This window comes from Streptomyces sp. NPDC018019 (assembly GCF_044327805.1).
GTDB lineage: Bacteria > Actinomycetota > Actinomycetes > Streptomycetales > Streptomycetaceae > Streptomyces.
Genome location: NZ_JBIRGD010000024.1, coordinates 1 through 115343, shown reverse-complemented (window position 1 = coordinate 115343; position 115343 = coordinate 1). Strand labels below are relative to the sequence as shown.

The window sequence follows — 115343 nt, the reverse complement described above, 5'->3', positions numbered from 1 at the left end:
GACACCCTCGGATTCGTCCGGCGGCTGGCCCCGGTCGTCGGGCTGGAGGTGTACCACACCGGGATACCGCGCGCGGTGCACCGCTTCGCCCAGCTCGCCCGTGCCCTGGGCGGCGAGGTCACCGCGCACGACCGGACGGCCTTCGAGGAGGCCCGCCGCCGTCTGAAGAACACCATCAGGAACCGGCCCCGCGTACGCGTCCTGTTCGCCTCCGCCGACCCGGACGGCTTCCGGGTGGCCCGCGACGCCTGGCCCAGCCTCCCCGACCTCAAGGGCCTCGGCCTCGACGTCGTCGTGCCGCCCACGGGCACCAGCGCCTACGCGCACAAGCTCTCCTGGGAGGACGCCGGCCGCTACCCCGCCGACCTGATCTTCATGGACGTCCGCACCAGCAGCCTCCAGCGCGATCAGCTCGCCACCAACCGCGTCTGGCGCAGCCTCCCCGCCGTCCACGCCGACCAGACCGCCCCCTGGAACCCGGAACCCGTCCTGACCTACGCGGCCATGACCCGCGTCTACAACGACATGGTCACCACACTGGAACGGACCCGGCGCCTGCCCGCCTGAGCAGCCGATCGGATCCCGCCGTTCCCTCGCCTCCGAGCAACCCGACTTCAACAGGGCCGACCCCGAGGTCCGCGCCGAGTTCCGCATGCCGCTGCGCTTCTGGTCGGACCGCGGCGTGGACCGATGTCGACCACGGCCTGGCCAAGGACCTCGCCGCGCCGCTCCGCGACATCGGCACCGTCGAGGCGTACGAACCGCACGGCCTGCCAGAGGACGGCAGTCGCCCCTTCTGGGACCGCGACGAGGTGCACGACCCACGACGTTATCCGGCACGGCCTGCCGGACGGCTGCGACGAGGACGCGCGGCTACTCTCCGACGGGCGACAGCCCGCACTGGACCGGGAGTTCGGGCTGCGCCGGGCGCTTGCGGTGACCCGCCTGATGCCGGCGCTGCCCGGCTCCAGCTACCTCTACCAGGGCGAGGAACTGGGGCCGGTACCGGAAGGCGCTGCACCTGCGTCGTGAGCTGCTCGCCGACGAAGGGTTGGAGTGGGTCAGCGGCCCCGAAGCGGTCGTCGGGGGGCTGCACGCCTGGGTCTGTACGGCGACGGGCTGAGCCTGCGTCGCACCGGCGCGTTCCCAGCCGTGGGGCGCCGGGGGCCGGGGCGGACGGACCGGGACGGGAGGCCGCCGACCGGCAGGGCCGCCTGTCCCGGTCCGTCCGCCGGTCGGCGGCCTCGTCGGTTCCGTCTCGCCTGATCCATTCCTGGGAAGATTGTGTAAAGATTCCCTGCCCGGCCCGGGTGGGCCGGGGTGACAAGGGGAAATCTCGTGAAATCAACGGCCCTCAGAACCGCTGTCGGCACGGTGCTCACCGTGGCCACGGCGGCTGTGCTTCTGCCCGTTTCGTCCGCGGCGGCGACACCTCGCGCCGGCGGGGTGGACCAGGCGACCGCAGAAACGTTCATTCGCACCGCCGACGCCGTACTGTCGCAGCGTACGGCGGCGCTGCTCGACAGCCGCTCCGGGCGGATAGCCCCGCTGCCCCGGAAGCAGGTGCGCCTGTCGGCGGGCCTGTCGCGGTCCGAGGACGCCGGGGTGGCCACCCTGCGCGCCCGCAAGAAGCGGCTCGCCGCCCTCGGGGAGGCGTACACCGCCGGCGACACCCGGGTCACCGTGGACGGCGCTCGGGTGACCGGCCGCCGGGCCACCGTGCAGGTGACCGAGAGCACCACGCTCACGTACAAGAAGATCCGTGGCGACGAGCCCGCCACCACCGGCTTCAAGGCCCGCCACGAGCTGGACTTCGCCGCCGTGCCGGGCGGGAAGTGGGAGCTGACCCGCATCACGCCCAAGGACGACGGGCCCGGCGCGATCAACGCCCCGACGCTGCGGGCGGCGGCGGTCGCGGACGACGGGAACACCACGCCCAGCGCGCCCCCGGCTTCCACGGCCCGGCCCCTGCGGCCCGCCCCGCGCAAGCAGATGACCGGCGGTTACGACTACGCCGCCATGGCCGCGTACACGGAGAAGTACTGGCGGAACTACAACCCGGAGTACCGGAAGTTCAACGCGGCCGGCGGCGACTGCACCAACTTCCTGAGCCAGGCCCTGAAGGCGGGCGGCTGGAAGGCGGAGGGCGGCTCGGCCTCGGACTACCGCAAGTGGTGGTACGACGCGGACTACCAGTCCGACAGCTGGGTGGGGGCCAACGAGTGGTCCTGGTACGCGCTGAACTCGAAGCGGGTGACCAGCCTGGCGAACGTCTACCAGATGGACATCGGCGACGTCATGCAGATGGACTTCGACGGTGACGGGTCCAAGGACCACTCCATGATGACGACGTACCGCAGCAGCTACGGCGTGCCGTACCTGACGTACCACTCGACCAACACCTACCGGAAGTCGGTGGCGAGCATCATCGCGTCCTACCCGGACGCGGTCTTCTACGCCTACCGCACCTGACGGCCGGGCCGGGCGCCGCACCGGAAGGGGGCGTCGCCCGGCCGCCCATGGGACGTGATATGCGGTACCAGGGGCTGATGGGCGGCAAGATGCCTCTGTGATACTTGGGCCAGAACACGTGTTTTGGTGCCAGGGGGTAGGAAATTGTCGAAGAGGATCGTGCGCGGCACGCCGGCGCTGGTCACCGTGGCGGCGCTCGCCCTCGGCCTGTCCGCCTGTGGCTCCGGTGACCAGGACGGGGACGGGAAGGCGGCGGGGCCCGCCCGGGACTCCGCCCAGCCGCGGCCGGCCCCGCCGGAGGACGGCAAGGGCAAGGCGGGGACACCCACGCCGAAGCCCGAGGAGAAGTGGGACGGCAAGGTCAAGGTGCTCGGGGACGGTTCGACGTCCTACACCGGCCCGCAGCCCAAGCAGCCCCGGCCCGTGAAGCTCAAGCCCGGTGAGAAGCCGCCGCAGTTCGTGGTGTTCTCCTGGGACGGCGCGCTGGAGGGCGACGACCACCTCTTCTCCCATTTCCGTGAGGTCGCCAAGCAGAACAACGCCCAGATGACGTACTTCCTCACCGGCACCTATCTGCTGCCGAAATCGAAGGCGACGATGTACCGGCCGCCGCAGCACAAACCGGGCGCCTCGGCGATCTCGTACGCGACGGACGAGCACATCAAGGACACCCTGCGCCAGGTCCGGGGCGCCTGGCTGGAGGGCAACGAGATCGGCACCCACTTCAACGGCCATTTCTGCGGGGCCAAGGGTGGCGGCGACTGGAGCGTCGCGGAGTGGAAGAGCGAGATCCGGCAGTCGTATTCCTTCGTCCAGAACTGGAAGACGAACACCGGCTACAAGAGCCTGCCCCCGCTTCCCTTCGACTACAAGAAGGAGCTGGTGGGCGGGCGCGCGCCGTGCCTGGAGGGCCAGCAGAACCTGCTCACCGCCGCCAAGGACTTCCACTGGCGCTACGACGCCAGCTCACCGGGCGACTTCCAGATATGGCCGTCCAAGAAAAACGGCATCTGGAACTTCCCGCTGCAACTGCTGCCCTATCCCAAGAGCGAGAAGCAGGTCCTTTCCATGGACTTCAACTTCCTCTACAACCAGTCCGGTGACAACACCAAGGGCGACCCGGCGAAGTACGAGCAGTGGCGGAAGCTGACCCGGGACGGTTATCTCAACGGATTCAACCGGGTCTACCACGGGAGCCGCGCACCGCTGTTCATCGGCAACCACTTCGAGGACTGGAACGGCGGCATCTACATGAAGGCCATTGAGGACGTCGTGAAGGCGGTGTGCAAGCAGAAGGAAGTGCGCTGCGTCACCTTCAAGCAGGTGGCCGACTGGCTGGATGCCCAGGATCCCGCGGTCCTGGAGCGGCTGCGCGGCCTGGACCCGGCACAGATCACGGACTGGTCGTCGGTGGTGAAGTAGCCCGCCGCCCGGCCCGCGGGGCCCCGCGGGCTCCGTGGCCGGGCGGATGGCGGTCTCAGCGGGCGGTCATGTAGCGCGTCCAGATGTCGATGGGCAACGGGCTGCCGGTCGCTCCCTTGCGCATCCCCCCGATACCGTCCAGCGGCTGCAGCTCCTGGCTGCGCGGGTCGATGCGCGCGAGCGAGACCGCGGTCGACAGTGTGCCGCGGTAGCCGACGAACCAGGCGGACATGTTGTCCTGCGCGGTGCCCGTCTTGCCGGCCGCGTCCGGGCCGGCGGCCTTCGCCGCGGTGGCAGTGCCCCGGCGGACCGCCTCGCGCAGCGCGTCGTCCACGGCGCTCGCCACGGCCTGCGGCAGCACCTGCCCGACGGCCGGCTTCTCGACCGGGACCTGGCTGCCGTTGCGCATGAGCGTGCTGACCGAGTACGGCTCGCTGTGCTTGCCCCGGCCCGCGAACGTGGCGTACGCGTCGGCCATCCGGATCGCGCTGGGGGTGGCGGTGCCGAGGGCGAACGACGGCAGCTTCTGGCCGAGGCTGCTCTCCAGCAGCCCGGTCTGCACGCCGACCTTGCCGACCCGCTCCAGCCCCACGTCCATGCCCAGCTGCATGACCGCGGTGTTGACCGACTGGGCGACCGCGCTCTTCAGCGGAATCCGCCCCCAGGACTTCCCGCCGTCGTTCGCCGCCTTGGCGATCTTGCCGGAGCGGTCCCAGTACGGCCCTTCCGGCGTCCGCAGCGTGATCTTGTTGTCGCCGTCGTAGACCGTGGCCGGGGTGACGGGCGTACGGGGCCTGCCGCGCTCGCGCTCGACGCCGTCGCGCAGCGCCGCGGCGTAGACGAACGGTGTGAAGGCGCTGCCCGCCGGTACGACCGAGGAGTTGGCGTCGTTGAAGCCCTGCTCGAGGTAGTCGGGCCCGCCGTACAGGGCCACGATCCGCCCGTCCGTGGTCACCGAGGCCGCGCCGATGCGGACGTTGCGGTCGGCCTGCCGGGTGGCCGGGGCGAGCCGGGCGCGCGCGGCACCGACCGCCTTGGTCAGCGCCGCCATCCGGGGCTTCTCGAAGGTGGTGCGGATCTGGTAGCCGCCGAGGGCGAAGTCCTTCTCGGAGATGTCGGTGTGCGCGTCGACGTAGGCGCGGGCCGTCTCCACGAGATAGCCGTTCTGCCCGGTCAGTCCGGCGGGCTTGGGCGGGGCCTGCGGCTCGGGGAAGCGGGTGTAGCCGTTCCGCTCCTCCTTGGAGAGCTTGCCGATGGCCACCATCCGGTCCAGGACCCAGTTCCAGCGCTCCTCCGCGCGCTTGCGGTGCTCGGTACCGAGCGCCGGGTCGTACAGTGCCGCGCCCTTGAGCAGTGAGGCGAGGAACGCGCCTTCGCTCACGTTCAGCTGCGCGGCGTCCTTGCCGTAGTAGGCGTGCGCGGCGCGCTGGATGCCGTAGGTGCCGCGCCCGTACCAGCTGGTGTTCAGGTAGCGCTCAAGGATCTCGTCCTTGGACATCTTGTTGTCCAGCTTGATCGCGATGAACGCCTCGGTGAGCTTGCGGGTGAACGTCTGGTCCTGGTTGAGGTAGGCGTTCTTGACGTACTGCTGGGTGATGGTGGACCCGCCCTGGGTGTCACCGCCGGTGACCATCTTGGTGGCGGCCCGGACGATGCCGCTGGGCGAGATGCCGCTGTCGGAGTAGAACGTCTCGTTCTCGGCGGCCAGCGCGGCCCACCGGACCTTCTCCGGTACCGAGTCGAGGGGCATGTCCTGCCGGTTGATGTCGCCGGTGCGGGCCATCTCCGTGCCGTCGGCCCAGTAGTAGACGTTGTCCTGCTGGGTGGCGAAGGCGTTCAGGTCGGCGGGTATCCCGGTGCGCGCGTACATGATCGCCAGAAGCCCTGCCAGCACGCCCACGCAGGAGCCGGTCAGCCCCAGCGACTGGCGCCACGACGGGATCCAGCGCCGAAAACCGGTGCGCCCCGGGCGCGGGTAGGCCGGACGGAACCGGCGTATGCGGAGGAAACCGGCCCGCCACCACCGGAGGAGGGCGGGCCATCGGCCGCCCGGAGCGGCTGCGGTGGTCCGGGCGTGTGCCCCTTTTCGACGTTCGATCACCGCTCGACTCTATGGGATGACTCACTGTACGTATGTTCCGCTCTGCCACGGAAGGATTACGTTTCCGGGCCGGCCGGGCGCCGGTCGGCCCGGGGGGTGGGCCGTCCGGCGGCCGACGGGCCCGGCCGGGCGGTGGGATGCACCGCCGGGGACCGGGGCGCGGCGCCCGGCCGTCGCAGACGCGCACGGGGGCACGGCCGCGGCGGGCCACGCGGTCCCCGGCGGCCGATGGGGCGGCGAATTCGGCGCCGGGACGGGCACGGGGAGCTGAATAGGGCCGGTTATTCGAACAGTGACCGGAATTCATGGGCGGGTGCGAAACTTCCATGATGACCGGCGGGCGGTTACGCCGCGGTTACAGGTCCGATTCTGTCGAAGTGCCGGGTCCGGTTTTGTGGAATTCTGGCATGCCGGGAATGTCCAACCGCCCGATTAGGGCGGTTGGACATGGGACGCACGGTCAGAAATCAGAAGGCAGGCTCGGCGCCTTGGGCGCCGAAGGGCAGTCCTCGGTGCAGGTGAAACCGAGCGACGGCGTCTCGGGGGTCACCGCGGTGGGCTCCTCCGGCAGGCTCTTGCTGCCCGACGGCAGCTTCGACGCACAGGTCTTGGCCGCGGCCCGGTACGCCTTCGAGACCGGGTTGACGTCGCCCCCGGCCTTCAGCTGGAGCTGTCCGTTCTCCTTGATGGTGATGCCCGGGAAGTTCTTGACCCCGTTCTCCCGCATGCACTGGGTGAACGCCTCGGCCTGCCGCTCCCGCGTCGAGGCGTCCTGGCCGGACCCGCTCGACGCCGAGGACGCGGCTGCCGCGGCGCCGGTCTTCGCCGACGACGCGACCGACGACGCGGCCGGCGCCGCGGCCGACGAGCCGGTCTGCAGCACGAGCACGGTCCCGCCGGCCGCGAGTGCCGCGATGAGCAGCGGGGCGGCGAGCAGCCTGCGCTTCTTCCTCCGTGGTGTTTCCTCTTCGGACGGTGCCCTCATGTCAACTCCTCTGGGACGCTGGACGTCTGGAAGCCAGTTCACCAACCGGGCGGTTACCGCGACGGAACGCCGGGTGTTAGGCGCCTGTAACCCGGCCGGGCCTTACGCCGCTGTAACCGCCCCGCGAGCAAGGTCACGATCAACGGAGTCGAGCCGACGGTGGGGGCCATGCGGATTCTGGTGGTGGAAGATCATCGCGATCTCGCGGAGACGCTGGCCGCGGGCCTGCGCCGGGAAGGCATGGCGGTCGATGTCGTCCTGGACGGGACCGCCGCGCTGGAGCACACCTCGGTCAACCGGTACGAGGTCGTCGTCCTCGACCGCGACCTGCCCGGCGTCCACGGCGACGAGGTGTGCCAGACGCTGATCACCGAAGGGTATCCGGCGCGGGTCCTGATGCTGACCGCGGCCGCCACGATCGAGGACCGGGTCGAGGGCCTGACCAGCGGCGCCGACGACTATCTGCCCAAACCGTTCGCGTTCGCCGAACTCGTCGCCCGCATCCGCGCCCTGGGCCGCCGCAGCCAGCCCGCGCTGCCCCCGGTGCTGTGCCACGCCGACCTCAAACTGGACCCCGGCAAGCGCACCGCGCTGCGGGCCGGCAAGCGCCTGGACCTCAGCCCCAAGGAATTCGCCGTCCTGGAACTGCTGCTGGCCGCGGGCGGGCGCGTGGTCTCCGCCGAGGAACTGCTGGAGCGGGCCTGGGACGAGGCCGCCGACCCGTTCACCAACACGGTCAAGGTCACCGTGAGCCGGCTGCGCCGCAAACTGGGCGATCCGCCGCTCATCGAGACCGTCGCCCAGGCCGGTTACCGGATCTGAGGGTGCCGGGGATGCGCCGCACACCGCGTCCGGCCCGCCTCGCGCCGGGCCGCCCCGCCAAGGTCCGCTGGACCATCCGGCTGCGGCTGACCCTGCTGTACGGGGCGCTCTTCCTCGTCACCGGGGTGCTGCTGCTCACCGTGGTCTACCTGCTGGTGGCGGGCCGGCCGCCGTGGGCCGGTGTCGAGCCGCCCGCCCCGCCGGCCGCGACCGTCACGCCCAGCGGCCTCGGCGCCGCCGCCGACGTACCGGGCCCGTCGGTGGAGCTGGAACAGCAGCTGCAACAGCAGCGCAGCGACTACCTCCGGGAGCTGCTCACCGCCAGCGGCATCGCGCTCGGGCTGCTGACCGTCCTGTCGGTGTACCTGGGCTGGCTGATGGCCGGCCGGGCGCTGCGCCCGCTGCGGACCATGGCCGACACCGCGAAGGCCATCTCGGCGAACGACCTGCACCGGCGGCTCGGCGCGCCCGGCCCGTCCGACGAGATCAAGGACCTGGCCGACACGTTCGACGCGCTGCTCGACCACCTGGAGAGCGCCTTCGAGGCGCAGCGCCGATTCGTCGCCAACGCTTCCCACGAGCTGCGCACCCCCCTCACCTTCGAACGCAGCCTGCTGGAAGTCACCCTCGCCGACCCGGATGCGAGCGCGGCCGACCTCCGGGCGACGTGCGAGCGCGTCCTGGGCAGCAACGCCCGGCAGGAGAAGCTGATCGAGGCGCTGCTGACGCTGGCGCGCAGTCAGCGCGGCCTGGACCGGCGGGTGCCGGTGGACCTGGCGGCGTTGGCCGCCGAGTACCTGGGGCAGCCGCGCGCCGGCGACGGTCCGCCGGGCGTACGGATCGGCAGCGACCTGGCGCCGGCCGCCGTCATGGGCGACCCGCCGCTGGTGGAACGGCTGATCATCAACCTCGTCGACAACGCGGTACGGCACAACGTGCCGGACGGCCGGGTGCGGGTGTGGACCGGGCTGCGCGGGGAGCGGCCCACGCTGTGCGTGCGCAACACCGGGCCCGAGGTCCTGCCGTCCCAGCTCGACCTGATCTTCCAGCCGTTCCAGCGGCTGCGGGCGACCCGCCTCGGCGGACACGACGGCCAGGGCATCGGCCTGTCGATCGTCGCCGCCATCGCCGCCGCCCACGACGCGGAGCTGCACGCCGAGCCGCTGCCGGACGGCGGCCTCGAAATCCGTGTCGAATTCCCGCCCGCCGCACCCTGACCCGGCCGGTATTTCTTCTTTCTGGACGTCAAAATTCCGCATGCCCTGGACATTGCACGGTGCCGCTGCGGTACGGGTATCTTCGCCGCAAGAGCTGCCGCCGCGCGCCGCGTAAATCGTTGTGGCCGCGCGGCGTTGTAATTCACGGGGGGAGCTCGGCGTGCGCGGAAACCGGAATTACCGCGGTGCCCGGACGGAGCCGACGGGGATTCCGTTGTCGTCCGGCCAGCAGCGGATGTGGTTCGTCAACAGGCTGGAGAACACGGGCGCCGCCTACACGATGGCGACGGCCGTCCGGCTCACCGGCGAGCTGGACCGGCCGGCCCTGGAGGCGGCCTGGACCGACGTCGTCGGGCGCCACGAGGCGCTGCGTACGGTCTTCTTCGAGGCGGACGGCCAAGCCTGGCAGCGGGTCCTGGACGAACCGCCCGCCGGGCTCGCGGCACGCAGCGTCACCGAGGACGAGGTGGCCGGGGCCCTGGCGGCCGAGGCGGCCCGGGAATTCGACCTCCGGTCCGAGCCGCCGTGCCGGGCCACGCTGTACGCCCTCTCCGCCCGCGAGCACGTCCTGCTGCTGGTGGTGCACCACATCGCCGTGGACGGCCGGTCCCTGGAGGTGCTGGCCCGCGACCTGTCCCGGGCGTACGCCGCCCGGTCGCGGGGCCGCCGGCCGGACTGGGCGCCGCTGCCCGTCGCGTACCCGGACCTCGCCCGGCGCCAGCAGCTCCTCGGCACAGAGCAGGACCCAGGGAGCGAGTACGGACGGCAGCTCGCCTACTGGCAGCAGGCCCTGGCGGGGCTGCCCGCCCAGCTGGACCTGCCCTGCGACCGGCCCCGCCCCGCCGAACCCCGGCACGAGGGCGGTTCCGTCCCCGTCCGGATTCCGCCGCACACCCACCGGGCCCTGCTGGAGATCGCGCGCGACTGCGACGCCACGGTGCTCATGGCCGTACGGGCCGCTTTCGCCGTACTGCTCTCGCGCCTGGGCGCGGGCGACGACATCCCCATCGGCTCCCCGGTCGACGGGCGCACCGACGCGGCCCTCGGCGAGCTGGTCGGTTTCCTGGCCAACACCCTCGTCCTGCGGACGGACCTGACCGGCGACCCGGCCTTCACCGAGCTGGTCCGGCGGGTACGCGCCACGGAACGGGCCGCCGAGGCGCACCAGGACCTCCCGTTCGAACATCTCGTCTCGGCGCTCAACCCCGAGCGCTCCTTGGCCCGGCACCCGCTCTTCCAGGTCCTGCTGGTGCTGGAGGACTCGCCCGGCGCCGCCTGGGACCTGCCCGGCCTGACCGCCGTACCGGAGCGGGTCGGCATCGAGGCCGCACGCGACGACCTGACGTTCGGCCTCTTCGACCTCTACCTCAACCTCGGCGAGCGCTACGACGCCGACGGCGCGCCGACCGGCATCGACGGCGGGCTCTGGCACAACGCGGAACTCTTCGACCGGGCCACGGCCGCCGCCCTGGCCGCCCGGTTCACCGCGGTCCTGGCCCGGCTGACCGCGGATCCGGAGCTGCCGGTGAGCCGGGCCGAGGTGCTGCTCGACGGCGAAGCGGAACGGCTGCTCACCGAAGTCAACACCGGCCGGGCAGCCGCGCCGGACGCGACCGTGCCCGCGCGGTTCGCGGAGGCGGCCGGCCGCTTCCCGGACGCGGCCGCCGTCGCCTCCGGCGCGGACACCCTCACGTACGCCCAACTGGACGCGCGGGCCAACCGGTTCGCCCGGTACCTGCACACCGGGGGAGTGGTGCCCGGGGACCGGGTGGGCGTCCTGCTGCCCCGCTCCACCGAACTGGTCGTCACGCTCCTCGGCATCGCGAAGGCCGGAGCGGTGGCCGTACCGGTGGACCCCTCCTACCCCGCCGAGCGGGTGCGGTTCCTGCTGGCGGACTCCGCGCCCGCCCTGGTGGTCGACGACGAGGAGAGCGCACGGGAGGCCGCTCTGCGCGATTTCTCGCCCGCCCCGCTGCCGGTGCGGATCTCGCCGGAATCGGGCCTGTACGTGATGTACACCTCCGGCTCCACCGGCGCGCCCAAGGGCGTGACGGCCACCCACGGCGGCGTCGCGGCCCTCGCGCGCGACACGTGCTGGGGCGACATCGGCACCGGACGCGTCCTGTTCCACGCGCCGCACGCCTTCGACGCCTCGACGTTCGAGCTGTGGGTGCCGCTGCTCAACGGCGGCTGCGTGGTGGTGGCCCCGCCGGTGGATCTCGACGGGGCGGCACTGGCCCGGCTGACCGGCGAGCACGCCCTGACGGCCGTACACGTCACGGCCGGCCTGTTCCGGGTGCTGGCGCAGGAGACCCCCGAGTGCTTCGCGGGCCTGCGGCACGTCCTGACCGGCGGTGACGTGGTCCCGGCCGAAGCCGTCGCCCGGGTCGCCGAGGCCTGCCCGTACGCCACGCTGCATCACCTGTACGGGCCGACCGAGACCACCCTCTGCGCCACCACCCACACCCTCCCGCCCGGCACCGAGGCGCCCGCGGTCCTCCCGATCGGCGGCCCGCGCGACGGCGTACGGGTCTTCGTGCTGGACGCCCACCTGCGCCCGGTGCCGACCGGCGTGACCGGCGAACTGTACGTCGCCGGGCGCGGCGTGGCCCCCGGCTACCTGAACCGCCCCGCCCTGACGGCGGAACGCTTCGTCGCCTGCCCGTACGGCGGCGGGCGGATGTACCGTACCGGCGACCTGGTGCGCTGGGACCGGGACGGCAACCTGGTCTTCCTCCGCCGCGCCGACGACCAGGCGAAGGTCCGGGGCTTCCGCATCGAGCCGGCGGAGGTCGAGGCCGTTCTCGGGCAGGCCCCGGGCGTGGAGCAGGCGGCCGTCGTCGTACGGGAGGACCGGCCCGGCGACAAACGGCTGGTCGCGTACGTCGTCGGCGACGCGTCGGGCGTACGGGACTTCGCCGCCGAGCGGCTGCCGGACTACATGGTGCCCCCGGCCACGGTGGTACTGGACGAGCTGCCGCTGACCGCCAACGGCAAAGTGGACCGGGCCGCCCTGCCCGCCCCCGACCACGCGGCGGCCACCTCGGACCGCGCGCCCCGCACCCCGCAGGAGCAGATCCTGTGCCGGCTGTTCGCCGAGGTCCTCGGACTGGACCGGGTCGGCGTCGACGACCGGTTCTTCGACCTGGGCGGCGACTCGCTGCTGGCGATGCGGCTGACCAGCCGGGCCCGGACCGCCCTGGGCGTCGAGATCGCGATCACCGTGATGTTCGAGTCGCCCACCGTCGCCGGACTGGCCGGACGGCTGCACGAGCTGGGTGCCGGCCGCCCGCCCGTGGTCCCGGCGGACCGGCCCGACGTCCTGCCGCTGTCGTTCGGGCAGCAGCGCATGTGGTTCGCGAACCGGCTGGAGGACACCGGCGGCGCCTACAACATGGCGATGGCCGTCCGCCTCACCGGCGCCCTGGACGTGGCCGCGCTGCGCACCGCCTGGGCGGACGTGACCGCCCGCCACGAGCCGCTGCGCACGGTCTTCCCCGAGCGCGACGGCGTACCGCACCAGCTCGTGCTGGATGCCCGCCGTCCGGCACCGGACGGCGCACCCGACGCCGACGACCTGTGCACCGTGTCCACCACCGAGGAGGCCCTGGACACCGACCTGGCCGACCACATCGGCCGCAGGTTCGCGCTCGACACGGCACCGCCCCGGCGGGCCACGCTGTTCGAACTGTCCGCCGAAGCACACGTCCTCCTGGTCGTCGTGCACCACATCGCCGCCGACGGCTGGTCGATGGGCATCCTCGCGCGGGACCTCTCGACGGCGTACGCGGCGCGCAGCGCGGGCCGCGCGCCGGACTGGCCGCCGCTGCCCGTCCAGTACGCCGACTTCGCCCTCTGGCAGCACGACCTCCTCGACAGCGGCAACGGGCTGCTCGACCGGCAGCTCGCCCACTGGACCGAGGCCCTCGCCAGCCTGCCCGACCAGATCGAACTGCCCACCGACCGGCCCCGTCCCGCCACGGCGAGCCACCGCGGCGCCGTGCTGCCGTTCACCGTGGACGCCCGGGTGCACCGGGGCCTGCTGGAGATCGCCCGCGACTGCGACACCACCCTCTTCACGGTCGCCCAGGCCGCGGTCGTCCTGCTGCTGTCCCGGCTCGGCGCGGGCGACGACATCCCGCTCGGCACCCCCGTCACGGACCGCACCGACGAATCCCTGCACGATGTCGTCGGCTTCTTCCTCAACACCCTGGTGCTGCGCACCGACGCCGGAGGCGACCCGGCCTTCCGGGAGCTGGTGGCCCGCGCCCGGGACGCCGACCTCGCCGCCTACGCCCATCAGGACCTTCCGTTCGAGCATCTGGTGGAGGCCCTCAAGCCCGCCCGGTCGAACGCCCGGCACCCGCTGTTCCAGGTGCTGCTGGTGATGGAGGACGCCCTGCACCCCGCCTGGGACCTGCCCGGCCTCGCCGCGGCCCCGGTCCCCGTGGCTCCCGCGACGGTCGAGTTCGACCTGGTCTTCGGCCTCGGGGAGCGGACCGGCGGCGGCCTCGACGGCTACCTCGAATTCGCCACCGACCTCTTCGACCCGGACGGCGCCCAGCACCTGATCACCCGGCTGCTCGCGCTGCTCGACCAGGTCGCCGGCCACCCGGAACTGCGGCGCGGCGAGGTCGACCTGCTCATGCCGGGGGAACGGGAACGGCTCGTCCGCGGCGTCAACGCCGGGGCGGCGGGCGTCGAGGACGGCACGGTCCTCGGCCTGTTCGACGAGACCGTACGGCGGTCCCGGGCCGAGACGGCGGTACGGGCGGACGGCATGACGCTGACGTACGGGGAACTGGAGGGGCGGGCGAACCGGTTCGCCCGGTATCTGCACGCCAGGGGGGTGGTGCCTGGCGCCCGGGTGGGGGTGACGCTTTCCCGGTCGGCCGAGCTGGTCGTTGCGCTGCTCGGTGTCGCGAAGGCGGGGGCGGTGTTCGTGCCGGTGGATACGTCGTATCCGGCGGAGCGGGTGCGGTGGCTGCTGGGGGATTCCGCACCGGCGCTGGTGGTGGGCGGTACCGAAGTGGACGAGGCCCTGCGGGACTTCTCGTCCGATCCGCTGCCGGTGGAGGTACTGCCGGAGTCCGGCCTGTATGTGATGTACACCTCGGGTTCGACCGGGACGCCCAAGGGTGTGGTGGCCACGCACGGTGGCGTCGCGGGCCTCGCGCTGGATTCCTGCTGGGGCGAGATAGGCGCGGGCCGTGTGCTGTTCCATGCGCCGCATGCCTTCGATGCCTCGACGTTCGAGCTGTGGGTGCCGTTGCTGAACGGCGGGTGCGTGGTGGTGGCGCCGGAAACTGATCTCGACGGGCCCGCCCTGAGCCGCCTCGCCGGTGCACACGCCCTGACGGCGGTGCACGTGACCGCCGGCCTGTTCCGGGTGCTGGCGCAGGAGTCCCCGGACTGCTTCGCGGGCCTGCGACACGTCCTGACCGGCGGCGATGTGGTCCCGGCCGAGGCCGTTGCCCGCGTCGCCGAGGCGTGTCCCGGCGCCGTGATCCACCACCTGTACGGCCCGACGGAGACCACGTTGTGCGCGACGACGTTCGCCGTCGAGCCGGGGTCGAAGGTGCCGTCCGTCCTGCCGATCGGCGGGCCCCGGGACGGTCTGCGCGTCTTTGTCCTCGACGCGTTTCTGTGCCCGGTGCCGGTGGGCGTGGCCGGGGAGTTGTACGTGGCCGGGCGCGGTGTGGCGCTCGGATATCTGGGGCGGGCCGCACTGACCGCGGAGCGGTTCGTCGCCTGCCCGTACGGCGGCGGGCGGATGTACCGGACGGGTGACCTGGCGCGCTGGGACCGGGACGGGAACCTCGTCTTCCTCGGGCGGGCCGACGACCAGGTGAAGATCCGGGGCTTCCGGATCGAACTGGCCGAGGCCGAGGCCGTGCTCGGCCGGTGCCCCGGGGTGTCCCAGGTGGCCGCGTCCGTACGGGAGGACCAGCCCGGCGACAAACGCCTGGTCGCCTACGTGGTCGGGGACGCGACGGGCGTACGGGACTTCGCTGCCGAGCGGCTGCCGGACTACATGGTGCCCTCGGCCACGGTGGTGCTGGACGAACTTCCACTGACGGCCAACGGCAAGGTGGACCGCGCCGCGCTGCCCGCGCCGGACTACGCGGCGGCCTCCTCCGACCGCGCTCCGCGCACTCCTCAGGAGCAGATCCTGTGCCGTCTGTTCGCCGAGGTGCTGGGCCTGGAACAGGTCGGCATCGACGACGGGTTCTTCGACCTCGGCGGCGATTCACTGCTGGCGACGCGGCTGGCGAGCCGGGTCAGGGGTGCCCTGGGGGCGGAGCTTTCGGTGCGGGCGTTGTTCGAGGCGCCCACGGTGGCCGGGCTGGCGGGCCGCCTGGACGAATTCGAGGCGGTGCGACCTGCCCTCGTACCGGCCGAGCGTCCGGACCCGATGCCCTTGTCGTTCGGCCAGCAGCGGATGTGGTTCCTGCACAGCCTGGAAGGGCCGAGCGCGACCAACAACATTCCGCTCGCCGTACGGCTGACCGGGGATCTGGACGTGGCGGCGCTGGAGGCTGCTTGGGGCGATGTGGTGGCGCGGCATGAAACGCTGCGCACCCGCTACCCCGAGTGCCAGGACAGCGCCCGCCAGGACATCGTGGACGCGGCAGAGGTGTCCGTACACCTCGCCATCGTCCGGCTCGGCGCGGAAGGTGACGTGGCACGGGCGCTGGCAACGGGCGTCGAAGAGGGCTTCCACATCGATCGTGAACTGCCCTGGCGCGTCATGCTGTTCGAGGTGACCCCGGCCGACCACGTCCTGCTGATCGTCGTCCACCACATCGCCGCCGACGGCTGGTCCATGGGCGTCCTGGCCGACGACCTGGCGACCGCCTATGCGGCACGGGCCGACGGCCGCGCGCCCGACTGGGCACCGCTGCCCGTCCAGTACGCCGACTTCACCCTCTGGCAGCGCGAACTGCTCGCGCAGGACGCCGAGGACGGCCTGTTCGGCCGGCAGGCGGCGTTCTGGTCCGAAGCGTTGGCAGGGCTGCCCGAGCACCTGAAACTGCCCTTCGACCGGCCGCGTCCGCCGGTGGCGACCCACCGGGGCGCGTTCCTGCCCTTCACGGTGGACGCCGCCGCGCACCGGCGCCTGCTGGAGATCGCGCGCGACTGCGACGCCACCCTGTTCATGGTCGCGCAGGCCGCCGTGGTGGTGCTGCTGTCCCGGCTCGGCGCCGGGGACGACATCCCGCTCGGCACGCCCATCGCCGGCCGTACCGACGAGGCCGTGGACGACCTGGTCGGCAACTTCCTCAACACCCTGGTGCTGCGGACCGACGTCGGCGGCAACCCCACCTTCACCGAACTGGTCCGGCGGGTACGCGAAACCGACCTCGCCGCCTACGCCCACCAGGACCTGCCCTTCGAGCACCTGGTGGAGGTACTGAACCCGGTCCGCTCCCTGGCCCGGCACCCGCTGTTCCAGGTCGCCTTCGCCCTCCAGAACGCGCCCGAGACGCACTTCGACGCCCCGGGGCTGGAATCCCGGCTGGTGCCGGTGGAGATGTCCACCTCGAAGTTCGACCTGTCGGTCCTGATGTGGGAGCGCCGGGACACCGAGGGCGCCGCGGCGGGGCTGGAGTGCTACCTGGAGTTCGCCACCGACCTCTTCGACCGCGGCACCGCCGAGGGCCTGGTGTCCCGTCTGCTGCGAGTGCTCGCCCAGGTCACCGCGGACTCCGCCGTACGGGCCGGTCAGGTGGACGTGCTCGGCGAGGACGAGCGGACCCGGATCGCCTCCGCGGCGGCGCCGGACCGGGCGGGCGCGCGGGGCGGGACCGTGACGGAACGCTTCGAGCGGATCGTGGCCCGGCACGCCCAGGCACCCGCGGTGCGGGCCGGGGACACCACGCTGACCTACGGGGAGCTGGACGCGGGGGCGAACCGGTGCGCCTGGTACCTGCACGCGAAGGGCGTCACCACCGGCGACCGGGTCGCGGTGATGCTGGACCGCTCGGCGGAACTCGTCACCGTGCTCCTCGGGATCGCCAAGGCGGGCGCGGTGGCCGTACCGGTGGACACGGACTATCCGGTCGAGCGGGTGCGGTTCCTGCTGGAGGACGCCGCCCCCGTACTGGTGATGACGCGGTCCGAAGTGGCGGAGGCGCTGGGGCACTTCCCGGCCGTCCCGGTGCCGGTACGCGTGCCGCCGGAGTCGGGTCTGTACGTGATGTACACCTCCGGCTCGACCGGGACGCCCAAGGGCGTCATGGCGACGCACGCGAACGTCGCCGCGCTCGCCCTCGATCCCTGCTGGGAAGGCGTCGCCACCGGACGTGTCCTCTTCCACGCCCCGCACACCTTCGACGCCTCCACCCTGGAGCTGTGGGTGCCGCTGCTCAACGGCGGCTGCGTGGTGGTGGCCCCGCCGGTGGACCTGGACGGGGCGGCGCTGGCCCGGTTGACCGATGAGTACGGCCTGACCGCGGTGCACGTGACCGCCGGGCTCTTCCGAGTGCTGGCCCAGGAGGCCCCAGACTGCTTCGCGGGCCTGCGGCATGTGCTGACCGGCGGTGACGTGGTCCCGGCCGAAGCCGTCGCCCGGGTCGCCGAGGCATGCCCGGCTGTCACGCTGCATCACCTGTACGGGCCGACCGAGACCACCCTCTGCGCCACCACCCACGCCATCGGGCCCGGCACGGAAGCACCGCCCGTCCTGCCGATCGGCGGCCCGCGCGACGGCGTACGGGTCTTCGTGCTGGACGCCCACCTGCGCCCGGTGCCGACCGACGTGGCGGGGGAGCTGTACGTGGCCGGGTGCGGTGTCGCGCACGGCTATCTCGGCCGCGCGGCGCTGACCGCCGAGCGATTCGTGGCGTGCCCGTACGGCGGCGGCCGGATGTACCGCACCGGCGACCTGGTGCGCTGGGACCGGGACGGCAACCTGGTCTTCCTCCGCCGCGCCGACGACCAGGTGAAGGTCCGGGGGTTCCGCATCGAGCCCGCCGAGATCGAGGCCGTTCTCGGGCAGGCCCCGGGCGTGGAGCAGGCGGCCGTCGTCGTACGGGAGGACCGGCCCGGCGACAAACGGCTGGTCGCGTACGTCGTCGGGGACGCGTCGGGCGTACGGGACTTCGCCGCCGAGCGGCTGCCCGACTACATGATCCCCGGCACTGTCGTCCCCCTCGACGCGCTGCCCATCACCGGCAACGGCAAGGTGGACCGGGCGGCGCTGCCCGCTCCCGACTACGCCGCCGCGTCCGCGGGGCGGGCACCCCGTACCCCGCTCGAAGCGCTGTTCTGCCGCCTCTTCGCGCAAGTCCTCGGCCTGACGACGGCGGACGCCGACGCGAGCGCCCCGGCGGACGTCCACGTGACGGCCTCCATGGACGCGGGTGCGGACCCGGCCGGCCCGGACGGGGGCGCGGACCTCTCCTCCGGCGTAGGCGCGGACGCGAACTTCTTCGAACTCGGTGGCGACAGCATCATCTCCCTGCAACTCGTCGCCCGCGCCGCCCGGGCGGGATACCGGATCAGCGCGACGGACGTCTTCCAGCACAAGACCCCGGAAGCCCTCGCCCTGGCCGCCCAGCCCGCCACGGAGGAGGAGACCCGCCACGACGACAGCGCGGGCCCCGTCCCCCTCACCCCGGTCATGTGTCAGCTGGCCGACCGGAACGCCCTGGCCGGGCCGCTGTTCCAGACCGTCATGGTGTGGACGCCGACCGGCCTCACCGGCGCGGAACTCACCACCGTTCTCCAGGCGGTCCTCGACCACCACGGCGCCCTGCGGCTCCAGCTCGACCCCCGCGGCGGCCCGGAAAGCAACACCGGTGCCGACGACGGCACCTGCGGCCTGCGCGTCCGGCCGCCGGGCGCCGTACCGGCGGCGAACCTGCTGCGTACGGTCCGGCTGCCCGGGCCGGCCGCACAGGTCACGGCGGCGATCGTCCGCGAGCAGTGCGCCGCCGCGACCGGCCGCCTGGACCCGTATACCGGCAGTGTGCTGCAAGCCGTGTGGTTCGACGCCGGTCCGCACCGGCCCGGCCGGCTCTTCCTGGCCGCACACCACCTCTGCGTGGACAGCGCCTCCTGGCGCATCCTCCTCGACGACCTGGCCCTCGCCCACGAAGCGGTCCGGGCGGGCACCGAACCGGCCCTGCCCCCGGTCCCCACGTCCTTCCGCCGCTGGGCCGAACTGCTGCGGCGGACCGCCCACGACCCCGCCCGGGCCGCCGAACTGCCGCTCTGGGAACGGACCGGCGCGCCCACCGCCCCGCTCCTGCCGAAGCCGCCGACGGGGCCGGGCGGACCCGGCGAGCTGAGCACGACGCTGCCGCCCGGCACCACGACGGCGCTGCTCACCACCGTGCCGGCGGCCTTCCACGCCGACGTCACCGAAGTGCTCCTCGCCGTACTGGTGCTGGCGGTCGCCGACTGGCGCGGCCGGCCCGGCGCCGTCCTGGTCGACCTCGAACGGCACGGCCGCGAGAGCGGCCTCGCACCCGGCGTCGATCTGTCCCGTACGGTCGGCTGGTTCACCAGCGTTCACCCGGTCCGGCTCGACCCGGGCGCGGACGGGCCCGGCCCCCGCGACGCCGGGACCGTACTCAAACGCGTCAAGGAGCAGGTCAGGGAGGTGCCCGAGCACGGCATCGGGCACGGTCTGCTCCGCCATCTGAACCCGCGGACGGCCGAAGCCCTGGCCGGTCTCGCCGAACCCCCGATTCTGTTCAACTACCTCGGCCGCGTCCCCGCCGCGGCCCGGCCGGAGGCGGCCACCGCCTGGACCGCCACCGGCGACGCCCACCCGCCCGAAGGCGTCCGCACGCACCCCGTGGACCTCGACGCCCGCACCGTGGACACCGCCGACGGCCCCCGGCTGACCGCGCACTGGGCCTGGGACCCGGCGCTGGTCTCCGAGGCCGCCATGCGGCGCCTCGGCCAGGCGTGGTCCCGGGCCGCCGAGGCCCTGGCGGCGTGCGCCGGGCAGGGCGACGCGGGCGGCCGCACCCCGTCGGACCTCGATCTCATCTCCCTCACGCAGGACGACATCGACCAGCTCGAAACGGAATGGGGAAAGTAGCCGTGAGCAAGCCCGGACTGGCCGACGTATGGCCGCTCGCGCCGATGCAGAAGGGCATGCTGTTCCACGCCCTGTACGACGCCGAGGCCACGGACATCTACCGGGGCCAGGTGGTCCTGGACCTCGACGGCCGCCTCGACACGGACGCCCTCAGGTCGGCGGGACACGCGCTGCTGCGCAGGCACCCGACGCTCAGGGCGGGGTTCCGCACCCTGAAGTCCGGCGAGACGGTGCAGGTCATCCCGCAGCAGACCGAGCTTCCGTGGCAGGAGCTGGACCTGCGCACCGTACCGGCCGGCCGCCGGGACGCCGCCCTGGACGAGGCGGTGCGCGTGGAGTGGACCCGGCGCTTCGACCTCGCGGCGCCGCCGCTGCTGCGGCTCACCGCCATCCGCGTGAGCGACACCCGCACCCGCGTCGTGCTGACCGTCCACCACATCCTGTGCGACGGCTGGTCCACCTCGATCGTCGCCGACGAACTGGTCGAGCTGTACCGCAACGGCGGCGACGAACGCGCCCTGCCGCCGGTCACCCCGTACCGCAGCTACCTCGCCTGGCTGGCCCGGCGCGACGGCACGGCCGCCGCCGAGGCATGGCGGCGGGCGCTCGACGGCGCACAGCCGACCCTCGTGGCGCCGGAGACCGGCAACCGGGCGCCGGTCGACCCCGACGAGGTCCGGGTCGAACTGCCCGGCCCGCTGGTGACGGCGCTCGCCGGGCTGGCGCGCCGCCAGGGCGTCACCCTCAGCACCGTGATGCGGGGCGCCTGGGCCGTGCTGCTCGGCGCGCTGACCGGCCGCGACGACGTGGTCTTCGGGGGGACCACGGCCGGGCGCCCGCCGGAGATCCCGGGCATCGACACCACCGTCGGCCTGTTCATCAACACGCTGCCGGTACGGGCCCGCTGGTCGGCCACCGACACCGTCGCCCAGCTGCTCACCCGGCTCCAGGACGCCCAGGCGGCGCTGCTGCCGCACGAGCACCTGAGCCTGGCCGAGGTCCAGGGCATCGCCGGGACCCGTACCCTCTTCGACACCCTGACCGTCTTCCAGAACTACCCCGTCGACCTGCTCGACCTGACCGGGACGGCCGCGCGGTCGGTGTCCGGGGACCTGGAGCTGGCGAGCGTCGGCGGCCGGGACGCCGCGCACTACCCGCTGACGTTCACCGCGATGGCCGAGCGGTTCCGGCTCACCTACCGCCCCGACCTGTTCACCCGCGCCGACGCGGAACTCCTGGCCCGGCGCCTGGTCGGGATACTCGGCCGGCTGGCGGCCGGCCCCGGCACCCGGATCGGCGACCTGGACGTCCTGGTCGACGGCGAACGCGACCGGCTGCTGCACGGCGTGAACACCGGCGCCCCGGGGGCTGCGCCGACCACCGTTCCCGCCCTCTTCGCACGGACCGCGCGCCGGTACGCACACGAGACGGCGGTGGTATCGGCCGAGGGTTCCCTGACGTACGGGGAACTGGAGGGGCGGGCGAACCGGTTCGCCCGGTATCTGCACGCCAGGGGGGTGGTGCCTGGCGCCCGGGTGGGGGTGACGCTTTCCCGGTCGGCCGAGCTGGTCGTTGCGCTGCTCGGTGTCGCGAAGGCGGGGGCGGTGTTCGTGCCGGTGGATACGTCGTATCCGGCGGAGCGGGTGCGGTGGCTGCTGGAGGATTCCGCACCGGCGCTGGTGGTGGGCGGTACCGAAGTGGACGAGGCCCTGCGGGACTTCTCATCCGATCCGCTGCCGGTGGAGGTACTGCCGGAGTCCGGCCTGTACGTGATGTACACCTCGGGTTCGACCGGGACGCCCAAGGGTGTGGTGGCCACGCACGGCGGTGTCGCGGGTCTGGCGCTGGATTCCTGCTGGGGTGAGTTAGGGACGGGCCGTGTGCTGTTCCATGCGCCGCACGCCTTCGATGCCTCGACGTTCGAGCTGTGGGTGCCGTTGCTGAACGGCGGGTGCGTGGTGGTGGCGCCGGAAATTGATCTCGACGGCCACACGCTGGCCCGCCTGATCGGCGAGCACGCGCTCACCGCCGTACACGTCACGGCCGGTCTGTTCCGAGTGCTCGCCCAGGAGACCCCGGATTGCTTCGCCGACCTCCAGCACGTCCTGACCGGCGGCGATGTGGTCCCGGCCGAAGCCGTCGCGGGCGTCATGGACGCCTGCCCCGGCATCACGGTGCGCCATCTGTACGGTCCGACGGAGACCACGCTGTGTGCGACGACGTTCGCCGTCGAGCCGGGGTCGAAGGTGCCGTCCGTCCTGCCGATCGGCGGGCCCCGGGACGGCGTGCGGGTTTATGTCCTGGACGGTTATTTGCGTCCGGTGCCGGTGGGGGTGGCCGGGGAGCTGTACATCGCGGGGCGGGGCGTGGCCCGGGAATACCTCGGCCGTGCGGCGCTGACCGCGGAGCGGTTCGTGGCGTGCCCGTACGGCGGCGGGCGGATGTACCGGACGGGTGACCTGGTGCGCTGGGACCGGGAGGGGAATCTCGTCTTCCTCGGGCGGGCCGATGACCAGGTGAAGATCCGGGGTTTCCGGATCGAACTGGCCGAGACCGAGGCCGTGCTTGCGCGGTGCCCTGGCGTGGAGCAGGTCGCGGTGCTGGCGCGCGAGGACCAGCCCGGGGACAAGCGGCTGGTGGCCTACCTGGTCGGCGAGGCCGTACGAATACGGGACTTCGCGGCGGAGCAGTTGCCGGAGTACATGGTTCCGTCCGCGGTGGTGGTGCTGGACGCGCTGCCGCTGACGGCCAACGGCAAGGTGGACCGGGCCGCGCTGCCCGCGCCGGACTACGCGGCGGCCTCCTCCGACCGCGCTCCGCGCACTCCTCAGGAGCAGATCCTGTGCCGTCTGTTCGCCGAGGTGCTGGGCCTGGAACAGGTCGGCATCGACGACGGATTCTTCGACCTCGGCGGCGATTCACTGCTGGCGACGCGGCTGGCGAGCCGGGTCAGGGCTGCGCTGGGCGCGGAAATCTCGGTACGGGCGTTGTTCGAGGCGCCCACGGTGGCCGGGCTGGCGGGCCGCCTGGACGAATTCGAGGCGGTGCGACCTGCCCTCGTACCGGCCGAGCGTCCGGACCCGATGCCCTTGTCGTTCGGCCAGCAGCGGATGTGGTTCCTGCACAGCCTGGAAGGGCCGAGCGCGACCAACAACATCCCGCTCGCCGTGCGACTGACCGGCGACTTGGACGTGGCGGCGCTGGAGGCTGCCTGGGCTGATGTGGTGGCGCGGCACGAGACGCTGCGCACCCGCTACCCCGATGACAGCGGCAGCGCCCGCCAGGAAGTCCTGGCGGCCGTACCGGCCCGGATCGAGACGACGGCCGTCTCCGGCGAGGCGCTGGACGCGGCCATGGCCGCCGAAGCCGCCCGCGGATTCCGGCTCGGGACGGAACTGCCGTGGCGCGTCACGCTGTTCGAGGTCACACCGGCCGACCACGTGCTGCTGATCGTCGTCCACCACATCGCCGCGGACGGCTGGTCCATGGGCGTCCTGATGCGCGACCTGTCGGCGGCGTACGCGGCGCGGGCCGACGGCCGTGCGCCCGACTGGGCACCGCTGCCCGTCCAGTACGCCGACTTCACCCTCTGGCAGCGCGAGATCCTGGCGCAGGACACCGCGGACGGCCTGTTCGGCCGGCAGCTCGACCACTGGACCCGTACCCTCGCCGACCTGCCGGAAGAGCTGGAACTGCCCTGCGACCGGCCCCGGCCCGCGACGGCGAGCCACCGGGGCGCGATGCTCCCGTTCACCGTGGACGCCGCCGTGCACCGGCGGTTCCAGGAGATCGCGCGCGAATGTGACGCGACGCTGTTCATGGTCGCGCAGGCCGCCGTGGTGATGCTGTTGTCGCGGCTCGGCGGGGCCGAGGACGTACCGCTGGGCACGCCCATCGCCGGCCGTACCGACGAGACGCTGGACGGGCTCGTCGGCAACTTCCTCAACACCCTGGTGCTGCGGACCGACGTCGGCGGCAATCCCTCCTTCACCGAACTGGTCCGGCGGGTACGCGAAACCGACCTGGCCGCCTACGCCCACCAGGACCTGCCCTTCGAGCACCTGGTGGACGTGCTGAACCCGGTCCGCTCGCTGGCCCGGCACCCGCTGTTCCAGGTCGCCTTCGCCCTCCAGAACGCGCCGGGTACCGACTTCGCGGCTCCCGGCCTGCGCGCCGAAACCGTCCCGGTAGGGCTGACCAGCTCGAAGTTCGACCTCTCGGTGGTACTGCGGGAGCGGCCGGACGGAGGCGGCCTCGACGGCCTGCTGGAGTACGCCACCGACCTGTTCGACCCGGCGACCGCGCGGGACCTGGCCGAGCGGCTGGTCGCCGTGTGCGGCCAGGTCGCCGCCGACTCCCGGGCCCGGGTCGGTGATCTCGACATCCTGCTGGACGGCGAGCGGCAGCGGCTCGTGCCCGGGGTGGACGCCGGGGAGTCCGGCACCGGTGCCGCCCACCGGACGGTGCCCGGCCTGTTCGCGCAGGCCGCGGCCCGCCGCCCGGACGCGCCGGCCGTCGTGTCCGGCGCGCTGACCCGTACGTACCGGGAACTCGACGCGCAGGCGAACCGGTTCGCGCACCACCTGCACGCGAAGGGGGTCGGCGCGGGGGACCGGGTGGCGGTGCTGCTGCCCCGGAGCGCCGAGCTGGTGACCGTCCTGCTCGGGATCGCCAAGGCGGGCGCGGTGGCCGTACCGGTGGACACGGCCTACCCGGCCGAGCGGGTGCGGTTCCTGCTGGCGGACGCCGCCCCCGCGCTGGTGGTGAGCGAGGTACCGACGGCCGAAGCGCTCGACGGCTTCCCCGCGTCGCCGCCCGCGGTGCGGATCTCGCCGGAGTCGGGCCTGTACGTGATGTACACCTCCGGCTCGACCGGGACGCCCAAGGGCGTGCTGGTCACCCACGGCGGTGCGGCGGTGCTGGCGAACGACGCGTGCTGGGGGGACATCGGAACGGGCCGGGTGCTGTTCCACGCGCCGCACGCCTTCGACGCCTCGGTCTTCGAGCTGTGGGTGCCGCTCCTCGGCGGCGGCTGCGTCGTGGTCGCGCCCGCCGTGGACATGGACGGCGGGACCCTCGCCGGGCTCGTCGCGGCACACGAGGTGACGTCGGTACACGCCACGGCCGGGCTGTTCCGGGCGCTGGCGCAGGAGACCCCCGAGTGCTTCGCGGGCCTGCGGCATGTGCTGACCGGCGGTGACGTGGTCCCGGCCGAGGCCGTCGCCCGGGTCGCCGAAGCGTGCCCGGACGTCACGCTGCACCACTTGTACGGGCCGACCGAGACCACCCTCTGCGCCACCACGCACACCCTCGCCCCCGGTACGGAAGCACCGGCCGTCCTGCCGATCGGCCGCCCGCGCGACGGCACCCGGGTCCATGCCCTGGACCGGTTCCTGCGCCCCGTCCCGGTGGGTGTGCCCGGTGAGCTGTACATCGCCGGGGAGGGCGTCGCCCGCGGCTACCTGGGGCGGGCCGCGCTGACCGCCGAGCGGTTCGTGGCGTGCCCGTACGACGGCGGCGGGCGGATGTACCGCACCGGCGACCTGGTGCGCTGGGACCGGGACGGCAACCTGGTCTTCCTCGGACGGGCCGACGACCAGGTGAAGGTCCGGGGCTTCCGGATCGAACTCGCGGAGGTCGAGGCGGTGCTCGCCCGGTGTCCGGGTGTGGAGCAGGTCGCGGTGCTGGCGCGGGAGGACCGGCCCGGCGACAAACGGCTGGTCGCGTACGTCGTCGGGGACGCCTCGGGCGTACGGGACTTCGCTGCCGAGCGGCTGCCCGACTACATGGTGCCGTCGGCCACGGTGGTACTGGACGAGCTGCCGCTGACCGCCAACGGCAAGGTCGACCGGGCCGCCCTGCCCGCCCCCGACTACGCGGCGGCCTCCGCGGGGCGCGCCCCGCGCACCCCGCTGGAGACACTGTTTTGCCACCTCTTCGCGGAACTCCTCGGCATCGGGACGCCGGACGCGGACACGGGCCCGTCCGTTCCCGTCGCCGCGGACGCCGGATTCTTCGAACTCGGCGGCGACAGCATCATCTCCCTGCTGCTCGTCGCCCGCGCCGCCAAGGCCGGGTACCGGATCAGCGCGGCGGACGTCTTCCAGCACAAGACGCCGGAAGCGCTCGCCGCGATCGCCCAGCCCATGACGGCGGACGAGGTCCGGCACGAGGACGGCAACGGCGTCGTCCCGCTCACCCCGATCATGCGGGAACTGGCGGCACGCGGCGGGCCGGAGGCACTGGCCGCCCGGTTCGCGCAGTGGACCGTCGTACGGGTACCGGCGCGGGCCGGGCTGGACCGGCTGACCCGGGCCGTCGAGAAGGTCGTGGACCACCACGCCATGCTGCGGGCCCGCCTGGTCGTCCCGGACGGCGCGGAACCGTACCTCGAAGTCGGGGACGCGGCACCCGTACCGGACCGGGTCCGGCGCGTGGACGCCGGGGGGCTGACGGGCGAGGCGTTCGAGGACCTGATCGACGCGGAGGCGCGGGCGGCGTCCGGCCGGCTCGACCCGCGGACCGGCGCCACCCTGCGGGCGGTCTGGTTCGACCGGGGCAGCGGGCGGTCCGGACGGCTCGTGATCGTCGTCCACCACCTGGTCTTCGACGCGGTGTCCTGGCGCATCCTGCTGCCGGACCTCGCGGCGGCCTGGGCCGAGCCGGACGCCGGACTGGCGCCGGTCGCCGCCGCGTTCCGCACGTACGCCCGGCAAGCGGCGGCGGCCCACCGGCCCCGGGCCGCCGGAACGGTCCAGGGCACCGAAGGACAGATGCGGCAGCGCACCTTCACCGTGCCCGCCCGGACCGCGTCCGCGGTGCTGACCACCGTCCCCGCCGCCTACCACGCCACGACCGGCGACGTGCTGCTCGCCGCGCTCACCGCGGCCCTCACCGAGGACCGGCCCGGCCCGGCCGTCCTGGACATCGAAGGCCACGGCCGGGACGGCGGCCTGGACCTGTCGCGCACGGTGGGCTGGTTCACCACCCTGCGCCCGGTCCGCCTGGACGCGGGCGTCACCGACTTCGACGAGGTGCGCGCGGGCGGCCCGGCCGCCGACCGGCTGCTCAAACGGGTCAAGGAACAGGCCGCGCAGCCGTACGGGGACGGTCTGCCCGCGCCGTCGGCCGGCTTCAACTACCTGGGCCGGTTCGCCGTCGCGGGCCCGGACACCGGCGACTGGCAGCCGGCCGGCCCCCGCGCCATGGGCGCCGACGCCGACCCGCGGCTGCCCGCCCTGCACGCGCTGGAGTTCGGCGGCCTGGTCCGCGACGGCGACACCGGCCCGGAGCTGGTGCTGCTGGTGTCGTGGCTGGACGGGACCCTGTCCGAGAACGGGGCCGAGTGCCTGGCGGACCGCTGGATCGCCCTGCTGGCCGGGCTGGCCGCACTCGGAGAGGCCCCGCACGCGGGCGGCCTGACCCCCTCGGACCTGCCGCTGGTCGAGCTGACGCTCGGTCAGCTGGAGGCCCTTGAGGACGACTTCAACGCAATACCGGGTACGGGAGGTATGCCGTGGAACGCCGCATAGAGGACGTGTGGCCGCTGACCCCGCTCCAGGAGGGACTGCTGTTCCACTCCCTCTACGACGAACGGGGCGAGGACGCCTACGTGGTCCAGGACGCCGTGGACATCGAAGGGGACCTCGACCCGGCCGCACTGCGCGCGTCCTGGCAGGCGCTGGTCGCCCGGCACGCCACCCTGCGGGCCTGCTTCCGCCAGCCACCGGGCCTCGAACAGCCCGTACAGGTCATCCCGGCACGGGTGGAGCTGCCCTGGCGGGACGTCGACCTGAGCGACCGCCCGCCGGAGGCCGCCCTCGCGGAGGCGGAGCGGCTGGCGCACGAGGACCGGGTGCGCAGGTTCGACCTCGCCGTACCGCCGCTGCTCCGGCTGATGCTGCTGCGCCTGGGGCCCGGCCGGCACCGGATGGTCTGCACGAACCACCACATCCTGATGGACGGCTGGTCGCTGCCGACGCTCCAGCACGAGCTGTGGACCCTCTACGAGGCGGGCGGCGACCCGTCCGGCCTGCCGCCCGCCCCGCCCTACCGCGACTACCTCGGCTGGCTGGGCGCCCAGGACAAGGAGACGGCCCGCGCCGCATGGCGGGCCGACCTCGCCGGGCTGCGCGAACCGACGCTGCTGGCCCCGGCGGCGAGCCGCCCGGCGCCCTCCGCCGGACACGAGCAGGTGTCCGCGAAGCTGGACCGGCCGGCCACCGAAGCGCTCACCGAACTGGCCCGGCGCTCCGGCCTGACCCCCAACACCTTCGTCCAGGGCGCCTGGGCGCTCCTCCTGGGCCGCCTGCTGGGCCGGGACGAGGTGGTGTTCGGCGCGACGGTCGCGGCCCGCCCCGCCGAACTGCGCGGTGTCGAGAGCATGCTCGGACTCTTCATCAACACCATTCCGGTACGGGTGCCCTTGCCGGCCGGCCGGCCGGTGTCCGAACTGCTCGCCGACGTGCAGACCCGGCAGGGTGCGCTCATCCCGCACCAGTACCTGGGGCTCAGCGAGATCCAGCGGGCCGGCGGGCCCGGAGCCGAGTTCGACAGCCTGCTGGTCTACGAGAGCTTCCCGCGCGGCGCGCTGGCGGAGGAGGACGGGCCGCCGCTGAAGCTCACTCCTGTACGCGCGCACAACGTCAGCCACTACCCCCTCAGCCTGGCCGTCTTCCCGGGCCCCGAGCTGCTGTTCCTGCTGACGCACCGCCCGGAGCTGATCGGCCGCCGCAGCGCGGAGCTGCTCGCCGCCCGGTTCGTCGGAATCCTGGAGCAGCTCGCGGCCGACCCGGACGTCACGGCAGGCGACATCGACGTCCTCGTCGACGGCGAACGCGACCGCCTGCTGCACGGCGTCAACACCGGCGCCCCGGGAGCCGCGCCGACGACCGTTCCCGCACTCTTCGCGCAGGTCGTCCAGCAGCACGCGGACGACGTCGCGGTGGTGTCCGGGGAGACGGCCCTGACGTACGGCCGCCTGGACGCGCAGGCCGATCAGGTCGCCCGCCACCTGCGCACGACCGGTACCCGGCCGGGGGACCGGGTGGTGGTCACCCTCGCCCGCTCGCCCGGACTCGTCGTGGCGCTGCTGGGCATCGCCAAGGCGGGCGCGGTGGCCGTACCGGTGGACACCGCGCTGCCGGCCAAGCGGGTACGGGCCCTGCTCGACGACGCCGCACCCGCCGCGGTCCTGACGGAGGCGGACGTCGAGGAAGCGCTGCGGCACGGTGCCTGCACCCCGTCCACGGCCCCGGTGACACCGGACTCCGGCCTGTACGTGATGTACACCTCCGGTTCGACCGGGACCCCCAAGGGCGTCGTCGCCACCCACGGCAACGTCACCGCCCTCGCCCTGGACGCCTGCTGGGACGGCATCGCCACCGGACGCGTCCTCTTCCACGCCCCGCACACCTTCGACGCGTCCACCCTCGAACTGTGGGTGCCGCTCCTCAACGGCGGGCGGGTGGTGATCGCGCCCCCGGCGGACCTCACCGCAAAGGCGCTGGCCCGCCTGGTCACCGACCACGCGCTGACCGCCGTGCACCTGACGGCCGGGCTGTTCCGCGTCCTCGCGCAGGAGACCCCCGAGTGCTTCGCGGGCCTGCGCCACGTGCTGACCGGTGGGGACGTGGTACCGGCCGAGGCCGTCGCGAGCGTCCGGGACGCCTGTCCCGACATCAGCGTCGGCCACCTGTACGGGCCGACCGAGACCACCCTGTGCGCCACGGCCTTCTCCGTCCGTCCCGGCACACCGGCTCCGGCCGTCCTCCCGATCGGCGGCCCGCGCGAGGGGGTGCGGGTGTACGTCCTGGACCCCGCGCTCCGGCCGGTCCCGCCCGAGGTCCCCGGCGAGCTGTACATCGCCGGGCAGGGCGTCGCCCGTGGCTACCTGGGACGTCCGGCACCGACCGCCGAGCGGTTCGTGGCGTGCCCGTACGGCGGCGGGCGGATGTACCGCACCGGCGACCTGGTGCGCTGGAATCACGATGGCGAACTGGTCTTCCTCGGACGGGCCGACGACCAGGCGAAGATCCGCGGGTTCCGGATCGAACCGGCGGAGGTCGAGGCGGTGCTCGCCCGGTGCCCGGGTGTGGAGCAGGTCGCGGTGCTGGCGCGGGAGGACCGGCCCGGCGACAAGCGGCTGGTCGCCTACGTGATCGGGGACGCGTCGGGCGTACGGGACTTCGCTGCCGAGCGGCTGCCGGACTACATGGTGCCCTCGGCGACGGTGGTGCTGGACGAACTGCCGCTGACCGGCAACGGCAAGGTCGACCGGGCCGCCCTGCCTGCCCCCGACCTCCCGGCGGGCTACCGCGGACGCGGCCCGAACTCGCCCGTGGAGGAGATCCTGTGCTCCCTGTTCGCCGAGGTCCTGGGCGTGCCCCGGGCCGGCGCGGAGGACGGGTTCTTCGACCTCGGCGGCGACTCGCTGCTGGCGGTCCGGCTCACCGGCCGGATCCAGGCCGTCCTCGGCAGGAACCTGGAAGTGCGGACGCTGTTCGAGGCGCCGTCCCCGGCGGCCCTGGCCGCCCGGCTGGCCGACGCCGGCCCGCAGCCCGCACCGGCCGCCGGACCGCGCCCCGACGTCATCCCGTTGACGCCCGGCCAGCGTTCGATGCTCTCCGGCGAGACCAGGTACAACATCCCGCTGACGGTCCGGCTCCGCGGCCCGCTGCGGCCGGACGCCCTGGAAGCGGCCTGGAACGACGTACTCGCCCGGCACGAGTCCCTGCGCACCCGCTTCTCGGAGCCGGACGGCCAGGTGATCACCGAGCCCGCCCCGACGCCGCTCGCCGCCGTACCCGTCACCGAGGACGAGCTGCCCGCGGCACTGGAGGCCGCCCACGCCCGCCCCTTCGACCTCGCCGCCGGACCGCCTTGCCGGGCCGCTCTCTTCACCCTGGCGCCCGACGACCACGTGCTCCAGATCGTCGTGCACCACATCGCCGCGGACGGCTGGTCCACCGGGCTGATCGCCCGCGACCTGTCCACCACCTACGCCGCGCGGGCGGCCGGCGGCGAACCCGGGTGGGCGCCGCTGCCCTTCCAGTACGCCGACTTCGCCGTACGGCAGCAGGCCCAGCTGGCCCGCCTGGACGACCCGGACAGCCCGTTCGGCCGCCGCCTCGCGTACTGGACCGGCGTCCTCGCCGACCTGCCGGAACAGCCTCTGCTCGGCTGGGACCGGACGCCGCCGGACCCGCCCACCGGCCGGGGCGGCAAGGTCACCTTCACGGTGGACGAGGCCGGGCACCGGGCCCTGCTGGAGACCGCCCGGCGCGAACGGGCCACCCTGTTCATGGTGCTGCGGGCGGCGGTCGCCGCCCTGTGGGCGCGGCGCGGCGCCGCGAACGTCCCGATGGGCACCGTCTCCGCCGGTCGCGCCGACGACGCGACGAGCGACGTCGTCGGCCTGTTCGCCAACCACCTGGTGCTCCGCGCCGACGCGGGCGGCGACCCGGCCTTCGCCGACCTCGTCCGCCGGGTACGCCGGGCCGACCTCGCCGCGTACGCCCACGAGGACCTGCCCTCCCAGCCCGTCGAGGAACGCCTCGGGCACCGGCCGTTCCAGATGATCATCGGCATGGAGAACCTGCCGGAACCGCCCTGGAACCTGCCCGGCCTGACGGCGGAGCCGCTGCAGCCCGCCCACCGCAACCGCGGCGCCGCCCGCGGCGAACTGGCCGTCACCCTGCGCGAACTGCGGGCACCCGGCGGCGGGCCGGCCGGTGTGGAGGGCGTCATCTGGTACAGCGCCGACCTGTTCGAACGGCGGACCGTGGAGGTGCTCGCCGCCCAGCTGACCGGCGTACTGCGACAGGTAGCGGCGGAACCCGCGATGAAGATCGGCCGGCTCCGGATGGACCCGCCCGGGGCCGGCCGGGCGGCAGGCGGCCCGCACCGGGACACGAGCCCGACGACGCCATGACCCATTCCACCGGAACACGTCCCGCACCGAGCGGGCGGCGACAACAGGAAGGTGCCCGGATGTCCGGCAATCTGGCGATCCACGCCGACGGCCTGCGCAAGAGTTACCCAGGGCCGGGCGGTGCGGTGGAGGCCGTGCGCGGCCTCGGACTGAGCGTGCCGAAAGGAGAGTTCTTCGGGCTGCTCGGCCCGAACGGCGCCGGCAAGTCCACGACCATCGGCATGCTGACCACGATGGTCCGCCCGTCGGCGGGCCGGGCCGAGATCTGCGGTCTGGACGTGGCCGCCGACCCGGTGGCGGTCAAACGGCGCATCGGCGTGGCGGCGCAGGACAACACCCTCGACATCGAGCTGACCGTGGCCGAGAACCTGGAGTTCCGCGGCCGGTACTTCGGCCTCGGCCGCCGCGACGCCCGCGCCCGGGCCCAGGACCTGCTCGGACTCTTCGGACTGACCGACCGCGCGCGGGCGCGGGTCTTCGAACTCTCCGGCGGACAGCTCAAACGCGTCATGATCGCGCGGGCCCTGGTCCACCGTCCCGACGTGCTCTTCCTCGACGAGCCGACGGCCGGGCTCGACCCGCAGTCCCGCCTCCACCTGTGGGACATCCTGCGCGGACTCCAGGCCGACGGGCAGACCATCCTGCTCACCACGCACCACATGGAAGAGGCCGAGACGCTGTGCGACCGGCTGGCCGTGATCGACCACGGCCGGGTGCTGGCCTGCGACAGCGCCAAGGCGCTGCGCGACTCGATCGGCGCGGAGACCGTCGTCACCGTCGTCTACGAGGGCGGCGACTTCGACCTCGCCGCGGTGCACGCGATGGCGCGCGCCGACCGGGTGGAGGCCGCGGACGGACAGGTACGGGTCTTCGCCACGGACGCCGACGGCGTGCTCAGCGACCTGGTCGCGCTGGCCGCCAAGGCCGGGCTCACCGTCCTCGACGCGTCCCAGATCAGCCCCAGCCTGGAAACCGTGTTCCTGACCCTGACCGGACGGGAGTTCCGCGAATGACCACCACCGTACTGACCAAGGCCCCGGCCGTCCGGAGCCGGGCCCTGCACACCTTCGCGGCCATGATGGCGCGCGACGCCCGGGTGCTGCGCCGCAACTTCGTGATGAGCGCCGTACGCATCGTCATCCAGCCGCTGCTGTTCGTCTTCGTCTTCGCCTATGTGCTGCCGAAGGTGGGCGGCGGGGCCGGGCCCGGGGGAGAGGCGTTCTCGACCATCATGGTGCCGGGGCTGGTGGGCTCCTCCATGGTTTTGCAGGCGATGGCCGCCGTCACCTTCCCGCTGGTCATGGAGTTGTCCGGGCCCGGCGCCATCGAGGACCGGGCGCTGGCGCCGGTGTCCGTCCGGGTGCTCGGGCTGCAGAAGATCCTCTCCGCCGTCGTCGAGGGCCTGGTCGCCGGCCTCCTGGTCTTCCCGGTGGTGCTGCTGGTGCACGCGCAGGGCCAGGCGCCCGCCGTGTCGGTCGCCGACTGGCCGATGCTGGTCTTCGTCCTGCTGGCGGGCGCGGTACTGGCCGCCGCGATCGGCATGTACCTGGCCACCCGGATCGACCCGCGCCAGATCCAGGTGCTCTTCACCCTCGTGATGTTCCCCGCGATGATGCTCGGCTGCGTCTACTTCCCGTGGTCCTCGCTGGACGGCACGCCCTGGCTGCAGATCGCCGTTCTCTTCAATCCGATGGTCTACATGAACGAGGGACTGCGGGCCGTCCTCACACCCCAGGTCGGCCACATGCCGTCCTGGGCCTTCCTCCTGGCCCTCCTCGTGGGCGCGGCGGGCTTCGTGTGGCTCGCCATGCGCTCGTTCGCCCGCCGCGTCACGCAGTAGCGGACACCGGCGGCGCACCCGTCAGGCGCGCCGCCGCGGACCCGCCGGCCCGGTCCGCGCCGTACACCCGACCGCTCCGACCCGACACCCGGAAAGGGAAACACCATGTCCACATCCCATGAGAACCGAAAAGACGAGCTCCGCATCCCTGCTCCGCCCCGCCCGGCCGCGCCCGCGGCCCCGGCGCCGCCGCCGGCTCCGGCCGTTCCGCAGCCCGCCCGTCCGACGTCACCCACGACCGAGGAACCGCCGCCGTTCGCCGCCCCGGCGGCTCCGCCCGCGCCCGCGGCCCCCGCCCCGCCGGAGGACCGACACCCGTAACCGGTACGGGGAACCACGCGTACCGCGGGTCGTCGCCCGCCGCTGCCCAGCGCGCCGAATGGGACACCGCGAACCGGGCACCCGGCCGGCATGGGATTGCTCACGCGCATGGAAAAGACGGTGGAGCACTGGGAAAGTGCGCTGGTCGACAAGGTGCTCGGCAACGACCCGGTCGAGCTGTGCGACGACCTGCGACGCGAATGCGACGGCCACGCCGTGGTGGCCGGCAAGGACCGGGTGCTGGTCCCCAACGCCTACAAAGTGGAACTCGCCCCCGCCGTACACGAGCAACTCGGCGAGCGGGAAGCACAGGTCGGCCAGGAGCTGACCGACGTCCTGGCCCGGCACGCCGCGGAACACGGCTACGAATGGGCCGGCCCGCTCACCGTCCACGTGACCCGGGCCGGGGAACCCCTCGAAGGCCGGTACCGGATATCCAGCCAGGCCATGCCCAACATCCCGGCGGACGCGTTCGACGGGACACCCCCGCAGGCACCGCGGCCGACGACGCTCCGCCCGTGAAGGGGCCCGACGGAGAACGACTGCGCGTCCGCTTCACAGCGTCTCGTGTGGTTTTGTCCCCATTGCGGGGCTCGTGCAACGGCCGCTCGACTGCCGTCCCTTGGCCAGAACTCGTCGCCACGTCAACCATCTGTGACGACTGTTTTTGATCTGTGGGGAATGGGAGGTGTCGATCGGGGAACGCGCTCCTACGCACCGTCATCGACACAGGAAAGGGCGAGTCATGACAACGGCAGCAGTGCAGACTGTGGAGCTCGACCAGGCGGCCGACACGGCCCGGCCGGCGGGCGGGGCAGCGGGCGTTGCCGAAGGACTGCCGTGGGTCGAGGACGCGGGAAAGATCGCCCCCAGGGACGCACGCGAGCTGTCGAAGCTGTTCTTCGACCGGCTCCAGGTCCTCGAAGAGGGCACGCACGAATACCAGTACGCCCGCAATACGCTCATCGAGATGAACCTGTCGCTGGTGCGGTTCGCCGCCGGCCGGTTCCGCAACCGCGGCAGCGGTGAGATGGAAGACATCATCCAGGTCGGCACGATCGGTCTCATCAAGGCGATCGACCGGTTCGACCTGTCCCGCGAGGTGGAGTTCACCTCTTTCGCGGTCCCGTACATCGTCGGTGAGATCAAGCGCTTCTTCCGCGACACCAGCTGGGCGGTGCACGTGCCGCGCCGGCTCCAGGAACTGCGGGTCGACATCGCCAAGGCCAAGGAGCAGCTCGCCGGCACCCTCGACCGCGACCCCACGGTCAAGGACCTGGCCGCCCACTTGGAGATCACCGAGGAAGAGGTCCTGGACGGCCTCATCGCCGCCAACGGTTACGCCGCCGGCTCCCTGGACTCGCCCAACGAGCAGTCGGACGACGGCTCCGTGAACGGCAAGGCCCGTACGGTGGCCGACACCATGGGCGAGGCCGACCCGGCCATCGAGACCGTCGAGAACCTGCACGCCCTCGCCCCGCTGATCCAGGAACTGGACGAGCGGGAGCGCCAGATCATCGAAATGCGGTTCGGCCGCGAAATGACCCAGTCGAAGATAGGGGAGGCGCTCGGCATCTCCCAGATGCACGTGTCCCGGCTGCTGGCCCGTACCCTCCGAAAGCTCCGCACAGGCCTGTGCGCGGACGGCTGACGTCAGCCCCGCCGCGGACATCCGTACGGAGAAGGCTCCCGCGCTCCCCCTGCCGGCCAACGCCGGGAGGGGGAGCGCCCATTGGCCGCTGCCCTCGCCCGGCGGCTACGCGCGGAGAGCCTTCCCGAGGGCCTCACCGAACTCGGCGGGATGAGTGGTCAGTCCGATGTGCCCGCCGGGAAAGTGCCGCAGCTCCGTACCGAACCGCTCGGCCAGGAAGGCAGCCGTACGGTGGGGCAGCTCCCCGCGCGAGTCCCGGCCGCAGGCGAGTACGAGCCGGTCCGACAGCGCTTGCAGCCGGTCGAGATCCGGGACGTAGGACATGAAGCCGGGGACGATGCGGCCGATGAAGTACGGCAGGTCGCCCAGCGTCCGCTCGGCCCGCGCCGCGGCCTGCGGCGGAAGCGCGGGCGCCGGCTCGGGGCTGCCGCCGTCCTCCTTCAGCCCCGCGGCGAACACGGCCATCGCCGGCATGAGCCCCTGCGTACGGAACGTCTCCCGCACACGCGCGACGAGTGCGCGGTGCGCGGGGGCGTCCGGCAGGACCTCCACCACCGGCGGCTCGTGCGCCACGACGCGCTCGACGCGTTCGGGGTGGGCGGTGAGCAGGTGCAGGGCGGCGATGGCGCCCGAACTGGCACCGAACACCCGGGCCGGTTCACCGGGCGACAGCAGGTCCAGCATCCGCAGCGCGTCGTCGGCGTGTTCGGCGACCCGCTGCTCCGCCTCCGGGTCGTCCAGCGGGCTCCGGGACATGCCCCGCGGGCCGTAGGCCGCGACGGTGTACGTGGCGGCCAGGTCGTCGGCGATCCCGTCGAAGGCTGCCGCGCCGCCCGTGCCGCCGGGTATCAGCAGCAGGAGCGGGCCCCGGCCGCGCACCTCGTAGTGCAGGGTCGCGCCGTTCACGCGCAGGCTGCCAATGGTCGGGCCGGTCATGCGGAGTCTCCTTCTCGGGACGAGGGCCAGTGCTCCAGGAGGGCGTGCAGGGCGTCGAGGGTGCGGTCCCAGGACCGCTGCGGTGAACGCTCGTGCGCGAACCCGCCGGCGGCCTCCAGGGCGACGAAGCCGTGGAACGTGCTGCGCAACAGCCGGACCGCGTCGGTCAGATCGGGTTCGGCCAGGCCGTAGCCGCGCAGCATGCCGTACGTCAGCTCGACCGCGCGCCGCGGGCCGGGCGCCTGCGCGGCCAGCTCGGGGTCGATGGGGATCGGCGTCTGTGTCGCCATATAGCGGCCCGGATGCCGATGGGCGTACTCCCGCCAGGCGTTGGCGAACGCGACCAGCGCTTCCTTGCCCGCGCGCCCGGCGGTCGCCTCCGCGATGCGGATGGTCTTCTCGTCCGCCGCCAGCAGCGCGATCCGTCCGCGCAGGTCCTCCAGGCCGCGCACGTGCGTGTACAGGCTCGCGTCCTTGACGCCGAGCCGTCGCGCCAGCTGCGACATGGTCACCCGGTCGAGTCCGACCTCGTCCGCCAGCTCGGCGCCCGCGCTCGTCACCCGCTCTGTCGTCAGTCCGGCCCGCGCCATGTGCCCTCCTCGCTGTTCCTAGGGGTCATAGGTTTACCCTAGGGGCCCTAGGAACAGCAAGCGAAAAAGCGCCGCGTCCCGGCGGAAGGGGGCGCGGCGCGGCGTTCGGGAACGGGTGATGCGGTCAGGCGGGTACCGGCTGCGGCATGTCACGCCGGGCGTACTCCTTCTTGGCGCCTTCCTTCAGTACGAGGGCGAGCAGGCCGGGAAAACGCCGGTCCAGCTCCTGTGTGCGCAGGGAGTTGACCCGCCGGGTGCCTTCGTCGCGCTGGCTGATGACGCCCGCCTCGCGCAGTACCCGCAAGTGCCGGCTGAGGGCGGACTTGGCGATGGGCAGGTCGAAGGTGCCGCAGGGCACCGCCGGCTCGTCGGCGAGCCTGAGGACGATGCTCAGCCGGACCGGGTCGGTGAGTGCGCTCATGACGGTGAACAGGTCGAAGTCCCGCTCGTCGGGGTGGAGCAGCGGGGAGGACGTACGGCTGGCCATGCGCCCAGTATTGCTCACCGGGGCCGCCGTCGAAGGGTATGTTCACTTTGGCGCGAACATGGGTTACCGTCGTGATCACCGCTCGACCCGGTGCGGCACCGCCCGTACCCCGGTGAAAGGACTCCGCCATGCCCTCGCACGCCCCCACCGCCCCGATCGGCGTCGGCATCATCGGCCTCAGCGCCTCCGGCGGCTGGGCCGCCCGCGCGCACCTGCCCGCGCTCGCCGCCGTGCCGGGGTTCGAGGTCCGCGCCCTGTCCGCCAGTACACCGCGGTCGGCGCGGGCCGCGGGGGAGAAGTACGGCATTCCGCTGGCCTTCGGCAGCGCCGCGGAACTCGTACGGCGCGACGAGGTGGATCTCGTCGTCGTCGCCGTGAAGGTCCCGCACCACCGCGAACTGGCCCTGGCAGCCCTCGACGCCGGGAAGATGGTGCTCAGCGAATGGCCGCTGGGCAACGGCCTCGCCGAGACCGAGGAACTGGCCGCCGTCGCCGAGACCAGGGGCGTCCGCACCTTCGTCGGCCTCCAGGCCCGCTCCGCGCCGCCGATCCGCTACGTACGGGACCTGATCGCCGACGGGTACGTGGGCGAGGTCCTGTCCACCAGCATCGTCGCCTCCGGGCGCCGCTGGGGAGCGGAGTTCGAGCCGGGCGGCGCCTACCTCCTCGACCGGGCCAACGGCGGCTCCCTCCTCACCATCCCCTTCGGCCACACCATCGACGCCGTCACCATGGTGCTCGGCGAGTTCACCGACCTCGGCGCCACGATGGCGACCCGCCGCCCGAAGGTGCGCAACGAGGTGACCGGCGAGCCGGCGCGGATGGACGTGCCGGACCAGATCGCCGTCAACGGCGTACTCGAAGGGGGTGCGGTGGCCTCGGTCCACTTCCGCGGCGGCCTGTCCCGCGCCACCAACTTCCACTGGGAGATCAACGGCACCGACGGCGACCGGCTGATCACCGGGGACTCCGGCCACCTGCAATTCGGTCAGGTCACTGTGTACGGCGCCCGCGGCGAGGCCACCGGGCTCGCGGAACTGCCGGTGCCCGCCGCGTACTCCACGCTGCCCGCGCTCGCCGGCCGCAGCACGGAGGTGGCGTACACCGTGGCCCACGCCTACGAGCAGATCCGGGCCGACCTCACGGCCGGCACCCGCCACGCGCCGGACTTCGCCCATGCCGTACGCCGGCACCGGCTGCTCGACCGCATCGAGCGCGCCGCCGGGTTCTGAGGGGCGGTTTCCCGGCGGCCCGTCCGGCGGTCTCTCGGGCGGTACAGGCGTTCAGCGGCGCTCCAGCGTCCACCACTGGCCCGCACGGTCCTGGTCCTCCCACTGCTGGACATTGGCCCCCGGCTCCGTGCTGTCGTCGGCGACCTCCAGCAGCAGACCACTGGCGTAGTTGGTCAGGGTGAAGGTGCCGGGCGCGTCCACATGCTGCTCCAGCAGCCACTCCTGCGCCCCGTAGTTGTTGGCCTTCCACTGCTGGACGTTGGCGCCGTTCTCGGTGGAGGCGCCGGTGACGTCCAGGCGCTTGCCGCTGCCCACATTGGTCAGGTGCCGGAGCCCGCTGCCCGGGTGCACCTCGGTGATCCGCCACAGCTGGCCCGGCGAGCCGTCGTCCTTGCCCTGCCGCACGTTCGCCCCGCTGCCCTTGCGGCCGTCCTCGACCTCCAGCAGCAGGCCGCTGCCCACATTGCGCAGCGCGTACGCCCCCTCGCCGACCGCTGCGAGGCCCTCCGTACCACTCACGTCCCGCCCCTTCACCCGTCACGGCGGCCTGTCGCCACCACCGATTAGTTCAAGTGTACGAAAACGGGTGTGGCGGCTGTGCCTGTCGTGCCGGAAAGCGGGCTGTGTGCTGGTCTGCGCCGGGTCCTGAAGGCCGCGGAAGGGGCCATTCGAAAACGGTCATGGCATAGCCCCTGCGTTGACTGGCCCGGAGCCAATATACTCGGCAGGGCTTCGGAAACCGTCCCGCAGCGGGATGGGTTCCGGTCGAGGCTGCCTGGGTCGGGTGATGCGGGGGATCGCCCGACCCGGGTCCAGCCGCTGCCCGGCCGCTCCTCCCGGCCCGCGTCCGCGGGTGGTGGGGGGAAGGGAGGAGCGGCGGGCGGAAACAGCGCAGGGTCAGGCCGTGAGAGGCCCTGCCACGCATGCCGCCCCTTCGAGGCGCAGCAGCTGTTCCTTGCGGTGCAGGCCGCCCGCGTAACCGGTGAGAGTGCCGTTGGCGCCGATGACGCGGTGGCAGGGGCGGACGACCAGCAGCGGGTTGCGGCCGATGGCGGTGCCGACGGCGCGCACCGCGGCGCGAGGGGCCCCGATGCGGGCCGCGATGTCGCCGTACGTGAAGGTCTCGCCGTACGGGATGGCTTCCAGGGCCTGCCAGACGCGCTGCTGGAAGGGGGACCCTGCGGGCACGTACGCGATGTCGAAGCGGGTGCGCCGGCCGTCGAAGTAGGCGGTGAGCTGTGCGGCGATCTCCGTGAAGGCCGCCGGGTCGTGGGTCCAGCCGGGTTGCACCGTGGCGCCGCCCTTCTGGTCCGGAACGGACAGGGAGGCCAGCGCGGTGCCGCCCGGTGCGGTGGCGGACCGTTCGCCCACCAACAGCACTTCCCCGAGCGGGCTGTCGAGCGTCGTGTGGACCGTCGTGGCCGTCATCGTCCGGCCCCTTTCTCTGTGCTCTCGCGCCGTTCACCGGCTCATCCGTCACCTCCCACTGTGCTGCCGCGCGGGCGTCACGGCTGGCGGGATTCGGACGTCGCATTCCCGCCGGTGACGCAGGCGCGGGACGGCCGGTCGTGCCGGGGCGGCGGGAGGGCGGGCGAGCCGCGTACGACGTGCGGAGCCCGCCCGGCAGCGGAGCGCCGTGGGCGGGCACCGCAGCGTACCGCGCTGGGGGACGGCGGCACCGGGCGAGCCCGCCCACGCCTCGTTTCCGCTGCTCGCGGGCGCCATGACCGGCCGCCGTCCTGGGCAGGATGACCGGGTGGGTCCCCGGCCGGCCGGGCTGCGGCGCGGCGGGGGAGCCGGGCCGGGGAGCGGGTCGAGCGCCCCGGCGCACCCGTTACGATCGGCGGCATCGTGGCCGTCGCCGGGAGGAAGAGATGGGCCTGTTCCGCCGAGGACCGAAGCGGGATCCGCGCGAAGCCCCGCGCGACGGGGAGTTCTCCTTCTTCTCCGAGCGGGAGGGCGGCGTCTTCCGGTCACAGGTCCGCCAGGCGTTCGCCGAACGCGGCCTGGAGGTCACGGTGTACGCCGGTCTGGTCGCCGACTCCGCCGGCCGGCAGTTCGGGCTCGGCAACCTCGCCGCGATCTGCCACCGCGACCGGCGCGGCGAGCGCGTCTGGCCCGCCATGATCCGCGACCACGTGGGCAAGGTGCTGCGCACGATGGACGGGCCGCAGCCGATGGAGACGCTGTCGGAGGACGAGATCCGGGCCCGCCTGTTCCCGCGGGTGGTCGCCGAGGAGACGCTGCCGCCCGCGGACTCCTTCCGGTACGGGCGCGCGCCGGCCCCCGGCTTGCGCGAGGTGCTCGCCCTGGACCTGCCGGAGGCCGTACAGATGCTCAGCGAGGACTCGCTGACGGACCTCGGCGAGGTGCCCGAGCTGCGGATCAGGGCGCTGAACAACCTGCGCGCGCTGCCGGTCGAGGGACACGAGACGGTACGGCGCGGTGACGGCTCGACCTTCGAGGTGGTGCTGGGCGACTCGTTCTTCACCGCCAGCCGGGTGCTGGTCCTGGACGACCTGGTCCAGCGGATCATGGGCACGCCGCTGACCGCGGACGGCGCGCTGGTCGCGCTGCCCTTCCGCCACCAGCTCGCCTTCCACCCCATCCAGGACTCACAGGTCGTTCCGGCCCTCCAGGCGATGGCGCAGTTCGCCGCGGCGGGTCACGAGGACGCGGCGGGGGCGATCAGCCCCAATGTGTTCTGGTGGCGGCGCGGCGAGATGACGCGGCTGAGCGAGCCGGACGGCGACGGGCTGCGGGTGGTCGTGGACATCGAGTTCCAGGACATGCTGGAGCGTCTGGTGGACGACGAGGCGTGACCCCTTCCGGGGCCCTCGACGGTGCGCTCCGCCGCGCTCAGGTCGCCGACGCCGCGGGTGATCGCCGGGTGGCCATAGGCACGCACCGTGGGGCCGCGGAAAAACTTTCGGGGAATTCCGTCCCGATCGGAACCCCCGGCCCCCTTCGCTCGTTCCACTAGGTGAGGCCCCGCGTCATCCCCCGTGCGCGGGGCCTCACCAGCATCGTGCGGAAGCCCGGCCGCAGCTCAGTCGCCCAGCCGCGCCCGTTCCTCGTCGGTGAACAGCCGCGAGCGGATCAGGAAGCGCACGCCCTCGGGTGCTTCGAGGGAGAAGCCCCCGCCGCGTCCCGGCACGACATCCACCGTCAGATGCGTGTGCCGCCAGCGCGCGAACTGGTCCGCGGACATCCAGAAGTCCACCGCCTCCGCGACGCCGGCCACCGGCAGCCGCCCGAGCAGCACGTCCGACGCGCCCGTACGGAATTCGCCCGCCGGGTAGCACATCGGCGAACTGCCGTCGCAGCAGCCGCCCGACTGGTGGAACATCAGTGGTCCGTGCGCCGCGCGGAGCCGGCGGATCAGTTCCTCGGCCGCCGGCGTCAGCGCGATGCGCCCGGTGACCGGCTCCGGCCCCCCGGCCTCCGTGGTGTCCATCAGGATCCCGGCCTCTCGGGCGTGCAGTGGTTCATGTGCCACTCCTTCGGCGTCCGCCTTCACCGTACGCGCCGGCTCAGTGGACGGACAGACCGCCGTCCACGAACAGCGACTGCCCGGTGACGTAGGCCGAGGCGCGGCTCGCCAGAAAGACCGCGGCGCCCGAGAAGTCCCCGGCGAGGCCGTTGCGCCCGACCAGGGTGCGGGCGGCCAGCGCCGACACCTTCTCCGGATCGGCCGCCAGCCGGGCGTTGAGCGGCGTCAGGACGACGCCCGGCACGAGCGTGTTGCAGGTGACGCCGTACGGCGACCACGCCTCGGCCTGGGAGCGGGCCAGCGATTCCAGTCCCCCCTTGGACACCCCGTACGCACCGCTCTGGACGAACGCCCGGTGCGCCTGCTGGGACGTGACGTGGATGATCCGCCCGAAGCCCCGCTCGGCCATGCCGGGGCCGAACCGCTGCCCCAGCACGAAAGGCGCCTCCAGGTTCACCGCCATCGTGGTGTCCCACACCGCGTCGTCCAGCTCGCTCATCGGCGGCCGCAGATTGACCCCGGCGGAGTTGACGAGGATGTCCGGCTCACCGAACACCGCGGCGGCCGCCTCGGCCGCCGCGCGTGTGGCCTCCCGGGTGCCGAGGTCGGCGCTCACCCAGGCCGCGCGGCAGCCGTCGGCCGTCAGCTCGTCGACCGTGGCGGCGAGTTCCGCCTCCTTGCGCGCCACGACCACCACACTCGCGCCGGAACGGGCGAGGGCACCGGCGATGGCACGGCCGATGCCGGAACTGCCGCCGGTCACCACGGCGACCAGCCCGTCCAGCGAGAACAGGTTCGAGAGATAGCTTTCCGAGGTCATTGCCGCACCTTAGACGGCAGGCCACGTGCGGCAGCGCCCAGGGCCGCTGCCGCGCCCACCGTGGCAGACCGACCGCTCTGCCGCCCGGAACTCCCGCTAGTCAGCCCTTCCGTGCCACGGCCGCAGTTTTTCCGGGTTGCGGATCGCCCAGATCCGGGTGACGCGCCCGTCGGAGACGTCGAACGAGGCCACGGTCGCGACGACGCCGGCACGCTGGGCCACCAGGCCGGGCGCACCATTGACCGACCGCTCCAGGAGTTCGAGGCCCGGCGTCCTGCCGGCCATGGCGATCATGTACTGGGCGATGCGCGCCCCGCCCTCGACCGGGCGCAGGACGGTGCCGGCCTTGCCGCCGCCGTCGGCGGTCATCACGGCGGCCGGGTCGAGGAGACCGACGAGGGTTGCGATGTCCTTGGCCTTCCATGCCTCTTTGACGTGTCTGACCACGTCGGCCCGGCCGGTCGCCGTCACCGGAGTGTGCGCGGCGCTCGCCCGCCGCCGGGCGGAAGCCGCCAGTTGCTTGCAGGCCGCGGGGGACCGGTCGAGAACGCCGGCGATCTCGGCGAACGGGTACCGGAAGACGTCGTGCAGGACGAACGCCACCCGCTCGGCGGGCGTCATCGACTCCAGGACGACGAGGAAGGCCATGGCCACCGACTCGTCCACGACGATCTGGTCGGCCGGGTCTGCGGAGCCGGTGGATCCGGCGCCGCCCGCGCGGTCCCACTCGGTGCGGTCGGGCAGCGGCTCGGGCAGCCACGCGCCGACATAGCGTTCCCGGCGGGCCCGCGCCGAGCCGAGCAGGTCCAGGCAGATGCGGCTGGTCGCCGTCGTCAGCCAGGCGCCGGGAGACAGGATTTCCTGCTGTCGGCTTCGCGGCAGCCCGTACCAGCGCGCGTAGGCATCCTGTACGGCGTCCTCGGCCTCGGTCAATGAACCGAGCAACCGGTAGGCGACATTGATCAGTTGGCGTCGGTCGCCGACTGTCTCCTCCGGGCTGGTACCGACAGTCCCCATACTTCCGGCCGCCCCTCGCCTTACCTTTTGCAGGCCCACGTCGTCGGACTGGTGAGACCTTATCGAGCTACTGCCCGAGGGCGGAAAAGGGGACGGCGACATGGCCACTCAGGTGACGGCGAACAGACAACGCAGCACCTCGTTCCTGCGGATCGCGATCGCCCTGCAGACTCTGACCATCTTCCTCCAGGCGGTCTCTGCCGGGGTGCTGCTGACCTCGTCGTACGGAGAGACGCTGCACGGTGTCGGAGCCCGGGTGATGTACGGGGCGTCGATGTTGTACGTGCTCGCGGCGGTGCTGGCGTGGAAGTGGGGCGGCGGCTCGCTCCGGCCGGTCCGGCACGCCTCAGGGTTCCTCGCACTCGCCTCGCTCCAGGTCGTCCTGGGCATCGCGCACGTACCGTCGCTCCATATCCCTCTGGGTGTCCTGATGTTCGGCCTGAGCATGCTGGCGCTGGCCCGGCGCTGAGGCCCGATACGGGGCCTGTCGGCAACAACCGGGTTGCTGCCGGCGAAGAGGACGCAGTACACGTCCCATGCCTAGAGTGCACATGGCTGTACGGGGGGCGGGCATCCGTACTCCTCGGGCGTCGGAGGGATGCTGTATGGCGGAGAGACCGAAGCAGGATCGTAGGGATCACCGCTGCTCGGCCGACCGTGTCCCGCGGCGCCGGAGCCCGGAGCCGGCAAGCGACCGCGGGGCGGCCGGTGGGTGTATGACCGGCCGGCCGGCGCCTGCGGTGCCGCCTCCGTTGCTGCGCGCGTGCCTCGGGCTGATCGCCGTCCCCGCCACGCTGGTGGTCGTCGTGCTCGGGGTGCTGTACGCCGGGCACGGCGAGCCCGGCACGGTGGACAGGTGGATCGTCCAGCCGACGGCGGATCCCGTGCAGCCGCCGTGGCGGTGCGTCGCTCTGGCCATCGACTCCCTGGGAGAGCCGGCCGGAGCGGCGGCGTTGGCCGTGGTCGCGGTGGCGGGTTGCTTGCTGCTCCGGTGCCCTCGCGCGGCGGTGTCCGTCGTTGCCGGGACCGGAATCACCGTGGGGACGGCGACGCTGCTCAAGCCGCTCGTGGGGCGCACCATTCACGGGGACGGAAACCTGTCCTATCCGAGCGGGCACACCGCCTTCCTCACCGCGCTCGCCCTCGTGGTGGCGCTGTCCGCGACCGGCCGGCTCGGCCTCGGAAGGGCGGCCGGCCTGTCACTCGTGCTCGGCGCGGCACTCGTCGCCGGCGCCGCCATGGGCTGGGCCCAGGTCGCCCTGGGCGCGCACTACCCGACCGACGTTCTCGGCGGCTGGTGCACCGCGCTGGTGGTGATACCGGTGACCGCTTGGCTGGTCGACCGGGTGGCCGACAACGGTCGTCAAGGGCGTCACTGACGCTGCGTCAGCCACCTCACGTCACGCCAAGCGCCGGAATACAGGCTTCACCGGCCGCCCGGCCATCCAGGGCGCCGGGTCCCCGGCGTCCAGCGCCTTCCGGTACACCGCACACGCCTGGGCCACCACGTCGATGGTGTGGTCGATGTCCGCCTCGTCGAGCGCGCTGCTCACCACGAACGACGGTGCCAGTACCCCGCCTGCGAGCAGCCGGCGCAGGAACAGGGTGCGGTACTGCTGCGACGGCTGCCGGTTCTCGTCGAGGGTGGCGAAGACCAGGTTGCTGGCCCGGCCCCGGACGATGACGTGGTCGCCGACGCCCATGCCGGCCGCGGCGTCGCGGACACCGGCGGCCAAACGTTCGCCGAGGCCGTGCAGCCGCGCGGTGATGCCCTCCTCGACGTAGGTGGCCTGCACGGCCATCGCGGCGGCCAGCGCGTGCGTCTCCGCGCCGTGTGTGGTGGACAGCAGGAACACCCGCTCGTGGGAGTGGCGCAGCCCACCCCGCTCCATCAGCTCGCGGCGCCCGGCCAGTGCGGAGACGGCGAACCCGTTGCCCAGCGCCTTGCCGAACGTGGAGAGGTCGGGCACGACGCCGTACAGGCCCTGGGCGCCCGCCTCGGACCAGCGGAAGCCGGTGATCATCTCGTCGAAGATCAGGACGCAGCCGTGCCGGTCGGCCAGTTCGCGCAGAGCGGCGAGATAGCCGGGATCGGGGTCTCCCCTGCTCGAACGGAGTTGAGAGCTCGGGGAAGGTTCGGTGTGCCCGGTGGGTTCGAGGATCAGGCAGGCCACCTCGTCCTCGTACCGGGTCAGCAGTTCCTCCGCGGCGGCCAGGTCCCCGTACGGGAAGGAAACGGTGAGCTCTGCGGTCGCCGCCGGGATGCCCGCGGACATCGGCGTGGTGCCGATGAACCAGTCGTCGACGGAGAAGAACGGGTGGTCGGCGCAGACGGCCACCCGCGGGCGCCCGGTGGCGGCGCGGGCGAGGCGTACCGCGGCGGTGGTGGCGTCGGAGCCGTTCTTCGCGAACTTCACCATCTCGGCGGTCGGTACCGTGGCCAGGAAGCGTTCCGCGGCCTCGACCTCCACGATGGACGGCCGGACGAAGTTGCTGCCGCGGTCGAGTTCCCGTCGCACCGCCTCGTTCACGCGTGGGTGGGCGTGGCCGAGGCTGACCGACCGCAGGCCGGAGCCGTACTCGATGTAGCGGTTGCCGTCGATGTCCCACACGTGGGCACCGCGGCCGTGGCTGATGACCGGGGCCAGGCCCTCGGGGTACTGGTCGTCGCCCTTGGCGTAGGTGTGCGCGCCCCCGGGGATCAGGGCGTGCAGCCGCTCGTTCGCCAGGCGCGACCGGGGCAGTCGGAACGCTGCGGGTTCTCCCGCTTCTTCGGTGGCCATGCCGATCTCACCTTTCCTTCTGCTTCAGGGCCTCGGCGAGGCTCGGCGCCTCCCGGTCCCGCCGGGACATCGATGTGACCGGCAACGGCCAGGGGATGGCCAGCTCCGGGTCGTCGAAGGCGACCGTCACGTCCTCGGCCGGATCGTGCGGGCGGTCGATGCGGTACGAGGTGTCGGCGGGACCGGTCAGCGACTGGAATCCGTGTGCGCACCCCGCCGGGATGTACAAGGTCGTCTGCGTGTCGCCGGACAGCTCGAAGAAGGCCCGGTTGCGGTAGGTCGGTGAGTCCGGCCGCAGGTCCACGACGACGTCGAAGATCTTCCCGTACGAGCACCGCACCAGCTTGGCCTCGCCGGCTCCGGAGCGCAGGTGCAGGCCGCGCAGCACGCCGCGGGCCGAACGGGAAACGCTGTCCTGGATGAAGGCGTTCGGGTCGAGGCCCACCGAGCGGACCACGTCGGCGTCGAAGGTACGGCAGAAGAAGCCGCGCTCGTCGGCGTACGGCGTCGGCTCGAAGAGGTAAGCGCCCTGGATGTCCGGGACTTCGGTCGCTTTCATGGAGTCTCCTGCCGGGCGGTGGCCTTGAACAGGTCCCTGGTCAAGGCGGTGAACTGGTGGGCGAGTTGCCGCGCGGCGTCCTCGTTCCGCTCGGCGAGGGCCCGCCGTATCTCCGCCGATCGCTTCTCCAACTCCCGGAACTGGTCGAGGAGCCGGTCGGCGTCGACCTCGCGGGCCGGATGGCAGTAGGCGCCGAGGCCCATCCTCGCCATGAGCGCGTCGCTCTTCGCCGCGTAACTGAGGGCGAGCGTGGGCGTGCCGGCCTTCAGTGCGCAGATGAGGTTGTGGTAGCGGGTGGCCACCACGGCGTCGGCGGCCGCCGTCTCCTTCATCAGGTCGGCGAGGGAGGCCGCTTCGGCAGCCGTGACCAGGGGCGAGTCCACCGCTTCGACGATCGCGGCGGCCACCGGCGCGTCACACTCGTCGCCGGTCAGCAGCCGGACCGGTCGGCCCTCCGCGACCAGCGCACGCACGAAACGGGTCGTTCCTTCGAGGTAGCGGCGGTGGATCTCGTCGGCGTGGGCCCGGTCGTCGTTGCCGCCGTGGAAGTCCATGACACCGACGCAGACCGCGCCCGAGGGGGTGCCCGCAGATGGCGTCGGCAGGGCGAACGCGAGGTCCGGGTAGACCTTGTCGCGCGCGGTGTCCACGCCCATCGCCCGCATCGCGTCGCGGGACAGCGTGTCCCGGTACGACCGGTACGCGGCCAGCCGCGCCGACCAGCGCACCAGGGCCCGGGTCGGCCGGTCGCCGATCGGGGCGGCGCCGACGCCGACCAGTGCCACCCGGGTCCCGAACAGCCGGCCGCTCGCGCAGAGCAGGAACAGCGAGTACGGGAAGCCCCACGGCCGCAGCGGCAGCGTGGCCTCCAGGACGCCCATGCCCGGCACGATCACCACGTCGTGCCGGCGTACCCAGGCGGCGGTGCGGGCGGCGTCGATGAGTTTGCCCAGCCCCTTCGCCGCGATCGCGCCCGCACGCGACGCGGTCCGGTACTCCCCGCGGTACCAGTGCAGCCGCGTCGCGGGAATCCCGTACCGGGAGGCGACGACCCGGGGGCCGCCGCACAACGCGTCCACGACCGCCTCCGGGTGCTCGGCGCGGAGGTACCCGAGCACGGCCTCCAGCGATCCGTCGTTGCCGAGGTTGCCGGAGCCGAGCAGGCCGAAGATCCCGACCTGTGGTGCGGTCTTCATGCCCGCCGCCCCGCACGCCCGGCGACGAGGGCGTCCACGGAGACGGTGAGCTCGGCCGGGTCGACCGGGGCGCGGTCCTCGACCCGCTCACCGGCGCCCGGCCGGGCCCGGCTGGTCATCCACGCGGCCAGGTGGCGGTAGCAGGCGCGCCGGTCGGCCGGGGACAGCGGAGCCCGCCGGACCGCCGCGACGAAGCCCCAGACGTACTCGGCGAGCAGCCGGGGCGTCGGGTGCAGCGGGCCTGCCCGGCGCGGGTCCAGGTTGACGCACCGGGAACGTTTGGACGGGTTTGCCCGCTCGGCGCGGGTGGGGTGGTCGCGGCGGAAGTACAGCAGCTCCGGCACCTGGTGGAAGGGCCCGTGCAGGGCGATCTCGGCGACGAACGTGCGGTCCGCGTGGTGGTAGCTGTCGTGCGGCCGCACCCGGCGCAGCACGTCGGCCCGCATCACCCCGTAGAAGTCGTCGCCACCGGGTTCGAACAGCAGGCTGCGGAAGCGCTCCGGCGCGTGCGGCGAGGCGGTGGCGAGCGTGTACGCGTACGGGACCTTCACCCGGCCGTCTTCGTCGATGACCGCCTGGTCGGCGTGCGCGAGGATCACGTCGGGCCGCTCGTCCAGCGCCTGAACGCAGCGCCGCAGCAGGTCGCGGGCGTACAGGTCGTCGTGCGAGGCCCACTTGAACAGCTCGCCGCGGCACTGGGTGAACACGTGGTTGTGGTTCGGCGCGGCGCCGATGTTCCGGGGCAGCCGGAGGTACCTGATACGGGAGTCCCGCGCGGCGTACTTGCGGCAGATGTCCTGGGTCCCGTCGGTCGAGGCGTTGTCGGAGATGACCAGCTCGAAGTCCCCGTAGGTCTGGCCGAGCAGGGCGTCGAGCGACTCGGCGAGGTACTCCTCGCCGTTGTACACGGGCAGACCGATACTGAGCCGGGGTTGCGCGGTCATGACGTCCTCACTTCGCGGATCGGATTCAAGGGGTGGCGCTCGCGCAGGGCGGACCGCAGGTGCAGCCACCACACGGCCGAGCCGCAGACCGTCGCGGCGGCGACGCCCCAGGCCGAGCCGGCCGTGCCGGCCACGGCCGCCCCGCCGAGCCCGCCGGTGACGTAACAGGCGGAGGCGAACAGCTGGCTGCGCAGGCTGCGCAGGGCCGCGCCGAGCGCCCGCAGACCGGCCGCCGCGCCGGTGCCGAGTCCCGCGCCCGCGACACCGAGCGTGACCGGCACGATCAGCTCCGAGGCCGAGTTCCAGACACCGCCGAGCACCAGCTCGCCGAACTGGTGGGGCACGAGCAGCAGCACCCCGCCCCACAGCAGCGCGGCGGCGGCCTGCCCGCCGCCCAGCAGGAGGCAGAAGGTGCCGAGGCGGTGCGGGGCACGCCGCAGCACCCGTGCCGCCTCCGCGACGGTGACGAGAGACAGCCCCATCAGCACGGCCATGAACGGCCCCAGCAGCAGTTCGGCGCCGCGGACCACACCCACCGCGCCGACCCCGACGATCGCGCCGAGCCCGTACGCCCGCAGCTGGCTCGCGCCGCTGTTGCTGACGTTCTCGACCAGGTACCGGTAGCCGAGGTCGCGGTGCGTACGAAGCCACTCGCGCGCACCGGTCAGGTGGGGCCGGATTCCGGACTGGAAGCAGCCGTACAGCGCCGCCACCGCGGCGGACCCGCCCCAGGCGAGTACGAAAGCGGACACGCTGCCCACGCGGGCCGCCACCACCATGGCCGGGACGAGCGCGACGCCCCACACCAGGTCGTTGACGAACGCCTTCCGCCCGGTGCCCGCGGCGAAGAACGCGAACCGCCAGGCGTCCTGCAGCAGCAGCCCGGGCAGGACGACGCCGAGGCAGGCGAACGCGGGCCCCACCCGGCCGCCGACGCCGAGGCCGACCACCAGGCACGCCGTGCCGAGGGCGGCGCCGACGCCGAGCGCGGTACCCGACGACCGGGCCACCGCCCCGCGCCACGACGCGTCCGGCACGCCGCTGAAGCGCACCATGAGGGGGTCGGTGGTCAGGCCGCGGGAGACGTTGAGCACCACGCCGTAGGTCACCCAGGCGAGGCTGAACACGCCGAACGCGGTCACCCCCAGCGACCGTGCCACGTAGATGCCCACCACGAAGTTGGACACGCTGGAGGCCGCCTGGTCGGCCAGTCCCCAGGACAGCCGCCCGACGAGGGCCCGCTTGGCGGCCGCGGCCTTCGGGCCCGTCTTCTTCCCCTCGGTGGACATGGGCGTCATGCCTTGATCAGCCCGGCGCCGTGCAGGGCGTCGCCCGCGGCGGCGACGGCCTCGAAGGGCAGCCCGGACCGCTCGGCGATGTCGAGCAGACGGTGCTCGCCGTCGGAGAGGTTGAGCACCCAGAGCATCGCCAGCTGGGCCTGCTTGGTGTCGCTGCGGCCGCCGACCGCGTCGTACAGCCCCCGGCGGCCCAACTGCGGTTCGCCGTAAGGGCTGAGGTTGACGTACTGCCGGTTGCGGTCGAGGACGGCGAACGCCTCGCGGCAGACGGCGAGGGTGTCGGCCATCGCCTCCGGGGAGACGAAGTCCAGGTTGTCCGCCGAGGTGTGGTACTCGGGATAGCCCGCGTAGGGGGTCCGGGTGAGCGAGCCCACGCCGAGGTCGAACCCGGGGGAGCAGAACTGCCGCTCGTCGTAGCCGTACGGCGTGAACTCGGTGATGCGGTGCGGGCGTCCGGAGGAGGCCAGCACATACCGCATCACCCGGTCGATCTCCGCGTCGCCGCGCCTGCTCCGCTTGTACGTCAGCCCGCCCCGGTCCCCGGCGCAGGCCAGCACCAGGCCGTGCCCGACCCGGCCCACCCGCTCCGCGTTGCGGGCCAGCCAGGTGATCGCCCCGATGGTGCCGGGCGCGAACAGGAACCGGTACGTGTAGTACGGCGTCCGCTCCGCCAGCGACCGGGCCAGGAACGTCGCCACCGCGAGGCCGGCCAGGTTGTCGTTGGCCAGCGACGGGTGGCAGACGTGACAGGAGACGATTACTTCGTCGGGGACCTGCCCGGGGACCACGTGCTCGGCGTAGGTGAGGTGGCCGTCGGCGAGGGTCGAGTCGATGCGCACCTCGTAGTCGCCGTCCGGCATCGCGTCCAGGGTCTCCTGGGCCAGGCAGAAGCCCCATTCCGGCTTGTAGTAACTGGTGCGGTACGGTACCCAGCCCGGGTGCTCCGGCAGGGTGTGCAGATGTCCGCGCAGCTCGGCGAGTGGCATGGTCGCCGCCACCGGGATGCTGTAGCCGAGCACGTGCAGGCTGGAGGCGGCGAAGTCGACGACCCGGCGGCCGGTGCTGTCGGCGATGTACGCGTCCCGGATGTTCCACTCCTGGGGGACCGTCCAGTCGAGCACCTGCGTCCCGGTCGGTACCTCGTGCACCTGGAGGGGGAGGTACTCGCCGACGATGTCCAGGGTGGCGCGCACTCCGTCGCCGGTGATGCTGCGGCACAGCGGGTACAGCCGCTCCACCAGCGCGTACATCTCCTCGCCGGGCGGGGCCGCCGGCTGTCGGCCCGGCGCGGTCATCGGCGCCACCGCAGAGTGTCGTCCACGGCACCGGCCTCGGACGCCGCGCGCAGCACGGCGAGGCGGGTGAAGCGCCGCTCGAAGCCCTCCCGGGTCAGCCCGTGTCGCCGGTAGGCGTCGGCGAGTTCGAGCGCGCCCTGCTTCACCGTCCACTCGCAGTCGAAGCCGGGCACCGCGGCGCGGAACCGGGAGAAGTCCACCCGGTACGACCGCGGGTCGGCACCGGTCTCCCCGGTGATCACCACCTGCGCGCCGGACACCGCCTCGGCGACCTGCTCGGCGATCTCGGCGACCGTGACGTTGTTGATCTCGCTGCCGATGTTGAACGCCCGGTCGTGCACCGCCCCACGCGGCGCGGTCAGCGTGGCCGAGAAGGCCCGTGCGATGTCGGCGGCGTGCACCAGCGGGCGCCAGGGCGTGCCGTCGGAGAGCACCAGCACCTCGCCGGAGAGGAACGCATGACCCACCAGGTTGTTCAGCACGATGTCGGCGCGCAGCCGGGGGGAGTGGCCGAAGGCGGTGGCGTTGCGCATGAAGACCGGGCTGAAGTCGCCGTCGGCCAGCGCATGCAGGTCGTCCTCCACCCGCACCTTGGACTCCGCGTACGGCGTCACCGGGCGCAGCGGGGCGTCCTCGGTCACCAGCTCGTCGCCGCCCGCGGCGCCGTAGACGGAGCAGGTCGACGCGTACAGGAAGCGCCGCACTCCGGCGTCGCGGGCCAGCCGTGCAAGGCGTACGGAGGCGTGGTGGTTGATGTCGTAGGTGAGTTCCGGCGCCAGCGATCCCAGCGGGTCGTTGGACAGGGCGGCCAGGTGGATCACGGCGTCCACGCCGGCCACGTGTTCCGCTGTGACGTCGCGCAGATCCACCCGGTGTCCCGGAGGGTCGGCGGGCGCCGGGCCGAGGACGCAGTCGGCGAACAGGCCGGAGTCCAGGCCGACGACGTCGTGCCCGGCGGCCGAGAGGACCGGGGCCATGACGGTGCCCAGGTAGCCCTGGTGCCCGGTGAGCAGTACGCGCAAGGTTCATTCCCCCAGAGTGGAAGTGCCGAGATTCAGCGTGAGTTTGGTGACGGCGAACGCCTCGGCGTAGCGCGCGTGGCATTCGATGCCGCGGATCCGCGCCAGCCCGAGGAAGGCCTCCCGGTCGTACCAGGGCCGGTGCCGCTGCGAGGGGTAGTGCTCCTGTAGCAGCCGTACCTTCTGTTCGGCGATCTCCGGCGACAGCGGCTGGTACGCCGCCATCCGGCCGAGATCGCCGTCCCATTTGACGATCTCGTAGCCCAGTACGAGGTGGTCGCGGAATGCGCTGGGCACCAGCTTCGCCAGGCTGCGGTGATCCTGGTGCGCGTCATCGGTACGGGGCGCCAGGACCAGGTCCGGCTCGCTCTGCCCGCGCAGTTCCTCGACCGCCGCCTTGGCCTCCTCCCAGTGCGCCGGCAGCCGGCCGTCCGGCAGTTTGAGCACGGTCAGCCGCAGGTCGGCGCCCGGGCAGAAGGCGGTGAGCGCGGCCTGCTCCTCCTGCTCCCGCTCGCTGCCACCGCCGGAGAGCACCAGTGCGTCGATGCGGACACCCGGCCGCGCGAGGCACATCGTCAGCAGCGTGCCGCCGGCGCCGATGGCGATGTCGTCGCAGTGCGCGCCCACCGCGACGATGCGGTCCAGGCGCCCGGTGCCGAGCCCGATCACGCGCCCACCCCCGCGCCGTCCCGTTCCCACACGGCCCACGGCCGGTCGCCCCGGGCGTAGGCGGCGTCGAGCGCGGCCCGCTCCTTCACGGTGTCGGTCGGCTTCCAGAAGCCGCGGTGCCGGTGCGCCACCAGCCGCCCGCGCTTGGCCAGTTGGGCGCACCCGTCGGCGACCAGGTCCCCGTTCTCCGGGATGTGGTCGAAGACCTCCTGGCGGAGCACGAAGTAACCGCCGTTCTCCCACAGCGGCAGTTCGCTCACCGCCGTGATGCCGCCCACCAGGCCGTCCTCACCCAGATCCACGCAGTGGAACGAGGATTGCGGCGGCACCACCATCATCGACGCGCCGGCGTCCCGCCGGGCGAAATTCTCGATCATCTCCGGCAGCGGGGCGTCGGTGAGCACGTCGGCGTAGTTGGCGAGGAACATCTCGTCACCGTCCAGGTGGTGCCGTACCCGGCGCAGCCGTTCCCCGATCGGTGACTCGATTCCGGTCTGCGTGAACGTGATCGTCCAGTCCGCGATGTCGGTGGACAGCAGTTCGGTCCGCCCGCCCCGCAGGACGAAGTCGTTGGACGCCGTCTCCTCGTAGTTGAGGAAGAAGTCCTTGATGTGATGGGCCCCGTACCCGAGGCACAGGATGAACTCCGTGTGCCCGAAATGCGCGTAGTAGCGCATGACGTGCCAGATCAGCGGCCGCGGGCCGACCATCGCCATCGGCTTGGGCACGTCGTCCGCGGCACCGCTGCGCATCCGCATCCCGTAACCGCCGCAGAACAGAACGACCTTCATGGCTTGACCTCGACAATGCTCAGTTCCGGGATGGGGAAGACCAGCCGGCCGCCCCAGGCGTGCACGAAGGACAGCTGCTCGACCAGCTCCTCCCGCAGGTTCCACGGGAGGACGAGCACGTAGTCCGGCTTGTCGGCGGCGATCCGCTCGGGCGGCAGGACCGGGATGCGGGTGCCCGGGGTGAACCTGCCGTGCTTGTAGGGGTTGCGGTCGACGGTGTACGGGAGCAGGTCGGGCCGGATGCCGCAGTGGTTGAGCAGGGTGTTGCCCTTGCCCGGGGCGCCGTAGCCGACGACCGTCTCGCCGCGCTCGGCCGCCTCGACGAGGAACCGCAGCAGGTCCCGGCGCACCTTGGCCACCCGGGCGGAGAACTCGGTGTACCCGGACAGCTCCTGGAGCCCGGCGGCCTTCTCCCGGGCCAGTACGTCGGCCACCTTCCGGGACGGCTCACCGGCCACCTCGGCCGGCCGGGCCCACAGCCGGATGGAGCCGCCGTGCGTGGGCAGCAGCTCGACGTCCACGAGCGCGAGTCCGCCGCTCGCCAGGGCCCGGATCGCGGAGGCGACCGTGTAGTACTGGAAGTGCTCGTGGTAGATCGTGTCGTACTGGTTCTCCTCGATCAGGGTCAGCAGGTGCTGCACCTCGATGGAGACCCAGCCGTCGTCGGCGACCAGGGCGCGCAGCCCCCGGGTGAACCCGACCACGTCGGGGATGTGCGCGTACACGTTGTTGGCCACGACCAGGTCCGCCGGGCCGTGCTCCTCCCGGACGGCCGAGCCGGTGTCCGGGCCCAGGAACTCCGTGAGCGTGGGCACGCCCGCGTCCCGCGCCGCGGCGCCGACGTTCACCGACGGCTCGATGCCGAGGCAGCGGATGCCCCGGTCCACCAGGTGTTTCAGCAGGTAGCCGTCGTTGCTGGCGACCTCGACCACGAAGGCGTCCCGGCCCTCGGAGCCGAGCCCCAGCCGCCGCACGGCGTCGTCGACGAACGTCCGCGCGTGCTCGACCCAGGACGTCGAGTACGAGGAGAAGTACGCGTACTCCTTGAACGTCTCCTCCGGCGTGATCAGCGGGGGAATCTGCGCCAGCCAGCAGCCGGTGCAGACCCGCAGATGCAGCGGGTACGTCGGCTCCGGCCGGTCCAGTTGGTCCGCGGCGAGGAAGCTCTCACAGGGCGGCGTCGTCCCGAGGTCGACGACGCTCGCCATCGCTTCCGAGCCGCAGAGTCGGCACCGTGTCATGTACTGCCCCCCAATGTCTTCGTCCGCTCCGCGATCGCGGAGCGGTACCCCTCCACCAGGCGCTCCAGCCCGACGGCCGGGCTGAACCCCTGCTCGTAGCGGCGCCGGGCCGCCCGGCCCAGCTCCCGGTTGCGGTCCGGCCCGGTCGTGATCCGGCGCAGGCAGGACGCGAGCGAGGCGGACTCGCCCGGCCGGTGCAGCAACCCGGTCACCCCGTCCTCGACGAGTTCGACGAAGGCCCCGTGACCGGCGGCGACGGCCGGGACCCCGGCCGCCATCGCCTCCACGACCACCAGGCCGAACGCCTCCAGCCACGTCGAGGGGGCCACCACGGCGACCGACCGCGCGACGGCCCGCCGGCACTGAGCCGGGTCGTACAGGCCGACGTACCGCACGTCGTCCCGGCCCCTCGCCCAGGCGGTCACCTCCGGCTCCAGCGGCCCCGCGCCGGCGATCACCAGCGGCACGCCCACCCCACCGCTCGCGGCGATCTCGTCCCACGCGGCCATGAGCAGCCGCACCCCCTTGGCCTCCGCGAGCCGGCCGAGGTACAGCAGATGCTCACCGGCGCCCGACCGGCGGGCGTCCGGTTCGGGCACGAAGTTGTGCTTCACCGCCAGCCGCTCGGCCGGCATGCCGGCCCGTACCAGGACGTCGCGCTGCGCCGCGGAGATGCAGAAGAACCGTGTGACGCCCGACCACCACCGCCGCCGGTTGACCGACAGGCTGACCGCGAGCGGCACCGTCGCCAGCCGGGAACTCCGGTAGCAGCCGTGCCGGACGGCGGGCAGCGGCGCGGAGCCGACGCACTCGGTGCACGGCCGGCCGTCCCGCTGGAGCGTGCCGGGCGGGCAGACCTGGGTGTAGTTGTGCAGCGTGGCGACCGCGGGCACGCCGGCGTCGGCACAGGCGGCCAGCACCGCGGGGGACAGGAGCGGGAAGACGTTGTGGATGTGCACCACGTCGGGGCGCACGGTGCGGAGCCGGGCGGCGAGCTCCGCGCGGACCGCCGGGTTCCACGGCACCAGCAGCGGCACCGCGGCCTTGCCCGGCAGGGACCGGGCGGCGATGTCGTCGCTGCGCCGCTCGAACACCTCGACCCGGTGGCCGGCCGCGCGCAGCAGCCCCGCCTCCTGGTCGACGACCTTGTTCTCCCCGCTCGGCTGCGCCGACGAGTAGCGGTTGTGCACCACCAGAACGTGCATGCTCAGGTCACCTCCGGATCCCGGGCCCAGCGCGGGACACGTCGTCGTGGGGCTTCGGGCGTCGCGCGGGGCCCGGCCGCTGCTGGTGCCGCGAGGAGCGACGCGGCCACGGCCAGATGCAGCAGATACGGTGAGGCGTCGCCCAGCCCGGACTCGGTGTACGACGCGATCGCGCAGTAGCTGATCAGGAAGATCGCGCAGGCCCTGGGCAGCGACGGCGGCCGCAGCAGCGCGACGCCGCCCAGCACGACGACGACCGCCGCCACCAGGGCGACGCCGGTCAGCCCCTGCTCGTGGTAGACGGCCAGCCAGCTGTTGTCGATCGGCAGCCCGCCGAACGACTTGTCGCCCAGGCCCACGCCGAACAGCTCCTTCGCCATCGACCGGGGCGCGGCCAGCAGGGCGTCCCAGACCTTGGCCCGGCCGGTGAGGCTGGTCAGGTACTCCTGGCTCTGTCCGCGCAGGAACCACGCCCGGAGCGCGGAGGCGAACCCCACCGCGATCACCGCGGCGCACAGCACCGCCCAGGTGAAGAACCGGCGGGCGGCGGCGCTGGTCAGCACGAGCGAGCCGATCGCCAACGCCAGTCCGGCGAACAGGCCGAGCGTGGCCGTCCGGGTATGGGTCAGCGCGAGCAGGACGAGCGAGGGCACGATGACGACCGCCGCGCTGCGCCGGTCGGTCCGGCGGCCCAGCACGAGCAGCACGGTGAGCCCGATGATCACCGCGGCGTACTGGCCGATCTGCGGCGGCGTGAGCGGCCACAACGCGCCGACCAGCCGCCCGCCGTACAGCTCGGGCAGGGCCGCGCCCGGTGAGGCGACCAGGCCGGCGGCCACCGACCCGAGCACCGCGAAGTACATCCGGATGTGGTGCCGGACGAACGACGGGCTGCCGTCCCACCAGCGGCTGAGCAGCCACAGCGTGCCGACGAAGAGCGCCAGCCGGGCGCAGCGGAACAGCGCGCCCAACCCCGACTCCAGTTGCACGCTGGCGATCACGCTCGGCACCAGCAGCAGGGTGAGCAGGAGCAGGAAGGCACTGGCCCGTATGCGCAGCCGGGGATTGAGCGCGAGCGCCAGCGCGAACGCGGCGACCAGCGCCCCCATGGTGACCACCTGGATGAGGGAGCGGGGCAGCGGGATGATGGTCTTCGCCCCGGCGGATCCGAGCGTGTTGAGGACCAGCAGTCCCCAGACGACCCCGACGGGCTTCGGCGTGCCGGCCGGGCGCGGTCCGGCGCCGGGCCGCGTGTCCGCCGTCTCCGGCCCGCCCGGCAGTCCGCCGTGCCGCAGGTCCCCGCCCACCTCAACCACCGGCCCGCGGGTCGAGGGTGCTGCCCGCGTCCTGCTGGTAGGGCGCGCTCTGCCACTGTCCGAAGTCGAGCACCCGGCTCGGGTCGTGGGCGACGAATTGCCAGGGGCCGAGGTAGACGTTGTCGTACCAGCGGTTGTGCTGTTTGTGGGTGATGGCCTCGGCCACCCGCTCGCCCTGGTACGGCGACCAGTCCGGATACGTACCGTAGTTGGCCAGCACCGCCATCCGGTCGCACTTCTCCGTGCACTCGACGACGGACTTGTCCAGCACGAAGCGGTTGCCGTGGATGTCCACCCGCTGGGTCTTCCACCGGCAGTCGCCGTAGAGCGGTGCGGTGGCGATCGCCGGGCGCACGCAGCGCTCGCTGTGCCGCACCAGCAGTGTGCAGTCGCCGGACGAGGTGTTGGCCGGGCTGTTGCAGAACCGGTCGGCGTTCTCCCACAGGGTGATTCCGGACCAGTTGTCCTCCAGCACGTTCCGGTAGATGTCGATCTTGTCCGTGCGGGCCTTGACCCGTGGTTCGCCGCCGGACTCGGACAGGTAGACGGTCGCGAACGGGAAGGTGTCGCCGCGGTCGGCGTACCTGCGGCCCTCGACCCAGTTGTTCCGCCGGATCGTGTTCTTCCGGATCACCGCGTTGTAGCTGGTCTCGTAGATCAGCGCGGCACCGTCGTTGGCCTCCAGCACGTTGTCCTCGATGCGGAAGTCGTTGTTGTTGGTGTCCGCCCACAACCCGGCCCCACGGTTGTCGTGCACCCAGTTGCCGCGTACGTCGGCGCCGTCGACCGCCCAGAACTTGACGCCTCCCGTGCAGCCGCAGCCCTTCTGCCGCCGCTCCCAGTCGCCGGTGTTGTTGCCGACGATCTCGTTGCCCTCGACCAGCAGGTCGCTGATACGGCCCGTGGCCTTGTACGCGTTCAGGCCGTACTGACCGTTGCCGCGCAGACAGCTGGCGCGGACCCGCTGGCGTGCACCGGCCATCAGCCCGGCGCCGGAATTGTGCTGGATCGTCGCGTGCTCGATCACCCACCCGTCGGCCGAGTCATGGTTGACCACGCCCTCGTCGTGCGGCGCGACGAAACCCTGCACGGTCAGGTGGCGGATGGCGACGTCACGGGCGCCGCCGCCGAACGCGTACTGGTTCGTCTTCCCGCCGTCGAGCACCGCGCCCGGCGCGCCGAGGTAGCGGTTCCCCTGCTTGGGGACGACCTGGGCGTAGCGGTCCGGGGCGAGCCTGTGCCGGCCCGGCCGGAGCCAGAACGTGGTGTGCGGGGGGCTGCTCCGGGTCTTCGCGGCCAGGTCGCCGACCACCGCGGGATCGACCGTCACCGCACCCGCCGGCGCCTTCGCCGGCCCGGCCGCGGGCTTGGCGCACACCCGGGCCACGGGCGTGGACAACGGCGCGGTGGTCGGCTGCGCCCCGGCGTCCGAGGTGCCGTCACAGCCGGTCGCCGCCGGCAGGGACAGCGCCAGGAATGCCGCCGTCCACACCCAGTGCCGCCTCATGATCCCCACGCGCCCCCCTGGCCGCGGAACCTGAGGACGGTGGTGAACCCCCGTGTGCCGTCGGCGAAGCCGCTGCCGACCAGCGTCGTGGTGGGTTCCTTGCGCCCGAAGCCGGGGGAGTACCAGCCCAGCATGGGGTTTTCCCTGCTCGAAGAGCTCGGGTCAGGGCCGGTCTCGCCGCGGTGCGCCCGCCAGGACAGCTGCCTCGGCAGGTCGAGCACCGCGGAGCGCCCCTCGCCGTCCCGGATCCAGGTGAGCACCGCCCGGTTCCCCACCAGGTCCGCGGCGATCGCCGGGCCGAGGTGGAACGCCAGGCGTACGTTCCGACGGGGACCGCGCACCTCGTCGATGATCCGCAGCTCCTGGCTCGCGGCGGTCAGCTCCACCCGGCGGCGGTGCACAGAGGGCCGGTAACCGTCGTGCTCGGCACACCAGCGGGCCGTTCCCCCGGCGGAGGCGCCGGACGGGTCCGCGACCAGGACGCGGCTGCGGGCATGCCGGGTCCACAGGAACGGCCCGCCGGAGACGGACTGGTCACCGCCGTCCAGTTGCACGGTGTTGTGGCCGAGGGTCGACCGGAAGTACTGCCGCCACTCGGGCTGCCCGTGGTAGCAGAACGTCCCCGGGTCGGCGAGCACGTCGACCCCGTCGTGCCGGACCTCCACCGACAGCGCGTCCGCGTGGGCGTGCGCGGCGATGGACAGGAAGCCGTGCGGACCACCGTCGCAGCGGCACCAGATCTCTCCTGTTTCCCCCGGGCCGCGCAGGATGGTGAGCCCCGCGTCGGCGAAGTGGCCCGGACGGCTTGCCGGGCGGGCCACGGCCGGCGCGGTTCCCTCCTTCGCGTACGGCCGGACGAGCGCGGCCAGCAGCGGGGTGCGCACATCGGTGCCGGTCACCACCGGCCACCAGGCGAGCCGGCCGAACACGGCGTCGCCGGTGGCCAGCAGCGAGGCCCAGCGGTCGGTGCCCGCGCCGTCCACGACCAGACCGTGACCGTCGTCCGCGTCACCTTGGCGCGGCGGCCGCAGCCGGTTGTCCACGATGGCCGCGAGCGCGTCGGTCATCCGCAGCAGCACGAGGCGGATGGACGCGGGGACCGGCACACCCGCGGCGTCCGCCTCGGCCACCGCGGCCAGGCCGAGCTCCAGGACGAGCCCGTGGTACTCGGTGGCCAGCTCGCGGTTGAGGCCGGAGGGGAAGGTGTTGCCGCGCAGGTGCCGCTCCAGCGACCGCAGCGCGCCGGCCCGCCAGCGCGCCGAGGCGGGGAACCAGCCGAACGCGCAGGCCGCGGCGAACTGCCCGGCGGCCTCGGCGATGACGTGGTTGTTCGCCGAAGACCCCCGGCTGGGGAAGGCGGCCAGCCAGCGCTGGTGGTGCCAGATCTGGTTCAGCGCCACCGGATTGTCCTCGAACAGCCCGGCCGCGCCCGGCCAGCCGTCGAGCAGCCGGCGGATCCACACCCAGGAGAGCAGCCGGATGCCCAGCTCGATGCCGCTGATCCAGTGCACACCGCGCAGCGGTGGGTTGGCCGCCCACCACGACCGCAGGTGCGCGGCCACCCGCTCGGCGTACCGCTCGTGCCCGGTGACCGCGTAGGCGGCAGCGAGCACGGTGAGGTACTGGTGCCGGGACAGCTCCCAGATCTGCTTGATGTCCCCGACCGCGTCCTCGTTCCGGTACGGCACGTCGAAGGCGTACCCCCACGGAGCCCGGCGCCCGGTCTTGGGGTCGTACCACCAGTCCGGGTCGGTCAGATCGTCACGGACCACCCCGAAGAACTCGGCGTGCCCGTACATCAGCCGGTCCGCCTCGGCGACGAGGCGTTTCGCGGCGTCCGGCGGTACCGCGGCGATCGTCCCGGCGGGCAGTACCGCGGTGAACCGGGCGCCGGTCACGCCCGGGCAGGCGGGCCGCGCCGACCGCCACCGGCGCCTGCGCACCGCGTCGCCCACCCGGCCGCCGATCTCCCGCGGTCCCATCCGGGACAGCCGCCGCAGGTACCAGCCCGCGTTCATGGTCATCACGACCCCGCCAACGTCACCGGCGCGCCGCCGGCCAGCGCCGCGGGCACGGCGAGGGTGGCCGCCGTGGTGGCGGCCAGCGACTCCAGCGGTACCGGCATCGGCCCGCCGGTCCGCACGGCCTTGATGAACGCGGCCAGTTCGGCGTTCTGGCCCTTGTCCCGGGCCTTGGGCAGCCGCGATCTGACCCACCGCTTGCGGCGCCCGTCGTAGACAGCGGCCCGGAGGAAGTCGTCGAACCGCAGCGCCTTGCCGTCCGCGACCAGGTCCAGGGTCTCCTTGGGGAAGCCGGCCGGGCCGCTGGTGACGTAGCTGATGGTGGCGGTGGACCCGTCCGGGTAGCGGAGCACGACCTGGAGGTCCTCATTGCCGGACGAGGCGACCGCGTACACCGATACCGGGTCGGCCCCGAGCAGCCAGCTCGCCGTGTCGATGAAGTGGCCGCCCTCGCCGGCGAACCGCGAACCCTCCGTGCCCTGGCGGAGGTACCAGCTGCCGTGCTGCAGTCGCCCCGCGTTGACCAGATAGCGAAGGCTCGCCGGACCGCTCCGGGCGCCGAACCGCTTCCCGGCCTCGTTGAGCAGCGGCGCGAACCGGCGGTTGAAGCCCACCTGCAACCGGTCGTTGCCGGACTCCTCCACCGCCGTGAGCACGTCCGCCAGCTCGTCCTCGGTGAGGGCCAGGGGCTTCTCCACGAACACGGTCTTGCCCGCCAGCAGCGCTTTTCGGGTCAGTTCGGCGTGTGAGCTGTGCCGGGTGACCACGAACACCGCGTCGACGGACTTGTCGCCCAGTACGGCGTCCAGGTCGGTGGTCGCCCCGTCGAAGCCGAACTTCCGCTGTGCGTTGGCCGCGGACAGCGCCGTCGTGGTGACGACCGTCGACAACTGCACGCCGTCGCGCTGTGCCAGGTGTGGCAGCAGCATCGACGTCGCGTAGTTTCCCGCGCCGACGAACGCGAGGCGCACCGGCGTCCTGACGGCCCGGGCCGGAGTCCGCCGCACCTTCGCCGCGGGTACGGTCACCACCGGCGCCGCGGCTTCCTCCGCTTCCCCCGACTGCCCGGGGTACCGGAACAGCACGGCCACGGCCTTCAGGTCACCGTCCTTCAGGCGCCGGTACGTCTCGACGGCGTCATCGAAGTCGGCGACGTGCGAGACCAAGGGCGCCACGTCGACGCGGCCACGGGCGAGGAGATCGAGGAAACACCCCAGGTTGCGGCGCTCGGTCCAGCGCACGTAGCCGATCGGGTAGTCCCGCCCCTCCAGCTCGTACTCCGGGTCGTAGCGCCCGGGGCCGTACGAGCGGGAGAACCGGACGTCGAGCTCCTTCTCGTAGTACGCGTTCCACGGCAGGTCCAGGCGGCACTTGCCGATGTCGACGACCCGGCCCCGGTCCCGGCTCAGCCGGGCGGCCAGCTCGACGGGCTGGTTGCTGCCGCCGCCGGCGGCCAGGTACACCTGGTCCGCCCCGTGACCGCCGGTGAGTTCGGCGACGGCGGTCTCCACGGCAGCGGACGCGGGGTCGCCACAGGCCGTGGCGCCCAGCCGCGCGGCGAGCTCGCAGCGCGCCGGGTCGGGGTCGGCCCCGACGACGCGGACTCCCGAGGCGGCCAGCAGCTGCACCACCAGCTGCCCGATCAGCCCGAGGCCGACGACCAGTGCCACGTCGCCGAGCTGCGGTTCGCCCTGGCGGACGCCCTGCAGCGCGATCGACCCGACGGTGCCGAAGGCCGCGTGCCGCGGCGCGAGGCCGTCCGGCACCGGGGCGTAGAGGTTCTTCGGCACCCAGTTCAGCTCGGCGTGCAACGCGTGCTCGTTGCCGGCGCAGGCCACGAGGTCGCCGACCGCCACATCGTCGATCCCGCTGCCGACCTGCTCGACCACCCCGCACAGCGAGTAGCCCAGTGGCGTGTAGGAGTCCAGCTTGCCCATCACCTTGCGGTAGGTGGCGGGCACCCCGTTGGTGGCCACGCTCTGCATGACCTTGGCCACCTGGTCCGGCCGGGAGCGGGCCTTGCCCAGCATCGACATGCCGGCCTCGGACACCTTCATGAGCTCGGTCCCGGTGGATATCAGCGAGTAGGCGCTGCGGACCAGCACACCGCCCGGCTTGCACCCCGGCACCGGCACGTCGAGCACCGCCAGCTCGCCGCTCTTGTAGTTCTGTACAACCTGCTTCACCCGAACTCCTCTGAATTCCTAAGCCGTTGACCGATTGCTCTGACCGGACCCAGAGGTCGCGTCGCGATACCAGTACTCAAGGGTCAGTACGTGCCACAGATGCTTGGAGAAATCCCGCTGCCCGGCGGCGTCCTCGGCGACCATCCGCGCCAGCGCGTCGCGGCGCAGGATCCCGGAACGGACGAGCACGCCGTCGTTGACCACCTCGCGCACCAGCGGTGCCAAATCCCGGCTCATCCAGGCCCGCAGCGGGGCGCTGAACAGGCCCTTGGGCCGGTACACGATCTCCCGGGGCAGGACCGAGGCGGCCGCCTCCTTGAGGACGGCCTTGCCCTGCCGGCCGGTGATCTTGCGGTCGCCGGGCACCGCGAACGCCGCCTCGACCACCTCGACGTCCACGTACGGCACCCGCACCTCGGTCGACGCGGCCATGCTCGACCGGTCGGTGTAGGCGAGGTTCAGGCCCGGCAGGAACATCCGGGCGTCACCCAGGCACATGCGGTTGACGAAGTCGTCGAGGTCGTTGTCCTGGTAGACGTCGGCATGCTCGGTCAGCACGTCCTCGACCGTCCCGGCCAGGTCCGGATCGACCAGGGCCAGCAGCTCGTCCTGGTCGTACATGGTGTAGCTGCGCCGGAACGCGGTCTCCTCCGGCAGATCGGCGAAGGACAGGAACCGCTTCGCGAAGCGCACCGACCGGTACCCCCGGCGGGACGTGGCGACCGGCAGCCGGTCCACGGCCCTGGACAGGCCGCGCCGCAGGGGCCGCGGGACGCGCTGGTAGCGCAAAGCGAGCAGGTTGGCCAGGTGCTTGCGGTACCCGGCGAACAGCTCGTCGGCGCCCATCCCCGAGAGCATCACCTTGACCCCGGCCTCCCGGGCGGCCGAGCAGATCAGGAACGTGTTGATCGCGGCGGGATCGCCGATCGGCTCGTCCAGGTGGTACGTCATCCGCGGCAGCAGGTCGAGCACGTCCGGAGCGATCTCGATCTCGTGCAGGTTGACGCCGAACCGCGCGGCCACCTGCCGGGCGTAGCGCAGATCGTCCGGCATCGCCTCGAACCTGGCGTCCTCGGCGCGGAACCCGATCGTGTACGCGGAGATCCCCGGCTGGTGGCGGGCCGCCAGCGCGGTCAGATAGCTGGAGTCGAGACCGCCGGAGAGGAAGGTCGCCACCGGTACGTCGGAGAGCAGGTGGCGCCGGGTCGACTCCTCGACGATGGCCGCCAGGTCCGGCTGCTCGCCGCTGCGGGCCCGCTCCCGGCCCTCGGCGGCGACGTCCTTCAGGTTCCAGTACCGGCCGCGCTCCACCCGGCCGTCGGGCCGGCAGCGCAGCCAGCTCCCCGGCGGCAGCTTCTCCGCCTCGCGGAACGCGCAGCGCGAGTCCGGCACCCAGTAGTACAGCAGCGAGGCCACCAGCGCCGCATGGTCCACCTCCAGCGTCCCGCCGGTGGCGGCGGCCAGCGCCTTGAGCTCGGAGGCGAACACCAGACCCGCACCGCGCCGCAGCAGGAACAGCGGCTTGATGCCGAGCTGGTCGCGGACGAGCACCAGCTCACCGGTGCGCTCGTCGAAGATGCCGAACGCGAACATGCCGCGCAGCCGGGGCAGGCAGTCCGTGCCCCAGCGCCGCCATGCCTCCAGCAGCACCTCGGTGTCGGAGGTACCGCGGAAGCGCGCCCCGGCGGCTGTCAGCTCGGCCCGCAGTTCTGGCGCGTTGTACAGCTCGCCGTTGTACGTCAGGGCGAGGCCGTCCGAGACCATCGGCTGGGCGCCGGTCCCGGACAGGTCGATGATGGCCAGCCGCCGGTGCCCGAAGTGGACTTCGCCGTCACCGGCGGGGTGGCTGTAGCGGCCCGCCCCGTCCGGACCGCGGTGGGCGAGGACGTCGGTGAGCCGGTCGGTCACGGCCTTCCCGTCCGGCCATTGGTACGTGCCTGCGATGCCACACATGTTCTACCGCGCCCCCTGGTCGCTGTCCGGGACCCGCGCGGCCGGCATCGACGGCCGCTCCGTCCGCAGCAGGCCCTCCCCCACTGCCTCAACGGCGTGGGAGGTACCCCCATCGTTCTGCCGGGCCGATCGCTCGGTCCGCGGCCGGCCCTCCCCACCGCTCTGGCGGGCCGGCCGCTCAAAAGGGCCGCGCAACGCCGTGTGCGGCCCCTCCCACAGCGTGCCGTCGGTCCGGTCCCGCGGATCGGGGTCGATCAGCACCACACCGATCACCGCGATGCGCTGGTCCGCGAGCTGCCGTGCCACGGTGTGCAGCCAGGCGGCACTGCCGTGCCCGGCCCGTACGACGAGCACGGTCCGGCTGCCGAGGTACCGGAGGTCGGTCCACGCCGTACCGGGCGCGACCGAACCGACGCCGAGCCGGCGTGTCCGAGGCGGCACGGTCGCGGCCCGCTCGCCGCTGACCACGCTCGGGTCTCCCGGCTCCCGACGGCTGCCGGCGAGTTCCGGGCCGGGCAGACCGTCGATGACGACCACCGGCCCCTCGGCCGCCAATGCCCTGGCGACATCCAGGGCGATCCCGCCCGTGGTGCGCGCACAGCCCAGCTCCAGCAGCGACACGGGGTCCGCGGAACCGCGCGCGGCGCGGGCCAGGGACGCGGTCAGCCGGTCACGAGCCGCCCGGGTCCGTCGGCGCTGCCACGGCCCGGTACGGCGCAGCTCCGCGATGACCGAGGCGCCCAGGTTCGCCGCGATCTCCCGGCGCAGTACGGGGCGGTCCGCCACCACCGTGCCGACCGCGGCCAGCGCGAGCCCCAGGACGAGCCCGAGGACGAGTCCGATCGCGGCGTCGGTGACGGCGGCCTTGGGCAGGGAGTGCCGCACCGCCCGCGGGGCGTCCACGATCTGCGTACCGGCGACGAGCCGGGGCGTGCCGATGCGCGCCTCCTCGGCACGCTGGTCGAAATCGGCGATCCGCGTGGTGAGTTCGGCCCGGCGGGCGAAGAGCGACTCGATGCTCGCCGACGCCTTCGGGTCGCGTTCCGGCGTCCCGTCCCCGATCGCCTTGTTGACCTGGGCGAGTTCCTTCCGCATGCGGTCACGCTGGTCGAGCAGGGCCCGGGCCTCGGCCTGGGCGGTCTCCCGCATCCGCCGCACGTGATCCGCGACGAACGCATCGGCCAGTGCCTTGGCGCGGGCCACCGCTTCGGCGTCGCTGCCACCTGTCACTTCGATCTGCAACAGGTTGTTGGTCAACCCGGTGCCCCGGTAGTCCCGCACGAAGTCCTCCGGCTTCTCCGGGGACTTGAGGGCCCGCAGGGCCTGGCCGGCGATCCGCGTGGTCCCCAGCAGCTCGACGTCGGTGCGGATCAGCGTTCCGGTGTCGTTGGGCTGGTCCTCCTTGTGCGCGACCAGCACCTTGGTCACCGCGGTCGGCGGTGGCGGCAGCAGGACCGCCACCGCCGCGCCCACCAGCAGTCCCAGGAGCGCCAGGGAGCACCAGAGACGGCGGCGCCTGCGCACGGCCGCCACCAGCGCCTGCAGGTCCAGCAGGGGAGTGGCTGCCGACGGCTCCGAGGCCGTGCTCGTCGTCACGCCGGACCTCCCGCCGCATGGCCGCGGACCGCGAGCGCCAGAGTGGCGGTCTCCGGAGGACGGCCGGCGGACCGCGACGGACGGGTCCGGACCGGGCCGGCGACGACGATGCCGACGATCTCATGCCGGGCGTCCGCACACGCCTCGGCGAGGCCGGCGAGCTCCCCTGCGGTCCAGCTGCCCGCGCTGAGCACGATCAGGGCACCGGACTCGGTGCCGCGGTCCGGCACGATCGGCCGGACCATCGAGACCTCCACCACCCGCAGCGCGGGGGCGTCCCTGCCCGAAGAGCCCGGAGAAGGATGGCCCTTGGCCTCGGCGACGAGCTGCCCGGCGGCCCGGCGGGCGATCTCGTCGCCCTCCGGTACGACGACCAGCAGCCGCCGGGGGCCCGGCAGCCGGTCCCGGAGGCGGGCGCACACCCGCCGGTAGCGGATCCGCCGTCCCGCCTCGTCGCCGGACCTCTGCGGAGTCGGTACGTCCCACCGGGTGTCGACGCCCAGCAGCTTGCGGATCCAGGCCCACGGGCCACCGCCTTCCGGCCGGTGCGCGCGCCGTTCGCCGGGCACGTCGACGGTGCCCAGCAGCACCGAGCCCAGCGCCGCGGCGATCTCCGCTTCGGTGCGCGGCCGGCGGTTCATCCGTGCGGCGGCGAGATGGCCGACGACCGCGAGCAGGAAGAACAGCAGTGCCCCGGCACCGATGAGCTGCCTCCGCGTCGGCGGCACCTCGCCGGTCGGCCGGGCCGCCGGCCCCATGACGACCATGCCGGCCCTGCCGGTCGCCGGGCCGGCCTCGTCCAGCTTCTTCATGGCCTCCTGCAGCGTGGTGCGCAGCTTCTCCAGCGCGGTGCGGGCCTGCACGCTCTCCACGGTCCGTCCCGGATCGGCCGCACGGGCCAGGTCGGTGATACGGCGGTTGGTCTCCGCCACCTTCTGCCGCAGCGCATCGAGCCCCGTCGCCGCTTCGGGGGCGGTGCCGCCGCCCGCGATCCGCGCGGCGAAGGCCACGAACTGCTGGGCCACCCGGTCGGAGAGCTGCTGCGCGCGCTCCGGGGTCTCGGCCGTCCCCGAGACCTTGATGATGTTCCCGTCGGCGGCCTTGGCGCTCACCCGGTCCCGCAGCTCGCCGCCGCTGACGCCCGCCCAGCCGAGCGCGGCGGCCGCGCGGTCGACCACCGCCGAACTGGCCGCGATCTCGGCCTGGGTCAGCAGCTCGCGCTCCTCCCACTGCCCCGGCAGCAGTACCGATGCCGACGCCGTGTACCGCGGCGGGAACAGCACCGAGGTGCCGTAACCGACGAGCGCGCCCACCACGGCGAGGACGGCGAGCAGCCGCCACCTCCGACGGAGAATCCGCCCGACCGTGACCAGCCGTATCGTTTCATCGCTCAACGGTGCCGCCACCTCCCCGCCCGGCCCCGGACCGGGGCGCCGGCCGGCACCGCGGCGCGGTCGCGACAGGTGGCGGCGTACGCGGCGAGCAACGACGCCTGGGAGTTGCGCCAGGAAAGCCGCCCGTTGACCCGCTCCTGGCCGGTCTTGCCCATCCGGGTCCGCTTCTCCGGATCGTCGAGCAACAGCGCGATGAGCTCGGCGAACCGGGCCTCGTCGTTGGCGGGCGCGTAGACGGCGGCGTCCCCGGCGGAGACCCGCGCCTCCTTCAGGTCGAACGAGACGATCGGCCGGCCCATCGCCATGTACTCCAGGACCTTGTTCATGGTCGACACGTCGTTGAGCGGATTGCGCGGGTCGGGGGAGAGGCACACGTCCGCGGTGGACAGGTGGCGCACCAGATCGGCGTCCGAGACGCGCCCGGTGAACTGCACCTGCTCCGTGAGCCCGAGCCGCCGGGACAGCTCCACCATCGCGTCGAAGGCGTCACCGGCACCGACGAACACCGCGTGCCAGTCGGTCCGCCCGACCTCGTCGCGCAGCTTCGCCAGAGCCCGCAAGGCGTAGTCGACGCCGTCCTGAGGCCCCATGACTCCCAGGTAGCACAGCAGATGAGGCTTGCCGCGCTTCAACTCCGGGTCGGGCGGCACCGGTTGGAACCGCTCGGCGGCGGGCGCGCTGCGCACCACGAACACGTCCTCCGGCCGCCGGCCGCCACGGCGCACCGCGACGTCCCGGTAGCTCTCGTTCGTGGCGAGCACGACGTCCGCGGCCCGGTAGGTCAGCCGTTCCAGCGCGCACACGCCGCGGTAGAGCAGGTCCTCGCCGCGGTCGAACCGGGAGAGGTACAGCTCCGGCACCAGGTCGTGCTGGTCGAAGACGAACCGCGCGCCGCGCCGCTTCAGCCACAGGGCCGGCAGGAACAGCAGGTCGGGCGGGTTGCAGGCGTGGACCACGTCGACCGGGCCGACCTGGCGGGCCAGCCGGAACGTATGCCACAACGCCGATCCGTACTCCCGCAGATAGCCGGCCGGCCCTCCGGTGGCCGCACGCAACGGGTAGCGGTGGATCCGCACCCCGTCGATCACCGCCTCCGGCTCCGTGTCCCGCTTCTCCCCGCGGGGGCAGATGACGTGCACCTCCCAGCCCGCGTCGCGCAGCGTCGTGCACTCCTGCCACACCCGCCGGTCGAACGGCACCGACAGGTTCTCCACCAGGATCAGCGCGCGCCGGTCCGGCCCGTTCTCAAACCCTGTGTCACCAAGCAAGGCCCACGTACCCCGGTTCGGTCCGGCGCGCCTCGGCGTCGGGAAGGCGGACGAGATCGACGATCACCGGGCCGTCACCGCCATGGGGCAGCGCCGACAGCACGGCTGGATCCTTGGTCCCCACCAGGCACACTTCGGCGTGCTCCAGCACCTCCTCGACGGAGTCCGCGAGCAGCTGCGCGAGGTGCGGCAGCCGGTTCTCGATGTACTCGCGGTTCGCGCCGAGCAGCCGGGAGAGGCTCACGTTGGCGTCGTGGATCCGCAGGTCGTACCCCTTGCCGAAGAGCCGCTCCGCCAGCTCGACGAGCGGGCTCTCGCGGAGGTCGTCGGTGCCGGGTTTGAAGGACAGCCCGAACAGGCCGACCCGGCGCTTGCCGGTCCGCTCCACCAGCTCCACCGCCCGTTCCAGGTGGGCGGAGTTGGAGGGCAGCACGTGGGCGAGGATGGGCACCGCGACGTCGGCCCGCTGCGCCGCGTGGACCAGGCTGCGCAGGTCCTTGGGCAGGCAGGAGCCGCCGAAGGCGAAGCCGGGCCGCAGGTAGGCGGGGCTGATGTTCAGCTTGCGGTCGGCCAGGAACACGTCCATCACCTGGTGCGAGTCCACCCCGAGCGCCTGGCACACCGCGCCCAGCTCGTTCGCGAAGCCGATCTTGAGGCCGTGGAACGCGTTGTCCGCGTACTTGATCGCCTCGGCCGTCGGGACCGGCACCCGGAACACCTCGCCGGGCAGGCCGTCGTACAGCGCCGCCACCACGTCGCCGCTCGCCGGGTCGAGCTCGCCGATGACGGTCTTGGGCGGGGCGAAGAAATCCCGCACGCTCGTGCCCTCGCGCAGGAACTCCGGGTTGACCGCGACCCCGAAGTCCACCCCGGCCGTGCCGCCGACGGCCTTCTCCAGGATGGGCACCAGCAGGTTCAGGCAGGTGCCCGGCAGCATGGTGCTCCGGAACACGACGGTGTGCCGTCCGCCGTGCCCCGCGCGCTCGGCCAGCGCGGCGCCGATCTGCTCGGCGACCCGCTCCAGGTACGTGGTGCACAGGCTGCCGTTGGGCTCCGACGGCGTGCCCACGCAGACCAGCGACACCTCACTGCCCATGACCGCCTCGCGGACGTCGCCGGTGGCGCGCAACGCCCCGGTCCGCACGACGTCGGCGATCAGCTCGCCGATCCGCTCCTCGACCACCGGGGCCTTGCCGTCGTTGACCAGGTCGGCCTTCACCTGGTTCACATCCACCCCGATGACCTCGTGCCCCATGCCGGCCAGGCACGCGGCCGACACACAGCCCACGTAGCCGAGCCCGAAAACGCTGATCCTCATGACCCGACCCTCCCCCCAGGCAGGCCCTTGCGGCCTGTGGTCCGTGCGCCGGCCGGCCCGTTCGGCCGCGTTCCCCCGCGCATCAGTAGGCCCCCTGTCCGTAGACCACCGCACGCAGCGTCTTCCACAAGATCACCGCGTCCAGGGCGAGCGACCAGTCCTCCACGTACCGCAGATCCAGCCGGACCGCCTCCTCCCACGGCAGGTCGCTGCGTCCGCTGATCTGCCACAGGCCGGTGAGCCCGGGCTTGACCAGCAGCCGGCGCCGGATGTCCGGGCCGTACGCGGCGGTCTCCTCCGGCAACGGGGGCCGCGGACCGACGAGCGACATCGATCCGGTGAGTACGTTGAACAGCTGCGGGATCTCGTCGATCGAGTACCGGCGCAGCACCGCTCCCACCCGGGTCACCCGCGGGTCCCGGCGGAGCTTGAACAGCAGCCCCGCCCCCTCGTTGCGGTGGGCCAGCTCGGCACGTGCCGCGTCGGCCCCGACGACCATGGTGCGGAACTTGAAGATGGTGAACTCGCGGCCGTCCTTGCCGACCCTGCGCTGGCGGTAGAGCGCCCCGCCCCGGCTGTCCGCCAGCACGAGCAGCCCGACCAGCACCATCAGCGGTGCGAACAGCACCAGCAGGATCGCCGCGCCGACCCGGTCGACCACCCCTTTGACCGCTCTTCGGCCCCCGGTGAAGGTCGGCATGCTGACCCGTAGCAGCGGGATCCCGAGTACGGCGTCGACGTGCAGCCGCGGGCCGGCCACCTCCATCAGCACGGGGGCCACGACCATTTCGGTGTCGCTGCCTTCGAGGTTCCAGGCCAGCCGTTGCAGCCGCTCCGGTGACCAGTGCGGGTCGGGTGTGATCGCGACGACACGGTATCCGTCGCGGCGGATGTGGCCCGCGACGTCGGCCAGCCGGCCGACGACCGGCACTCCGTCCAGCCGGTCACCGTCGGGCCCGAGGCCGTCCGTCGTGCACACCGCTGCCACCCGCCAGCCGAGGTGCGGGAACTTGCGGGCCCGGGTGATCAGGTCGCGTACGGTGTCCGGGCTCCCGGCGGCGAGCACCGGCCGCAGACACCGTCCTTCCTTGCGCTGCTTGTGCAGCCAGAGGCGCAGGAGATACCGCACGGTCATGGTGACGAGCGCGATCGCGGGAACCGCGACGAAGATCCACAGCTTGATGTTGCGCGAGGTGAGGGCGATCCCGCCGAGCGCCAGTACGACGACCGCCGCGAACAGCGAGCGGCCGAGCCGGCGGAACTCCTCGGCGCCCTGGCCGAGCACGGCCGGCGCCCACGCCCGGCTCACCGCGAGCGCCCCCAGCACCAGCAGTTCGGTGCCGAACGCGAGAATTCCCCACTTCTCGTGCCAGTTGGCCGCGTCCCGGGCCCCGAAGAAGATGCCGATCGACGCCACCACGACGGCGGTGGCCACGGTATCGCTGGTGATCACGGTACGCCGGTACCGCTGCTCCCAGTCGATCGCGGGCCGGCTGCTCGTCCCGTCCGCCGGACGCCCGCGCGTCGACGGAAACGGGTTGACTAATTCCCCCTGTTGCACGGAACCCCCCACAGGTCACCAGTGGCCGGACGCGCTCGCCCGACCCTGTTTCCTCCCCCGGGAGGCCCCCGCCCCCCGCGCCGCGCCGTTCCTCCCCGCGGGAGGCCCCCGCCTCCCGTGCATGGCACCCGCTGGTGCAGCGCTACGTGAACAACCCACCCTGGTGGCAGCAAACCCACATGTCCCGCCGAACGTTCGAGGCGCCTGATGACCCGTCAGAGGCCGGGTGCTCCCCGCACCCGAAGCCCCCGGTTCCCAGGAATTGATCAACCCCACGTTTGGTGACGGGGGTGTGACTGCTGGCTGTTGGTAGTGCCGGGCAATAGATCATTTTCGGTTGCTTCATGTTCGAACCGCTGAAGCACGGTCAATCTAGACCATCGGGGCCGGTATGGAGAGGGGGATGTGTGCAATTCGTGCTCAAGCTGCGACCCCGATCTGGAGACGGGTGTCCGCCCAAGGGCGCCTTGGCGCAGCAGGCATACCTCGTGACCTGTGGCGATGGGGGTTCCTTGAGCTACTGGCACCGGCAGCCCGAAGGCGTCCGAAGCCGGCAGCCGAGCCGCGCCGAGGTCCTGTCGACACCCTTTGATCATGCCGGTGCGGTTCTGCAGGGCGTGGACGGCGCCGGGGCCCGCAGCGACAAGTTCATCGCCCGCTGGATTGATGGGCAGCCCCGACCTGGCGCTGCAAACAAATACTGCGTTTCGACCCCCGCCCGGCCCAGCGGCGGGCATCCTGACGGCAAAGCCCTGAGCCAGGGCATGTGCCACACCGCGAGGACCAGCGCATGCTGCTGCGGAACCTTCCGAGAAGGGGGCGCAAGGTGGAGCAGCGAGGAGGACCGGGGCGTCGGGAGCGGCCACTGGACCCGGAGGCGGGCCCGTTGCAGCGGTTCGCCCACGAACTGCGCCAGTTGCGCCGGCAGGGTGGTGGGATCACTTATCGGGAGATGGCCGCGCGGTGCGAGTTTTCCGCCCCCACACTGTCGCAAGCGGCCGCGGGCGAGCGGCTGCCGTCGCTGCCGGTCACGTTGGAGTACGTCCGAGCCTGCGGCGGGGACGCCCAGGAGTGGGAGGAGCGGTGGCGCCGGGTCGCCGACGAGGTGGCCGCCCAGGTTCCTGACGAGGACGAAGCGACCGCGCCCTACCGAGGGCTGACCCGGTTCGAACCGGGTGACCGGGACCATTTCTTCGGCCGGGACCAGCTCACCGACAACCTGGTGCAGCGCGTGCAGAAGCACCGGGTGGTCACGCTCTTCGGCCCCTCCGGCAGCGGCAAGTCCTCCCTGCTGCGGGCCGGACTCGTGCCCCGCCTCCAGGACGCCGAGGATGAAGAGCTGCGGCCTGCTGTCATCCGGATCCTCACTCCCGGCCCGCAGCCGTCACGCACTCTGGAGCAGGCCCTCGCTCCCGCCGACGCCGAAGGCGACACCTGGCTGATCGTCGACCAGTTCGAGGAGATCTTCACCCTCTGCCACGACCCGGACGAACGCAACCAGGTCATCGACCGGCTGCTGTCAGCCCGTTCCCCGGTCAACCGGCTGCGGGTCGTCCTGGGGGTCCGAGCGGACTTCTACGGTCACTGCCTGGCGCACCGGCAGCTGGCGGAGGCGGTGCACGACGCCGGCATGCCCGTGGTACCGATGAGCCCGGGGGAACTGCGCGAGGCCATCGTCAAGCCGGCCGCGGCCCAGCGGCTGACCGTCGAACGGGCCCTCACCTCCCGGCTGATCGAGGAGACGGTGGACGAACCCGGCGGTCTGCCGCTGATGTCCCACGCGCTCTTGGAAACCTGGCGCCGCCGCAGGGGACCGGCCCTGACGCTCACCGCCTACGAGGCGGCCGGCGGCGTGACCGGTGCGGTCACCCGCACCGCCGAGGACCTCTACACCCAGCTCGCCCCCGAGCACGCCGACCTGGCCCGCCGCGTGTTGCTCCGCCTGATCACCCCGGGCGACGGCGTCCCGGACACCCGCCGCACCATCAAACGCACGGAACTCGACACCGGCGCCGAAGCCGACACCGCCTACGTTCTGGACCGGCTGGCCCGGGCCCGCCTGATCACCCTCGACCAGGACGGCATCGATCTCGCGCACGAGGCCGTCATCGTCGGCTGGCCACGCCTGCGGGGCTGGGCCGAAGAGGACCGCGAACGCCTCCGCGTCCACCGGCGCCTGACGGAAGCCGCCACCGCCTGGTCCGACCTCGACCGCGACCCCGGCGCCCTCTACCGCGGCGCCCGCCTGTCCGTCGCGGAAGAACACTTCCCACGGCCCCATCAGCAAAGGGACCTCACCGGACTGGAACGGGACTTCCTCACCGCCAGCACCACCGCCCGCGAACAGGAACGGCGGACGGCCGTCCGCACGGCCCGCCGATTACGCCGGCTGGTCGGAGCCCTGTCCGTCCTTCTCGTCCTCGCCCTGACCGCAGGCGTGATCGCCTGGCAGCAGAGCCGTAGCAGCGACCGGCAGCGCAACAGGGCCGTCGCCGCGCAGCGCGTCTCTCTGTCCCGGCAACTGGCCGCAGAATCGGATACTTTGCGCGGTGGCAACCCTGACCTGGCGTCCCTTCTGGCGGTCGAGGCCTACCGCGTCAACCGCACCTCCGAGGCCGTCGCGAGCCTCTACTCTGCCGCCGGCCTTCCGCTCCGTGCCCGCCTCACCGGTCACACGGAATCGGTGGACGCGGTGGCGTTCAGCCCGGACGGCCGGACCCTGGCCTCCGGAAGCCGGGACAGGACGGTGCGCCTGTGGGACGTGGCCACGGGGAAAGCCAAAGCCACTCTCACCGGCCACACCGAATACGTCCATTCCGTGGCGTTCTCCCCTGACGGGAAGACCATCGCCACGGCAAGCCTCGACAAGACAGTCCGGCTGTGGGATGCGGCCACCGGAAGAGCCCAAGCGACTCTCACCGGCCACACCGACCATGTCTACACTGCGGTGTTCAGCCCGGACGGGAAAACCCTCGCCACCGGAAGCGCTGACAGGACAGTACGGTTGTGGGACGTGGCCACAAGGAAGACCAGGGACACCCTCACCGGTCACACCCGCTCCATATCGGACTTGAACTTCAGCCCGGACGGCAAAACCCTGGCCTCCGCAGGCACTGACAGAACAGCGCGATTGTGGGACGTGGCCACGGGGAAGGCCAAAGCCGTTCTCACCAGTCACACCGATGTCGTCTACGAAGTGGCATTCAGCCCCGACGGGAAGACCCTCGCGACCGGAAGCTGGGACAAGACGGTCCGGCTATGGGACACAGCCACAGAAAAATCCAAAGCCGCCTTCACGTATCCTGACGGGGTATTCTCCATAGAATTCAGCCCCGACGGAAAGACGTTGGCCGTGAGCGTCCGCACGCAGGTACGACTGCAGAACGCGACCACGGGCAGAACACGAACCACGCTCTCAGGCCACACCGATTCCATCTTCTCCATAGCGTTCAGTGCCGACGGGAAAACCCTGGCTACCGCAAGCGCCGACAAGACGATACGGCTGTGGAACGTAGCCGCCGGCACAGCGAAAGCCGTCCTCACCGGTCACGGGGACGAGGTGCACGCCGTGACGTTCAGTCCCGACGGGAAGACTCTCGCGACCGGAAGCCTTGACAGGACAGCACGGCTGTGGGACGTGGCCACGCGCCGGACGCGAACCACCCTCACCGGCCACACCGATTGCGTCTTCGGCATGGCGTTCGGCCCCGACGGGAAGACTCTCGCCACCGCAAGCTGGGACAACACGGCCCGACTGTGGGATGTGGCCACAGGAAGGACCAAGGCCGTGCTCACCGGCCACACCGATGATGTCACGGGGGTGGCATTCAGCCCGGACGGGAAGACTCTGGCCACCTCCAGCTGGGACAAGAAAGTCCGACTGTGGGATGTGGCCACAGGCAAGACCAAAGCCGTGCTCACCGGCCACACCGACTACGTCCATTCCGTGGCGTTCTCCCCTGACGGGAAGCTCCTGGCAACGGCGAGTCGCGACAGGACAGCACGGATATGGGACGTGGCCACAGGGCAGACCAAAGCTGTCCTCACCGGTCACGCCGACGATGTCTACGCCCTCGCATTCAGTCCCGACGGGAAAACCCTTGCCACCGCAAGCCTCGACAAAACGCTACGGCTCTGGAAAACAGGCGCGACAAAAAGCAGGGCCACCCTCACCGGGCACACCGACGAGATCTCAACTGTGGTATTCAGTCCCGACGGGAGGACCCTGGCATCCGGCAGCATCGACAAGGCCGTACGGCTGTGGGACACAGCTACCGCCAGGACACGAGCCGTCCTCACCGGTCACACCGACGAGATCTCGGCCGTGGCGTTCAGCCCCGACGGCAAAACCCTAGCCACCGCAAGCTACGACCAAACAGCACGGCTATGGGGGGTGGACCTGCCCACCGCGGCAGAATCCGTCAGAAATATATGCAGGGCCGTCCACCGAGACCTCACCCGCCAAGAACGCGAAACCTACCTACCCGACCAGCCCGCCCACCCCGTATGCCCCTCCTGACTGATTCCCGGGGAGTGGTCGGTCCTGGGTTTCGGCCTGGGTCCCGTGGGTCGGGTCTGCGCCAGTTGGGGGTGGCTTCTCCGGTGAGGCGACGGGCCACGGGCGAGGCCGGGCAGCGCGATGGTGCCGCAGTCTTCCCGCAGACGGCCCACCGACAAGATCAGGGCCTATGGCTGGAGGTCGCGCTGGTACCAAGTGCCTGGCTTGCCGCCGAGGTCGGCCGGGGCGGCAGGGCCGACCGGGACGAACCCGGCCTTGACCAAGACCCTCTGGGACGCGGCGTTGTCGTGGGAGGTGGCCGCCCACAGTGTGCGCAGGTCGTGCATCGTTGTCGCCATCCGGCACAGCTCCCGGACGATCGCGGTCGCCACGCCGCGGCCGGCGATCCGCTCCGCGACCCGGTAGCCGAGCCTGGCAGTGCCGTCCTCCACGTCGTACAGGTTGAATCGGCCGAGTACCGAGCCGTCCTCGGCGACGAGCACGTAGAAGGCGCAGATGCCGGCCTCCTGCTCGGCCAGCGAGGAGTTGTACCAGTCGGTGAACTGGTTGAAGAAGTCGTCGCCGCGGTCGGAGATCGAGGCGGCGAAGTAGGCACGGTTCGCCAGCTCGAAGGCCAGGACCGCCGGGGCGTGGCCGGCATGCAGCCGCTTCAGCTCGGGCATGGCCCCGACCGTACTCAGATCGTGCGCTGAGGCCATCCGGGTTTCCGCCAGCGGCAGACAGCCCCCTGTCGTGGCGCTCAGGGCGACTGATCGCCAGGAGCGCGTGCACCGCCGGTGCTTGGCCCGCCTGACCCCTCAGGGGGCGGGGCAAAGAATTGCTTGTTCCGTTCTGCGAGCGAATGTGGCTCGTTTGCGAAAGCAGTGTCAGGCACCGAGAAAAGACCGGACGGCTCGGGCGAACTCCTGCGGACAGTCGAGGTGGAGGAAGTGATCGGCTTGGAGCTCTATTGCGTGGGTGCCGGGGCGACGGTGAACCATCGCCTGTGCCTGGGCAGGACTGACCACGGTGCTTCGAGCCCCGTACAGCAGCAGAGCGGGACAGTCGCTCGCCTGCCAGTCGGCCCAGTGATCGCCTTCATTGTGCGTATAGGAATCGATAGTGTCCTGAGGGTGGAACGGCAGCCGCCAAGAGCCGTCGGGGAGCTGCCGCAAGGCATCAGCGAATATCGGCCCGGCCGGGCCGAGGGCCGCGACCAACTGTTCGGGGGAGTCCGCCCGGTAAGGATAGTCGCTCAAGAAGAGGAACGGATTCGCGCCCTCCGTAATCCCCATCTCGGCACCGGCGTCCTCCACCACGAGCGCGCTCACCCGGTGCGGATGCCATGCGGCCAACTGGTAGGCGTTGAGCCCACCGAGTGAGTGCCCCAGAGCCACGACCGGTCCGGCCGCGAGATTTTCGAGCAGCGCCACCGCATCGTCGACATATCCCTCGCGCGTGTACTCCGGTGCCCGGTCGAATCGCCGTGGCCGCGCCGATCGGGCGCGATGACGCGCCACTCAGGGGCCAGGGACTGCGCGAGAGGGGCAAAGGTGTGCCCTTCGTCGAGGTGCCCGTGCAAAGCGAGCAGCAGTCGTCCGTTTCCACCGAAGCCCAGGTGGGACAGATGGCGGCCGTCCAGGTTCAACCCGGCAGCACAGGGTGCAATGGGGTGGCGTTCACTGCGGGGCTCCTCGATGGTGTGCCCGGCGCGTTCCCGGCTGTTCTGTGCACCGTACGCCTTGGCGCTTACGACGCACCCAGGTGCATGCCCATGGGTTTTCCGCCGGCCCTGACGACGAGCGGGGCCGTAAGGCCGTCGGGCTCAGAGCGGTCGCAAGCGTTGCGCTGGTCGTGCTCCACCAGTGCCTGGGCGGGGGTGTCGCCATCACGGCCTGCCTCGCTACCAGCCTTCGCGCTGCTTCAGGGCGGCGGCCAGCTCAGCCGGGTTGCCGAACGCGTCGCCCAGCAGGTGGCTACCCGGGTACGTGCCGAACACGGAGTTTCCATCGGTAGTAGCAGGACCAGTAGCTCACCGGCCGACGCTCGGTCCGCGCGAAATACCCCGGATTCCGTGCGATGAAGTACTCGTATTGCAGCCGCCGGACAGACCGCTTGGAGGGCAGGGCCGGACGGGGCGAGCGGCTGTGGATCGTGGGCGGCACCCTGAGCGTGGTCTGCGACCGCATGGTGAGGACATCCTCGCGAAACTGCTGCGAGGCCGGAGCCTGTCGTGTTTCCGGCCTGGCCCGGCACTGTCAGGGTGTGACCGTGCCGGCGACGGCGCGTACAGCAGCACGGGCCTGGTCATCCAGCACCGCAAACGCCCCGGTCGGCCGCTGCTGAAGGGCGAGGAAGAAGCCAGCACCGAGCACCGTGAAGTCCGCGTGCGGGTCGAGCATGTCCGCGGCCGGATGAAGGACTAACGCGTCGGCGGAGAGCCCGGTCAGACATGCCGGAATGCCCCTCAGCTCGTGTCGCGTCGCCGACGCAGTCGGAGCGGTCGGTACCACGGGGCCGGGCCGCATTGTCACTTTGTGTTATCCTCCATTGTTCGGGCGGCTGTGGCGGCTGGTGATCCGGTCCGTCGGGCCCCTTCTTCGTCGGCTGCTCATTTCTTGTCATTTCCTGCCGGGCCTTCCTCGGTACGTTCCCCATGCGGAAGGCTCTCCATGGATCATCCAGACCACCTCGGCACCTCCTGCGGCGACCTCGCCCAGCCGGTGCCCCTCACCCCGCCACTGCCCCGGATCGCCTCCTTCGCTGATCTGGACTTGCCGGCCGAGGTCCTGCGAACGCTCGCCGAGTGCGGTGTGCGCGAGCCCTTCCCGATCCAGGCGGCCACGTTGCCCAACGCCCTCGCGGGACGGGACGTCCTGGGGCGCGGGCGCACCGGGTCGGGCAAAACCCTCGCCTTCGGCCTGCCGCTGCTGGTGCGGACGGCCGGGCGGCGCGCGGAGCCGAAGCAGCCCCTCGCACTGATCCTGGTGCCTACCCGGGAGCTGGCCCAGCAGGTCACCGAAGCACTCGCGCCGTATGCCGACGCGCTCCGGCTGCGGATGGCCGCGGTTGTCGGCGGCATGTCGATCGGCCGGCAGGCCGCTGCGCTGCGCGACGGGGCCGAGGTTGTCGTCGCCACCCCCGGCCGCCTGCACGATCTCGTCGAGCGCAGGGCCTGCCGCCTGGGGCGGGTACGGATCACTGTCCTCGACGAGGCTGACCAGATGGGTGACATGGGCTTCCTGCCTCAGGTCACCGAGGTGCTCGACCAGGTACGCGGCGACGGCCAGCGGATGCTGTTCTCCGCCACCTTGGACCGCGATGTCGACCACCTGGTCCGGCGCTATCTTCATGACCCCGCCGTCCACTCGGTCGACCCGTCCGCGGGCGCGGTCACGACCATGGAACACCATGTACTGGTCGTCCATGGCCCCGACCGGTATGCGGTCGCCACGGAGATCGCCGCCCGCGACGGCCGCGTACTGCTCTTCCTGGACACCAAGCACGCGGTCGACCAGCTCACCCGGCACCTGAGAGCCAGCGGGGTGCATGCCGCTGCCCTGCACAGCGGTAAGTCCCAGCCGCAGCGCACCCGGACTCTGGCGCAGTTCAAGAACGGCCAGATCACCGTCCTGGTGGCGACCAATGTCGCGGCCCGTGGCCTGCACGTCGACGACCTCGATCTCGTGGTCAACGTCGACCCGCCCACCGACTCCAAGGACTATGTGCACCGCGCGGGCCGTACCGCCCGGGCCGGCGAGTCCGGCCGCGTCGTCACCTTGGTCCTCCCGGGCCAGCGCAGCGAGACGAGCCGCCTGATGGCCGAGGCCGGCATCGAGCCGACGACCACCAAGGTGCGCTCGGGTGAGGCGGAACTGAGCCGGATCACCGGGGCCAAGGCCCCCTCCGGCACCCCACTCGACGGTGGAGCCACCGCAGGCCGGGCCAAGAACACCAACGTCCCCTTCCGCGGCCTGGGTACGAGCAAGGGGGGCTCCCGCGGCACCGGCGGTAAGTCGAGAAAGGCCAGCGAGGCCCGAAAGCTTGCCGAGGCCCGCAAGGCGGCCCGGGTGCGCCGCGGCGGCTGAGAGCAGGACCGACTAACGGAGGCACGGCCGCGGTGGCCCGCGCCGGCTATGCGGCGTCGCCCGACGGCGGTATGACGGCCGGGACTCCGGTGCCCGGCGTTCTCGCTTCTCGACCCCACCGCGCGAGCCACCGGCTGCCCCAATCGCCCCCGGCAGCCGAGAAAGAACCGCAAAAGACCGGAACCCTTTCCGGGACCAGGTGAACGCACAGCACCTCGGAGGAACAGGGTTCGCCGGCTGCTCGCCGCGCGACACGTGAGAGGTCTGTTTTGTCGCCTCGGGTTCTCCGACCCCGTTCGGGAGCTGCCCCGGCCCTCTTCCTTCACTCTGTGGCAGCCAATGCACGGCCCGTGTAAGAGGTCCCGCGGATAGGCGTGGTGTCTGGTGTCCCGACGACGTCGCCGTCCACCTGGACACCGGCTACGACTCCGACAAGACCCGCGTCCTGCTCGATGAACGCGGCCTGCACGGCCGGATCGCGCGCAGAGGCGAGAAGGCGCCGATCCAGGCACGTCAGAGGTGGTACGTGGAGGGCACCCATGCCTGGCAGAACGCCTTCCACCGCCTCGCCCGCTGCTACGAGAGCCGGGTCGCCGTCATCGACGCCTTCTTTGACCTCGCCGACGCCGTCACCACCGTACGTAGGCTGATCCGCCAGGCATGGACGGCCCCCCGCTGGGACATCCGTCCCCGATGCCGCCCATGGCTGGTCACCCATCACCAGGGCACAGGCGTTCCGTCCCAGGAGAAGAAGCCACCGGTGGGGCCGTCGTCCGGCAGCAGGGCCAGGCGGAGGGCACCCTGCGCTGCCTCGGCCGGGTCGCCGCCGGCAGCGGCGGCCCGGGGGTTGAGATCGGTGGCCCGCAGGCCGGGGGCGAGCGAGTTGACCTTGAAGCCGTCCTCGGCCAGCGTCTGGGCGTAGAAGACGGTGAGGGCGTTGAGGGCGGCCTTGGACGACCGGTAGGCGGCGGCGCTACCGCTTCCCGGGGTGAATTGGGGGTTGGGGTTTGTGCTCCAGGTCAGCGACGCGGTGCCACTGGAGACGTTGACGATGCGCGGGTGCGGGGACCGGGCCAGGGCGGGCAGGAACGCATTGGTCACCGCCATCACCCCGAACACGTTGGTCTCGTACGTGCGCCGGATTTCCTCGACGGGGGTGTCCGCCGGTGAGGCGGGTGACGGTGCGATGCCGGCGTTGTTGACCAGCACGTCCAGGCGTTCCACCTGAGCCGCGGCTTGTGCGATGCCGTCGGGATCCGTCACGTCGAGGACCAGCGGCCGGGCGCCGGCACCGATCTCCTCGACGGCCCGCTGTCCGCGCCCCGGGTCGCGGGCGCCCACGTACACGGTGAGGCCCTCGGCCGCGAGCAGCCGGGCGATGTGCTTGCCGATGCCCTTGTTGGCACCGGTGACCAGAGCTGTGCGATCGTTCATGGAAACTACGGTCCCCTGGCGGTGGGCGCCCTGCCAGGGACAGCCTGTACCAGGCACGCGGCAGGAGGTGGCATGGCGCGGCAGGAACTGGCCCGCTTCCTGCGGGACCGTCGGGCGGGCTTGCGTCCGCACGAGGCCGGGCTGACGACGACGGGCACCGCCCGCCGCACACCGGGCCTGCGCCGCGAGGAAGTGGCGGAGCTCGCCCATATGTCGGTCGACTACTACACGCGGCTGGAGCAGGCCCGGGGACCGCGGCCCTCGCCCCGGATCCTGGGCGCGCTGGCCCAGGCCCTGCGGCTCACGCCGGCCGAGCGCAGCCACCTGTTCCGCCTGGCGGGATCGGACGCGCCGCCCGGCAGCAACGCCGTGCGGCGGGTGCGCCCGCACGTGGCCCGGATGCTGGAGCGGCTACCGGAGACCGCTGCCATCGTCACTGACGCGGCGTACGGCGTCGTCGCCTGGAACTCCCTGGCCCAGGCACTGCTCGGCGGCGACCTCGCACGCGGGACGACGAACCTGGCCCGGCGCCGCTTCCTGGCCCAGGGACGGATGTACGAGAGCTCCAGCGCCGAGGAGTTCGGGCACATCGTGGTGGCGCGGCTCCGCCGGGCCGCCGACCGCTACCCGCACGACCCGCAGGTGACCGCCCTGCTGGCCGAACTGCACGCCGGCAGCGAGGAGTTCAGGCACATCTGGCAGACACATCCGGTCCACGCTCCCGGGCACCGCACCAAGACCATCGACCACCCGGAAGCCGGCACGCTGCGGTTGAACTGCGACGTCCTGCTCGTGCCCGAGGACGACCAGGAAGTCGTCCTGATCACGGCCGACCCCGGATCACCTACCGTGCGGGCCCTGCACAGGCTGGCCAGGCAGACGACCTGAAACGAAAGACGCCGACAGGTCTCTCCAGCGGCTACAGACCGTCGCAACTACATCTTCACCGGGACCGTGCCCACCTTGCTGCCGAGGCATTCCACGCCGCCTATCCGCGCGATCGTCGCTGCGAGGTTCGGTTGCCTCTCCGAGGTACGCCCCGGACGCAACGCGCCTCGGGCCTGACCAAGCGGCCGGTTTCGCAGCGTAGCGACCAGGCAGGCCACTGTGGACGCGTCGGGCGCGGTGCCAGGGCGGTCTTCCGCGCCGTGCTCAGAGGTCGTAGCGGTAGTACCGCGTGTGATCGAGGAGGTCGGCGGGCGTCATCGTGTGCCAGGGGGCCAGTGGGGTGTGGAGGCCGGGTACGTCGCGCGTGGGCTCCAGCGGAAGGTAGTGGGGGACGCCGGGGTGCCGGCGCTGCCAGTCGGCCCAGGCCTTGTCGATGAAGCAGTGATGGAGGTAGAACACCGGATCGTTCGGCGAGCTGAGATACCCCATGTGGCCGCCGACGAAGCCGTGGGCGGAGCCGTGCAGCTTGCCCCAGTCCCGCTCCCACGAGAACTTCGCGTAGCCCTCCAGGTGGTTGCGGAAGCTGCGGTAGGGAGGGGCATCACCGCTCTCGTGGTTCCACGGCGGGCAGTCGTAGACGGGCAGCGCGAGGGCGTCCTCCAACTGGCGGGCCGTCGAGAGGGCGCTGGGAGGGCGCATCGCGCGGGTGAGGAAGTCCCGGTCGTCCTGGGTGTAGTGACCGTTGGCCCACCACAGGTCATGGCCGGTGGGCCGGACGCTGACCCCCAGCCGCCAGCCGTTGCGCCGGGCGAAGGGGCCTGTCGTCACCTGCCGGTCGCCGGGCCGCCCGTCGCCGCCCATGAAGTCGTCGGCCCACAGGGGCGAGTCGTGGCCGCGATCGCGCGTCCAGTCCCAGTACGGGAGGGTGACACCGGGGTCGACCGCGCGCAGCGCCTGCTCGAAGTGCAGCAGGAACTGCCGATGCCACGGCAGCAGGGACGGGGTCAGGTGCGCGGTGCGCAGGCCGTGGTCCCGGTGGATGTAGTCGTGGGAGTTCGCCCGTACGTGGATGGCGACCAGCGCGTCGTACACGCCGCTTCGTTTGGTTTCCAGGACGGCCTGTATGAAGCGGTGACGTTCCCGCGCGGTCAGCGTCAGGTAGTTCCTGCGGACGTGTGGGTGGGCCGGGGGCGTGGGAGCGGACGGCACCACGGGCTGCGGCCATGAGCGGGGCGAGGGGAGCGGCAGCAACTGGGCGCCGCGCAACTGCCGTACAGCGTGGCGTGCGGCTGCCAGCGGCGACCGGTCGAAGCCGTAGTGGCACAGCGGGGACAGGTAGGCTTCCTCGCCCATCCGTATCAGTTGCAGCTCACGGCCGTCGATGCGCACCCGGAGGGCGCCGTGCGCGGCTTCGATGCGGATCGTGCGGCCCAGGTACCGCTCGGTGTACGGCCGAGGGCCGCGCGAGTCGGCGGCCGCGGGCAGCAGCGCCGCGACACCGGCCGCCGTAGCGCCCACGATCACGTCGCGTCGTCTCACCGGGCACTCCTTCGTCCGCAGGCCGCGGGACCGACCGCAGCTTCACCTCCGCGAACACGGACGCCCGTGCGAGGTGCCGGCGCCAGAGCGCTGCACGTCCGCCAGGGTGCCGGCACACGCCTCGGGCCGCGCTCGTCCTCTCCAGTGGACCGTAGGCGGCAGCGTCGCGCCCGGCGCGGTAGCCCGTATGGAGGTCCGGCAGGCGTCGACGCCCAGGTTCCCGGCGCATATACGGATGATCTATCCCATAGCGCTGCTGACCAGCTCTGACACTACTCATCGCCGGACGGGCGATCATGCGGAACACCGACGAGACGGCCACGACGGGGCTTCGGAGCGCCGAACTCCGCTATCCAGGGTTCGGGAAAGCGCGCCATTCTGCCTCCGAGGGCCGCACATGGCCGCTCAGAGGCGCACCGGCCCGGCTACGGGGTTGCGGGGCAGGGAGCTGGGGTTTGCAGGGCGAATCGGCCAGAGAGCGTCTCCGGGAAGGCGGTCAGAGCGTTGCACTGGGGCAGGACGGTGGCGGCCGGTCGGGCAGCGATACATCGGTGGCGGCCTGGGCGCGCGCTTGGCGTGTGCCCGCAGCATGCGGCGGGTGTGGTCGGCTTGGACCAAGGCGCGGTCCGGGAATCGGGAATCGGCGCAAAATTCGGCGTGAATGCGGAACGCACGGGCCGCCGCCCGTAGACCGGGAAATGTGGCGGTGACGGGCGGCGGACAGCAGATCGCCTACGCGGGGTGCCCGGTCAGCCGGTGCCGTTCCAGGATCGCTGGAGCGTCGCGTACGGCATCCGCGGCGATCAGTTTCTCGTGTGTGCCGGTTCCAGGTGTCTGCCCAGCTCGACGCGCTGTCCGTGCCCAGGACGGTGTCCAGCCCCTCCGGCGGCCGGGGCGCCCAGCCGGTCCCGAGCGGCGGCGCGTTTCGTCCGGGCCACCGAAAAAAGAGCCAGTTGGACGGCACGGAAGTTTCGCCCGTGCCGTCCAACTGGTTGCGGTTGACCGGGCACTTCGCGAATCGGAGAGTGGAGCGAACGGTCCCGAAATCGCGGAACCTCGCCCGGTCCGTACCGATGCGGTCCGTACCGATGCGGAAAACGCGGCATGCACACCGTTTCTCGGCTTGATGTCTTCCGGTCGTTCCGGAGGTTTTCGTGCCCGGTGCCGGTGCTCGTACGGGGTGCGTGCGGGTGGGTCCGGGTGCTGCCGAATTGAGGGGGAGGAATGAACGGTCAGATGTATTTCCGTGCGACTTTCCCCGCTCCGGAAATGAGTGTCGGCGGGGCTGGGATGGGCGCGGTGCATCCCGGCCGTACGGAAATGTCCCCGCCCTTTCCGCCCTTTCCGCGCGAATGCAGCGGGCCGGACCGACTCGGCGCCGGTCACCGGCCACCCTCCGTCCGGGGCCGGCGCCGTCCTTGAGGTGAGCGGCCACCTGGCACCCGCCGCCGTCGCCGCGTTCTGCCATGGCGGCGGCCCGCAGTCGACGACGGAGAAAGGGACGACAGGATGACTGACCCCCAGCAGACGCCCGTCCACCTGCGCCGGGACCGCTTCGACCCGGTGCCCGAACTGTGCCGGCAGGTCCAGGAGGCGCCGCTGGCCGCGGACGGCATCCAGTTCGGGATCTTCGGCCGGGTGAAGTGGGTGGCCACCGGAGAGGCCGAAGTACGCGAGATCCTCGGCGATCTGAAACGTTTCAGCACCGGGCTGCCGGTCAACGAGGAGGGCGATACCGGTATCCGCGCCGCGCCGGGCAACCTGCTGCAGTGCGACCCGCCCGACCACACCCGGCTGCGCCGGATGGTGGCACCGGAGTTCACGGCGCGGCGCACCCGCATGCTGCAGCCGCGCGTCACCGAGGTCGTCGAGGAGTGCCTGGACACCATGGAACGCGCCGGGCCGCCGGCCGACTTCATGCGGCACTTCGCCTGGCCCATGGCGGGGCTGATCACGTGCGAGCTGCTGGGCATCCCGCGGGACGACCGGGTGGAACTGGCGCGCTACCTCGATGTCTCCCAGGACGAGAACGCGCCCCCGCAGCACCGGGCCGCCGTCGGCAAGGCGTACTGGAAGTACATGGTGCAGCTCGCGAAGCGGCAGCGCCGCAGCCCGGGCGACGGCCTCTTCGGCCGCGTGGTGCGCGAGCACGGCAGCGACATCAGCGACGAGGAACTGGCGGGCGTCGGCGCGACGTTCGTCTCGGACGGCTTCCTCCAGGTCTCCAGCATGCTCGGGCTGGGCACGCTGGCGCTGCTCGACCACCCGGACCAGCTCCGGCTGCTCCGGGAGCGGCCGGAGCTGATCGACCGGGCCGTGGAGGAAATGCTGCGCTACGTCACCGTCATCCACACCGTCTCGCCCCGCACCGCCCGCGAGGACGTGACCATCGGGGACCAGGTGATCAAGGCCGGGGAGATGGTGGCCTGTTCGCTGTTCGCCGTCAACCGGGCCCAGGGCGGGAGCGAACCCGACGGGTTCGACATCACCCGTGAGGCCGCCCCGCACATGGCCTTCGGCCACGGCATGCACCACTGCGTCGCCGCTCCGCTGGTCAAGCTGGAGATGCGGATCGCCTACCCGGCGCTGCTGCGCCGGTTCCCCACGTTGCGGCCGGCGGTGGGACCGGACGGAATCCGCTTCCGGTCCGCGCAGACGCGGCAGTTCAGCCTGGACTCCCTGCCCGTCGGCTGGTGAGAGGTTCCGGCCAGGCGGGCATCCCCGGCCGGTGGAGATCGAGGAGGCGACATGCCGGAAGACACTTCGCGCCGGTTCGAGCGGGCGCCCAGGGCGGGTTTCGGCCCCGGTGCCTACACCCGCGAGCTGCACGAGAAGGCACCGCTCAGCAAGATCGAGATGGGGCCGATACCGGACTCGGACGCCGGCCGCGCCGCGGTCTGGATGGTCACGGGCTACCACGAGGTACGCCAGGTGCTCGGCGACCACGTGCGGTTCAGCAACAGCTTCGCCTCCGGCCCGCCGGACAGCACCGGTGGCCGCTTCCGGCCGCCGGAGGTCGTCGGGCACCTGATGGACTACGACCCGCCCGAGCACACCCGGCTGCGCAGGATGCTGACTCCGGCGTTCACGGTCCGGCGGATGCGGCAGCTGGAGCCGCGCATCGAGGAGGTCGTGGCGCGCTGCCTGGACGGCGTGGCGAAGGCCGGGCAGCCGGTCGACTTGGTGGACCGGTTCGCCCGCCCGGTCTCGGGCGAGGCGCTGTGCGAACTGCTCGGGGTGCCGCGCGACGACCGTGGCGACTTCGTCCGCTGGGTGCAGTGGCAGCTGGAGATGGACCGGCCGCGCAGGCAGCGGGCCGACGCGGGCGAGGCATCCCTGCGCTACCTGGGGGCGATGGTGCGCCGCCTGCGCAAACAGCCCGACGACAGCTTCATCGGCACGCTCGTCCGCGAACACGGCGACGCGTTCACGGACGAGGAACTGCGGGGTGTGTGCGGCCTGATGATGCTCGCCGGCCTCGACAACGTCTCCGGCATGATCAGCCTCGGCATCCTCGTCCTGCTGCGGCACCCGGACCAGCTCGCCGCCCTGTGCGCCGACGCCGCGTCCGCCGACCGCGTGGTGGACGAGCTGCTGCGCTACCTGTCGGTGGCGCATGCGCCGCAGCGGCGGATCGCCCTGGAGGACGTCACCGTGGCGGACCAGGTGATCAAGAAGGGCGAGCAGGTCATGTGCTCGATCCAGATGGCCAACCGCGACCCGGCCCTCCTCCCGGACGCCGACCGCTTCGACAGCACCCGCGACCCCGTACCGCATGTCGCCTTCGGCCACGGCATCCACCACTGCATCGGCGCCGCGATGTCCAGGATGGAACTGCGCATCGCCTACCGCGCCCTGTGGCACCGCTTCCCCACCCTTCGGCCGGCCGTCCCCGAAGAGGAGATCACCTGCCGTACCAACGCGGTGGCCGACGGCCTGACCAGCCTGCCCGTCACCTGGTGACGGGTGTACCGCCGCTGCCCGGTGGCGGGACGCCGGGCAGCGGCATGACGCGTACGGGATGATTCCCGCGGCACATGGCGGCACGACGTGCCGCCATGTGCCGCGCCCGCCCCGCACCTCCCGCGCGCAGCCGGACCCGCCACCCCTGACCGCGTGTCGGGCAACCTCCTCACGCTCCGGGCCCCGCTCCACCTCATTCCGCCCCGTCGTGCCCCTCCGGCACACGCGCCCGCGTGGCCCCCCGCGCACGCCGTCGCGAACCTCTCCTCGCACGGCATGTGCAAGCGGACTGGCCAATGGGCATATCTCCTGCGCGAGGCGCGGCAGAGGAGACGACCGGCCGGGACGGCCACGCGTATGGTCCTCGCCCCTCGCACCCCCGGCCGCCGGCTCGGCGACGGCGGCCGGGGCCGCGCGGCACCGCGACGCGGGAGGAGAGCGTATGCGTTTGGACCGCGATCGCGGATGGCTGCTGCTCGCGCTGCTCTCCGGCGTCCCGATCGCCGTCGGCGACCTCCTCCTGGGACCCGCGCACAGCCTCGCCGGACTGCTGCTGATCTGCGCGCTGCTCGCCGCCACCCGCCTCGACGGCCCGCGTACCGGCGCCGTCTCCCTGTACGCGCTGCTGCTCGCCGCCGCTGTCGCGGCCCGGGAACACGACGTCGGCGAGCGCGACATGCTGGTGCGCCTGGCCGTACTGGTCCTGGGCGGCGCGTACGCCACCTGGAGCGCGGCCCAGCGCGTCGCCCACGAGCGCCGGCTGACGGAGAGTTCGTCCGTCGCCCAGCGCGCCATCCTCCAGCCCACTTCCTTCCGGCTCGGCAGCACGGCCGTCTGCGCCCGCTACCACTCCGCCTCGCCGCAGGCCCTGATCGGAGGAGACCTGTACGCCTTCGCGCACACCCCCACCGGTCTGCGCCTGCTCATCGGCGACGTCCGCGGCAAGGGCCTCCAGGCGGTACGCCTGGCCGCCGCCGCCATCGGCTTCTTCCGCGACAGCGCCTACACCCACCCCGATCTGCCTGCCGTCCTCGCCGCCACCGACCGGCGCCTGACCCCGATGCTCGGTCCGGAGGATTTCGTCACCGCGCTGGCCGCCGAGTTCACCGGCGCCGCCGGCCCCACGTCCACCCTGGTCCGCCTGGCCAACTGCGGCCACCACCCGCCCCTGCTCCTGCCCGCCGACGGCACTCCCCGCCTGATCGCCCCGGCCGAACCGGCCACCCCGCTCGGCCTGCACCCCGCCCCGGCCGTCCAGGACATCGTGCTCGGCCCCGGCGACCGGATGCTGTTCTACACCGACGGCCTGGCCGAGGCACGCAACGCCCAGGGCGCCATGGTGGACCTCGCCGACCTGCGGCCCGCGTGTTCCCGGGCGGCGCTGGAGGAGGCCGCCGACGCCGTCCAGGACGCGCTGCTGCGGCACACCGACGGCGACCTCGCCGACGATGTCGCCTTCATCCTGGTCGAGGTCTGCCCGACGGCGTCCGACCGGGGCGCCCGGGCACGGTCCGGGACGCGGGACCGCACCGCTCCCGCGGTCGGCGCGGCGCACAGCCCGTGCGATCCGCCCCGTCCTCACCTGCCCCGCTCGGCCGTGGCCCGGCAGGCCCGGAACCTGGCCCGCGCCCGCCACAGCGTGGCGCGTATCGCCCGCGGGGGCGGCGGCCCGTCCGCACCGGCCACCACGGCCGCGGCGACCTCCCGCAGTTTGATGTTGGTGTGCTGCGAGGTGTAGCGGAGCATGTCCCACGCCTGGGCGGCGGTGCAGGCCTCACCGGCCATCAGGATGCCCCGCGCCTGATCGATCTGCGGGCGGCTCGTCATCGCCTCGCGCAGCTGCGCGTTCTCCGACCGCAGCCGCTGCACCTCGTCCGCGGTCTGCTCGGCGGGTGGGTCCGCCGGGGCGCCGGCCTTCCCGGACGTCGATGGTGGGGGAGAAGGGGTGTCCTCGTGGGGGGAAGCGGTTGTCGTGGGGTTGTGGTGGCGGCGGTGGATCACCGGCCGGCCGTGGAAGCGCATGGGGGTCAACTCCTCTCCGGGCCAGCACAGCACTGTCGCGCTCCCGCGACAAGGCCCGTCACGCCACTCGCCGTGTTCCCCGCGGTCCCCGTCCGCGGCCGGCCGCCCCGGCCGCTGACCGGGTGACCCGCGTCTCACCTGCCCGGGGGCGCTTGTCTATGCAACTCGTTGCATAGCAGGATCGGGGCATGGCGCTCGAACACGCGATCCTCGTCTCCCTGCTGGAGAAGCCGGGCTCCGGCTACGAGCTCGCCCGGCGGTTCGAGCGGTCCATCGGCTACTTCTGGACCGCCACCCACCAGCAGATCTACCGCGTCCTCAAGCGCATGGAGAACGACGGCTGGGTGGACGTCCGCGAGGTGCCGCAGCGGGCCCGGCCGGACAAGAAGGAGTACTCCGTCGCCGCCCTCGGCCGGACCGCCCTCTCCCGGTGGCTGCACGAGCCGATCGAGCCGGAGAGCGTACGGCACGACCTCGCCGTGAAGATCCGCGGCGCGGCCTTCGACGACCCGGCCGCCCTGATCCGCGAGGTCGAACGGCATCACCAGGCGCACACCGACCGGCTCGCGCACTATCTCGCGGGGGAGCGGCGCGACTTCACGGGCCCCGAAGCGCCCGCGGCGCCCGACGCCGGGCAGCAGCTCCAGCACGTCGTCCTGCGCGGCGGCATCGCCTACGAGCGGATGACGATCGCCTGGCTGGAGGACGTGCTCGACACGCTCCACCGCCTCCGGACCGGGGAGTGAGCGGCGGCGCGGCAGCCGGCTCCACCGCCACGTCCACCCCTCACGTTCTCCTCATTCCATCCCCACGCTCCACCCCGACCCTCACCCGAACCAGAAAGGCGCGTCCCATGGCCGACCCGCTGCTCTTCAACCCCCGTACGTACGACCCGGCGCACTTCGATCCCGAGACCCGCAGGCTGCTGCGCGCCACCGTCGACTGGTTCGAGGACCGCGGCAAGCGCCGCCTGATCGAGGACTACCGCTCCCGCGCCTGGCTGGCGGACTTCCTCGCGTTCGCGGCCGAGGAGGGGCTGTTCGCCACCTTCCTCACCCCGGCCGCCGCGGCCGGCGGTGCCGAGGACAAGCGCTGGGACACCGCCCGCATCGCCGCCCTCAACGAGATCTTCGGCTTCTACGGCCTCGACTACTGGTACGCCTGGCAGGTCACCATCCTCGGCCTCGGCCCGGTCTGGCAGAGCGACAACGCCGCCGCCCGTGCCCGCGCGGCCGAACTCCTCGGCCGGGGCGAGGTGTTCGCGTTCGGGCTCTCCGAGAAGGCGCACGGTGCCGATATCTACCACACCGACATGCTGCTGGAACCGGACGGCAAGGGCGGTTTCCGCGCGAACGGTGCCAAGTACTACATCGGCAACGGCAACGCCGCCGGACTCGTCTCCGTCTTCGGCCGCCGCACCGACATCGAGGGCCCGGACGGCTACGTGTTCTTCGCCGCCGACAGCCGCCACCCGGCGTACCACCTGGTCAAGAACGTGGTCGACTCCTCGAAGTACGTGAGCGAGTTCCGCCTGGAGGACTACCCGGTCGCCCCCGAGGACGTCCTGCACACCGGGCGGGCCGCCTTCGACGCCGCGCTCAACACCGTCAACGTCGGCAAGTTCAACCTCTGCACCGCCTCCATAGGCATCTGCGAGCACGCGATGTACGAGGCCGTCACCCACGCGCACAACCGCATCCTGTACGGCCGCCCCGTCACCGCCTTCCCGCACGTGCGCCGCGAGCTGACCGACGCCTACGTACGCCTGGTCGGCATGAAGCTGTTCAGCGACCGCGCCGTCGACTACTTCCGCTCCGCCGGGCCCGACGACCGCCGTTACCTGCTCTTCAACCCGATGACGAAGATGAAGGTGACCACCGAGGGCGAAAAGGTCATCGACCTCATGTGGGACGTCATCGCCGCCAAGGGCTTCGAGAAGGACACCTACTTCGCCCAGGCCGCCACCGAGATCCGGGGACTGCCGAAGCTGGAGGGCACGGTCCACGTCAACCTCGCGCTGATCCTCAAGTTCATGGGCAACCACCTGCTGAACCCGGCCGCGTACGAGCCCGTGCCGACCCGCCTGGACGCCGCCGACGACGCCTTCCTCTTCCGCCAGGGCCCGGCCCGCGGCCTGGGCTCCGTGCGGTTCCACGACTGGCGCGCCGCCTACGACACGTACGCCGGACTGTCCAACGTCGCCCGCTTCCGCGAGCAGGCCGACGCCCTGTGCGACTTCGTCGCCACCGCCGCCCCCGACGAGGAGCAGAGCCGCGACCTCGACCTGCTGCTCGCCGTCGGCCAGCTCTTCGCGCTGGTCGTGCACGGCCAGCTCATCCTGGAACAGGCCCGCCTGACCGGCCTGGACGAGGATGTCCTCGACGAACTGTTCGCCGTCCTGGTACGGGACTTCTCCGCGCACGCCGTCGAGCTGCACGGCAAGGACTCCGCCACCGACGCCCAGCAGCGCTGGGCCCTGGCCGCGGTCCGCCGCCCCATCGTCGACGAGGCCCGCTCCGCCCGCGTGTGGGAGCGCGTCGAGGCGCTGTCGGGGGCGTACGAGATGGCCCCGTAGGACCGACCGGGGGGTAACAGCCCCGCCCGTACGTCGGATACTCGGCGTGGGCGGGGTCGCCCGCCGGCGGCCGGGCCGGACCGAACCGGACGACGGAGCAGCCGGCGGAGCGGCGGACATCCGTGACCAGGGAGGTGAACGATCGTGGCCGAGGCGATCAGGGGGTGGATCCTGCCCCACCGCGCGCGCCCGTTCCTGGAGCTGCTGTCCCGCTACGCCGGGTACGACTTCGACGACACGGACTGGGCCGCCGTCGAGGCCGGTGTGAAGGCCACCGACGACGAGGACGCCGACGGCTGGTACTCGTACCCGCTCGTCGGCCGCGGCGACACCCTGGAGGTCCGGCTGGCACACGCGGTCGGCGGCGATGAACTGTCGGTGGTCATCGTGGGCGCGGGCACGTACGAGATGTGCCTGCGCGCCGACACGCTGCTGTCGGCGTTCGCCACCGACTGACCCGGCCGGATGACCGGCTGATCCGTCCGTAATATCACCTGTCGAACGCATGCGCGGAATATCGGCTGATCGGTAGAGATGTGCGGTCGAAGTGCGACAGCCGCCGGGCGGTAATGGTCGGCAGGTGATCGATGGCGGTCTTTCGTGAAAGTTTCATTTATTCGTGAACCTTCTGCTTCGTCTGCGCGTGTGAGGTCCGTAAGCTGCCAGCAGTCCCGGCGCAGGACCGCTGGTGCGGACCGCGCCACCCACGCGCAGCAGCCGAGGAGTTGGCCGCCATGAAGACCCGGTGCCCGGAGCAGAGGGAGGGGTGCCGGGTCGTCCGTCCGGTGGGCGAACTCGACCTGGCGACGGCGACGGCGCTCCGCGACCAACTGAGAGGGAACGATGCTGCACTCCCCGCCCGCGTGGTCGCCGACCTGCGGGACGTGACCTTCCTCGACAGCAGCGGCCTGCACGAACTGCGGACCGCACAGGCCCGGTGCGAGGCGGCCGGCGGCTGGCTGCGCCTGGTCTACGACCACCCGTCCATCGGCCTGCTGCTCCAGCTGACCGGGTCCGCCCAGCAGTTCCCCCGGTACGCCGACGTCGACGCCGCCCGGCACGGTCACCCCGCGCCGGGCGGTGCCCACGCCCCGGCGGCCGGCGAGGGACGGCCGGAAACCGGCGGATGACCCCGGTCAGCCGCCGGGACCGGCGCCCACCGGGTGCGGCGGCGGCCAGGCGGGGCGGTACGCGACGGGCAGGCTGGCCAGGGCCCGGGTGACGGTGGGGAAGACGGCCAGCACCTCCCGGCTGCCGGTGTTGTCCAGCATCCACTGCACCCGGCGGCCCACACAGGCCAGCAGGAGGCGGCCGTGCCGGCGGCTGAGCAGCCAGTGCAGCCCGAGCAGGCAGTTCAGGCCGCGGGAGTTGCAGTACACCAGCGCCGAGCAGTCCAGGACCACGTACCGGTAGCCGACGTCGACATGGCCGCCCATCGTCGTACGGAAGTACTGCTCTCCGGTGTGGTCGAGGGCTCCGCTGACGCGTACCACCGCGCACGCGTCGCAGTCGGCGACCATGTTGACCAGCAACCCGTCAGCGTGCGGCATCTCGCACCTCCGAGCGGCGTCTGCTCCAGCACCCCATGGGCCGGGCAGAACACGCTATCCGTACGGGGGCAGGGGGACCAGGCGGGCCTGCGCCGTAGGCGGGCCCTTGCGCCACCCCGGGCCGGGGTGCGCACGGACCGGCCGTCGCGGCGCGCACCGATGGCGTGGCGCTCAGCCGCCGTGCGGCCGCGTGGTCCCGTACGCGGCGCTCCGGCGGCGGGTGGTGAGCCGGCGGGCATTGCCACGGTCCGGACGGCCGCCGGCCGCCGGGCGGGTGGCTCCGGGCCCGGGCGCGGGCAGCAGCGCGAACGGCCGGGCCAGCGGCACCAGCTGCAACAGGCGGTACACGCACCGGGGCGGCTGGCGCAGATAGGTTTCCCCGCCGTGCGCGGCCACTCGGGACCGCACCTCGCACAGCCACTGCAGACCGCTGCAGTCGCAGAAGGTGACCTGGCTCAGGTCCAGCACCACCGTACGGACGGCCGGTGAGGACACCTGGGACAGGGCAGGGCCGAGCCGCTGCGCCAGCTCCAGATCGAGGTCGCCGCGCACCGACAGCAGCAGCGTCTCCCCGTCCCGCCGCGCACGCCAGCACGGGCCTGTGCTGCGGCGGTACGGGCCGGTGATCCGCCCGCGCGGCCCGCGGTCCTGCCGCCACCAGCGGCTGCCGGATCGCACGAGGCGGCGCGCGGGACCGCGGCCACGGAAGTAGCGTGAGCAGAGACCGGACACAGGCGTCTCCTCGGTCGGTGGACGTACCCCGGCCCCTGGGCGGCCGGGCAGCCGCGGCCGAACACAGTGGGCGGGCCGGCGCTTCCAGGGCGTCGCGTCGGCCTCGTCCGTCGGCCTCATCCGGTGTGATGCCCCCGATTCCGCACCGACAAGCACCCGCCGCGGAGCCGTCCCACCGGAGGCACGCGTACCCCGGGCACCTGAACGGTCGCCGAGTCATGGTGCGATGCCGTCGGCCGGGCGTCGTGCCGCGACGGGCGCCGGTGCGGCCGTCGCCACGGCCGGAGGTGCCGAAGCGGCCGGGTGGGTTCCAGGAGACACGATCCGGCGTCCGTGCGTGGCCGTCACCCGAACCGGGCATGGGTGGTACAGACCAACTGTCACGATCCGGCCACCGAGGCGCGACCGAGGGGCCGACCGGCCCCTGGGGGGAGTGAGCCGAACGTTGCCTACCCGTCGCGCCCGCGTCCGGACGACACGGGCCGAATACCTCTTACCCCACGCCCACGAGAGCGTCCACTGGGCCCGCCGGCTGACCGCCGCCTTCCTGGCCCGCGACACCACCGGTACAACAGCGCCCGCCGACCCGGGGGACGCCTACCTGATCGTGACCGAACTGGTCGCCAACGTCACCCGCCATACCAGCAGCACCTGCCGGCTGCGCCTGAGCGCCGCGCCCGACGTCCTGACGGTCGAGGTGAGCGACGACAGCCCCGACCGCCCCCGCTTCCACCCGCCCGGCGCCGGCGAGGAGAGCGGACGCGGCCTGCTCATCGTGTGCGCCCTCGCCCACACCCTGGACATCCTCGACGACCCCACGGGCGGCAAGACGATCCGGGCCACGCTGAGCGCGGACGGACCGTGACCAGGGCCGTCCGCCACCTGCCCACCCACGCAACACCCGTCGGCCGCCCCGCCCCCGACCACCGGGCGGCGGGGCGGCCGGCGCACCCGCTCGCACGCCCCACCCGGCGGGCACCGGTCAATCCCCCTGGGCCCGGCCTACTTCGGTGATCCGTCCGCCGGTCGCCAGGCGCGCGGTCACCCGCGTCCGCGCGGTCGCGGGAGCCCGTACCGCGATGGCCCGCGCCCGCACCGAAGCTCGCACCGCGCCCGCCACCTCGATCCCGGTGACCGCCCGGCTGCCCGCCGCCAGCAGGTAGTTGTGCCCGGACTCCGCCTGCCACCTGGTGCTCGCGACCACGTGCTGCCCGAACCGGCCGCACGCCGCCGTGGCCCGCTCCCGGGCCACCACCCGCGCCGTCGTGCCGGGCACCGCGAACCGTACGCTCACGTCACCCGGCCCGCGCCAGGTGTCGGCCCGGACGCAGGACCACACCGCACGTCCGCCGCCCTCGGGCAGTGGCTGCGCGGCGAAGTCCCATACGCCGACCGACCGTACGCCGCCGGGCAGGCCCGGGAGGCGGCAGGCCGTACGGGACCAGCTCCGCAGCGCCGCCGTGCCGGTCGCCTCGCGCGGCTGCCGCGGCGGGGTGCCGCCGGGCGGGGGAGTGTAGGTGAGGTGGACCGGCGCGAGGCCGCCGAGGTCGGTGACGAGGAAGGTGTGGTTCTCCATGAGGCGGTCGGCGGAACGGAGTTGGAGAGCCGGCCAGGAGGTGCAGGGGCCGCCCGATCGCGCCGGTGCGCGCACCGGCTCGGTGACGCCCTCCGCCGACATCCGCAGCGGCCGTGCCGGACTGCCGGGCCGCAGCAGGTCGCGCGTGTGCGACTGGGCGACCCACGGAGCGGTCAGGTAGCGCACCGCGCCGTGCGTACGGCTGACGACGAGTGCGGCGGCCGTCGTCACATCGCTGCCGTCCGTACGGGCGACGTCGAGTCGGGCGCGGCCCCCGGGGGACAGGGGCTCGCTGTACCGGACGGTACGCAGCCCGTCGTGGAGCAGAACCACGGCGCTGCCGTCGGCCTCGCCCGCGTACAGGAGCTGGGTGCCGCGCGGGGGAGGGCCGGTGTAGGTGTCAGGGGCACGGGTGACGCGTGTGCCGTGTGGTGGGTGCGCCCAGGCGGCGAGGGCGCGGGCGAGCAGGTCCCGGTCACCGGTCCGTCCGCCGCGGGACGGCCAGACCGTGAAGTCCACCCGCGCGGTGTCGGCCCACTCCTCGCGGGGCACCCGCACCAGGTCCTCGGGGGCGACCGGGGCGGCGCCGACGACCGGGCGCGGAGGCTGCCGTCCCGAGGGCGAAGCGGTGGCGGCCAGCACCACCGCACCGACCGCGACCACCGCCGCCACCGCCCAGGCGAGGCGGAAGCGCTGCTTGCGGCGCAGCAGGTCGGTGGGCCGGGTCTGCACCACGCACGCGTCGAACTCGGCCGAGTCCAGCAGGGTCCGGGCCGCCGCGACGGCCGGTGTGCCGAGCTGCTGCGCGACCCGCAGGGCACGGTCCGGGCGGCGCGCGCCGGCCGCGTCGAGCAGCGCCCGGACCTGCGCCTCGGGCAGCCCGTCCGCACGGCACAGCACGAACGCCGCGCGCACGTCGGCGGAGAGCCCGGACAGCGCCTGGCCCAGCGCGATCTCCTCCCGCCCGCCGGCGCGCGGGAACAGCCGCAGCCCCCACACCATCGGCAGCATGGGCCGCAGCGCCCGCGGCGGCGGCAGCCTCCCCGGCCACCGGCGCGGGCGCCGCTCGTACGCCAGCGCCGCGCGCAGCACCCGCTCCCGCACCCACGCCGACCCGTGCCGCTCGGCCCCCAGGCGCTGGGCCGGCACCCGCGGGGCGGCCCGGCGCAGCCGGAACCCGGGCAGCGCGCGCTGCACCAGGCCGTGGGCGGTGAGGACCCTGCGGTGTCTGCCGAGCGTCGGCGGGAGCGTGAGGTAGGCGAGGCGGACCAGGCCGGTGTACTGCTCGGCGAGGCGGGCCTCGGCTTCGTCGAGCGTGATCCGTGCACGGCCGTCCGGGGAGCGGCGTCGGGATGTGACCATGGAGCGGGGCGCCTCCCAAAGGCCGGCTGCGGTACATCACTTCCCTCCATCAAACGAGTGAACGGTGCCGGGGTCACCGTGACGCTTCGGGCGCGCGGTCACAGCCCCAGTTCGGCGAGGCGGCGGCTGACACGTCCGTCGGTCGACGCGACGGGCGCGCCGGTGCGCACCCACGGGTCCCCGCCGAAGACCCGGGTGAAGATCCGTTCGGCGGTGCGGGTCGCCAGGGCCTGGGCGGTCAGGGTCGGGTTCGCGCCGCCGAGGGAGTTCGCCAGCGCGGAGTTGTCGGCGACGTACAGCCGGTCGACGGCGCGGCTGCGGCAGTCGGCGTCCAGCACCGAGTCGCGCGGGTCCAGGCCCGTGCGCAGGGACGAGTGCACGTGCAGCGGCACCGGGAAGGTGTCGATCCGCAGTACCGTACGGGCGCCCGCGCCCCGGAGCAGCGCGGTCGCCTTGCGGGCCAGGAACTCGCGGTTGGCGAGCGTGCGGGCGCTGCGACGGCGGTGGTGCACCTCGACCTTGGGCACCGGGCCGTGGGCGTCGGCCGGGAAGGCCGAGGGCAGCACGCGGTTGCCCGGTTCGACATCGTCGTCGGTGAGCACCAGGACGTTCAGCAGCCGGTCGTGACCGCCGTCCTGCATCAGGTCGGCGAGCTCGGGTCCGAGTACGCGCCCGGTCGGTCCGTCCCACGGGCCGTGCAGTCCGCGGCCGTTGGTGTACGCGCCGCGGATGCCGCTGTCGGACGTGGTGAGGATCAGCGCCTGGAGGGCGGGCGGGAACCCGGCCTGCTGCAGGGCGCCGCGGCCGGGGAAGTCGCACCGGGCCGCGGAACCAGGGCCGCGGCTGGTGCCGACGTCGTGGTCGAAGACGCCGATGACGAAGTCCAGGTGGTGGTCGGTGAGCCCGCGCCCGACCCAGCCGTTCGGGTCGGGCAGGCCGCTGTTGCGCCACAGCCGCGGATTTTCCGTACAGCCGCCGGACAGCACCACCACGCGGGCGTCCTCCCGGTGCGTCTCGCCGGTCGCGCCCGTGCGCCAGGTGACGCCGGTCGCCGCGCCCGCTTCGGTGTGGATCCGGGTCACGAACGCGTCGGTGACCAGTTCGGCGGCCCGGCCGCCGGGGGACCAGGCCTCCGCGGTCAGCGCCATGGGGACGTAACTGTTGTCCGTGGAGCGTTTGGCGAAGAGGTTGCGCGGCGCCCGGACCGGCTGCATGCAGCCCTGCGAGCAGTGGCCGCAGAACGTACAGCCGGTGGAGCGGGGGAAGACCAGCAGGCGGGGATCGGCTGTGCGTCCGGCGTGGCCGCCCGGCTGGAGGATGGCGTTCTGCTGCGGGCGGTAGGAGTCGCCGGTGGTGGTCAGGGCCGTCTGCACGGGAATGCCGAGCGTCTCGCACCCCTGGAAGTAGACCTCCTCCTTGGTGCCCATCGCGGCCGTCCGTACGGGCAGGGTCGCCTCCACCCACTCGTAGTACGGCACCAGTTCGGCGTACGGGAACGGGAAGCGGTGGCGGGTGTCGTAGGCACCGGCGTCCGGGCCGGTGTACCCGGCGAACGTGCCGGGGTAGGCGCGCGGTGAGTTGGCGAAGTAATGCTGGGTCGTACCGCCGACCCCGGACAGCTGCATGACGAAGGAGCTCTGCGGAGTCTCCCGGAACCACGCGCTCTTCGCCCGGTCCGCCGGGCCGAAACGGAAGAAGCCGGTGAGGGGGTGGTTGGCGTCGTTCTCGAAAGGCGTCCACTCCTCGCGGGGACGGGCATGCCGGGGCCCGGCCTCCAGCAGCAGGACGTCCAGCCCGCGCCCCGCCAGTTCCTTGGCGACGACCGGGCCGCCGCCACCCGCACCGACGACGATGACGTCACGCACGTCCGGCGGCCTCCTTACGGCCCTGGTAGTAGCCCGTGAAGTCGTCGAGCCCGTCGGCCCGGCCGTCGTATCCGGTGAGCCGCCACCCCACGGGCAGCGCCGTGACGTCCCGCCGCCCGGCGTCCCACACGGCCTGTTCGGTGAAGCTGCCGAAGGCGGCGAGCGCCTGCAGCCCGCTGCCCAGGTACTTCAGCAGACCGGACACGGAGCCGCGCGCCGGTTGCGGAAGGCGCGTGTCCAGCAGGGCGACCAGGTCGGAGTCGGTGTGCTCCAGCAGCTCGAACACCCGGGCCTTGCCACGGTAGGACAGCCGGGAGAACGGCGAGAGGAACGGACCGCGGACCGCCACCGGATCGACCCGTGTGGCGAGGAGGCCGAGCAGCACGGCCGTGACGAGCGACAGGGGGATCTTCTCGTCCCCGCGCAGCAGCAGGCGCAGCGCGGCGTCCAGCCGCCCCAGCTCCAGCGGCAGCTGACGGGGCAGCTCGGCCCCCGCCTCCGACGTGGCCGTCGCCAGTGCCGTGGCCAGCGGCCGGGCCACTTCCTGCGGGAACGGTACGAACCGGTCGAGCGAGGCCACGACGAGATCACCGGCCTCGGCGGCGACCCCGCCCGCCCGGCCGCGCGGGGTGCCCTGCGCGCGGGAGTAGGCGTCGTCGCCGGGCAGCGCGAAGGCGGCGAGACCGCGGAAGGCGTCCAGGGCCAGCCGGGCGAGCACCGGCCGCAGCAGGCCGATCAGCTCCTCCACCCCCGGCACCGGCGCGGCGGCGGCCCGCCCGGCACCGCCGGTCAGCCCCGCTCCGGCGGCGGCGCCGAGAATGCCCGTACGGGCCAGGAAGACGCGCCGGGGCAACGGCACGGACAGCGGCGGCGGGGGCTCGGTCATGGGCGGCTCCGTAGCGTCCGGTGGCCCGTCGTCGGGCCGTCACCTACGGACAACGCCTGGGGCACGGGTCAGGTACCGGGCGTGTCGAGGGCTGCTGTCGGCGGCGCGTCGGCGGCCGCTGCGATCTTTCCCTATGGGAGGGGCCGGGCGCCGGAAAGGCCGGTGCAGCCGTCCCGTCCGTCGCCGTCCGCCGGCCCTGAGAGCAAGACCGAGGAGCCTGTCACCGTGCCTTCCGTATACCGGCCTTCGCACCAGCCCCCGAACCGTCATCCGGGCTCGTCCCGCCACCGCGCCCCGTCCCGGCCGTGGGACGTGCACCGGCCGCCACCCGCCGAGGGCAAGGTCTTCCTGATCACCGGCGGCAACGCGGGCATCGGCTACTTCGTCGCGGAACAGCTCGCCGGGACGGGCGCCACCGTCGTGCTGGGCAGCCGCGACCGTACGAAGGCCGGGGCCGCCGCGGCGAGCATCCGCTCCCGTGTGCCGGACGCCCGCGTACGGCACGTCCCGCTGGATCTGGCGGACCTGTCCTCCCTCCAGGGCTGCGTGGACGCGCTCGCCCTGGACCGCCTCGACGCGGTGGTGCACAACGCCGGGGTGGCGCTCGACGATCCGCCGCGCCGCGAGACCAAGGACGGCCACGAGCTGATGTTCGGCACCAACCACCTCGGGCACTTCGCGCTGACCAGGTGGCTGGCGCCCCTGCTCACGGCCGCGCCGGCCGCCCGCGTCGTCACCGTCGGCAGCTTCGCGGCGAAATCCGAGCGACTGGATCTGAACGACGTGCAGTCCCGTACGGACGACTACCGCCCGAAGCGGACCTACGGACGCTCGAAGCTGGCACAGATGTCCTTCGGTTTCGAACTCGACCGTCGGCTGCGCGCACTGGGCAGCACAGTTCGCAGCCTGGTGGCCCACCCCGGTGGCGCCCTGGACTCCCTGACGCCCTCGCGCCCGCCGGTGCACGTACGGACTTCCGGCGAGCGGCTGCGCGGCCTGCCCGCCGAGCTGCTCATCCAGGGCAAGGACGCCGGCGCGTGGCCCGTGGTGCGGGCCGTCCTCGACCCGGAGGCGACGGGCGGGCAGCTATGGGGCCCACGGGTGTTCGGCCTGCGCGGTCTGCCGCGGGCCGAACCGGTCGAGGGGGAGATGGCCGATGCCGCCCTCGCGGCACGGCTGTGGGACACCGGCTGCGCGCTGACCGGTACGGAACCGGACCTTGCTTTCCTGTGACGGACGTCACGGGTAACCGCCCCCCGTCGAAAGGCCGTTGCGGGTCGCTGCTTTCCATCGGCCGCCCGGAACGCCGGGCGCCGCACGGACCGCACTGACGTCCCCGTACGCGGCGACTCAGCCGCCGTCCGTCGTCAGAGATAAGTCGCCGTCACCCGAAGCCAGTTCGGCCGGGGTCCACGGCCGGCCGGAGGCGGGCAGGCCGGCCACCGCCGCCTCGACGTCCCGATGGGCGGGCAGCAGCCAGGCGGTGCCGGTGCGGGCGGCCAGCTGGCGCGCCACGGCACTGGCTCCGATCAGGACCACCCCGCCTCCGGTCGTGCGCAGCAGCATCGACAGGCGCGCCAGGGTGCCCAGCGCTTCGACGTCCAGCTCGCCGGCCGCGGTCACGTCCACCAGGACCACCGGGGCCGTCGCCCCGCACCGGACGGCCCTGGCCAGCCGTGCGGCGGCCGTCGGCGCGTGCCCTGTGAGGGCGAGCAGGTGGTAGCGGGAACCCGCGGTGGGCGAGGACATGGGCGGTCACCTTTCTCGGAAAGCCGTACGTGTGCTTGCACGAACTTTCCGGGTTCTCCGCGGAGCGCGGGTTACTCCTCCGTCGGCGTACGCGAAATTACGTTCCTTTTTCGCGGGCGCACGTGCGTTCGCCGCGCCGGTCGGGCCTGTAGCCGGGGCGCGCCGTGGAGCTTCAGCGTTCCGGAGTCTCCGCCGCCCGCGCCCGTCGCCCGCACCAGAACAGCAGCAGACAGGCGAGCGCCGCGAACACCGTGTTGCCCACCAGGAGAAACCGACGAGTTCGCCGGGTCTCGGAGGGCTTTGCCGTGGAACCCGCTGCCGATTCCTCGCTGCCGCAGGGAGCCTGGCGTGGGTTCGCCTTCTACGGCCTGGGACAAGATCGCAGTCCCGCCACGCTCCCCCTTAATGGGGTGATCATGACGAGCTGATCCGACACACTGGTTCGATGCGGCACGATGATGAACAGCGCTTGTCCGGTGGCAATGTCAGCGATGGTGTGGTTCGCGTCGGGGACACCGTTCGCCGTCCGGCCGGACCATGGACTCCCGCTGTGCATGCCCTGCTTGCCCACCTGCACGAGGTGGGATTCGGCGCGGCGCCTCGTCCGCTCGGCATGGACGATCAGGGGCGTGAGGTCCTGACCTTCATGCCGGGAGATGTGGTCTGGCCCGACCGGTTCTCGCTGATGGAACCCGCTCGACAACTGGCCCGCGTGGCACGGCTGATCCGTGATTTCCACGACGCTGTGGAGGACTTCACGCCGCCCTCCGACGCGCGGTGGCAGACGCTGATCCCCGCTGAGGGCAGTGACATCATCGCCCATAACGACCTGGCCCCCTGGAACCTCGTGGTCGCAGGCGAGGCGCGGTGGGCCTTCATCGACTGGGACGCTGCGGGTCCCGGCTCGCGCCTGTGGGATGTCGCATACGCCCTTCACGGGTTCATCCCGCTGTCCGCGCATCCGGACTGGCGGAGTCCGGAGGCGGCGGACCGACTGCGGGTCTTCGCCGATGCCTACGGTCTGGCGGAGTCCGAACGCCGTCGGTTGGTCCCTCTACTGGGGCGTCGTACGCGTTCCATGCACGACTTCCTGCGCGACCAGGCAGCCCAAGGAGCCCTGCCCTGGGCAAGGCTGTGGGCTGAAGGCCACGGCGACACCTGGCGAAACGACGCCGAATACATCGAGCAACGCGAGGACCAGTGGATGCAGGCCCTGCTCGCCTGCTGAGTAGTGCGCGCAATACCCGCGGCGCGTTCGGCGGTTCCGTTTGCCTCTTGTGAAGGGGCGGGGTCACCAGCCCAAGGGCGGACGCCGCCCCGCCGTGGCGGCCACGAAGACCGAGGCCGTGCGCACCGCGTATCTGGAAGGCCGATCCATCGCCGCCCTCGCCCGCGACCACGGCGTCAGCCGCAGCGCAATCCATACCGCCGTCGCCGACCCCCTGCCCGACCACACCGCTATCGAGGAGGACACTCCGCCGCCGGAACTGCCGGTCACCCTCGACATACCGGGCAAGGTCGCCGACTTCCTCCGCACCACTGAGCTGGAGCCCGCCGAGCGGGCTGCGCTCGACCAGGGGGTGACCGTACGGCGCGGCCAGGGCTACACCCTGCGCTCAGCACCGTCCCCGCTGCGCACCTCGGACTCCTCGCCCGCTGCCCGCCGCTCGACGGCGGCCACGGCGTTCCCGCGGTCCCGGCCCAGCGCAAAGCCCGTCGCGAGTACGAGAACCGGGTCAGCATCCTTGCTCCGATCGGACCATGATCGTTCTCAGTGTCAACGGCTGTACCGATGTTCCCCGAGGCCGGACTCCGCCGTGATTGGTCGGGCCAGTCCCCATCCAGCCCTTGCGGTCGTGCATGTTCGTGCCGACGCATGGAGTCCGGGGAACGACGTGGCCTGTCGAAGGGCTGCGCGGTGCGAGACACAGTGCCTGGCGCGAGGCCCCGGCCTCGTCGAACGGGATGCGGCAGGAACCGGATACCAATCCATTTCATCCTGCTTCGCTGCTGATGTGGTCGCCGGTGGTCGGGACATGGAGGAAGATATGAGCGCAGAACGTAACACTTCGGCAGTTGCAACCGGCGACGCTGAACCCGGAGGGGCCGCGGTCAGGGAAGGAAGCGTATTCGCGGCGCCGGACGCCGAGGGGGTGAGCCCGCTTTTCGCCGACAGCGGCCAAATTGTGGGCTTCGACAGGGACGCTGCGGCTCAGAAAGCCACAAAGAAGCTGACCTGCGGCCTCCTCGGGCTCGTTCCGTACGGCGGGAAGGTCCTGGGTGGCGCCGCCGAGGGCCTCCTGGACGCGTTCTGGCCAGATCAGAAGAACGACGTGTGGGAATCGATCCGCGACAAAGTTGCAGTAATGATCGACGCGGCACTCAGAGGTTTCTGCAACGACTTAATGGTAAACGACCTCAAGAAGTTGATGAGAGAGAGTGACGAATACCGCAAGGCGGCGAAGGATGTCCTGGAAGGGAAGGAGGGAAGGAAGGAGGACGCCAGGAGCTACTGGACCGGAGCTGTCACGAAAGCCAAAGATCTAGCCCTGGTGACATGCCGGAACGAAGCATACAGGTACGGGGCTCTCCCAGTGTATGCGCAGGCTGCAAATATGCACTTGGCTCTTCTTAGGGAGAAGGCTCTTCACGGCGACAAGATCGATTTCCGGAACGACTCCATCAGCGCTGCGGTACAAGAGCTGAAGCAGTACGGCGGCGCCGGCGGAGAGCATACGTCGCACGTGATGAAGACATACAAGAAGCCGATGCTCCAGGGAGGCGGCCTGAGCTGGACACGGTTCTTCGACTGGCAGCGCGAGATGTGGCTGGCAGCTGCCGAATACACGCTGTTGTGGGCCTACGTCGACAAGCTCGACACCAAGCCCCCGGAAGAGATCCCTCGGAACGTGGAGCTCTTCCTGGGCCCTTTCGGCAAATTCGTCCACGAGCAATTCGAAGAATTCGTCAAGCCGTTCAGATCTGACCCTCTTCCTCGTCCGCCGATGCACGAGATCATGAACGGTGTCATTATTTCTGCGAAACGCCATCCAGGCGTCTACCGCATCAAGTGCAAGTTCGGGAGCGAGTGGGCAAAAGGAGACGGATACGATAATTGGGGCTGCCGGGACGAGCGATGTTCACACAGTCGTGAGTACGACGGGTGTGGCGGCGGAGTAAGGGAGGAGAGCGTATACCACCCTGGACCGAAGGGTCCCCCTTGGAAGCACGACACGGAACATCAGTTCCATAGATTGGAACTTCGGCTGCGGAAAAATACGGCGGCTCCGCTCAGTGTCTCGTACCTTGCCCTCGAATCCCGCCAGGGTCGGGCGAAGGGAGGAGCCCAAATTGCGGACCTGGAATACCCCGTCTGGGTCGAGTACTGGCTCGATGACTGGTGCGTGTCGCAGGTTCGCGCGTTCAATGCAAACCAGTCCACCGACCATTCTTTGCAGTCGGCCCTGATCGGGCTCCGGCCGTTTTCCCCATGGAAGAAAACTGTGTGACGACGGGTCGTGTCGCTCCGAATCCAGTCACAATGCAGACCTGGTAGGCCTGCTCGAACTGCATTCGGCGCCTGAGCAGGTCGACCGCCACCCGGCAAGCCACCGCTTCCTCTCGCACCAGATCGGCGACAGCTTCGACCTTCTCCTCCACCGTGACCGGGGCAGACGTCTTCCAGCCCACCACCCGCTTCGCGGCGTCCCCGTCCCACGACCTGCGCCCCGTCCGCTCATTCGGCTCTGTCCTCCCGAAGCTACGGCGAAGTGACAAGTAGCTATCTGTAATCAGAGTGACGCTCGGTCAGGGTGGGAGATACGGGTCCGGGGACTTCGTTGGCCTGGAGCACGGAAGGCAGGGGCCTGCTCGACGGCTTCGGGGTATGCCTCGCGTTTGGCGTGCTCGGCGAGCGCCCGGTAGATGCTGGCGATGGAGGGGTTCTGCCCTTGCGCTTGCCGGTGGGGATGATCAGGTCGGGCTGGATCTGCTCGACGGACTCACCGCCCGCGCGGCGCCGCAGCACGGTGTGGAGCATGTCATCGGTGATGACCGGCGGCCGGCCCCCGTGCTTGCCCTTCCGGGCCGCGGTGTCGAGCCCCTCCAGCGTCGACTCGCGGATGTTCTCCCGCTCGGTCTCCGCCATCGCCGCGAAGAACGCGAACAGCGGCTCTCCCGGCCCGGTGGGATCGTAGATGCCGGGGAGGGGCCCGGCGAGCATCTCCAGGACCAGGCCGTGGGCGGTGAGGGGCCGCCACCGGGTAGACGTGGATCGCGTGGCTGTCCGCGTTGTACTTGCGCGTCCCTTGCAAGGTCGCCGCCCCCGTGCGGATCGTTCGGGCCGGCTGTGTGGGTGTCATGGGCGGGGGGGGGCTGGCCGTTCGTCAGCCGCAGCCGCAACCGGATCGTCGATACTGTCCGCGGCGTGGACGCGATGCTGAGCACGCGCGCGGCGCCGGGCGTGCGGGAGCGGGCTGGCCGAGGCCCTGGGCGACGCCGTGTCCGTCCTGGCGGGGGCGAGGAAGCGGTCGAGGCGACCGGCAGGACCGGGTCGATCCGTATCCGGGCTCAGCAGCGGCCGCACGCCATCGGCCTCACCCTCACCGCCCCCGCCGGAGCAGCCTCAGCACCCACGCCGACCCCCGTGACGGCAGGTGGGGTCAGTCCACTACCCGGACCCGTTCGGCCTGCGGGCCCTTGGGGCCTTGAACGGTCTCGAACTCGACCCGCTGGTTCACCTCCAGGGACCGGTACCCCAGGGCGTCGATCGCCGAGAAGTGCACGTACACGTCCGGGCCGCCGCCCTCCTGCTGGATGTAACCGAAGCCCTTCTCCGCGTCGAACGACTTCACCGTGCCACTCGCCATCTGCCGGGCCCACCAGGCAGTCAGGAGCCCGGGCCGAGCAGGGACGTCAGATCCTGCATCGCGGCCGCCGACGGCTTGAAGTAGGGGTCCAGCCAAGGTGGACTCAAAAGCCGCCACGGGATGATCTTGAAGGTAGCGAGGGGCAGGCGATCGTCTGGCTGAGCAAGGCGGCGGCTATGCCGACAGCCAGCGCTCCACGCTCCATACCGTGTGTTCCGGCGGCCGCCTGCTGTGGGCCGCCGCCCGCATCCGGCTCGACCGTCCTCCGGTCGGTGCGTCAGATGCCGGGCCGGGCTGTAACGGGCCCTGGCCTGGTTCGTCCCCGCGCTCCTCGGTCTCGTCTGCGCCGTACGGCCCGAACGGGCCCTCCTCGCCCGGCTTCGCGCCCAGGTGCGGGGCGCCTCCCTTGGCCCGGTGGTAGCCAGAGATCACCGGTTGCCGCCTTCGAGCTGGGCGGGGATGCGGCTGGCCCGCAGCTCGCGCAGGTCGGGGATGTGGTTGTAGAGCGTGCCCGGGGAGACGCCGAGCATCTTGGCGATCGCAGTGATGGAGTGCTCGGGTTTGGGCAGCAGGTCCCGGGCCATGTTCAGGATCTTCTCGTCGGCCACGGTGGGCCGGCCGCCGACCTTGCCGCGGGCGCGGGCGGCGGCCAGGCCCTCGCGGGTGCCGGAGACGATGAGTTCGCGGATGAACTCCGCCAGGGGGCGAAGACGTGGAAGACGAGCCGGCCGCCGGGGGTGGTGGTGTCGAGGTTCTCGTGCAGGGAGGTGAAGCCGATCTCGCGGCGGCGGAGCTCGGCCACCATGTTGATCAGGTCCTGGAGGGACCGGCCGTAGCGGTCGAGGGCGGGGGACCACCAGGGTGTCGCCGACGTCGAGGAAGGCATGGCATGCCTTGAGCTCGGGGCGGAGGTCGTTCTTGCCGGTCTTCTTGTCCGCGAAGATCTTCCGGCACCCGGCCGCCTTGAGGGCGTCGGGCTGACGCCTGGCTGCCCTTTGGCCGGAAGACACATTCAGAGTGATTTATCAGCCGGTGAGGGCGCCGAGGCCGTTGGTGAGGCCATTGAGGGCGCCACCAGAAAAGTCAGCACTACCGCAGTGGTTGGACGGTCCGCTGATGGGCAGCCCGGCGAGGTTGCCGTCGCCGGTTCCGGTGCCGTGAGCGGTTGTTCCGGTGGCGTGGGGTGCCCCGCGGTTGGCGCAGGAGTTTCCGAATGCGGGGGAGGCGATCGGCAGGATGCCGCCCGCAGAGGCGGGCGCGGCCGCTGCACCGACAGTAAGGAGTGCAAGGCAGGTGATGGCGTAAGTCCGGTTCATACGTTTGGTAACGACCCATCCCTGATGCGGGATACGCGCCGTTGCGGCAGGCCAGAGCATGGCGATGTTCCCTCTCATGGCGAAACGCTTGCATACCCCACCACCGAAGGTGCACCGCCGAGACGGCTGTCACCTCACCCTCGGGCGGCCGGAGAAGCTGCCCCTGATCGGCCGAGGAAGCCACGGCCCGGTGAATGTAGCTGTCCACCCGCCACAAGGAGTCACTGATCAGCGGATGTGACACAGCCACTGAGAGGACGTCTGGTTCACGAAGTTTGTGAGTGATTGCGGTTATGCGTCTCGCCGGGTTGTGGTGGTTTCGCCGGTTGCTCGTTTCGCGTGGTTCGAGATCATGGCGAGTCGGATCATGCTTTCGGAGTGCTCCGGCTTGGTTTCGTAGTCGCGGGCCAGGCGGCGGTGCATCATGATCCACCCGAAACTGTGCTCTACCGCCCAGCGTCTTGGGGTCACTGAGAAGCCTTTGGCCTGGGTGTTCCTGGGGACGGCGTCGACGTCGACGTCGATGCCGAGCGTGGCGCCGTGTTCGATGGCCTGGTTCTTGTAGCCGGTGTCGGCCCATGCCTTGGTGATGGTGGGGTGGGTGGTGGCGAGTTGGGTGAGGAGCTGTTTGCCGGCGTCGTTGTCGGAGACGCTGGCCGCGGTGGCCATGACCAGCAGCAACAGGCCGAGGGTGTCGACGACGATGCTGCGTTTGCGGCCGACGATCTTCTTGCCGGCGTCGATGCCCTGGGTGCTGGTGGGGACGCTGGGGGCGGTCTTGATGCTCTGGGCGTCGATGGCGCAGGCGGTGGGTTCGGCCTTGCGGCCTTCCTGCTCGCGGACCAGGTGGTGCAGGGGGATGCCGAGTTTCTCGATGGTGCCGTCGGCACTCCAGGTGCTGAAGTGAGAGAAGACAGTGGTGTGCGCGGGGAAGTCGTGCGGCAGGTAGCGCCAGGGGATGCCGGTGCGGTTGACGTAGAGGATGGCGTTCATGACTTCGCGCAGGTCGGCGAGCTTGCCGCCCAGGTGAGCGAGGTCTTCTGCCGCTCGGCCCGCCAGGCTGTGAGGGTCGGTTCCATCAGGGCCCAGCGGGCGTCGGAGAGGTCGGACGGGTATGCCTTGCGGGGCCGCTGCGCTGTCATGACAGCACTGAAACGACCGGGAGTTGGAGGCTGTACATCACCCGCCCGTGCGACCTGCGGGGACGCTCCTCGCGAATTCGAACCGGACAGGAGCTGTTGGGGCAGAACGGGACGACACGCCAGGCCTGCGACAGACACCAGCACTGGGCATTGAGCCAAGCAGGGCCAATCAGCCGATCCTGGGCGGTCGACAAAACCGTCAAACCTGCACGTCAGCAGCACGAACGTCCTCTGAGAGGTCGTTTTCACCGGCAGAGTCTGCTTGCTCCCAACATATCCTTGTGGCGAGGTGGCACTCAGAGCCGGCGGTGGCAGGCGACGCCTGTGGTTCACGGGAGGCCCGTATCGCCTGTCTCATGCCGCAGGATCTGTCTCACTCCACGAGGTGCGGTTCATCCCGTTACGTACCTATCCGTCATGCGCAGATCCGGGAAACAAGCGGCGCCTGTAAAGCACTGAGACGCACGGTGGAGAACAAACCAGCAGAAACCGCCCTCTCAGTCAGTGGGAGTCTGGTGCGCGATGTCGATTCCCGCCGAGCGCAGGTGCGTCTCGGCCAGTACTGCCAGCCGGGCCCAGGCCGGCTTCCGGTCTTCGCCGTGACGGGTGAGCAGCTGGTAGCGGCTCGCCCCGTCGCCGCGGTCCTGAAGGCCGGTCAGGACAGGGAGCAGCCAGGGGTTGGCGAGGAAGTGGTCGGCCAGCTCTGCGGCGAGTTGGTCGATCCTGGGGTCATTTGGTTCCCAGTCGCCGGCCCGCCAGCAGCGTTGGGTCAACGAGACGTACCGGGGATCGTCGAGGCCGCGCTCGATCTGGGCGAGATACTTGTCGAAGCCTTCCGGTACCAGGGCCCTGACCAGCACCAGGGCCTCTCGGACTGTAGTCACGTCGTCCGCGGTGTATCCGAGGTCTGGAAACCGGTTCAGGAACGCGCAGGCGTGGTCGGGCAGCAGGGCGCGGTCTCCGCCTGCGAGCCGGTGCAGCATGTCGCGCCGTGCGATCAGTTCGTCGATCTGGTTGGTGAGCTGCTGTTCGACGCTGACGAGCGCGGCGGCGAACCGGTCCGGGTCGGCGTCCAGTATGGCCGCGATCTGGGCCAGTGGTACACCCGCGCCGGCCAGCGTTCGGACCTGGATCAGCCGCAGCAGGTCGGCCGATCCGTAGCGCCGGTAACCGGACCTGTCGCGTCGGGGCTCGTTGATCAGGCCGTGCTGGTGGTAGTGCCGGATGGTCTTCACCGTGACGCCGGCGAATGCTGCGGCTTGGCCGATGGTGATGCCGTCTGTCATGTCGTCAGTGGACCATGTGCCGGAACTGCACTCGCCCGTCCCCCTCTGGAGTGGCTGGGTAGTCAAGCAGACAGCTGCCGTTCACCGTGATCACGCCCGGTGGCCCGGTCCAGGTTCCGGATCCCGCCCGTCGACCGCTTCGACCGGTTGAGGGCCCGCCCGTCGTAGGCGGTGTGCCGCCCGTCCGTGGCGAGTTCAGCGAGCACGGGCCGCCGGGGCCGGTGGTCGGCATGGGGGCGGTTCCTATAGGCGATGGGACAGGTCATGGATGTCGCTAATGTTCGGCCGGGTCGTCAACAGGGTCTGCTCCCGGGCGCCGAAGCGGCCGAACTGGTCGCATCCGGGCCGTCAGCCCGCCGCCCGCTGGCCGCAGAACACCTCCTTGATGAGTCTGTCCAGCGCCTTCGGATACACCTCTGCCGGGTTGATCGGTGCGTCCCCGGTGGTTATCGAGGCGGTCAGGGTCTTACTGCCGTCGGGCGTGCTGATCATCAGTGCCCCGTAGCCTCCCGGAGGGCTGCCGTTGTGGTGAACGACGGTGGGGCAGTTCGGGCCTGGGGCCTGCACGAACAGCCCCAAGCCGTAGCCGAGCTTCCCATGCGGCTTGCTCATCTCGGCCAACAGCCGGGCCGGCAGGAGCTTGCCGCCCAACAGAGCGGAGATGAACGTCTGGAGGTCCTGGGTGGTCGAGATCATGTCACCGGCGCCGGCCAGCAGGGAGAGGTTCTGGTGGGTGACGTCGGACACCTTCCACTCGTCGGCGTCCTGGTAGCGGTAGTAGCCGTGGGCGTGCGGCCCGGGGAGCTGCGTCCGGGTGCCCGGCACCTCGGTGGCTGACAGGCCGAGCGGCCGCAGGATTCGTCGCTGCATCTCCTCGGTGTAGGAGCGTCCGGTGGCCTTCTCAATCAGCAGCAAGGCCAGCGTGTAGTTGGTGTTGGAGTAGTTCTGGTCCGTCCCCGGCGCGAACCGCGGCGGCTTGGACATCGCGAGCCGCACCAACTCCTGCGGCCGGTAGGTGCGGAACCGGTTGTCCACCCAGTCCTTGCCCGCGGCGGGGATCCCCGGCACGACCTTCCCGCCGGGGTAGTGCTCGCCGGTGTAGTCGAACAACCCGCTGGTGTGCTGCAGCAGCATCCGCACGGTGATCCGCTGGTCCAGCTTGAACTCGGGCAGATAGCCGGCCACCGGGGCGTCCAGCCCGATCCTGCCCTCGGCCACCAGCTGCAGCACCAGGGTCGCGGTGAAGGCCTTGGTGGTGCTGCCTATCCAAAACCGCCCGTTCGTCGGCGGCTTGGTGGTCTGGCCCAGCTTGCGCACCCCGGCGCTGCCGACCCACTCGTCCTGCTGATCGCGCACGCGCATCTGCATCCCGGCGTAACCGGCATCGACCCATTCCTGGATGGCTTTCTGCAGCTCCGGGCTATCCTGCCCGGCAGCGGTCTTTGGCACGGCCGTGCTGTCCGCGCTGGCAACCCCGGGTGTGGCAACTCCGGCCAGCAGCGTGGCCGCCATCGCCGTGACCACCACTCGCCGGGAGATCAACGGCACCCGGCCTCGATTGTTGTTGACGGTGTGGAGTGGCTCCCCCATGGCTCTTCCTTAACTCGCGAAGAATGTGTCTGGCGTAGCTCGAAAGCGCAACGGCGGCGCGGCGGCTATCGGCCCCTTCGAGGCGGCCATGCGGTGAGTGTGTGCCCTGCCCCAAGGGCAAGGTCAACCCGCGCTGGCCTGCCGACTCCGGATCACGCTCGCTTGCCCCTCAGCCTTGGTGGCGGGGCCTCCTGGGGCTCCGCTCCTCTCAGGGGCAATTTCGCCGAGGAGCTGTGCCTGCACACGTTCTGGTAGGACACCCTCCGCGAGAACCGGGTCCGGCCCAGCAGGCTGGTCCTTACAGGCCCGCCTGGAACGACGGCTCGCTGCGGGACGCGCGAGCGTCCCCAGTTGCAGCGTCAACTGGTCGCCGGGAACACTTCTGTCAGCTACGGCATGGTCCGCGTCTACATCGCCACTCTGCGCGCTGCCCCACTGGACGCACCAATCTCCGAGTGCGTTGAGCATGCGGTGCTGACGTGCACACCGAGCCCGAACCTGACCGGTTCGCATATACGCGAGTGTGCGACAGGCCGATCGTGCGGGCGAAACCGCACGGTGTACTGCTCCAGGCGCCGGAAGGCGGGTTCCGCTGCCGCCATGAAGGCCCCACCGGGGGCAGCCGGCTCGGTCGGCTGCAACGTCCGTGCCGGAAACGTACCCCCCACGTAGGGCAGGTCGAGTGGCCCGGATCGCTTCTGTGATGGAGCGGTTTGGTTGGGTGAGCGCTGTGCTTGGCCACCTGAGCGCGGGGGAGAGCCTGGCCAGACAAAGCTTTTCCAGGCGGAGGGCTCCTGGCCCTGCGACCTGAGACTCACCGCGGTTCCCCGCAGTCGGCGGCGAAGTGTGTGCGTCACTGAGAAGGCCGATGCGGCCGCTGATCGCGGTTGTGAGTTCCGG

77 protein-coding genes and 5 pseudogenes (1 of these 82 running past the window's edge) are annotated in these 115343 nt (G+C 72.1%); 32 read left to right on the top strand and 50 right to left on the bottom strand.

The genetic code is table 11. The features are described from left to right. The 4 genes and pseudogenes from ACH4FX_RS32135 to ACH4FX_RS32120 form a co-directional block, all read left to right on the top strand. Positions 1-567: the 3' portion of a hypothetical protein gene (locus tag ACH4FX_RS32135; RefSeq protein ID WP_398484934.1), read on the top strand. 429 nt of this gene lie to the left of the window's left edge; only the last 567 of its 996 coding nucleotides appear in the window; its start codon lies off the left edge, out of view; it ends in the stop codon at positions 565-567. A 28-nt stretch (positions 568-595) separates the two neighbouring features. Then, positions 596-1017: pseudogene (locus ACH4FX_RS32130) on the top strand (alpha-amylase); the annotation flags it as partial. Positions 1018-1374: 357 nt separating this feature from the next. Then, positions 1375-2472 carry an amidase domain-containing protein gene (locus tag ACH4FX_RS32125; RefSeq protein WP_398484976.1) on the top strand — a complete coding sequence of 366 codons (1098 nt, stop codon included), beginning with the start codon at positions 1375-1377 and terminating at the stop codon, positions 2470-2472. A gap of 144 nt (positions 2473-2616) precedes the next feature. Next, positions 2617-3894: a hypothetical protein gene (locus ACH4FX_RS32120; protein ID WP_398484932.1), complete on the top strand. Its 1278-nt coding sequence runs from the start codon at positions 2617-2619 to the stop codon at positions 3892-3894. Positions 3895-3949: 55 nt separating this feature from the next. Here the strand turns inward: ACH4FX_RS32120 and ACH4FX_RS32115 are convergent, their stop codons facing one another. Then, positions 3950-5995 carry a transglycosylase domain-containing protein gene (locus ACH4FX_RS32115; protein WP_398484931.1) on the bottom strand — a complete coding sequence of 682 codons (2046 nt, stop codon included), beginning with the start codon at positions 5993-5995 and terminating at the stop codon, positions 3950-3952. Between the two features lie 460 nt (positions 5996-6455). Then, positions 6456-6980: a hypothetical protein gene (locus tag ACH4FX_RS32110; protein WP_398484929.1), complete on the bottom strand. Its 525-nt coding sequence runs from the start codon at positions 6978-6980 to the stop codon at positions 6456-6458. Positions 6981-7148: 168 nt separating this feature from the next. On the opposite strand from ACH4FX_RS32110, the gene ACH4FX_RS32105 reads away from it, so the two are divergent. From ACH4FX_RS32105 to ACH4FX_RS32065, 9 genes are all read left to right on the top strand, one after another. Continuing rightward, positions 7149-7802, top strand: a complete 654-nt coding sequence (locus tag ACH4FX_RS32105) for a response regulator transcription factor (RefSeq protein ID WP_398484927.1) — start codon at positions 7149-7151, stop codon at positions 7800-7802. 11 nt (positions 7803-7813) lie between these two features. Further along, positions 7814-9019, top strand: a complete 1206-nt coding sequence (locus tag ACH4FX_RS32100; RefSeq protein WP_398484925.1) for a sensor histidine kinase — start codon at positions 7814-7816, stop codon at positions 9017-9019. Positions 9020-9179: 160 nt separating this feature from the next. After that, positions 9180-20075, top strand: coding sequence for an amino acid adenylation domain-containing protein (locus tag ACH4FX_RS32095; protein WP_398484923.1), 10896 nt, complete (start codon positions 9180-9182; stop codon positions 20073-20075). A 2-nt stretch (positions 20076-20077) separates the two neighbouring features. Beyond that, positions 20078-27607, top strand: coding sequence for an amino acid adenylation domain-containing protein (locus ACH4FX_RS32090; protein WP_398484921.1), 7530 nt, complete (start codon positions 20078-20080; stop codon positions 27605-27607). Then, complete coding sequence (locus ACH4FX_RS32085) at positions 27592-32007, top strand: amino acid adenylation domain-containing protein (RefSeq protein WP_398484919.1); 4416 nt, start codon at positions 27592-27594, stop codon at positions 32005-32007. The genes ACH4FX_RS32090 and ACH4FX_RS32085 overlap by 16 nt, the downstream gene beginning before the upstream one ends. A 59-nt stretch (positions 32008-32066) precedes the next feature. After that, positions 32067-33020 (top strand): ABC transporter ATP-binding protein, encoded by a 954-nt coding sequence (locus ACH4FX_RS32080; RefSeq protein WP_398484918.1) that lies wholly within the window; start codon positions 32067-32069, stop codon positions 33018-33020. Beyond that, entirely contained in the window at positions 33017-33847 is an 831-nt protein-coding gene (locus ACH4FX_RS32075; RefSeq protein WP_398484916.1) for an ABC transporter permease, read from the top strand. The genes ACH4FX_RS32080 and ACH4FX_RS32075 overlap by 4 nt, the downstream gene beginning before the upstream one ends. A gap of 429 nt (positions 33848-34276) precedes the next feature. Next, entirely contained in the window at positions 34277-34690 is a 414-nt protein-coding gene (locus ACH4FX_RS32070) for a DUF3662 domain-containing protein (protein ID WP_398484914.1), read from the top strand. A gap of 223 nt (positions 34691-34913) precedes the next feature. Then, positions 34914-35819 (top strand): RNA polymerase sigma factor SigF, encoded by a 906-nt coding sequence (locus ACH4FX_RS32065; RefSeq protein WP_398484912.1) that lies wholly within the window; start codon positions 34914-34916, stop codon positions 35817-35819. Between the two features lie 105 nt (positions 35820-35924). On the opposite strand, the gene ACH4FX_RS32060 is transcribed toward ACH4FX_RS32065, so the two are convergent. From ACH4FX_RS32060 to ACH4FX_RS32050, 3 genes are all read right to left on the bottom strand, one after another. After that, on the bottom strand, positions 35925-36755 hold the full coding sequence (locus ACH4FX_RS32060; protein ID WP_398484910.1) for an alpha/beta fold hydrolase: 831 nt from the start codon (positions 36753-36755) through the stop codon (positions 35925-35927). Further along, on the bottom strand, positions 36752-37345 hold the full coding sequence (locus ACH4FX_RS32055) for a TetR/AcrR family transcriptional regulator (RefSeq protein WP_398484908.1): 594 nt from the start codon (positions 37343-37345) through the stop codon (positions 36752-36754). Before ACH4FX_RS32055 ends, ACH4FX_RS32060 begins: the two co-directional genes overlap by 4 nt. 124 nt (positions 37346-37469) lie before the next feature. After that, positions 37470-37832 (bottom strand): ArsR/SmtB family transcription factor, encoded by a 363-nt coding sequence (locus ACH4FX_RS32050; RefSeq protein ID WP_398484906.1) that lies wholly within the window; start codon positions 37830-37832, stop codon positions 37470-37472. Between the two features lie 128 nt (positions 37833-37960). Here ACH4FX_RS32050 and ACH4FX_RS32045 point away from each other — a divergent pair, with 128 nt between their 5' ends. After that, positions 37961-39064, top strand: a complete 1104-nt coding sequence (locus tag ACH4FX_RS32045; protein ID WP_398484904.1) for a Gfo/Idh/MocA family protein — start codon at positions 37961-37963, stop codon at positions 39062-39064. Positions 39065-39115: 51 nt separating this feature from the next. Here the strand turns inward: ACH4FX_RS32045 and ACH4FX_RS32040 are convergent, their stop codons facing one another. Together ACH4FX_RS32040 and ACH4FX_RS32035 are read right to left on the bottom strand one after the other, a co-directional pair. After that, positions 39116-39583, bottom strand: coding sequence for an RICIN domain-containing protein (locus ACH4FX_RS32040; protein ID WP_398484902.1), 468 nt, complete (start codon positions 39581-39583; stop codon positions 39116-39118). Between the two features lie 378 nt (positions 39584-39961). Then, positions 39962-40492, bottom strand: coding sequence for a methylated-DNA--[protein]-cysteine S-methyltransferase (locus tag ACH4FX_RS32035; protein ID WP_398484901.1), 531 nt, complete (start codon positions 40490-40492; stop codon positions 39962-39964). Positions 40493-40938: 446 nt separating this feature from the next. Here ACH4FX_RS32035 and ACH4FX_RS32030 point away from each other — a divergent pair, with 446 nt between their 5' ends. After that, positions 40939-41886 (top strand): hypothetical protein, encoded by a 948-nt coding sequence (locus ACH4FX_RS32030; RefSeq protein ID WP_398484899.1) that lies wholly within the window; start codon positions 40939-40941, stop codon positions 41884-41886. Between the two features lie 227 nt (positions 41887-42113). On the opposite strand, the gene ACH4FX_RS32025 is transcribed toward ACH4FX_RS32030, so the two are convergent. The 3 genes from ACH4FX_RS32025 to sigJ form a co-directional block, all read right to left on the bottom strand. Next, entirely contained in the window at positions 42114-42521 is a 408-nt protein-coding gene (locus ACH4FX_RS32025; protein WP_398484897.1) for a DUF779 domain-containing protein, read from the bottom strand. Positions 42522-42597: 76 nt separating this feature from the next. Next, complete coding sequence (locus tag ACH4FX_RS32020; RefSeq protein ID WP_398484895.1) at positions 42598-43377, bottom strand: SDR family NAD(P)-dependent oxidoreductase; 780 nt, start codon at positions 43375-43377, stop codon at positions 42598-42600. A 96-nt stretch (positions 43378-43473) separates the two neighbouring features. After that, complete coding sequence (sigJ, locus tag ACH4FX_RS32015; protein WP_398484893.1) at positions 43474-44394, bottom strand: RNA polymerase sigma factor SigJ; 921 nt, start codon at positions 44392-44394, stop codon at positions 43474-43476. 100 nt (positions 44395-44494) lie between these two features. Between sigJ and ACH4FX_RS32010 the strand changes: the two genes are divergently transcribed. Next, entirely contained in the window at positions 44495-44863 is a 369-nt protein-coding gene (locus tag ACH4FX_RS32010) for a hypothetical protein (RefSeq protein ID WP_398484891.1), read from the top strand. A gap of 247 nt (positions 44864-45110) precedes the next feature. Next, a complete protein-coding gene (locus ACH4FX_RS32005) occupies positions 45111-45773 on the top strand; it encodes a phosphatase PAP2 family protein (RefSeq protein WP_398484889.1) in 663 nt (220 codons plus the stop codon). Between the two features lie 21 nt (positions 45774-45794). Here ACH4FX_RS32005 and ACH4FX_RS32000 read toward each other — a convergent pair whose 3' ends face one another. The 21 genes from ACH4FX_RS32000 to ACH4FX_RS31900 all read right to left on the bottom strand — a co-directional run bounded on the left by ACH4FX_RS32000 (position 45795) and on the right by ACH4FX_RS31900 (position 73514). After that, positions 45795-47177, bottom strand: a complete 1383-nt coding sequence (locus tag ACH4FX_RS32000) for a glutamate-1-semialdehyde 2,1-aminomutase (RefSeq protein ID WP_398484887.1) — start codon at positions 47175-47177, stop codon at positions 45795-45797. 7 nt (positions 47178-47184) lie between these two features. Continuing rightward, entirely contained in the window at positions 47185-47736 is a 552-nt protein-coding gene (locus ACH4FX_RS31995; RefSeq protein ID WP_398484885.1) for a dTDP-4-dehydrorhamnose 3,5-epimerase family protein, read from the bottom strand. Further along, entirely contained in the window at positions 47733-48932 is a 1200-nt protein-coding gene (locus tag ACH4FX_RS31990) for a polysaccharide pyruvyl transferase family protein (RefSeq protein ID WP_398484883.1), read from the bottom strand. The genes ACH4FX_RS31995 and ACH4FX_RS31990 overlap by 4 nt, the downstream gene beginning before the upstream one ends. Continuing rightward, positions 48929-49876, bottom strand: a complete 948-nt coding sequence (locus ACH4FX_RS31985) for a glycosyltransferase family 2 protein (protein ID WP_398484881.1) — start codon at positions 49874-49876, stop codon at positions 48929-48931. The genes ACH4FX_RS31990 and ACH4FX_RS31985 overlap by 4 nt, the downstream gene beginning before the upstream one ends. Next, a complete protein-coding gene (locus tag ACH4FX_RS31980; RefSeq protein WP_398484880.1) occupies positions 49873-51174 on the bottom strand; it encodes a hypothetical protein in 1302 nt (433 codons plus the stop codon). Before ACH4FX_RS31980 ends, ACH4FX_RS31985 begins: the two co-directional genes overlap by 4 nt. Continuing rightward, entirely contained in the window at positions 51171-52469 is a 1299-nt protein-coding gene (locus ACH4FX_RS31975) for a DUF4910 domain-containing protein (protein WP_398484878.1), read from the bottom strand. Before ACH4FX_RS31975 ends, ACH4FX_RS31980 begins: the two co-directional genes overlap by 4 nt. Further along, positions 52466-53491: an NAD-dependent epimerase/dehydratase family protein gene (locus tag ACH4FX_RS31970; RefSeq protein WP_398484876.1), complete on the bottom strand. Its 1026-nt coding sequence runs from the start codon at positions 53489-53491 to the stop codon at positions 52466-52468. Before ACH4FX_RS31970 ends, ACH4FX_RS31975 begins: the two co-directional genes overlap by 4 nt. Positions 53492-53494: 3 nt before the next feature. After that, the gene (locus ACH4FX_RS31965) at positions 53495-54157 is read right to left on the bottom strand and encodes a PIG-L deacetylase family protein (RefSeq protein ID WP_398484874.1); all 663 of its coding nucleotides are present in this window, start codon (positions 54155-54157) and stop codon (positions 53495-53497) included. Continuing rightward, entirely contained in the window at positions 54154-54948 is a 795-nt protein-coding gene (locus tag ACH4FX_RS31960; protein ID WP_398484872.1) for a glucose-1-phosphate cytidylyltransferase, read from the bottom strand. The genes ACH4FX_RS31965 and ACH4FX_RS31960 overlap by 4 nt, the downstream gene beginning before the upstream one ends. Beyond that, positions 54945-56189 carry a class I SAM-dependent methyltransferase gene (locus tag ACH4FX_RS31955; protein WP_398484871.1) on the bottom strand — a complete coding sequence of 415 codons (1245 nt, stop codon included), beginning with the start codon at positions 56187-56189 and terminating at the stop codon, positions 54945-54947. The genes ACH4FX_RS31960 and ACH4FX_RS31955 overlap by 4 nt, the downstream gene beginning before the upstream one ends. Further along, on the bottom strand, positions 56186-57394 hold the full coding sequence (locus tag ACH4FX_RS31950; RefSeq protein WP_398484869.1) for a glycosyltransferase: 1209 nt from the start codon (positions 57392-57394) through the stop codon (positions 56186-56188). The genes ACH4FX_RS31955 and ACH4FX_RS31950 overlap by 4 nt, the downstream gene beginning before the upstream one ends. A gap of 2 nt (positions 57395-57396) precedes the next feature. After that, positions 57397-58701, bottom strand: a complete 1305-nt coding sequence (locus ACH4FX_RS31945) for an O-antigen ligase family protein (RefSeq protein ID WP_398484975.1) — start codon at positions 58699-58701, stop codon at positions 57397-57399. Between the two features lies 1 nt (position 58702). Further along, positions 58703-60226 carry a right-handed parallel beta-helix repeat-containing protein gene (locus ACH4FX_RS31940; RefSeq protein ID WP_398484867.1) on the bottom strand — a complete coding sequence of 508 codons (1524 nt, stop codon included), beginning with the start codon at positions 60224-60226 and terminating at the stop codon, positions 58703-58705. Next, entirely contained in the window at positions 60214-62241 is a 2028-nt protein-coding gene (locus tag ACH4FX_RS31935; RefSeq protein WP_398484865.1) for an alginate lyase family protein, read from the bottom strand. Before ACH4FX_RS31935 ends, ACH4FX_RS31940 begins: the two co-directional genes overlap by 13 nt. Then, positions 62241-64424 carry a bi-domain-containing oxidoreductase gene (locus ACH4FX_RS31930; protein ID WP_398484863.1) on the bottom strand — a complete coding sequence of 728 codons (2184 nt, stop codon included), beginning with the start codon at positions 64422-64424 and terminating at the stop codon, positions 62241-62243. Before ACH4FX_RS31930 ends, ACH4FX_RS31935 begins: the two co-directional genes overlap by 1 nt. 18 nt (positions 64425-64442) lie before the next feature. Then, on the bottom strand, positions 64443-66377 hold the full coding sequence (gene asnB / locus ACH4FX_RS31925) for an asparagine synthase (glutamine-hydrolyzing) (RefSeq protein ID WP_398484861.1): 1935 nt from the start codon (positions 66375-66377) through the stop codon (positions 64443-64445). 3 nt (positions 66378-66380) lie between these two features. Next, positions 66381-67973, bottom strand: coding sequence for a Wzz/FepE/Etk N-terminal domain-containing protein (locus tag ACH4FX_RS31920; protein WP_398484860.1), 1593 nt, complete (start codon positions 67971-67973; stop codon positions 66381-66383). After that, on the bottom strand, positions 67970-69367 hold the full coding sequence (locus ACH4FX_RS31915) for a Wzz/FepE/Etk N-terminal domain-containing protein (protein ID WP_398484858.1): 1398 nt from the start codon (positions 69365-69367) through the stop codon (positions 67970-67972). Before ACH4FX_RS31915 ends, ACH4FX_RS31920 begins: the two co-directional genes overlap by 4 nt. Beyond that, positions 69364-70635, bottom strand: coding sequence for a glycosyltransferase family 4 protein (locus ACH4FX_RS31910; protein ID WP_398484856.1), 1272 nt, complete (start codon positions 70633-70635; stop codon positions 69364-69366). Before ACH4FX_RS31910 ends, ACH4FX_RS31915 begins: the two co-directional genes overlap by 4 nt. Further along, entirely contained in the window at positions 70625-71953 is a 1329-nt protein-coding gene (locus ACH4FX_RS31905) for a nucleotide sugar dehydrogenase (protein ID WP_398484854.1), read from the bottom strand. The genes ACH4FX_RS31910 and ACH4FX_RS31905 overlap by 11 nt, the downstream gene beginning before the upstream one ends. Before the next feature lie 82 nt (positions 71954-72035). Next, positions 72036-73514 (bottom strand): sugar transferase, encoded by a 1479-nt coding sequence (locus tag ACH4FX_RS31900; protein WP_398484852.1) that lies wholly within the window; start codon positions 73512-73514, stop codon positions 72036-72038. An 826-nt stretch (positions 73515-74340) separates the two neighbouring features. Here ACH4FX_RS31900 and ACH4FX_RS31895 point away from each other — a divergent pair. Further along, complete coding sequence (locus ACH4FX_RS31895; protein WP_398484850.1) at positions 74341-78033, top strand: hypothetical protein; 3693 nt, start codon at positions 74341-74343, stop codon at positions 78031-78033. A 167-nt stretch (positions 78034-78200) separates the two neighbouring features. Here the strand turns inward: ACH4FX_RS31895 and ACH4FX_RS31890 are convergent, their stop codons facing one another. The 3 genes and pseudogenes from ACH4FX_RS31890 to ACH4FX_RS31880 all read right to left on the bottom strand — a co-directional run bounded on the left by ACH4FX_RS31890 (position 78201) and on the right by ACH4FX_RS31880 (position 80414). Beyond that, positions 78201-78695, bottom strand: a complete 495-nt coding sequence (locus tag ACH4FX_RS31890; RefSeq protein ID WP_398484848.1) for a GNAT family N-acetyltransferase — start codon at positions 78693-78695, stop codon at positions 78201-78203. Between the two features lie 204 nt (positions 78696-78899). Next, positions 78900-79594, bottom strand: a pseudogene (locus tag ACH4FX_RS31885) (alpha/beta fold hydrolase). A 676-nt stretch (positions 79595-80270) separates the two neighbouring features. Beyond that, a complete protein-coding gene (locus ACH4FX_RS31880) occupies positions 80271-80414 on the bottom strand; it encodes a hypothetical protein (protein ID WP_398484846.1) in 144 nt (47 codons plus the stop codon). 270 nt (positions 80415-80684) lie between these two features. Between ACH4FX_RS31880 and ACH4FX_RS31875 the strand changes: the two genes are divergently transcribed. After that, complete coding sequence (locus tag ACH4FX_RS31875) at positions 80685-82100, top strand: DEAD/DEAH box helicase (RefSeq protein WP_398484844.1); 1416 nt, start codon at positions 80685-80687, stop codon at positions 82098-82100. A 388-nt stretch (positions 82101-82488) separates the two neighbouring features. Further along, positions 82489-82803: pseudogene (locus ACH4FX_RS31870) on the top strand (transposase); the annotation flags it as partial. A gap of 14 nt (positions 82804-82817) precedes the next feature. Here the strand turns inward: ACH4FX_RS31870 and ACH4FX_RS31865 are convergent. Further along, entirely contained in the window at positions 82818-83534 is a 717-nt protein-coding gene (locus tag ACH4FX_RS31865) for an SDR family oxidoreductase (RefSeq protein WP_398484842.1), read from the bottom strand. Between the two features lie 72 nt (positions 83535-83606). Between ACH4FX_RS31865 and ACH4FX_RS31860 the strand changes: the two genes are divergently transcribed. Continuing rightward, the gene (locus ACH4FX_RS31860) at positions 83607-84422 is read left to right on the top strand and encodes a helix-turn-helix transcriptional regulator (protein WP_398484840.1); all 816 of its coding nucleotides are present in this window, start codon (positions 83607-83609) and stop codon (positions 84420-84422) included. 264 nt (positions 84423-84686) lie between these two features. Here ACH4FX_RS31860 and ACH4FX_RS31855 read toward each other — a convergent pair whose 3' ends face one another. After that, the gene (locus ACH4FX_RS31855) at positions 84687-85961 is read right to left on the bottom strand and encodes a tyrosinase family oxidase copper chaperone (RefSeq protein WP_398484838.1); all 1275 of its coding nucleotides are present in this window, start codon (positions 85959-85961) and stop codon (positions 84687-84689) included. A 1509-nt stretch (positions 85962-87470) separates the two neighbouring features. On the opposite strand from ACH4FX_RS31855, the gene ACH4FX_RS31850 reads away from it, so the two are divergent. From ACH4FX_RS31850 to ACH4FX_RS31820, 7 genes are all read left to right on the top strand, one after another. Continuing rightward, the gene (locus ACH4FX_RS31850) at positions 87471-88658 is read left to right on the top strand and encodes a cytochrome P450 (RefSeq protein ID WP_398484836.1); all 1188 of its coding nucleotides are present in this window, start codon (positions 87471-87473) and stop codon (positions 88656-88658) included. 51 nt (positions 88659-88709) lie between these two features. After that, a complete protein-coding gene (locus ACH4FX_RS31845) occupies positions 88710-89924 on the top strand; it encodes a cytochrome P450 (protein WP_398484834.1) in 1215 nt (404 codons plus the stop codon). Between the two features lie 442 nt (positions 89925-90366). Next, the gene (locus ACH4FX_RS31840; protein ID WP_398484832.1) at positions 90367-91662 is read left to right on the top strand and encodes a PP2C family protein-serine/threonine phosphatase; all 1296 of its coding nucleotides are present in this window, start codon (positions 90367-90369) and stop codon (positions 91660-91662) included. A gap of 472 nt (positions 91663-92134) precedes the next feature. Continuing rightward, a complete protein-coding gene (locus ACH4FX_RS31835; protein WP_398484830.1) occupies positions 92135-92692 on the top strand; it encodes a PadR family transcriptional regulator in 558 nt (185 codons plus the stop codon). Positions 92693-92799: 107 nt separating this feature from the next. Continuing rightward, positions 92800-94521 (top strand): acyl-CoA dehydrogenase family protein, encoded by a 1722-nt coding sequence (locus ACH4FX_RS31830; RefSeq protein ID WP_398484828.1) that lies wholly within the window; start codon positions 92800-92802, stop codon positions 94519-94521. Between the two features lie 144 nt (positions 94522-94665). After that, positions 94666-94977, top strand: coding sequence for a hypothetical protein (locus ACH4FX_RS31825; RefSeq protein ID WP_398484826.1), 312 nt, complete (start codon positions 94666-94668; stop codon positions 94975-94977). Between the two features lie 278 nt (positions 94978-95255). After that, positions 95256-95651, top strand: coding sequence for an STAS domain-containing protein (locus ACH4FX_RS31820; RefSeq protein ID WP_398484824.1), 396 nt, complete (start codon positions 95256-95258; stop codon positions 95649-95651). A gap of 6 nt (positions 95652-95657) precedes the next feature. Here ACH4FX_RS31820 and ACH4FX_RS31815 read toward each other — a convergent pair whose 3' ends face one another. Both ACH4FX_RS31815 and ACH4FX_RS31810 read right to left on the bottom strand, forming a co-directional pair. Further along, entirely contained in the window at positions 95658-96071 is a 414-nt protein-coding gene (locus tag ACH4FX_RS31815; RefSeq protein WP_398484822.1) for an STAS domain-containing protein, read from the bottom strand. Positions 96072-96242: 171 nt separating this feature from the next. Beyond that, on the bottom strand, positions 96243-96749 hold the full coding sequence (locus ACH4FX_RS31810) for an STAS domain-containing protein (protein ID WP_398484820.1): 507 nt from the start codon (positions 96747-96749) through the stop codon (positions 96243-96245). A gap of 499 nt (positions 96750-97248) precedes the next feature. On the opposite strand from ACH4FX_RS31810, the gene ACH4FX_RS31805 reads away from it, so the two are divergent. Continuing rightward, positions 97249-97668 (top strand): ATP-binding protein, encoded by a 420-nt coding sequence (locus ACH4FX_RS31805; RefSeq protein ID WP_398484819.1) that lies wholly within the window; start codon positions 97249-97251, stop codon positions 97666-97668. Positions 97669-97785: 117 nt separating this feature from the next. On the opposite strand, the gene ACH4FX_RS31800 is transcribed toward ACH4FX_RS31805, so the two are convergent. From ACH4FX_RS31800 to ACH4FX_RS31790, 3 genes are all read right to left on the bottom strand, one after another. After that, a complete protein-coding gene (locus ACH4FX_RS31800) occupies positions 97786-99741 on the bottom strand; it encodes a hypothetical protein (protein ID WP_398484817.1) in 1956 nt (651 codons plus the stop codon). A gap of 98 nt (positions 99742-99839) precedes the next feature. Continuing rightward, on the bottom strand, positions 99840-101606 hold the full coding sequence (locus ACH4FX_RS31795) for a GMC family oxidoreductase N-terminal domain-containing protein (RefSeq protein ID WP_398484815.1): 1767 nt from the start codon (positions 101604-101606) through the stop codon (positions 99840-99842). Further along, positions 101599-102492, bottom strand: a complete 894-nt coding sequence (locus ACH4FX_RS31790) for a hypothetical protein (protein WP_398484813.1) — start codon at positions 102490-102492, stop codon at positions 101599-101601. The genes ACH4FX_RS31795 and ACH4FX_RS31790 overlap by 8 nt, the downstream gene beginning before the upstream one ends. A gap of 312 nt (positions 102493-102804) precedes the next feature. Between ACH4FX_RS31790 and ACH4FX_RS31785 the strand changes: the two genes are divergently transcribed. Beyond that, positions 102805-103725, top strand: a complete 921-nt coding sequence (locus ACH4FX_RS31785; protein WP_398484974.1) for an SDR family NAD(P)-dependent oxidoreductase — start codon at positions 102805-102807, stop codon at positions 103723-103725. 117 nt (positions 103726-103842) lie between these two features. Here ACH4FX_RS31785 and ACH4FX_RS31780 read toward each other — a convergent pair whose 3' ends face one another. After that, on the bottom strand, positions 103843-104241 hold the full coding sequence (locus ACH4FX_RS31780; RefSeq protein WP_398484812.1) for an STAS domain-containing protein: 399 nt from the start codon (positions 104239-104241) through the stop codon (positions 103843-103845). Between the two features lie 445 nt (positions 104242-104686). Here ACH4FX_RS31780 and ACH4FX_RS31775 point away from each other — a divergent pair, with 445 nt between their 5' ends. Both ACH4FX_RS31775 and ACH4FX_RS31770 read left to right on the top strand, forming a co-directional pair. Then, complete coding sequence (locus ACH4FX_RS31775) at positions 104687-105469, top strand: phosphotransferase enzyme family protein (RefSeq protein ID WP_398484810.1); 783 nt, start codon at positions 104687-104689, stop codon at positions 105467-105469. 820 nt (positions 105470-106289) lie between these two features. Next, complete coding sequence (locus ACH4FX_RS31770; RefSeq protein WP_398484808.1) at positions 106290-107750, top strand: insecticidal delta-endotoxin Cry8Ea1 family protein; 1461 nt, start codon at positions 106290-106292, stop codon at positions 107748-107750. Here the strand turns inward: ACH4FX_RS31770 and ACH4FX_RS31765 are convergent. The 8 genes and pseudogenes from ACH4FX_RS31765 to ACH4FX_RS31730 form a co-directional block, all read right to left on the bottom strand. Continuing rightward, positions 107665-108018, bottom strand: a complete 354-nt coding sequence (locus ACH4FX_RS31765) for a DUF6192 family protein (protein ID WP_398484806.1) — start codon at positions 108016-108018, stop codon at positions 107665-107667. The genes ACH4FX_RS31770 and ACH4FX_RS31765 overlap by 86 nt on opposite strands. Before the next feature lie 4 nt (positions 108019-108022). Next, entirely contained in the window at positions 108023-108463 is a 441-nt protein-coding gene (locus ACH4FX_RS31760; protein ID WP_398484804.1) for a recombinase family protein, read from the bottom strand. Positions 108464-108902: 439 nt separating this feature from the next. Then, complete coding sequence (locus tag ACH4FX_RS31755; RefSeq protein WP_398484802.1) at positions 108903-109109, bottom strand: cold-shock protein; 207 nt, start codon at positions 109107-109109, stop codon at positions 108903-108905. Positions 109110-109537: 428 nt separating this feature from the next. Then, positions 109538-110131, bottom strand: a pseudogene (locus tag ACH4FX_RS31750) (recombinase family protein). A 3-nt stretch (positions 110132-110134) separates the two neighbouring features. Continuing rightward, positions 110135-110503: a hypothetical protein gene (locus ACH4FX_RS31745; RefSeq protein ID WP_398484801.1), complete on the bottom strand. Its 369-nt coding sequence runs from the start codon at positions 110501-110503 to the stop codon at positions 110135-110137. A gap of 213 nt (positions 110504-110716) precedes the next feature. Continuing rightward, positions 110717-111567: pseudogene (locus ACH4FX_RS31740) on the bottom strand (IS5 family transposase). A 497-nt stretch (positions 111568-112064) separates the two neighbouring features. Next, positions 112065-112853: a MerR family transcriptional regulator gene (locus ACH4FX_RS31735; protein WP_398484799.1), complete on the bottom strand. Its 789-nt coding sequence runs from the start codon at positions 112851-112853 to the stop codon at positions 112065-112067. Positions 112854-113201: 348 nt separating this feature from the next. Further along, the gene (locus ACH4FX_RS31730; protein WP_398484797.1) at positions 113202-114443 is read right to left on the bottom strand and encodes a serine hydrolase domain-containing protein; all 1242 of its coding nucleotides are present in this window, start codon (positions 114441-114443) and stop codon (positions 113202-113204) included. Positions 114444-115343: the final 900 nt, after the last annotated feature.

Coding starts and splice junctions, on each gene's coding strand:
- ACH4FX_RS31990 (WP_398484883.1), bottom strand. CDS start 48,932: ATGAAGACCGCACCACAGGTCGGGATCTTCGGCCTGCTCGGCTCCGGC.
- ACH4FX_RS31840 (WP_398484832.1), top strand. CDS start 90,367: ATGCGTTTGGACCGCGATCGCGGATGGCTGCTGCTCGCGCTGCTCTCC.
- ACH4FX_RS31760 (WP_398484804.1), bottom strand. CDS start 108,463: ATGCTCGCCGGGCCCCTCCCCGGCATCTACGATCCCACCGGGCCGGGA.
- ACH4FX_RS32000 (WP_398484887.1), bottom strand. CDS start 47,177: ATGGCCACCGAAGAAGCGGGAGAACCCGCAGCGTTCCGACTGCCCCGG.
- ACH4FX_RS31815 (WP_398484822.1), bottom strand. CDS start 96,071: ATGCCGCACGCTGACGGGTTGCTGGTCAACATGGTCGCCGACTGCGAC.
- ACH4FX_RS31980 (WP_398484880.1), bottom strand. CDS start 51,174: ATGACGCCCATGTCCACCGAGGGGAAGAAGACGGGCCCGAAGGCCGCG.
- ACH4FX_RS31960 (WP_398484872.1), bottom strand. CDS start 54,948: ATGAAGGTCGTTCTGTTCTGCGGCGGTTACGGGATGCGGATGCGCAGC.
- ACH4FX_RS31735 (WP_398484799.1), bottom strand. CDS start 112,853: ATGACAGACGGCATCACCATCGGCCAAGCCGCAGCATTCGCCGGCGTC.
- ACH4FX_RS32030 (WP_398484899.1), top strand. CDS start 40,939: ATGGGCCTGTTCCGCCGAGGACCGAAGCGGGATCCGCGCGAAGCCCCG.
- ACH4FX_RS31935 (WP_398484865.1), bottom strand. CDS start 62,241: ATGACCATGAACGCGGGCTGGTACCTGCGGCGGCTGTCCCGGATGGGA.
- sigJ (WP_398484893.1), bottom strand. CDS start 44,394: ATGGGGACTGTCGGTACCAGCCCGGAGGAGACAGTCGGCGACCGACGC.
- ACH4FX_RS32080 (WP_398484918.1), top strand. CDS start 32,067: ATGTCCGGCAATCTGGCGATCCACGCCGACGGCCTGCGCAAGAGTTAC.
- ACH4FX_RS31745 (WP_398484801.1), bottom strand. CDS start 110,503: ATGAGAGGGAACATCGCCATGCTCTGGCCTGCCGCAACGGCGCGTATC.
- ACH4FX_RS31890 (WP_398484848.1), bottom strand. CDS start 78,695: ATGCCCGAGCTGAAGCGGCTGCATGCCGGCCACGCCCCGGCGGTCCTG.
- ACH4FX_RS32105 (WP_398484927.1), top strand. CDS start 7,149: ATGCGGATTCTGGTGGTGGAAGATCATCGCGATCTCGCGGAGACGCTG.
- ACH4FX_RS31730 (WP_398484797.1), bottom strand. CDS start 114,443: ATGGGGGAGCCACTCCACACCGTCAACAACAATCGAGGCCGGGTGCCG.
- ACH4FX_RS32110 (WP_398484929.1), bottom strand. CDS start 6,980: ATGAGGGCACCGTCCGAAGAGGAAACACCACGGAGGAAGAAGCGCAGG.
- ACH4FX_RS32010 (WP_398484891.1), top strand. CDS start 44,495: ATGGCCACTCAGGTGACGGCGAACAGACAACGCAGCACCTCGTTCCTG.
- ACH4FX_RS31995 (WP_398484885.1), bottom strand. CDS start 47,736: ATGAAAGCGACCGAAGTCCCGGACATCCAGGGCGCTTACCTCTTCGAG.
- ACH4FX_RS32045 (WP_398484904.1), top strand. CDS start 37,961: ATGCCCTCGCACGCCCCCACCGCCCCGATCGGCGTCGGCATCATCGGC.
- ACH4FX_RS32025 (WP_398484897.1), bottom strand. CDS start 42,521: ATGGACACCACGGAGGCCGGGGGGCCGGAGCCGGTCACCGGGCGCATC.
- asnB (WP_398484861.1), bottom strand. CDS start 66,377: ATGTGTGGCATCGCAGGCACGTACCAATGGCCGGACGGGAAGGCCGTG.
- ACH4FX_RS31845 (WP_398484834.1), top strand. CDS start 88,710: ATGCCGGAAGACACTTCGCGCCGGTTCGAGCGGGCGCCCAGGGCGGGT.
- ACH4FX_RS31985 (WP_398484881.1), bottom strand. CDS start 49,876: ATGACCGCGCAACCCCGGCTCAGTATCGGTCTGCCCGTGTACAACGGC.
- ACH4FX_RS32075 (WP_398484916.1), top strand. CDS start 33,017: ATGACCACCACCGTACTGACCAAGGCCCCGGCCGTCCGGAGCCGGGCC.
- ACH4FX_RS31830 (WP_398484828.1), top strand. CDS start 92,800: ATGGCCGACCCGCTGCTCTTCAACCCCCGTACGTACGACCCGGCGCAC.
- ACH4FX_RS31790 (WP_398484813.1), bottom strand. CDS start 102,492: ATGACCGAGCCCCCGCCGCCGCTGTCCGTGCCGTTGCCCCGGCGCGTC.
- ACH4FX_RS32070 (WP_398484914.1), top strand. CDS start 34,277: ATGGAAAAGACGGTGGAGCACTGGGAAAGTGCGCTGGTCGACAAGGTG.
- ACH4FX_RS31975 (WP_398484878.1), bottom strand. CDS start 52,469: ATGACCGCGCCGGGCCGACAGCCGGCGGCCCCGCCCGGCGAGGAGATG.
- ACH4FX_RS31955 (WP_398484871.1), bottom strand. CDS start 56,189: ATGACACGGTGCCGACTCTGCGGCTCGGAAGCGATGGCGAGCGTCGTC.
- ACH4FX_RS32005 (WP_398484889.1), top strand. CDS start 45,111: ATGACCGGCCGGCCGGCGCCTGCGGTGCCGCCTCCGTTGCTGCGCGCG.
- ACH4FX_RS32050 (WP_398484906.1), bottom strand. CDS start 37,832: ATGGCCAGCCGTACGTCCTCCCCGCTGCTCCACCCCGACGAGCGGGAC.
- ACH4FX_RS32055 (WP_398484908.1), bottom strand. CDS start 37,345: ATGGCGCGGGCCGGACTGACGACAGAGCGGGTGACGAGCGCGGGCGCC.
- ACH4FX_RS31770 (WP_398484808.1), top strand. CDS start 106,290: ATGAGCGCAGAACGTAACACTTCGGCAGTTGCAACCGGCGACGCTGAA.
- ACH4FX_RS31835 (WP_398484830.1), top strand. CDS start 92,135: ATGGCGCTCGAACACGCGATCCTCGTCTCCCTGCTGGAGAAGCCGGGC.
- ACH4FX_RS31860 (WP_398484840.1), top strand. CDS start 83,607: ATGGCGCGGCAGGAACTGGCCCGCTTCCTGCGGGACCGTCGGGCGGGC.
- ACH4FX_RS31850 (WP_398484836.1), top strand. CDS start 87,471: ATGACTGACCCCCAGCAGACGCCCGTCCACCTGCGCCGGGACCGCTTC.
- ACH4FX_RS31865 (WP_398484842.1), bottom strand. CDS start 83,534: ATGAACGATCGCACAGCTCTGGTCACCGGTGCCAACAAGGGCATCGGC.
- ACH4FX_RS31875 (WP_398484844.1), top strand. CDS start 80,685: ATGGATCATCCAGACCACCTCGGCACCTCCTGCGGCGACCTCGCCCAG.
- ACH4FX_RS31950 (WP_398484869.1), bottom strand. CDS start 57,394: ATGCACGTTCTGGTGGTGCACAACCGCTACTCGTCGGCGCAGCCGAGC.
- ACH4FX_RS31800 (WP_398484817.1), bottom strand. CDS start 99,741: ATGGTCACATCCCGACGCCGCTCCCCGGACGGCCGTGCACGGATCACG.
- ACH4FX_RS31775 (WP_398484810.1), top strand. CDS start 104,687: ATGCGGCACGATGATGAACAGCGCTTGTCCGGTGGCAATGTCAGCGAT.
- ACH4FX_RS31905 (WP_398484854.1), bottom strand. CDS start 71,953: ATGAGGATCAGCGTTTTCGGGCTCGGCTACGTGGGCTGTGTGTCGGCC.
- ACH4FX_RS32100 (WP_398484925.1), top strand. CDS start 7,814: ATGCGCCGCACACCGCGTCCGGCCCGCCTCGCGCCGGGCCGCCCCGCC.
- ACH4FX_RS31880 (WP_398484846.1), bottom strand. CDS start 80,414: ATGCTCGACCCGCACGCGGACTTCACGGTGCTCGGTGCTGGCTTCTTC.
- ACH4FX_RS31755 (WP_398484802.1), bottom strand. CDS start 109,109: ATGGCGAGTGGCACGGTGAAGTCGTTCGACGCGGAGAAGGGCTTCGGT.
- ACH4FX_RS31780 (WP_398484812.1), bottom strand. CDS start 104,241: ATGTCCTCGCCCACCGCGGGTTCCCGCTACCACCTGCTCGCCCTCACA.
- ACH4FX_RS31820 (WP_398484824.1), top strand. CDS start 95,256: ATGAAGACCCGGTGCCCGGAGCAGAGGGAGGGGTGCCGGGTCGTCCGT.
- ACH4FX_RS32020 (WP_398484895.1), bottom strand. CDS start 43,377: ATGACCTCGGAAAGCTATCTCTCGAACCTGTTCTCGCTGGACGGGCTG.
- ACH4FX_RS32065 (WP_398484912.1), top strand. CDS start 34,914: ATGACAACGGCAGCAGTGCAGACTGTGGAGCTCGACCAGGCGGCCGAC.
- ACH4FX_RS32060 (WP_398484910.1), bottom strand. CDS start 36,755: ATGACCGGCCCGACCATTGGCAGCCTGCGCGTGAACGGCGCGACCCTG.
- ACH4FX_RS32035 (WP_398484901.1), bottom strand. CDS start 40,492: ATGACGGCCACGACGGTCCACACGACGCTCGACAGCCCGCTCGGGGAA.